Origin of the sequence: Streptomyces sp. NPDC048718, assembly GCF_043198875.1 — a bacterium.
Classification (GTDB): domain Bacteria; phylum Actinomycetota; class Actinomycetes; order Streptomycetales; family Streptomycetaceae; genus Streptomyces.
The window spans coordinates 1-115,343 of sequence record NZ_JBICVG010000007.1; the positions used below are offsets into that span (position 1 = coordinate 1).

Annotated in this window: 86 protein-coding genes, 1 tRNA gene, 2 pseudogenes and 1 CRISPR repeat array; of the genes and pseudogenes, 51 read left to right on the top strand and 38 right to left on the bottom strand. The window is 71.7% G+C overall.

The genetic code is table 11. The features are described from left to right. The first annotated feature begins 103 nt into the window (after window positions 1-103). The gene (locus ACGFRB_RS14790) at window positions 104-691 is read left to right on the top strand and encodes a GNAT family N-acetyltransferase (RefSeq protein ID WP_393243134.1); all 588 of its coding nucleotides are present in this window, start codon (window positions 104-106) and stop codon (window positions 689-691) included. A 49-nt stretch (window positions 692-740) separates the two neighbouring features. Here ACGFRB_RS14790 and ACGFRB_RS14795 read toward each other — a convergent pair whose 3' ends face one another. Then, window positions 741-1,073, bottom strand: coding sequence for a DUF6204 family protein (locus ACGFRB_RS14795; protein WP_393243136.1), 333 nt, complete (start codon window positions 1,071-1,073; stop codon window positions 741-743). Window positions 1,074-1,209: 136 nt separating this feature from the next. Here ACGFRB_RS14795 and ACGFRB_RS14800 point away from each other — a divergent pair, with 136 nt between their 5' ends. After that, window positions 1,210-3,189 (top strand): DUF5107 domain-containing protein, encoded by a 1,980-nt coding sequence (locus tag ACGFRB_RS14800; RefSeq protein ID WP_393243138.1) that lies wholly within the window; start codon window positions 1,210-1,212, stop codon window positions 3,187-3,189. Between the two features lie 103 nt (window positions 3,190-3,292). Here the strand turns inward: ACGFRB_RS14800 and ACGFRB_RS14805 are convergent, their stop codons facing one another. The 3 genes from ACGFRB_RS14805 to ACGFRB_RS14815 all read right to left on the bottom strand — a co-directional run bounded on the left by ACGFRB_RS14805 (window position 3,293) and on the right by ACGFRB_RS14815 (window position 5,360). Continuing rightward, on the bottom strand, window positions 3,293-4,141 hold the full coding sequence (locus ACGFRB_RS14805) for a methyltransferase domain-containing protein (protein WP_393243140.1): 849 nt from the start codon (window positions 4,139-4,141) through the stop codon (window positions 3,293-3,295). An 85-nt stretch (window positions 4,142-4,226) separates the two neighbouring features. After that, on the bottom strand, window positions 4,227-4,745 hold the full coding sequence (locus ACGFRB_RS14810; RefSeq protein ID WP_393243141.1) for a GNAT family N-acetyltransferase: 519 nt from the start codon (window positions 4,743-4,745) through the stop codon (window positions 4,227-4,229). Window positions 4,746-4,793: 48 nt separating this feature from the next. Beyond that, complete coding sequence (locus ACGFRB_RS14815) at window positions 4,794-5,360, bottom strand: GNAT family N-acetyltransferase (RefSeq protein WP_393243143.1); 567 nt, start codon at window positions 5,358-5,360, stop codon at window positions 4,794-4,796. A 309-nt stretch (window positions 5,361-5,669) separates the two neighbouring features. Between ACGFRB_RS14815 and ACGFRB_RS14820 the strand changes: the two genes are divergently transcribed. Next, window positions 5,670-6,929, top strand: coding sequence for an aminotransferase class I/II-fold pyridoxal phosphate-dependent enzyme (locus tag ACGFRB_RS14820; protein WP_393243145.1), 1,260 nt, complete (start codon window positions 5,670-5,672; stop codon window positions 6,927-6,929). A gap of 24 nt (window positions 6,930-6,953) precedes the next feature. Here the strand turns inward: ACGFRB_RS14820 and ACGFRB_RS14825 are convergent, their stop codons facing one another. Together ACGFRB_RS14825 and ACGFRB_RS14830 are read right to left on the bottom strand one after the other, a co-directional pair. Then, a complete protein-coding gene (locus ACGFRB_RS14825) occupies window positions 6,954-7,631 on the bottom strand; it encodes a DedA family protein (protein ID WP_393243146.1) in 678 nt (225 codons plus the stop codon). A 175-nt stretch (window positions 7,632-7,806) separates the two neighbouring features. After that, entirely contained in the window at window positions 7,807-8,580 is a 774-nt protein-coding gene (locus ACGFRB_RS14830) for an MBL fold metallo-hydrolase (protein ID WP_393243148.1), read from the bottom strand. A gap of 340 nt (window positions 8,581-8,920) precedes the next feature. Between ACGFRB_RS14830 and ACGFRB_RS14835 the strand changes: the two genes are divergently transcribed. The 5 genes from ACGFRB_RS14835 (at window position 8,921) to ACGFRB_RS14855 (ending at window position 16,420) form a co-directional block, all read left to right on the top strand. Next, complete coding sequence (locus tag ACGFRB_RS14835; RefSeq protein WP_361225665.1) at window positions 8,921-9,325, top strand: recombinase family protein; 405 nt, start codon at window positions 8,921-8,923, stop codon at window positions 9,323-9,325. A 213-nt stretch (window positions 9,326-9,538) separates the two neighbouring features. After that, window positions 9,539-11,695: a phage holin family protein gene (locus ACGFRB_RS14840; protein ID WP_363012422.1), complete on the top strand. Its 2,157-nt coding sequence runs from the start codon at window positions 9,539-9,541 to the stop codon at window positions 11,693-11,695. A gap of 273 nt (window positions 11,696-11,968) precedes the next feature. After that, complete coding sequence (locus ACGFRB_RS14845) at window positions 11,969-13,465, top strand: amino acid permease (protein WP_393243645.1); 1,497 nt, start codon at window positions 11,969-11,971, stop codon at window positions 13,463-13,465. Window positions 13,466-13,586: 121 nt separating this feature from the next. Continuing rightward, window positions 13,587-13,898 carry a hypothetical protein gene (locus tag ACGFRB_RS14850; RefSeq protein WP_393243150.1) on the top strand — a complete coding sequence of 104 codons (312 nt, stop codon included), beginning with the start codon at window positions 13,587-13,589 and terminating at the stop codon, window positions 13,896-13,898. A 2,105-nt stretch (window positions 13,899-16,003) separates the two neighbouring features. Next, on the top strand, window positions 16,004-16,420 hold the full coding sequence (locus ACGFRB_RS14855; protein ID WP_393243152.1) for a hypothetical protein: 417 nt from the start codon (window positions 16,004-16,006) through the stop codon (window positions 16,418-16,420). On the opposite strand, the pseudogene ACGFRB_RS14860 reads toward ACGFRB_RS14855, so the two are convergent. Then, window positions 16,410-17,218, bottom strand: a pseudogene (locus tag ACGFRB_RS14860) (helix-turn-helix domain-containing protein). The gene ACGFRB_RS14855 and the pseudogene ACGFRB_RS14860 overlap by 11 nt on opposite strands. 91 nt (window positions 17,219-17,309) lie before the next feature. Between ACGFRB_RS14860 and ACGFRB_RS14865 the strand changes: the two are divergent. Both ACGFRB_RS14865 and ACGFRB_RS14870 read left to right on the top strand, forming a co-directional pair. Beyond that, complete coding sequence (locus ACGFRB_RS14865) at window positions 17,310-17,615, top strand: 4a-hydroxytetrahydrobiopterin dehydratase (RefSeq protein WP_393243153.1); 306 nt, start codon at window positions 17,310-17,312, stop codon at window positions 17,613-17,615. Window positions 17,616-17,776: 161 nt separating this feature from the next. Next, window positions 17,777-18,760, top strand: coding sequence for a class I SAM-dependent methyltransferase (locus tag ACGFRB_RS14870; RefSeq protein WP_393243155.1), 984 nt, complete (start codon window positions 17,777-17,779; stop codon window positions 18,758-18,760). 243 nt (window positions 18,761-19,003) lie between these two features. Here ACGFRB_RS14870 and ACGFRB_RS14875 read toward each other — a convergent pair whose 3' ends face one another. The 3 genes and pseudogenes from ACGFRB_RS14875 to ACGFRB_RS14885 all read right to left on the bottom strand — a co-directional run bounded on the left by ACGFRB_RS14875 (window position 19,004) and on the right by ACGFRB_RS14885 (window position 23,235). Then, entirely contained in the window at window positions 19,004-19,798 is a 795-nt protein-coding gene (locus tag ACGFRB_RS14875; protein WP_363004764.1) for an aldo/keto reductase, read from the bottom strand. Window positions 19,799-20,022: 224 nt separating this feature from the next. Then, on the bottom strand, window positions 20,023-21,852 hold the full coding sequence (locus ACGFRB_RS14880; protein WP_393243157.1) for an AMP-dependent synthetase/ligase: 1,830 nt from the start codon (window positions 21,850-21,852) through the stop codon (window positions 20,023-20,025). A gap of 398 nt (window positions 21,853-22,250) precedes the next feature. Next, window positions 22,251-23,235: pseudogene (locus ACGFRB_RS14885) on the bottom strand (LysR substrate-binding domain-containing protein). A 190-nt stretch (window positions 23,236-23,425) separates the two neighbouring features. Here ACGFRB_RS14885 and ACGFRB_RS14890 point away from each other — a divergent pair. Further along, a complete protein-coding gene (locus ACGFRB_RS14890; protein WP_393243159.1) occupies window positions 23,426-24,532 on the top strand; it encodes a bile acid:sodium symporter family protein in 1,107 nt (368 codons plus the stop codon). Window positions 24,533-24,622: 90 nt separating this feature from the next. Here the strand turns inward: ACGFRB_RS14890 and fdhD are convergent, their stop codons facing one another. After that, window positions 24,623-25,471, bottom strand: coding sequence for a formate dehydrogenase accessory sulfurtransferase FdhD (gene fdhD / locus ACGFRB_RS14895; protein WP_393243161.1), 849 nt, complete (start codon window positions 25,469-25,471; stop codon window positions 24,623-24,625). Between the two features lie 261 nt (window positions 25,472-25,732). Here fdhD and ACGFRB_RS14900 point away from each other — a divergent pair, with 261 nt between their 5' ends. From ACGFRB_RS14900 to ACGFRB_RS14915, 4 genes are all read left to right on the top strand, one after another. Beyond that, window positions 25,733-26,689 carry a beta-ketoacyl-ACP synthase III gene (locus ACGFRB_RS14900; RefSeq protein ID WP_393243647.1) on the top strand — a complete coding sequence of 319 codons (957 nt, stop codon included), beginning with the start codon at window positions 25,733-25,735 and terminating at the stop codon, window positions 26,687-26,689. Window positions 26,690-26,885: 196 nt separating this feature from the next. Further along, window positions 26,886-27,635: a hypothetical protein gene (locus ACGFRB_RS14905; RefSeq protein ID WP_393243163.1), complete on the top strand. Its 750-nt coding sequence runs from the start codon at window positions 26,886-26,888 to the stop codon at window positions 27,633-27,635. A gap of 156 nt (window positions 27,636-27,791) precedes the next feature. Beyond that, window positions 27,792-28,469, top strand: a complete 678-nt coding sequence (locus tag ACGFRB_RS14910) for a class F sortase (RefSeq protein WP_393243165.1) — start codon at window positions 27,792-27,794, stop codon at window positions 28,467-28,469. A gap of 275 nt (window positions 28,470-28,744) precedes the next feature. Continuing rightward, window positions 28,745-28,832, top strand: a tRNA-Leu gene (locus tag ACGFRB_RS14915). 88 nt (window positions 28,833-28,920) lie between these two features. On the opposite strand, the gene ACGFRB_RS14920 is transcribed toward ACGFRB_RS14915, so the two are convergent. Together ACGFRB_RS14920 and ACGFRB_RS14925 are read right to left on the bottom strand one after the other, a co-directional pair. Then, window positions 28,921-30,198 (bottom strand): tyrosine-type recombinase/integrase, encoded by a 1,278-nt coding sequence (locus tag ACGFRB_RS14920; RefSeq protein ID WP_393243167.1) that lies wholly within the window; start codon window positions 30,196-30,198, stop codon window positions 28,921-28,923. 41 nt (window positions 30,199-30,239) lie between these two features. Next, complete coding sequence (locus ACGFRB_RS14925; protein ID WP_393243169.1) at window positions 30,240-30,797, bottom strand: hypothetical protein; 558 nt, start codon at window positions 30,795-30,797, stop codon at window positions 30,240-30,242. Window positions 30,798-30,935: 138 nt separating this feature from the next. Between ACGFRB_RS14925 and ACGFRB_RS14930 the strand changes: the two genes are divergently transcribed. The 3 genes from ACGFRB_RS14930 to ACGFRB_RS14940 all read left to right on the top strand — a co-directional run bounded on the left by ACGFRB_RS14930 (window position 30,936) and on the right by ACGFRB_RS14940 (window position 33,570). Then, complete coding sequence (locus tag ACGFRB_RS14930; RefSeq protein WP_393243171.1) at window positions 30,936-31,118, top strand: helix-turn-helix domain-containing protein; 183 nt, start codon at window positions 30,936-30,938, stop codon at window positions 31,116-31,118. A gap of 101 nt (window positions 31,119-31,219) precedes the next feature. After that, window positions 31,220-31,594: a hypothetical protein gene (locus ACGFRB_RS14935; protein WP_393243173.1), complete on the top strand. Its 375-nt coding sequence runs from the start codon at window positions 31,220-31,222 to the stop codon at window positions 31,592-31,594. Between the two features lie 1,142 nt (window positions 31,595-32,736). Next, on the top strand, window positions 32,737-33,570 hold the full coding sequence (locus tag ACGFRB_RS14940) for a recombinase family protein (protein WP_393243175.1): 834 nt from the start codon (window positions 32,737-32,739) through the stop codon (window positions 33,568-33,570). Window positions 33,571-33,591: 21 nt separating this feature from the next. Here ACGFRB_RS14940 and ACGFRB_RS14945 read toward each other — a convergent pair whose 3' ends face one another. The 5 genes from ACGFRB_RS14945 to ACGFRB_RS14965 all read right to left on the bottom strand — a co-directional run bounded on the left by ACGFRB_RS14945 (window position 33,592) and on the right by ACGFRB_RS14965 (window position 37,068). Beyond that, complete coding sequence (locus ACGFRB_RS14945) at window positions 33,592-34,446, bottom strand: hypothetical protein (RefSeq protein ID WP_393243177.1); 855 nt, start codon at window positions 34,444-34,446, stop codon at window positions 33,592-33,594. Continuing rightward, on the bottom strand, window positions 34,427-35,332 hold the full coding sequence (locus ACGFRB_RS14950; RefSeq protein ID WP_393243179.1) for an aldo/keto reductase: 906 nt from the start codon (window positions 35,330-35,332) through the stop codon (window positions 34,427-34,429). Before ACGFRB_RS14950 ends, ACGFRB_RS14945 begins: the two co-directional genes overlap by 20 nt. Continuing rightward, window positions 35,329-36,516, bottom strand: a complete 1,188-nt coding sequence (locus tag ACGFRB_RS14955) for a cupin domain-containing protein (RefSeq protein WP_393243181.1) — start codon at window positions 36,514-36,516, stop codon at window positions 35,329-35,331. Before ACGFRB_RS14955 ends, ACGFRB_RS14950 begins: the two co-directional genes overlap by 4 nt. 14 nt (window positions 36,517-36,530) lie before the next feature. Then, the gene (locus tag ACGFRB_RS14960) at window positions 36,531-36,668 is read right to left on the bottom strand and encodes a hypothetical protein (protein ID WP_393243182.1); all 138 of its coding nucleotides are present in this window, start codon (window positions 36,666-36,668) and stop codon (window positions 36,531-36,533) included. 127 nt (window positions 36,669-36,795) lie between these two features. Next, window positions 36,796-37,068: a hypothetical protein gene (locus ACGFRB_RS14965; RefSeq protein ID WP_393243184.1), complete on the bottom strand. Its 273-nt coding sequence runs from the start codon at window positions 37,066-37,068 to the stop codon at window positions 36,796-36,798. A gap of 154 nt (window positions 37,069-37,222) precedes the next feature. Here ACGFRB_RS14965 and ACGFRB_RS14970 point away from each other — a divergent pair, with 154 nt between their 5' ends. Next, entirely contained in the window at window positions 37,223-38,476 is a 1,254-nt protein-coding gene (locus ACGFRB_RS14970) for a helix-turn-helix transcriptional regulator (RefSeq protein ID WP_393243186.1), read from the top strand. Window positions 38,477-38,490: 14 nt separating this feature from the next. Beyond that, the gene (locus ACGFRB_RS14975; protein ID WP_393243188.1) at window positions 38,491-38,850 is read left to right on the top strand and encodes a hypothetical protein; all 360 of its coding nucleotides are present in this window, start codon (window positions 38,491-38,493) and stop codon (window positions 38,848-38,850) included. A gap of 326 nt (window positions 38,851-39,176) precedes the next feature. On the opposite strand, the gene ACGFRB_RS14980 is transcribed toward ACGFRB_RS14975, so the two are convergent. The 4 genes from ACGFRB_RS14980 to ACGFRB_RS14995 all read right to left on the bottom strand — a co-directional run bounded on the left by ACGFRB_RS14980 (window position 39,177) and on the right by ACGFRB_RS14995 (window position 45,615). Continuing rightward, a complete protein-coding gene (locus tag ACGFRB_RS14980) occupies window positions 39,177-40,406 on the bottom strand; it encodes a cytochrome P450 (protein ID WP_393243190.1) in 1,230 nt (409 codons plus the stop codon). 278 nt (window positions 40,407-40,684) lie between these two features. Then, complete coding sequence (locus ACGFRB_RS14985) at window positions 40,685-42,136, bottom strand: MFS transporter (protein WP_393243192.1); 1,452 nt, start codon at window positions 42,134-42,136, stop codon at window positions 40,685-40,687. A 143-nt stretch (window positions 42,137-42,279) separates the two neighbouring features. Beyond that, window positions 42,280-43,815, bottom strand: coding sequence for an aldehyde dehydrogenase family protein (locus ACGFRB_RS14990; protein WP_393243194.1), 1,536 nt, complete (start codon window positions 43,813-43,815; stop codon window positions 42,280-42,282). Between the two features lie 606 nt (window positions 43,816-44,421). Further along, window positions 44,422-45,615, bottom strand: a complete 1,194-nt coding sequence (locus tag ACGFRB_RS14995) for an aminotransferase class V-fold PLP-dependent enzyme (RefSeq protein ID WP_393243196.1) — start codon at window positions 45,613-45,615, stop codon at window positions 44,422-44,424. A 249-nt stretch (window positions 45,616-45,864) separates the two neighbouring features. On the opposite strand from ACGFRB_RS14995, the gene lat reads away from it, so the two are divergent. From lat to bla, 4 genes are all read left to right on the top strand, one after another. Next, a complete protein-coding gene (gene lat, locus ACGFRB_RS15000; protein ID WP_393243197.1) occupies window positions 45,865-47,232 on the top strand; it encodes an L-lysine 6-transaminase in 1,368 nt (455 codons plus the stop codon). Window positions 47,233-47,403: 171 nt separating this feature from the next. Then, window positions 47,404-58,641 (top strand): amino acid adenylation domain-containing protein, encoded by an 11,238-nt coding sequence (locus ACGFRB_RS15005; RefSeq protein ID WP_393243199.1) that lies wholly within the window; start codon window positions 47,404-47,406, stop codon window positions 58,639-58,641. 82 nt (window positions 58,642-58,723) lie between these two features. Further along, window positions 58,724-59,719 (top strand): 2OG-Fe(II) oxygenase family protein, encoded by a 996-nt coding sequence (locus ACGFRB_RS15010; RefSeq protein WP_363004368.1) that lies wholly within the window; start codon window positions 58,724-58,726, stop codon window positions 59,717-59,719. Between the two features lie 413 nt (window positions 59,720-60,132). Continuing rightward, window positions 60,133-61,086, top strand: a complete 954-nt coding sequence (bla, locus tag ACGFRB_RS15015) for a class A beta-lactamase (RefSeq protein ID WP_393243201.1) — start codon at window positions 60,133-60,135, stop codon at window positions 61,084-61,086. Window positions 61,087-61,174: 88 nt separating this feature from the next. Here bla and ACGFRB_RS15020 read toward each other — a convergent pair whose 3' ends face one another. The 3 genes from ACGFRB_RS15020 to ACGFRB_RS15030 all read right to left on the bottom strand — a co-directional run bounded on the left by ACGFRB_RS15020 (window position 61,175) and on the right by ACGFRB_RS15030 (window position 62,888). Further along, window positions 61,175-61,903, bottom strand: a complete 729-nt coding sequence (locus tag ACGFRB_RS15020) for a class I SAM-dependent DNA methyltransferase (RefSeq protein WP_393243203.1) — start codon at window positions 61,901-61,903, stop codon at window positions 61,175-61,177. 74 nt (window positions 61,904-61,977) lie between these two features. Beyond that, on the bottom strand, window positions 61,978-62,418 hold the full coding sequence (locus tag ACGFRB_RS15025) for a hypothetical protein (RefSeq protein WP_393243205.1): 441 nt from the start codon (window positions 62,416-62,418) through the stop codon (window positions 61,978-61,980). Beyond that, entirely contained in the window at window positions 62,412-62,888 is a 477-nt protein-coding gene (locus ACGFRB_RS15030) for an ATP-binding protein (RefSeq protein ID WP_393243207.1), read from the bottom strand. Before ACGFRB_RS15030 ends, ACGFRB_RS15025 begins: the two co-directional genes overlap by 7 nt. Before the next feature lie 258 nt (window positions 62,889-63,146). Between ACGFRB_RS15030 and ACGFRB_RS15035 the strand changes: the two genes are divergently transcribed. The 3 genes from ACGFRB_RS15035 (at window position 63,147) to ACGFRB_RS15045 (ending at window position 65,146) form a co-directional block, all read left to right on the top strand. After that, window positions 63,147-64,028, top strand: coding sequence for a helix-turn-helix transcriptional regulator (locus ACGFRB_RS15035; RefSeq protein ID WP_363004378.1), 882 nt, complete (start codon window positions 63,147-63,149; stop codon window positions 64,026-64,028). Then, a complete protein-coding gene (locus tag ACGFRB_RS15040) occupies window positions 64,029-64,265 on the top strand; it encodes a DUF397 domain-containing protein (protein WP_359875614.1) in 237 nt (78 codons plus the stop codon). Between the two features lie 74 nt (window positions 64,266-64,339). After that, window positions 64,340-65,146: an SAM-dependent methyltransferase gene (locus tag ACGFRB_RS15045; protein WP_363004380.1), complete on the top strand. Its 807-nt coding sequence runs from the start codon at window positions 64,340-64,342 to the stop codon at window positions 65,144-65,146. Window positions 65,147-65,275: 129 nt separating this feature from the next. On the opposite strand, the gene ACGFRB_RS15050 is transcribed toward ACGFRB_RS15045, so the two are convergent. Further along, the gene (locus tag ACGFRB_RS15050) at window positions 65,276-66,616 is read right to left on the bottom strand and encodes a 6-phospho-beta-glucosidase (protein ID WP_393243209.1); all 1,341 of its coding nucleotides are present in this window, start codon (window positions 66,614-66,616) and stop codon (window positions 65,276-65,278) included. 17 nt (window positions 66,617-66,633) lie between these two features. Here ACGFRB_RS15050 and ACGFRB_RS15055 point away from each other — a divergent pair, with 17 nt between their 5' ends. From ACGFRB_RS15055 to ACGFRB_RS15070, 4 genes are all read left to right on the top strand, one after another. Continuing rightward, window positions 66,634-67,020, top strand: a complete 387-nt coding sequence (locus tag ACGFRB_RS15055; protein ID WP_363004384.1) for a VOC family protein — start codon at window positions 66,634-66,636, stop codon at window positions 67,018-67,020. 88 nt (window positions 67,021-67,108) lie between these two features. Beyond that, complete coding sequence (locus ACGFRB_RS15060; protein WP_393243211.1) at window positions 67,109-68,032, top strand: phosphotransferase family protein; 924 nt, start codon at window positions 67,109-67,111, stop codon at window positions 68,030-68,032. 83 nt (window positions 68,033-68,115) lie between these two features. Beyond that, complete coding sequence (locus ACGFRB_RS15065; RefSeq protein WP_363004388.1) at window positions 68,116-68,709, top strand: GNAT family N-acetyltransferase; 594 nt, start codon at window positions 68,116-68,118, stop codon at window positions 68,707-68,709. 50 nt (window positions 68,710-68,759) lie between these two features. Beyond that, on the top strand, window positions 68,760-69,215 hold the full coding sequence (locus tag ACGFRB_RS15070; RefSeq protein WP_393243213.1) for a YchJ family protein: 456 nt from the start codon (window positions 68,760-68,762) through the stop codon (window positions 69,213-69,215). Window positions 69,216-69,431: 216 nt separating this feature from the next. On the opposite strand, the gene ACGFRB_RS15075 is transcribed toward ACGFRB_RS15070, so the two are convergent. From ACGFRB_RS15075 to ACGFRB_RS15085, 3 genes are all read right to left on the bottom strand, one after another. Continuing rightward, a complete protein-coding gene (locus ACGFRB_RS15075; protein ID WP_393243215.1) occupies window positions 69,432-71,531 on the bottom strand; it encodes an MDR family MFS transporter in 2,100 nt (699 codons plus the stop codon). A 198-nt stretch (window positions 71,532-71,729) separates the two neighbouring features. After that, window positions 71,730-71,987: a hypothetical protein gene (locus ACGFRB_RS15080; protein ID WP_393243217.1), complete on the bottom strand. Its 258-nt coding sequence runs from the start codon at window positions 71,985-71,987 to the stop codon at window positions 71,730-71,732. A gap of 300 nt (window positions 71,988-72,287) precedes the next feature. After that, window positions 72,288-73,346 carry an ATP-dependent DNA ligase gene (locus tag ACGFRB_RS15085; RefSeq protein ID WP_393243219.1) on the bottom strand — a complete coding sequence of 353 codons (1,059 nt, stop codon included), beginning with the start codon at window positions 73,344-73,346 and terminating at the stop codon, window positions 72,288-72,290. A 156-nt stretch (window positions 73,347-73,502) separates the two neighbouring features. Between ACGFRB_RS15085 and ligD the strand changes: the two genes are divergently transcribed. Together ligD and ACGFRB_RS15095 are read left to right on the top strand one after the other, a co-directional pair. Beyond that, window positions 73,503-74,516 carry a non-homologous end-joining DNA ligase gene (ligD, locus tag ACGFRB_RS15090; protein ID WP_393243649.1) on the top strand — a complete coding sequence of 338 codons (1,014 nt, stop codon included), beginning with the start codon at window positions 73,503-73,505 and terminating at the stop codon, window positions 74,514-74,516. A 297-nt stretch (window positions 74,517-74,813) separates the two neighbouring features. Then, window positions 74,814-75,089, top strand: a complete 276-nt coding sequence (locus ACGFRB_RS15095) for a WhiB family transcriptional regulator (protein WP_363004770.1) — start codon at window positions 74,814-74,816, stop codon at window positions 75,087-75,089. Between the two features lie 178 nt (window positions 75,090-75,267). Here ACGFRB_RS15095 and ACGFRB_RS15100 read toward each other — a convergent pair whose 3' ends face one another. Further along, a complete protein-coding gene (locus ACGFRB_RS15100) occupies window positions 75,268-76,242 on the bottom strand; it encodes an acyl-ACP desaturase (RefSeq protein WP_393243220.1) in 975 nt (324 codons plus the stop codon). A gap of 1,093 nt (window positions 76,243-77,335) precedes the next feature. After that, window positions 77,336-77,730: direct repeats of the CRISPR family, unit length 29 nt; unit sequence GTGATCCCCGCGCACGCGGGGGTGGTCCC. A 531-nt stretch (window positions 77,731-78,261) separates the two neighbouring features. Here ACGFRB_RS15100 and ACGFRB_RS15105 point away from each other — a divergent pair. Next, window positions 78,262-78,963, top strand: coding sequence for a hypothetical protein (locus ACGFRB_RS15105; protein WP_393243221.1), 702 nt, complete (start codon window positions 78,262-78,264; stop codon window positions 78,961-78,963). Here the strand turns inward: ACGFRB_RS15105 and ACGFRB_RS15110 are convergent. Next, window positions 78,908-80,092: a class I SAM-dependent methyltransferase gene (locus ACGFRB_RS15110; protein ID WP_393243222.1), complete on the bottom strand. Its 1,185-nt coding sequence runs from the start codon at window positions 80,090-80,092 to the stop codon at window positions 78,908-78,910. The two genes, ACGFRB_RS15105 and ACGFRB_RS15110, sit on opposite strands and share 56 nt — an antisense overlap. A 101-nt stretch (window positions 80,093-80,193) precedes the next feature. On the opposite strand from ACGFRB_RS15110, the gene ACGFRB_RS15115 reads away from it, so the two are divergent. The 4 genes from ACGFRB_RS15115 (at window position 80,194) to groL (ending at window position 83,999) form a co-directional block, all read left to right on the top strand. Beyond that, the gene (locus ACGFRB_RS15115) at window positions 80,194-81,231 is read left to right on the top strand and encodes a polysaccharide deacetylase family protein (RefSeq protein WP_393243224.1); all 1,038 of its coding nucleotides are present in this window, start codon (window positions 80,194-80,196) and stop codon (window positions 81,229-81,231) included. Next, a complete protein-coding gene (locus ACGFRB_RS15120) occupies window positions 81,228-81,776 on the top strand; it encodes a hypothetical protein (RefSeq protein WP_393243226.1) in 549 nt (182 codons plus the stop codon). The genes ACGFRB_RS15115 and ACGFRB_RS15120 overlap by 4 nt, the downstream gene beginning before the upstream one ends. Window positions 81,777-81,950: 174 nt before the next feature. Further along, window positions 81,951-82,259, top strand: coding sequence for a co-chaperone GroES (gene groES / locus ACGFRB_RS15125; protein ID WP_004955293.1), 309 nt, complete (start codon window positions 81,951-81,953; stop codon window positions 82,257-82,259). 117 nt (window positions 82,260-82,376) lie between these two features. Beyond that, window positions 82,377-83,999 carry a chaperonin GroEL gene (gene groL / locus ACGFRB_RS15130; RefSeq protein ID WP_363006637.1) on the top strand — a complete coding sequence of 541 codons (1,623 nt, stop codon included), beginning with the start codon at window positions 82,377-82,379 and terminating at the stop codon, window positions 83,997-83,999. Window positions 84,000-84,133: 134 nt separating this feature from the next. Here groL and ACGFRB_RS15135 read toward each other — a convergent pair whose 3' ends face one another. The 4 genes from ACGFRB_RS15135 to ACGFRB_RS15150 form a co-directional block, all read right to left on the bottom strand. Further along, window positions 84,134-84,832, bottom strand: coding sequence for an ester cyclase (locus ACGFRB_RS15135; RefSeq protein WP_393243228.1), 699 nt, complete (start codon window positions 84,830-84,832; stop codon window positions 84,134-84,136). 160 nt (window positions 84,833-84,992) lie between these two features. Further along, a complete protein-coding gene (locus ACGFRB_RS15140) occupies window positions 84,993-86,012 on the bottom strand; it encodes a hydroxyacid dehydrogenase (protein WP_393243230.1) in 1,020 nt (339 codons plus the stop codon). 397 nt (window positions 86,013-86,409) lie between these two features. Next, a complete protein-coding gene (locus tag ACGFRB_RS15145; RefSeq protein WP_393243232.1) occupies window positions 86,410-87,183 on the bottom strand; it encodes an SDR family NAD(P)-dependent oxidoreductase in 774 nt (257 codons plus the stop codon). A gap of 136 nt (window positions 87,184-87,319) precedes the next feature. Then, on the bottom strand, window positions 87,320-88,024 hold the full coding sequence (locus ACGFRB_RS15150; RefSeq protein WP_393243234.1) for an MOSC domain-containing protein: 705 nt from the start codon (window positions 88,022-88,024) through the stop codon (window positions 87,320-87,322). 91 nt (window positions 88,025-88,115) lie between these two features. Here ACGFRB_RS15150 and ACGFRB_RS15155 point away from each other — a divergent pair, with 91 nt between their 5' ends. Further along, entirely contained in the window at window positions 88,116-89,039 is a 924-nt protein-coding gene (locus tag ACGFRB_RS15155) for a LysR family transcriptional regulator (protein WP_361233531.1), read from the top strand. Between the two features lie 616 nt (window positions 89,040-89,655). Here ACGFRB_RS15155 and ACGFRB_RS15160 read toward each other — a convergent pair. Beyond that, on the bottom strand, window positions 89,656-90,012 hold the full coding sequence (locus tag ACGFRB_RS15160) for a WhiB family transcriptional regulator (protein WP_361233534.1): 357 nt from the start codon (window positions 90,010-90,012) through the stop codon (window positions 89,656-89,658). A gap of 494 nt (window positions 90,013-90,506) precedes the next feature. On the opposite strand from ACGFRB_RS15160, the gene ACGFRB_RS15165 reads away from it, so the two are divergent. The 4 genes from ACGFRB_RS15165 (at window position 90,507) to ACGFRB_RS15180 (ending at window position 94,868) form a co-directional block, all read left to right on the top strand. Next, the gene (locus ACGFRB_RS15165) at window positions 90,507-91,118 is read left to right on the top strand and encodes a response regulator transcription factor (RefSeq protein ID WP_003948568.1); all 612 of its coding nucleotides are present in this window, start codon (window positions 90,507-90,509) and stop codon (window positions 91,116-91,118) included. 255 nt (window positions 91,119-91,373) lie between these two features. Continuing rightward, window positions 91,374-91,985: a sigma-70 family RNA polymerase sigma factor gene (locus ACGFRB_RS15170; protein ID WP_363006649.1), complete on the top strand. Its 612-nt coding sequence runs from the start codon at window positions 91,374-91,376 to the stop codon at window positions 91,983-91,985. A gap of 146 nt (window positions 91,986-92,131) precedes the next feature. Beyond that, a complete protein-coding gene (gene guaB, locus ACGFRB_RS15175) occupies window positions 92,132-93,634 on the top strand; it encodes an IMP dehydrogenase (RefSeq protein WP_363006651.1) in 1,503 nt (500 codons plus the stop codon). A 109-nt stretch (window positions 93,635-93,743) separates the two neighbouring features. Then, on the top strand, window positions 93,744-94,868 hold the full coding sequence (locus tag ACGFRB_RS15180; RefSeq protein ID WP_361233544.1) for a GuaB3 family IMP dehydrogenase-related protein: 1,125 nt from the start codon (window positions 93,744-93,746) through the stop codon (window positions 94,866-94,868). An 853-nt stretch (window positions 94,869-95,721) separates the two neighbouring features. On the opposite strand, the gene ACGFRB_RS15185 is transcribed toward ACGFRB_RS15180, so the two are convergent. Continuing rightward, the gene (locus tag ACGFRB_RS15185) at window positions 95,722-96,975 is read right to left on the bottom strand and encodes a nucleotide sugar dehydrogenase (RefSeq protein ID WP_393243237.1); all 1,254 of its coding nucleotides are present in this window, start codon (window positions 96,973-96,975) and stop codon (window positions 95,722-95,724) included. A 401-nt stretch (window positions 96,976-97,376) separates the two neighbouring features. Between ACGFRB_RS15185 and ACGFRB_RS15190 the strand changes: the two genes are divergently transcribed. The 6 genes from ACGFRB_RS15190 (at window position 97,377) to ACGFRB_RS15215 (ending at window position 111,261) form a co-directional block, all read left to right on the top strand. After that, window positions 97,377-99,083, top strand: coding sequence for a glycerol-3-phosphate dehydrogenase/oxidase (locus ACGFRB_RS15190; protein ID WP_393243239.1), 1,707 nt, complete (start codon window positions 97,377-97,379; stop codon window positions 99,081-99,083). A 141-nt stretch (window positions 99,084-99,224) separates the two neighbouring features. After that, entirely contained in the window at window positions 99,225-101,753 is a 2,529-nt protein-coding gene (locus ACGFRB_RS15195; RefSeq protein ID WP_393243241.1) for a protein kinase, read from the top strand. Window positions 101,754-101,836: 83 nt separating this feature from the next. Next, window positions 101,837-105,373: a protein kinase gene (locus ACGFRB_RS15200; protein ID WP_393243243.1), complete on the top strand. Its 3,537-nt coding sequence runs from the start codon at window positions 101,837-101,839 to the stop codon at window positions 105,371-105,373. A 227-nt stretch (window positions 105,374-105,600) separates the two neighbouring features. Next, complete coding sequence (locus tag ACGFRB_RS15205; protein ID WP_393243245.1) at window positions 105,601-107,382, top strand: serine/threonine-protein kinase; 1,782 nt, start codon at window positions 105,601-105,603, stop codon at window positions 107,380-107,382. A 103-nt stretch (window positions 107,383-107,485) separates the two neighbouring features. Further along, window positions 107,486-109,168 (top strand): succinic semialdehyde dehydrogenase, encoded by a 1,683-nt coding sequence (locus ACGFRB_RS15210; protein WP_393243247.1) that lies wholly within the window; start codon window positions 107,486-107,488, stop codon window positions 109,166-109,168. Window positions 109,169-109,296: 128 nt separating this feature from the next. Next, window positions 109,297-111,261 carry a GMC oxidoreductase gene (locus ACGFRB_RS15215; protein ID WP_393243249.1) on the top strand — a complete coding sequence of 655 codons (1,965 nt, stop codon included), beginning with the start codon at window positions 109,297-109,299 and terminating at the stop codon, window positions 111,259-111,261. 734 nt (window positions 111,262-111,995) lie between these two features. On the opposite strand, the gene ACGFRB_RS15220 is transcribed toward ACGFRB_RS15215, so the two are convergent. Further along, window positions 111,996-112,286, bottom strand: a complete 291-nt coding sequence (locus tag ACGFRB_RS15220) for a chorismate mutase (protein ID WP_393243251.1) — start codon at window positions 112,284-112,286, stop codon at window positions 111,996-111,998. Window positions 112,287-112,645: 359 nt separating this feature from the next. On the opposite strand from ACGFRB_RS15220, the gene guaA reads away from it, so the two are divergent. Together guaA and ACGFRB_RS15230 are read left to right on the top strand one after the other, a co-directional pair. Beyond that, window positions 112,646-114,247 carry a glutamine-hydrolyzing GMP synthase gene (gene guaA / locus ACGFRB_RS15225; protein ID WP_363006667.1) on the top strand — a complete coding sequence of 534 codons (1,602 nt, stop codon included), beginning with the start codon at window positions 112,646-112,648 and terminating at the stop codon, window positions 114,245-114,247. A 202-nt stretch (window positions 114,248-114,449) separates the two neighbouring features. Further along, window positions 114,450-115,238: a class II aldolase/adducin family protein gene (locus ACGFRB_RS15230; protein ID WP_363006669.1), complete on the top strand. Its 789-nt coding sequence runs from the start codon at window positions 114,450-114,452 to the stop codon at window positions 115,236-115,238. The last annotated feature ends 105 nt before the right edge of the window (window positions 115,239-115,343 follow it).

Genomic DNA, 115,343 nt, shown 5'->3' on the forward strand with positions numbered 1-115,343 from the left:
CACCTGGACGCTCGCCCCGACCACCGCATAAACCAAGGGGCCGTCCGGCCCACAGCCGGACAACCCCTCAGCAAGATCTTCATCAGACTTCTAGGCTGAGTCCATGATCGATGATCAAGAGAGCCGGTCCGGCCGCTACGTCGCGGCGGGTCCCCGTGTCGCCCTGCGCCCGTTCACGGCCGGTGACGCGGAGGAGTTCACGGCGCGGGCCCGGGAGAGCCGCGAGTTCCACGCGCCCTGGCTGTTCCCGCCGCTCACACCCGAGGCGTACGCGGCCTACGCCGGCCAGTTGACCGACGTCCCCACGCGGGCCGGCTTTCTCGTCTGCGACCGGGCGGACGGGACGATCGCCGGGTTCGTCAACATCAACAACATCGTCCGCGGCGCCTTTCTGTCCGGCGCCCTCGGCTACGGTGCCTTCGCGCACGCCGCCGGACGCGGGCTGCTCTCCGAGGGCCTCGGGCTCGTCGTCACGCACGCCTTCGGGCCGCTCGGGCTGCACCGCCTGGAGGCCAACATCCAGCCAGGGAACGCCGCCTCGCGCGCCCTGGTCCGGCGGGCCGGCTTCCGCCTCGAAGGGTTCTCGCCCGCGATGCTCTTCATCGACGGGGCCTGGCGGGACCATGAGCGCTGGGCGGTCACGGCCAAAGACCCCGTCCTGGCCCGCGCACGAGGCCGTGGCGGCGTCTGACCGGGGGCCGTTGCCGGGGGCACCCCGGCCCCCGGCCGGAGGCCGTCCGTCAGCGCTTGTAGTTGATCTTCATCGTGTCCATGTCGGTGACCGTGGACCGCAGGCCCTTGAAACCGTGCCCGAGGCCCCGCAGGGCCGTCTCCACCCGGTCCTCCGCGATCGCGCCCGCCATCTCCTCCCCGTCCGCGGCGTCGGAGACGACGACCAGGCGGTACGAGAAGTGCTTCAGTGTGCGGTCGTACGTGAGCGAGCCTTCCTCGGTGAACTCCATCGCCGAGATGCCGTGCGCGTCGACCTCGGCCAGCAGCCGGCCGCGGCTCGCCTCCGACAGACCGTCGAACGTTCCCCGGACGATCACCCGGTAGGTGTGCTGCTCGCTCATGTGTGATGCCTTCCTCGATGAAGGACCAAGGGTAGGACGGCCTCCTCCCACCGCAACGGAATTTCTCGGTCAAGCCCGACCGGGGGTGTTGTCCACCCCCTGGCCAGCGGTGGTTCCGGCGTGTTCCATGGTCGACATGACGACCGTACGACGTTCCGTACTCGCCCTCCCGGCGGCGCCGTTGGGCCCGGACAACCCGCTGCCCGCTCTTCGTCTGCTCGGTGGCACCCCCTTTCCCGCGGTCGACGCGCGCGACCGGGCCGAGCTGCCCCGCGACATGGCGCGCCAGCTCGGCCGTGCCCCGCTGCGCACACTGCTGCCCACTCGTGTCCGTGACGGTTATGGACGCGAACGCATTCCGACTGATCTCGACACGATCGTGATCGAGAACGACCATCTGCGGGTCACCGTTCTGCCCGGCCTCGGCGGCCGTGTCCACTCCCTCCTCCACAAGCCGACCGGCCGTGACCTCGTTTACCGCAACCCGGTGTTCCAGCCCGCGGCCTTCGCCCTCAACGGCGCCTGGTTCTCCGGCGGCATCGAGTGGAACATCGGCGCCCACGGTCACGGTCCCCTCTCCTGCTCCCCGCTGCACGCGGCGGTCGTCCCCGCGCCCGATGGCGGCCCGATGCTCCGGCTGTGGGAGTGGGAACGGCTGCGCGACCTGCCCTTCCAGGTAGACCTCTGGCTGCCGGAAGGTGCCGAGCACCTGCGGGTCGCCGTCCGGATCCGCAACCCCCACGAGCACGCCGTGCCCTGCTACTGGTGGTCCAACACCGCCGTACCCGAGGACCGCCGCGTCCTCGCGCCCGCCGACAGCGCCTGGCACTTCGGCTACGAGCGCGCGCTGCGCCGGGTCCCGGTGCCCCGCTCCGAGGGCGGCGCCGACCACACCTACCCGCTCCGCTCCGCCCACGCCGCCGACTACTTCTACGCGCTCGCCGACGGGCGGCGCCGCTGGATCGCCGCGCTCGGCGAGGACGGCACCGGACTCGTGCAGACCTCCACGGACACCCTCCTCGGCCGCAAACTGTTCCTCTGGGGCACGGCACGCGGCAGCCGGCGCTGGCAGGAATGGCTGACCGAGCCCGGCACTCCCGGGTACGCCGAGATCCAGGCCGGCCTCGCCCGCACCCAGCTGGAACACCCACCCCTGGAAGCGGGCGGGGAAGTCTCCTGGCTGGAGGTGTACGGGCCGCTCGGCGCCGACCCGGACACGGTGCACGGCACCGACTGGGCCGCCGCCCGCGGACATGTCGAGGACGCACTGGAACGGGTCCTGCCGCGGGCCGAGGTGGACGCCGCGTACGAGCAGTGGCGCGCCCACGCCGCCGACGCCGACCCGGGACCACTGCTCGCGACCGGATCGGGCTGGGGCGCGCTCGAAGTCCTGTGTCGTGGACATGTGTTGCCGGGCACACCGTTCCCGGAATCGCTGCTCGACGAGGAACAGCGGCCCTGGGTCGGCCTGTTGCGTACGGGCGGACTGTCGAACGCCCCGGAGTCCGTCGCGGCGCGCTGGACTACTCCGGTCAACGGAGTCTGGCGGGATCTGCTGGAGTCCGCCGCCCCGGCGGGCCCGTCCACCGAGTACCACCTCGGCATCGCGCAGTGGGCGGCGGGCGATCTGGCCCAGGCGGTACGGAGTTGGGAACGCGGCCTGAAGAACGCGGCCGAACGCTGGCCCCTGCTCTACTGTCTGGCCGTCGCGGACCGTGAGCGCGGACACCCGGTGCGCGCCGCCGAGCGGTTCGCGGAGGCGTACGACGCGCAGGCGCGCGGCGGAGATCCGTTCGTCGGCGCCGCGCTCGCCCGGGAGGCCGTGCCCGCCCTGCTCGCCGCCCATCGCCCGGGCCGGGCCCGCCGCATACTGGAGCGCCTCCCCGACGCGGTCCGGGCCCGTGGCGTCTTCCGGTATCTGACGGCCCGACTGCTGCTGGCGGAGGGCCGGACGGACGAGGCCCGGGCCGTCTTCGACGCGGGATTCGAGGTCGCCGATCTGCGGGAGGGCGCCGAGGAACTGGGCGGGACATGGTCCCGTATCACCGACGAACCCCTGCCGGACGCCTACGAGTTCAGGATGCGCCCGCCCGGATGGCCGACCCCGGCCGGGTGACCCCTTCGGCCCGGGCGAACTCTCCGGGCCGAACGTTCCGTCCGGCCCGTCCGGCCCGTCCGGCCCGTCCGGCCCGTCCGGCCCGTCCGGCGGGTCCGAACGGTCAGACCCGGCACAGGATTTCACCGTGCAAGACGGCGTACCAGCCGTCGTCCTGCGTGCCCCAGGCCCGCCACGCGTCCGCGATCGTCGCCGGCTCCTCGTGCGTCGCGTGGCCGAGCTCGACCGCCCGGCGGGCGTACCCGGAGTCCGTGGTGCGGTCCGCCCACATCCCGCTCCACCAGGCCCGCTCGTCCGGCGTCGCGAAACACCAGACTCCGGCTGAGGCCGTGACGTCGGTGAACCCGGCCTCGTGGGCCCAGGACACCAGACGGCGGCCGGCGTCGGGCTCCCCGCCGTTCGAGCGGGCGACCCGCCGGTACAGCTCCCGCCAGCGGTCCAGGCCCGGCGAGGCCGGGAACCAGGTGAACGCGCCGTAGTCACTGTCCCGTACGGCCACCACGCCACCCGGCCGGCACACTCGCCGCATCTCGCGCAGCGCCCGTACCGGATCCCCGACGTGCTGGAGGACCTGATGGGCGTGGACGACATCGAAGGAGTCGTCGGCGAAGTCGAGGGCGTGGACGTCCGCGACCGCGAACTCGACGTTGTCCAGGCTGCGTTCGTCCACCACGGCCTTCGCCGTGTCGAGGACGTCCGGTGCCGAGTCCACCGCGACGACCAGGCCGCCCGGTGCGACCCTTGCGGCCAGATCGGCGGAGATCGTCCCCGGTCCGCAGCCCACATCCAGGACGCGTTGGCCCGGCCGCAGCTCCGGCAGCAGGTAGGCGGCGGAGTTCTCGGCCGTACGCCAGCGGTGTGACCGCAGGACGGACTCGTGGTGGCCGTGGGTATAAACAGCGGTCTCGCGTGGCGTGGACAGCTCCGGGCGGGTGGCGCGGCGGTCGGTCATGGCCGGACTTCCTCACGGGGGTCGGGTGCGAAGCGGTGCGGTGCGGCCACGGTACGCCCGACATCCGGATAGCGAGACCCCTCTCTCAGGATATGGACAACCGGTAGGGCAGCTCGCGCAGTTCCCGGCCCCCGGTCTCCTCGGTGACGGCCTCCCCGTCCGGCCGCCAGCCGGCCGCCTCGTAGAACGCCCGTGCCCGCGCGTTGTCCTCGAACACCCACAGTCCCGCCGCCCGGAATCCGGCCGCGCGCATCGCGGCCACCGCTGCCGCGAGCAGCGCCCGCCCGATCCCGCGCCCCCAGGCCTCCGGCACGGCGTACAGCGCCGACAGCTCCGCCGTCACCGCGTCCGGCGCCGCCCCGCCGTGCCGGGCCCGGAACGAGACGAACGCCTCCACCGCCCCTGCCTCGCCCTCCGCGACCAGCACCACCGGCCCACCGGGATCCGACAGCCGCTCATGCCACGCGACCGCCCGCGCGACCGGATCGAGGGAGTCGAGATACGGCGCGGGCAGCAGGTCACGGTAGGCCGCCCGCCAGGAACGGGCATGAACGCCCGCGATCGCGGCGGCGTCGGACGGACGGGCGTGTCGGATCGTCGGCATGCCCGGCATTCTCCGGGCCGCTCACCCCGCCCGGCCACGCCTTTTCGCTCAGGAGGGCCGGCGTCGAGGCTCTTGGCGGTCGGGCCGGAGCGGCGATTCCCAGCGGCGCTCCCCGTCCTGGAATACCTCCGTCGGCGTCAGCCCGGCCGCCGCTGCCACCGCCGCCGACGCGTGATGTCCGGGGTGCACATGGGCCACGAGCGAGGGAACGCCCCGTCCGCGCAGCCAGTCGGCGAGCGCCCCCGCCGCCTCGCGGGCCAGCCCCCGGCCCTGCCAGGGGGTGCCGACCACCCACGCGATCTCGGCGCCGTCGTGCATCACGGTGGCCTGTACGGTGCCGACCGCCTCGCCCCGGCGAGGGGCGTCGCCGTGCAGCCGCAGCACCCAGTTGCACCAGGCGGCGGACCCCGCCTCGGCCGGGCCCGCGAGCAACCGGGTGTAACGCGCCCGCAGTTCGGACTCGGACATTGGGGTGCCGCCGATGAAGTCGTACAGGGCCGGATCGGCCAGGGCCACCGCCATCTCGGGCGCGTGGCCGACCCGCAGAGGCTCCAGGTCCAGCCGGGCGGTGCGCAGCGGGACGGCGGCGAAGGTGAGGGGATCGAGGGGGTGCATCCGTACAGACTGCCGTGTGGTGCAAGCCCGTTCAGCCGAATTCCGCGCGGGTATGGGTGCGCAGGGGGGCGGACATGGGCATGGGCCGCTCGCGCGCCGGCGTTCCCCCGGAGCCGCCGGTCTGGCCGCGGCCCCCTGCGCGCCCGCCCCCCTCCGGTGCGCCGGTGCACCCGCCGTTCACGATCCACCGCCCGGAGCCCGCCTCCCGGCTCCACGAACGGCGGAACCTGGCGAACCTCCGTATAAAGGACAGCGGGCAAGGGCAGTGGTGGCCTGGAGAGCGCCCTGGTGTGTCGGGAGGTGCGGGACATGCGGCAGACCGCCCCGGAGGGGCGCGGCCCGGTGCGGTACGCGCCGCCCGCGCCGGGCTCGGGGCTGCCCGTGCTGCCACGCCTCGCCGCCCTGCTCGCCGCCGCCGCGGACCGTACCGAGCCCGAGCCGCCCGGCGGCGGACCCGTGCTCCGCGAGGCGGCCGCCGGCTACTGGTGGCGGCGCGGACTGCGCACCCATCCGGAGGACGTCGTCGCCGCACCCGGCGCCCCACCCCTCCTGCTCGCCCTGCTCACCGCGCACGGCGGCGACGTTCTGCTGCCGAGGCCCTGCCCCGCCTGGTGGACCCCGCAGATCCGTCTCCTCGGCCGGCCCGCCTACCATGTGCCCACCCCCGCCGAATGCGGTGGCGTGCCCGACCCGTACGCCCTGCTGGAGACCGTGCGCCGGGTCCGCGCCGAGGGTGGCAGCCCGCGGGTGCTGCTGCTTTCCGTCGCCGACGACCCCACCGCCACCGTCGCGCCGCCCGAACTCCTGCGCGAGGCGTGCGAGGCGGCCATCGCCGAGGGCCTGCACATCGTCAGCGACGAGACCTGGCGCGACACCCTGCACCGGCCGTCCGGAACCGTGCTGCTCAGCCCCGCCGAGATGTGCCCCGAGGACGTCACCGTCCTCACCGACCTGGCCGGCGCGCTCATCCCCGCTGCCTGGCCCTGCGCCGTCGCCCGCTTCCCGCCGGGAGCGGCCGGCGGTCACCGGGCCCGTACGCTCGACATCCTCACCGCGCTCGGCGCCCTCGTGGCCACCCCCGTCGCCCCCGCCGCCGTGTACGCGCTCGGTGAACCCCCGGACGTCACGGAGCGGACCCGGCTGACGGCCGCCCTGCACGGCACGGTCGCCGCCGCCGCGCACCGCGCCGTCCTCGCCGCCGGGGCCCTCGCCCTTCCCCCGCGAGCCGGACGCCATCTCTACGCGGATCTCGGCCCGTTGCGCGCCGGACTCGCCGCACGGGGCGTCCAGGACTCCCTCGATCTGGAGATCCATCTGACCGCCCGGCTCGGCGTCCCCGTCCCTGGTGGCCATCGCTTCGGCGACGAACTCGGCGCCCTGCGCGCCCGGTTCGACACAGCCTTCTTCCTGAGTGCGGCCGAGCGGGATGAGAGGGGCGTCCTCGGAGATCTCCGCCCCGAGGAACTACCCGGTGTGGCCGAGGCGTTGGGCACCTTCGCCGCCGTACTCGACGAACTCGCGGACGGGGGAGCGGAAACGGAAGGGCCGCCCGAAGGCTCCCACGGCTGACGGTGACCCGCCGCCCGGCACCGCCTACGCGTGCTTCCCGCCGCCCGGGCCCGCCGGAGGGACCTCGTGGCGACGCTCGCCGCGCAGCCGCCGCCACAACGCCGGGATCGCACTGACCAGCACCGTGAGCCCCACCGCGGCCACCACCCCCTGCCACGGCTCCGGGAAGAGGGAGCCGCCCACGATGCCGATGAGCTGGTACGTCGCCGCCCACGCGAGGCACGCCGGCAGGTCGCCCCGGGCGAACCGGCGCAGTGGCATCCCGGCGAGCAGACAGGCCAGCATCACCGGGATCCGCCCGGCCGGCACGAGTCGCGACAGGACCAGCACCGGCACCTGATGGCTCTCCAGCCGCTCCTGCGCGTGGACCAGGTGCTCCGGGGTGACCCGGCCGCGCAGCGACGCCAGCCAGCGCGACCCGCCGCGCGAGCGGATCCCGCGCTGCCCCAGCCAGTACAGCGCCAGATCGCCCAGGAGCGCTGCGAACGACGCCACCAGGAACACGAACAGCAGCGCAAGCGGCGACGTCTGGTGGAAGGCCACCACCGCCGCCGAACTCACGATCGCGCCCGTCGGCACCACCGGCACCAGCGCGCCCAGGGCCACCAGCAGGAACAGGGAGGGATAGCCGACGGCCTGCTGCGTCGACTCGGGCGGCAGCACCGGAGCCACGGGCACCACCGTCACCAGCCGCTCGATCACCGGCCGCCCCCGAGCCGTATCCGGAACCCCGCGCCCCCGAAGCCTCGCCCATCGGACGCCCCCGGCACCGGCGCCCACATCGCGTCCACCGCCGTCACCCCGCGCGCCACGACAGCCCCGCGCACCGCGACCGCCCCGGGCGCCCCGCCCAGGGCCGTATGCCCGCCGTCCCCGCTCACCGCGCCACCTCCGGCCGGACCCGCTCGCCGTGGCCGAGCCGGTGCACCGCCACCTTCGGCGCCAGCCGGGCCGCGTGCCGGACGAACTCGTCGCCGGGGGAGTGGAACTCGTGCGGCCGCACCGCGTCCATGCCGATCGGCCAGTACGTGCCGTAGTGCACCGGCACCGCGGCCGCCGGGGACAGCACGGCGAGGGCTTCCGCCGCGCGTCCGGCGTCCAGATGACCGTGCCCCAGGTACGGACCCCAGCCGCCCACCGGCAGCAGCGCCACGTCCACCGGGCCGACCGCGTCCGCCATGCCGTCGAACAGTCCGGTGTCCCCGGCGAAGTAGGTATGGGCCTCGCCCTCCACCACGAAGCCGAGCGCGGGGGAGCGCTGCGGGCCGACCGGGAGCCGGCGCCCGTCGTGTGACGCGGGCACGGCTCGTACCCGCACCCCCTCGACCTCGGTCGACTCGCCCGGCGCGAGCTCGGTGAGCCGCAGCCCCCGCCCGTCGAGGCGGCGCAGCGCCGGTACGGCCGCGAGCGCGCCGCGCGGCACGACGACCCGCGTGCCCGGGGCGAGCCGGGCGAGGGAGGGCAGATGGAGATGGTCGGCATGCAGATGGGAGACAAGCACCGCCTCGGCCTGGGCGGCCTCCGGCGGCGGCGGCGCGCCGCGCCTGCGCCGCAGATGCGCGAAGCGGCGCGCGAAGAGCGGATCGGTGAGGAAACGGACTCCGGAGTCCTCGACGGTGCATGTGGCATGACCCCACCAGGTGATCTCCACCAGTCCGCCGCCCTCTCCGCTCCCGCGCCCGTCCGGCGCGGTGTGTGCCGATGTCCGCTGTCCGCTGCCCGTGGTGTTCCCCGGGCGGGGCCGCCGTCCGGGCCGGCCGATGGTACGGAAGTGCCGGCCCGCGGCACTTCTGTACCTCTGTACCTCTGTACCTCTGTACCTCTGTACCTCTGTACCTCTGTACCTCTGTACCTCTGTACTTCCGTGCCTCCGTATCGAGGGTAGATGTACGGCGGCGGCCCCGTACCCCGTCGGTCGGCCCGCACCGTACCCGCACCCCGGCGGTGTCCTCGCTCTCCTCGGCGACCCGCCGACGCAGTAGGGTCGGGCCATGGACGACGTTCGGGTGGCGGCGATCGCCAGCCTCACCCCGCTCGAAGAGCTCGACGACGACCCTTTTCTGGTCGACACCCGCAGCCAGCACGCCATGTGCGCCCGCTGGGCCGACGCCAACGGCTACGTGGTGACCCGCGAGATCCTCTGCTACGGCCTCAGACCCGATCACGACGCGCTGTGGGCGGACGTCGACGAGGGGGCCGTGGACGTCTTCGTCGCGCCGAACGAGCGCGTGCTGGCCCGTGCGCTGGCCGACGTCTCCGGCTTCCTCGCCGAGTGCGTCCGGCGCGGGGTCCGGCTGGAGACCGCCGGGTTCGACGAGCCCGCGTACGACGGGCCGACGAAGGCGCGGGTGCATCGCAGGCTCTCGATGCCCACGGCCGGATACGACGGATCCTGAACCTATTCGAACGCCCCCGGAGGCCCCACCCGGGCCTCCGGCCCTCCCGTATCCCGACCCCTATCCCGCCCCGCATCCCGACCCGTGCCCCGCCCCGGCCGGCCGCCGCGCCCCCGCCGCCGTCCCACCGCGCCCCGTCGCTGCACGACCGGCACCGCTTCCAGCCCGCTGTGCCAGTCTTGAGACAGGAAACGGGTGAAAGGTGAACGAGGCGTGGGTGAACGGCGAGGGCGGTCCGGTCGCTGGCGGAGCGCCGGGGGCACGCTGCTGCGGGTGATCACGGTCTGGGCGGTCTCCACCCTCACCCTCCTGGTCCTCGCCGCCGTGCTCCCCGACTTCCGGCTCCAGTCCCGCGACGGCGACAGCGTCACCCGGATCGCGCTCACCGCCGCCTGGGGAGCGGGGGCCTTCGGTCTGCTCGGCGCGCTCGTCTGGCGGCTGATCGTCCGGGCCCTGCTGCTCGTCCCCGCGCTCGTCCTCGGCCTGCTGGTCTTCTTCCTCAACGGCTCGCTGCTGCTTCTCGCGCTCCGGCTGATACCCGACGGGCGCGGCGCCGTCGCCCCGGAGACCGCCGTCGTGGTCGCCGCCGTGATGTCGGCCGTCGCCTCGGCCACCTCCACCGCCCTCGCCGTACGGGACGACGAGGCGTACCGGCGCCGGTTGTACCGGCTCACCGACCGCACCCGCCCGCGGATCGCCCGAGGTGGGCCAGAGGCCGCCCCCGGGACCGTCTTCCTCCAGCTCGACGGCGTCGGCCACCGGGTGCTGCGCGACGCCGTCGCCGACGGCCGGATGCCCACCGTCGCCGAGTGGCTGGCCGGGACCCACACCCTCACCCCGTGGCGTACGGACTGGTCGAGCCAGACCGGCGCCAGCCAGCTCGGCATCCTGCACGGCTCCAACGAGGACGTACCCGCCTTCCGCTGGTACGAGAAGGACACCGGCCGGCTCATGGTGTCCAACCGGCCGGCGAGCGCCGTCGAACTCCAGCGCAGGGCCATCGAGCGCACCGGCCACGGCGGGCTGCTCGCCGACGACGGCGCCTCGCGCGGCAACCTCTTCAGCGGCGGCGCCGAGCAGCTCGCCCTCGTCCTGTCGACGGCCGCCCGCCGGGGCCCGCACAACCGCTCGCGCGCCGGCTACTTCGCGTACTTCTCCGACCCCGCCAACGCCGTCCGCACCGCCGGCTCCCTCCTCGCCGAGGTGCTGCGCGAGATGGTCCAGTCGACCCGCGCCCTGCTGCGCCGCGACACCCCGCGCGTCGGACGCGGCGGGCTCTACCCCTTCGTCCGTGCCTTCGCCACGGTCGTGGAGCGCGACGTGGTGGTCTCGGCCGTCATGGGTGACATGCTCGCCGGGCGGACCGCCGTCTACGCCGACCTGGTGGCCTACGACGAGGTCGCCCACCACTCCGGCCCCCGAAGCCGCGACACCCACCAGGTCCTCGCCCGGCTCGACCGGTCGATCGCCCTGATCGCGAAGGTCGCCGAGCACGCGCCCCGCCCGTACCGGATCGTGCTCCTGTCCGACCACGGACAGAGCCCCGGGGAGACCTTCGCGTCCGCGTACGGGCTCACGCTGCGCGATCTCGTACGGGCCGGGTGCGGGCTGCCCGTGCCGCGCCGGGTACGGCGGACGCACAGCGGCTCCGAGGCCCGGGACGCGGCCCGCGAGGCGCTGCGCGGCGCGCTGCACCGGCCGGTGGACCAGGAGGGCGAGGCCGGGCCTGAGGGGCAGGAGGCGGCGGCGGTGGCCGCGGCGCGGGCGCCCGAGCCGGTGGTCCTGGCCTCCGGGAACCTGGGCCTGGTGTCGTTCCCCGGCGTGCCACACCGGATGACCCGGGAGGAGATCGACCGGCTGCATCCCGGGCTGCTGCGCACCCTGGCCGAGCACCCGGGGATCGGCTTTCTCCTGGTCGCGAGCGAGGAGCACGGCTCGGTGGTGCTGGCGCGCGACGGCGTCGAGGCGCCGCTCGCCGGGCTGACCGACGAGGCGCCCGGGCCGCTGGCCGCGTTCGGGCCGGGCGCGGCGGACGCGGTGCGGCGCACGGACGGCTTCCCGCACGTCGCCGACATCATGGTCAACTCGATGCACGATCCCGAGACCGGCACGGTGCACGCGTTCGAGGAGCAGATCGGCTCGCACGGAGGGCTGGGCGGGGAGCAGGGGGAGCCGTTCCTGCTCTGGCCGCGCGAGCTGACGGCGCCCCCGGCCGGGCTGGTGGGCGCCGAGCGGGTGCACCGGGTGCTGCGGGGCTGGCTGGGGGAGAGTGGCGGCCCGCAGGTGCCGCTGAAGATTTCGCTGTCAAATGATCAAACGGAAGCAGTTATTCCGGTTAACGGACCGGTCACGCGCAATAACGAACGGTGATTTGGCACGCCATCGCGGCGGGCGGACCATGGGGACGCTTGACATGACGAGAGGTTGTTCGACGAGAGGCGCACCACCCGCATGAGCACGGCCCCCACCGCCGCGAGCCAGGACCCCACCGCGGTCCCGGCCGGCACCCCGGTCCCGGCTTCGGCACCGGTTCTCGACCAGAACCAGAACCAGAACCAGGCCCTCGACCGCGACTCCGCGACCGGGACGACCCCGGCCGCGACGACCACCCTGGCCCCCTCGGCCCCCTCGGCCCCCTCGGGCATGGGAACCGACCCGGCTGCGGGGACCACCGCCGGCGGGCCTCCGTCAGGGAAGCACACCCGCGGCTTCGGACTTCCCGTCGCCACCGCCCTGGTCATGGGCAACATCATCGGTGGCGGCATCTTCCTCCTTCCGGCGTCGGTCGCCCCGTTCGGCACGATCAGCCTGCTGGCCTTCGGCATCCTCACCCTCGGCGCGATCTCCCTGGCCCTGGTCTTCGGCCGGCTCGCCCGCCGTCTCCCGAAGACCGGCGGCCCCTACGTCTACGCCCGTGCCGCCTTCGGCGACTTCGCCGGCTTCCTCGCCGCCTGGTCGTACTGGATCACCGCCTGGGTCTCCAACGCCGCGCTCGCGGTCGCCGCCGTCGGCTATCTCGATGTCCTCGTCCCCGTACACGAGTCGACGTTCCTGACGATCGTCGCCGCGCTGTCCTTCCAGTGGCTGCCCGGCCTCGCGAACCTGGCCGGTACCCGCTATGTCGGCGCCGTGCAGGTCGTCGCGACCGTGCTCAAGTTCGTACCGCTGCTCCTGGTCGCCATCGGCGGGTTCTTCTTCTTCGACTCGGCGAACCTCGGCCCCTTCCAGGCGACCGAGGGCAGCCCGCTCGGTGCGATCTCCGCGTCCGCCGCGATCCTGCTGTTCAGCTACCTCGGCGTCGAGTCCGCAGCCGTCAGCGCGGGCGAGGTCCGCAACCCGCGCCGCAACGTCGGGCGCGCCACCGTCCTCGGCACCATCGCCGCGGCCGCGCTCTACCTGCTCGGCACGCTCTCGGTTTTCGGCACCGTGGCCCACGACAAGCTGGTCCACTCCACGGCGCCCTTCTCCGATGCCACGAACATCATGTTCGGCGGCTCGTGGGGCGGTGTGGCCGTCGCCTGCATGGCCATGGTCTCGATCCTGGGCGCGCTCAACGGCTGGACCCTGCTGAGCGCGCAGGCACCGTACGCCGCCGCCCGCGACGGGCTGTTCCCGAAGGCCTTCACGATCAAGCGGCGGGGTGTCCCGACGTTCGGTGTCATCGTCACCGTGGCCCTCGCGTCGATGCTGACGATCTACAACTACACGGCCGGCACCAAGGGCGTCTTCGAGATGCTGGTCCTGGTCACCACCTTCACGGCCACGGTGCCGTACCTGCTCTCCACGGCCGCGCAGATCTACTTCCTGCTCTCCGGGCAGAAGGAGAAGGTCTCCCGGGCTCATCTCGTACGCGACGGAATCCTGGCGCTGGCCGCCTTCGGCTTCTCGATCTGGCTGGTCGCGGGTGCCGGGTACGAGGCGGTCTACCAGGGCGTGCTCTTCCTGTTCGTCGGTGTCCTCGTGTACGCGGTGATGGCGGCCCGCAAGGGGCGCGCGGCGCGGAGCGGCGCCGAGGGCCGGGAAGACGGCGAGAGTGGCGTGAGCCGGGCCGACGTGAGCCGGGCCGACGAGGGTCGGGACGGCGAGGACCTGGAGGCTGAGAGCCAGGTAGCCATGGGCCGTAAGGGTGCGGCCCCGTAGGTCAACACGGCTGCGGAATGAACCCCTGAGGGTGAAATTCGGGGCGCTGGTGTAGGCCGTCCGGGGGGTTCGCCGGGCGAGTCGGCACACGAGGCCCGTGCGGCGGGCAAAACGGACCACCGTGAGGTCCCCTGTCCGGTACGCGCTCGCGGTGCTGCTCGTGTTCGCAGCGCTGCTTGGCGCGGGCGCGGGAGCGGGTCCCGCGATCCCGGAGACGGAGACGCGGAGCGCGGCGGTCGCGGCCGATCCGAGTCCGGAGACGCACGACGAGGTCGAGGACGAGGACGCCGTATCCGTACGAGGGGTGCGGTGCCCGGCCCTGCCCGGGCGGCCCTGGCGTCTGCCGGCCGCTCTGGCCCTCGCGCCGATTCTTGTGCCGCTTCCGCCCGTCCAGGGCGAAGGGGCTTCGCGGTCGACGGTGATGCGGTGCTGAGAGAGCTGGTCTCTCTCGCACCTTTCTCGCCTCCGATCGTCAGGAGTCCCGTCATGCCCGTCGACTTTTTCGCCGTGCTCAACGCGCTGCTGCGCGCTGAAGCCTCCCGCAAGAACCGCCCGGCCTGCTCCTCCGGCCCGGTCCACCCGCCCCGGGCCCCCGAGCCCGCGCCCGTGTCCGAGTCCCTGCCCGAGCGCGAGCCTGCGGCCGCGTCCGCGACCGCTTCCGCGGCTGGGTTGGGAGCCGAGGCAGGGCCCGGTCCTCGCTCCGAACCAGATCCAGACACGGACAGCCGTACGACCTGATGACGCCGTAGGGCGTTGACCCTTCCCCTGGGTGAAGCGATGCGCGAGATCTGTGGGGTGTACGGGGGCGGGCGCATGGCTTCGGGTGGGGGGTAGTTCGTGGGACCTGGCCTCTGACGCGTGGGCGTCGGGGGCCGGGTGTCGTTTGGGGTGGGTGGGTGGGTCGTGAGTGCGGGTCAGGGCGGGTCCTGTGGGTGGGCGTGTCTGGTGGGTTCGGGTGGTGGCCCGCCCTCTTTCCGAGTGTGGCCCCCTTCGCCGGTCCCTCAAGGGCGCTCCCTTCGGTCGCGTCGCTTGCGCGATGGCCTTCGGCCACCCTTGACCGCCCGGCTGCGGGGGCCTTTTCACACTCGGAGGGCGGGCCGGGGGAAAGGGTCCACGCGGGGGCTGTCTTGTCCGTCGGCCGCCGTGGGCGGGTGGCGGGCCGGTGGTCGGGGTGGGGTCCGGGTATCGCTCCGGTCGGCTTGTCGGGTGCGGGCCGGTGGGGTGGGGCTCGGCTTGTAGCCGGGGTGGGCGGGACTCTGTCCGCTGGTTTGGGGTGCGCGGTCGTGGAGTGGGGCGGCCCGGGCCGGCTCAGCGGCCAGCCGCCGTCAGTGGGCTGGGATTCATGCCCCGCTGGTCACCCCCGGTGGGCGGGGACGGGGGAAACCCCGCTCGCGCGGTGATGGAGCTGGCCTGGATCGCCTCTGGAGTCACACCAGTTCACACCCGCCCCACGGTGGGCGCGGAGTATCGCCTTCCGCCCCGGGCCATGTGAGTAAGTGCGCTCGCGAGCGTCCGGGAGTGCCTCTGAAGTCACAGGAGTTCACTCCCGTCCCATTTCCGGCGGGGATTTCGACTTACCCACCCGCCGGACGAAGGAACTGCGCACGCGAGCGCCCCCGTTCGCCCCTGCCGTCACGCGAGTCGCATCCGGCCCGCCGAGGGGCGGAGCGGAACCTTCCGTCCGACCGTGCGAGTTAGTGTGCTCGCGAGCGCCCGGGAGGGCCTCTGGAGTCACGGGAGTTCTAAATTGCCCTATTTGAAGTGGGAATGTTGGCTTAAGTCGCACCTTGGTAAAGTGGGTAAAATCAGGGGTCTGGCGATGTGAAGCCGCAGGTCGGCTCCTGTGGTCCCCGCGCACGCGGGGGTGATGTTCATGCGGGCGCTTGCCGGTTCTTCAGTGCCACCGGGCGGTGACCAGCGGGGCATGAATCCCGGCCGACCGGCGGCGGTCATTCGCTGAGCCGGGCCGGGCCGCCCCATTTCACTGTTGCGCACCCCGGGCCGGCGGGCGCGGTCTCACCGGCCCGGGCCGCAAACTCAGCCCCACCCCACAGGCCTGCGGACATCAAGCCGACCGGAGCGATACCCGGGCCCCGCCCCGACCCCCGACCCGCCGCCCGCCCACGGCGCCCAGCGCGAGCATCGCCCCCGCGTGGACCTTTCCCCGGGCCGCCCTCCGAGAGTGTTTTTCGCGCCTGGAAGCGCCGGGTCAAGGGTGGGCGCAGCCCATCGCGCCAGCGACGCGACGAAGGAGCGCCCTTGACGCGGCGGTGGAAGGCGCGACTCTCGGAAGGAGGGCGGACACCACGTCACACCCCACTCGCACCCCGCGCTATGACACGCCCCGCCCACCCCGTGTGGGTCGCACCCCCCTGCCCCCCCGCCTTACCTCCGAGGTCATCGACCCACGCGAACGTCACCGACATCATCGAGGCACCGGGTCCCGGGCGGCGCACTCCGTCCGGGGCTCCGGGCCTCCACTCGCACCCCACCCCACCCACCCCACCCCCCCCGTGGGGCTTCCGAAGAGAACCCGTCATGTCCCAGACCCTGCTCGCCGGTCTCGCCCGCACCTCCGTGCCGCGCAGCGCGCTGCGCCGGTTCCTGGGGCTCGACGCCATCGTCACCGGCGTGAACGGGATCGCCTACCTCGCCGCCTCCGGGCCCCTCGCCGAACTCCTCGGTGTCGGACGCACCTTGCTGCTCGGGCTCGGGGTCTTCCTCACCCTGTACGCGGCGGGCGTCGCCTGGCTCGCGAGCCGTCCGCAGCCGCCCGCGCTCGGGGTCCGCGCCGTCGTCGAGGCCAACCTGGCCTGGGCGATCGCCAGTATCGCCGCACTCGCCCTCTGGCTGGAGCCCACCACGGCGGGCGCGGTCTGGACCCTCCTCCAGGCCGGCACCGTCGCCGGCTTCGCCGCGCTCCAGTGGGCCGCCCTGCGGGCCGCTACACCGTGAGCGAGCGCAGGTAGGAGACCGTCGCCTCGTCGGCCGGGAGCATCGTCTCGATGGCCAGCTCGGCGACGGTCACGTCCATCGGCGTGTTGAAGGTCGAGATCGAGGAGACGAACGACAGCAGACGACCGTCGTGTTCGATCCGCAGCGGCAGCGCGAAGTACGGGTACGGGTCCGGGTCCTCCCGGTCGTCGGGGTCCGTGGTGCCCTCGGGCAGCGAGTACGCCGCCACCTCGTCGTACAGCGCCCGCAGCGCTGCCGACCGGTCCAGCGCGATCTGACGCTCCATCTGCGCCAGCAGATGGCCCCGCCATTCGCGCAGATTCCGGATGCGCGGCGCGAGCCCCTCCGGGTGCAGGGTGATCCGCATGGCGTTCAGCGCGGGGTCAGAAGATGCTCGGGCAGCCCCGCGAGCATCGCCTGCATGCCCTGGTTGGCCGCCACCACGGTGTACGCGCCGTCGACGACGATCGCCGGGTACGGCTCGTACCCCCGCAGCAGCCGCTCGATGCCCTCCCGCAGTGTGCCGAGCCTCGGGTCGTCGAGGGCGGACTCGGTGTAGCGCGGTGCGTAACCCGCCGCCAGCAGCAGGGCGTTGCGCTCGCGCACCGGTACGTCGAGGTGTTCGGCGAGCCGCAGCACCATCTCTTCGCTGGGCCGCGAGCGGCCGTTCTCGATGAAGGAGATGTGCCGCGCGGACGAGTCGGCGCGCAGCGCCAGCTCCAGTTGGCTCAGTCGCCGCCGCAGCCGCCAGCGGCGCAGCAGCGGGCCCACATTTGTGTCGCTCGCGACAGTCGTCATGGGCAGACGGTATCCCAGAGGGGGACCCGGGTATTTCTTTCGGATCCACACTGTCCCCCCACCCGTTCCACCCCCTCGAAAGGGAGCATCCGTGCCCACACAGCCCTTGTCGCAGAAGGAGATCGAGGACCGACTGCGGGAGCTGCCCGGCTGGTCCGCGGCGGACGACCGCCTCACGCGCGACTTCCATCTCGCCGACCACTTCGCCGCCACCGCGTTCGTCGTCCACATCGCCCAGATCCAGCAGGAACTCGACCATCACGCCGATCTGACACTCGGTTACAACACCGTCGCGTTCTCCGTCCACACCCACTCGGTCGGCGGCGCCCTCACCGAGAAGGACTTCGCCCTGGCCGAACGCGTCCACGCGGCGGCCCCGAGCCACGGAGCCGAGTAGGCCGCACCCTCCCGCGCGCCGGGGTACGGCCCTTCCGGCGTCCTCGCCGGCGCGCGGGATCGGCCCGCGGGGAACGCCGGGACGGTGATCAGGTGAGCCCGTCCTTGCCGGAACGGCAAGTTTCCTCGCCGGTTCGGCAGCAGGTACCGCACGCTGTCCCCATGAGCGCACACCAGCACGGCCAGACGAAGCACGGTCACGGAAACCATGGCGCCGGAAACCATGGTGCTGGAGACCACGGTCAGGGAACCCATGGGCACGGGAACCACCGCCACGGTCATGGCCATGGAGGCCACGACCACACCCACCTCGACTGGGCCGAGATGGCTCCCCTGCTGATCCAGCAGGCCGAGACCCAGAGCCCGCTCTACACGGAGGCCGCCTCCTGGCTCGCCTCCCTCGCCCCGGCCGCCCGGGTCCGCCGGGTCCTGGACGTCGGCAGCGGGCCCGGGGTCGTCACCGCGCTGCTCGCCGAGGCGTTCCCCGAGGCCGAGGTCGTCGCCGTGGACGCGACCCCGGAGCTTCTCGCACTCGCCCGGGAACGCGCCGACGCCCGAGGGGTCGGCGACCGGGTCACCACCCTGCGCGCCGAACTTCCGGGCGACTTCGCCGCCCTCGGCACCGCCGACCTCGTCTGGGCCAGCAACTCCCTGCACCACATCGGAGACCAGCGTGCCGCCCTGGCCTCGTTCGCGGAGGTGCTGAACCCGGGCGGACTCATCGCGCTCGCCGAAGGCGGTCTGCCGGCCCGTCACCTGCCGTGGAACGCCGGCGTCGGCCGTCCGGGCCTGGAGGCCCGGCTCGACGCCGCCCAGGCCGAGTGGTTCGGCGCGATGCGGTCCGCACTGCCCGACAGCAAGGAGGAAATCGACGACTGGAACGCTCTGCTGACCGCCGCCGGACTCACCCCGAGCGGCACCCGCAGCTTCCTGTCCGACGTCCCCGCGCCGCTGCCCGACGCCGTACGCGGCCAGATCGTCGCGCACTACGAGCGGCAGCGGGAGGGGCTCGCCGAGCATCTGGCGGACGACGACCGTGCCGCCCTCGACCGGCTGCTCGACCCGGCCGACCCGCTCTCGCTGCACCGCCGCCCGGACGTCTTCCTGCTCGCGGCCCGCACCGTCCACACGGCACGCCGGGACTGACCCCCGGTGGCCGTCCCACCGCCGGATGCCCCGGCGGGGCATCCGGACAGCCTGGCTGCCGGACCACGAGGACAGGGCCGTACGCTCCGCACACGTGGCCCCGCCACATGTGCCCCGGCCACATACCCCCGGACAGCACGACGGCGGCCCGGTGACACCCCGTACGGGAATGCCACCGGACCGCCGTTCACCGGATCAGGCGCGAGACCAAGCGCGAGACCAGGCGTGAGATCAGACGCGGGCTCAGGCGCCGGCGTTGAACTCCGCCGGGTTCGGGCCCAGGCGGCGGCCCTCGTCGAGCGCGCTGATCGCGGCCAGGTCCTCGGCGTCCAGCTCGAAGTCGAAGACCTCGATGTTCTCCCGGATCCGGGAGGGGGTGACCGACTTCGGGATCACCACGTTGCCGGTCTGGAGGTGCCAGCGCAGCACCACCTGGGCCGGGGAGCGATCGTGCTTGCGGGCGATCGCCACGATCGCGGGGACCTCCAGGAGGCCCTTGCCGGAGCCGAGCGGCGACCACGCCTCGGTCGCGATGCCGTGCTTGGCGTGCAGCGCGCGGGACTCGGCCTGCTGGAGCTGCGGGTGCAGCTCGATCTGGTTGACGGCGGGGACCACCGAGGTCTCGCCCAGCAGCCGCTCCAGGTGCTCCGGCTGGAAGTTCGACACGCCGATCGCCTTGGCACGGCCGTCCGCGAGGATCTTCTCGAACGCCTTGTACGTGTCGACGTACGCGTCCTTCGCCGGCACCGGCCAGTGGATCAGGTACAGGTCCACGTAGTCGAGGCCGAGACGGTCCAGCGAGGCGTCGAACGCGCGCAGCGTCGAGTCGTGGCCCTGCTGGTCGTTCCAGAGCTTGGTGGTGACGAAGAGTTCCTCGCGGGGGAGGCCCGAGGCGGCGAGGGCCTTGCCGGTGCCGGCCTCGTTCCCGTAGATCGCGGCGGTGTCGATGGAGCGGTAGCCCGCGTCCAGCGCCGTGGCGACGGCCTTCTCGGCCTCTGCGTCCGGCACCTGCCAGACGCCGAAGCCCAGCTGCGGCATGCGTACGCCGTTGTTGAGGGTGAGGAAGGGAACCTTGCTGTCCGTGGTCACGGGGAAGCGTTCCTAACGTCGTCGTGGGTGTTCGTATTCCTTCCCCCTTCAACGGACGAAGACCCGGTCGCATTCCGCCTCCGGCGGACGAATCCGCAGGTCCGGAGAGTTTTCGGAGCCGCGGAGGTGCTCACCCGGACACGGGCGGGGTCCGGGCGCCGCCCCGGCCCCGCTCAGCGGTACAGCGCCTCGACCTCCTTCGCGTACACCTGCTCGATGGCGCGTCGCTTCAGCTTCAGGGACGGAGTGAGAAGCCCGTGCTCCTCACTGAACGGATGGGCCAGGATCCGGAAGGTCCGGATCGACTCGGCCTGTGACACGCGCGTGTTCGCCGCCACCACCGCCCGCCGGATCTCCGCTTCCAGGGCCGCGTCGCGCACCAGCTCGGCGGTCGGCAGCGCCGGCCGTTCCCGCATCGCCAGCCAGTGCTCCACCGACTCCTGGTCCAGGGTGACCAGCGCGGCGATGTACGGCCGGTCGTTGCCGACCACGACGCACTGCGCCACCAGCGGATGCGCCCGCACCCGCTCCTCCAGGGGGGCCGGCGAGACGCTCTTGCCGCCCGAGGTCACCAGGATCTCCTTCTTCCGCCCGGTGATCGTCAGATAGCCGTCCTCGTCGAGCGCCCCCAGATCGCCAGTCGCCAGCCAGCCGTCGTTGAGGACCGCGCCGGTCGCCTCCGGGGCGTTCAGATATCCCGAGAAGACATGACCGCCGTGCAGCCACACCTCGCCGTCCTCCGCGATGTGCACCGTCGTGCCCGGCACCGGCTGCCCGACCGTCCCGTACCGGGTCCGCTCGGGCGGGTTCGCCGTCGCCGCCGCCGTCGACTCCGTCAGGCCGTACCCTTCGAAGATCGTCACACCCGCGCCCTCGAAGAACAGCCCGAGCCGCCGGTCCATGCCCGAACCGCCCGACATCGCGTGCCGCACCCGGCCGCCGAGCGCGGCGCGGACCTTCGCGTACACGGTCTTCTCGAAGAACTGGTGCTGCATCCGCAGCCCCGCCGACGGCCCCGGGCCGAGTCCGAAGGACTTGTGCTCCAGCGCCTCCGCGTAGCGCACCGCCACGTCCACGGCCTTGTCGAACGCGGCCCGCCGCCCCTCCGTCTCGGCCTTGCGGCGGGCGGCGTGGAAGAGCTTCTCGAAGATGTACGGCACGGCCAGGACGAAGGTGGGCCGGAAGACCTGGAGGTCCGCCAGCAGCTCCGCGGCGGCCATCACCGGTTGATGGCCCAGCTTCACCCGGCCCCGGATCGCCGCCACCTCCACCATCCGCCCGAAGACGTGCGCGAGCGGCAGGAACAGCAGCGTCGACGCCTCGTCGCCGGCGCGGGAGCGGAACACCGGATCCCAGCGCCCGGTCATCGTGTCCGCCTCGAACATCAGGTTCGCGTGGGTGATCACACAGCCCTTGGGGCGGCCCGTGGTCCCCGAGGTGTAGATCACCGTGGCCACCGAGTCCGGCGTCACCGCCCGGCGGTGCCGGTGCACCGTCTCGTCGTCGATGCCCGCGCCCGCCGCCGTCAGTTCGGCGACCGCGCCGGCCCCCGCGTCGAGCTGCCACAGCCGCTGCAGCCGGGGCAGCCGGTCGATCACCGAACCGATCGTCATCGCGTGGTCCTCGTGTTCCACCACGCACGCCGTGACCTCGGCGTCGTGCAGCATCCAGTGCACCTGGTCGGCGGAGGAGGTCGGATAGACCGGCACCGGCTGCGCCCCGAGCGTCCACAGCGCGAAGTCGAACAGCGTCCACTCGTAGCGGGTACGTGCCATGATCGCGACCCGGTCGCCGAACCGCACCCCCTCGGCGATGAGCCCCTTGGCGAGCGCGAGCACCTCGTCGCGGAACCCGGCCGCTGTGACGTCCCGCCACTGCCCGTCGGCGCCCCGCCGGCCCAGCGCGGGCCGCTCCGGCTCCCGCTCGGCGTACTCGAACACCGCGTCCGCCAGACCGCCGGCCGAAGGCGCCGCCTCGACGGGCGGCACGGTGAACTCGCGCACTGGCCTGCTCCCCTCACCCGTAGCCGTATCGACGTCACGTTTGTCACGCTCCGTACGGCGCGGAACCTACCCCACGCGGGGGCCCGGCGGGAGCCCCTTTCACGAAGCCGCGACATTGCGTGTATCGGCAGGTCAGGGGCGGGGGAGGAGGAGCGGCGGGACCTTCAGGAGGCCCCTGTGTGACCGTGGGTAAGCCCTGGTCGGGGGCAATCTCCACGGAATCTGTACGGCCTGCTCACCGGGGCCTCGCGCGGACGGGCCCGAGAGCCGGCCGAGAGTCCGGGGCCGCCGAGGGGCGGGGGTTGCCGGAATGTGGGGGCGGGGCGCGGGGCGGTGGGCCTGCGGAGGTCGGGCCCCGACGGTCGGGGCAGCGGGACGTCCCGGCTCCAGTGGTCGGCTCAGCCGGGCCGGTGCAGCCGGTCGCCGCCCGCCAGGATCGCCGCGGCGAGGGCGTCGGCCGCGTCCTGGGAAGCCCCGCGCCGGCGTCCCTTGCGCAGAACGAAGTCGACCGGTCCGAGCTCGGGCAGCCCCGCCCGGGCGGGCAGTTCGACCAGGCCGGACGGCATCAGACCACGGCTGTGCGCCATCACCCCGAGCCCGGCCCGGGCCGCCGCCACGTTGGCGCTCAGGCTCGTACTCGTACACGCGATCCGCCACGGCCGGCCCTGGACCCGCAACGCCTCCAGCGCGCGGGCGCGGGTGATGCCGGGGGCGGGGAAGAGGATGAGCGGTACCGGGCGGTCCGGGTCGAGCCGCAGCCCGGGGCGCGCCGATCCAGACGAGCACGTCCCGCCGGACCAGCTCCTCACCGGATGCGCGGGATGCGCCGGATGCGCGGGACGGGCCGGGCTCACCGGGCTCGCCGGACGAATCCGCCGTCTCCGCCGCCCTTCCGGCGTGCTTCCCGTCCGCCGGCCTCCCCGGGGCGCCGCCCCGCTTGGCCAGCACCAGATCGAGTCGGCCCGCGTCGAGACGCGCCTGGAGGGTGCCGGACAGCTCGACGGTCAACTCCAGGTCGACATCCGGGTGTTCGCGCCGGAAGGCCTCCAGGATCTCCGGCAGCCGAGTCGTGACGAAGTCCTCCGAGACGCCGAACCGCAGCCGCCCGCGCAGCCGGGTCCCGGTGAAGAACGCCGCCGCGCGCTCGTGCGCCTCCAGGATCGTCCGGGCGAAGCCGAGCAGCGCCTCGCCGTCCTCGGTCAGCTCCACCGAGTGCGTGTCCCGGACGAACAGCGGCCGACCGGTCGCGGCTTCCAGCCGCCGTACCTGCTGGCTGACGGTCGACTGGCGCAGCCCGAGCCGACAGGCCGCCCGTGTGAAGCTCAGGGTCTGCGCGACCGCGAGGAAGGTGCGCAGCTGGGTCGGCTCGTAGAGGGCGGGCATGGGCGACAGGGTAGGGCCTCGCGCGCACGGCTCCGAGCCCTGCGCTCACGGCACTCCGTGACAGGGGGCACCCGCCTCCCCGGCACTCGGGTCGGTCATCGCGAGCAGCGCGCGTTATCGCGATGCGTGATGACAGTCAGTGTGCTGTGCGGGTTTCCCGATCTCCGGGCCGTCGACCAGGATGGACGCCATGACCTCCCCCACCTCCCGCACGGCTGCCGGGCGCCGCCGGTCCCTGCTGCCGGCCTGGCTGCCGGTCGATCCGTACATCCTGGCGCTGCTCGGTACGGTCGGACTCGCCGCCCTGCTGCCCGCCTCCGGGACGGCGGCGACGGTCGCGGGCGGGGCCTCGACGGGGGCGGTCGCGCTGCTCTTCTTCCTCTACGGGGCGCGGCTGTCCACCCGGGAGGCGACGGACGGACTGCGCCACTGGCGGCTCCATCTCGCCGTGCTGGCCAGTACGTTCCTGGTCTTCCCGGTACTCGGGATCGCGGCGCGCGGACTCGTACCGACGGTCCTCACGCCCGATCTGTACAACGGTCTGCTCTTCCTCTGCCTGGTGCCGTCCACCATCCAGTCGTCGATCGCCTTCACCTCGATCGCCCGGGGCAACGTGCCCGCCGCGATCTGCGCGGGCTCCTTCTCCTCCCTGGCCGGCATGGCCCTCACCCCGCTGCTCGCGGCCCTGCTGCTGGGACACGGCGCGGGCGGCTTCTCCGCCGACTCGCTGATGAGGATCGCGCTCCAGCTCCTCGTCCCGTTCCTGGCCGGGCAGCTGCTGCGGCGCTGGGTCGGCGGATTCATCGACCGGCACCGGAAGGTGCTCGGGTACGTCGACCGGGGCTCGATTCTGCTGGTCGTCTACACGGCCTTCAGCGAGGGCATGAACCGGGGCGTCTGGCAGCTGGTCACCCCCGCCCGGCTCGGCCTGCTGCTCGCCGTGGAAGCGGTGCTCCTCGCGGTGATGCTGGCGCTGACCTGGTACGGGGCGGGGCGGCTCGGCTTCGGGCGAGAGGACCGGATCGCGATCCAGTTCGCCGGGTCCAAGAAGAGCCTGGCGGCCGGACTGCCCATGGCCAGCGTTCTCTTCGGTGCGCAGGCGTCGCTCGCGGTGCTGCCGCTGATGCTCTTCCACCAGATGCAGCTCATGGTCTGCGCCGTGCTGGCCCGCCGCCGGTCCCGCGACCCGGAGGCGGACGGGGCGGCATCGACCGGGACGGCACCGACCGTTACGGCTTCGAAGGGAGCGGCTTCGATCGAGGCGGGGACGGTCGGGACCGTTGGGGCGGACGCCTGAGCGTCTCAGCCCGGGCCAGGCCCGTCCGCTCGCCCGTCCGTTCGACGGTCCGAGTGGCGGGCCGAGCGGCGGTCCTGCCCGGCCCGCTCCTCAGCGGGTCGCGGCGATCGCGTCCAGATCGATCCGGCGCTCACCCGCATACACGTTCATGTCCTGCCCGCGCAGGAAGCCGACCAGGGTCAGCCCCGTCTCCGCCGCCAGGTCCACCGCGAGCGAGGACGGCGCCGACACCGCCGCCAGCACCGGAATCCCCGCCATCACCGCCTTCTGCGCCAGCTCGAACGAGGCCCGCCCCGACACCAGCAGCACCGCCCGCGCCAGCGGCAGCCGCCCCTCCGTGAGCGCCCGCCCCACCACCTTGTCCACGGCGTTGTGCCGGCCCACGTCCTCGCGTACGTCGAGCAGCTCGCCGTCCTCCGAGAACAGCGCCGCCGCGTGCAGCCCGCCGGTCCGGTCGAAGACCCGCTGCGCCTCTCGCAGCCGGTCCGGCAGCGCGGCCAGCAGGGCGGGCGACAGCCGCAGCGGGGGAGTGTCGGCGATCGGGAAACGGGCCGTGGTGCGCACCGCGTCCAGGCTCGCCTTGCCGCACAGACCGCACGACGAGGTGGTGTAGACGTTCCGCTCCAGGGTGATGTCGGGGACCGGTACGTCCGGCGCGAGCCGTACGTCCACCACGTTGTACGTATTGGTGCCGTCGTCCTTCGCCCCGGCGCAGTACACGATGTTCCGTACGTCCGAGGCGGCCGCGAGCACACCCTCGCTCACCAGGAACCCCGCCGCCAGCGCGAAGTCGTCGCCGGGAGTCCGCATGGTGATCGCGATCGGCCGGCCGTTGAGCCGGATCTCCAGCGGCTCCTCCGCGACCAGGGTGTCCGGCCGGGTGCTCACCACCCCGCCACGGACGCGTATGACCCGCCGTCGTTCGGTGACCCGTCCCATGTGATCGCCCGCCCTTCCCCGCCGCTGACCTCGGATGGCCCGGCCGTCCCGGCCCGACCGGTCCATTCTCCCTTGTCAGCGCCGCACAGCCGGTTCGAGGGAATCTTGGTGGTTCACCCCACTTGTTACCCGTCGGTCGCTCGCGAGACTGGGAGGCCTTCCGCGGATGCGAACCGGCGGAAACCCGTACGCATTCCGCACCAGCGCACCAGCGCACCACCGAACCACCGGAGGATCCCGGGCATGACGGGTACAACGGGCATGACGGGCACTCGCATCGCCGCACTCGGGCACCACCAGCCCGCCAAGGTGCTCACCAACGACGACCTGGCCGCGCTCGTCGACACCAGCGACGCGTGGATCACCAGCCGGGTCGGCATCCGTACCCGGCACGTGGCCGGGCCCGACGAGCCGGTCGACGCACTCGCCGCGCACGCCGCCGCGAAGGCCCTCGCCGCCGCCGGACGGGCACCCGACGACGTCGACCTGGTGCTCGTGGCCACCTCCACCGCCATCGACCGCTCGCCCAACACGGCCGCCCGGGTCGCCGCCCGGCTCGGCATGACCTCGCCCGCCACCATGGACCTCAACGTGGTCTGCGCCGGCTTCACCCACGCCCTCGCCACCGCCGACCACGCGATCCGGGCCGGTGGCGCCCGCCGCGTCCTCGTCATCGGCGCCGACAAGATGACCGACGTCACGGACTGGACCGACCGCACCACCTGCGTGCTCGTCGGCGACGGCGCGGGCGCCGCAGTCGTCGAGGCCTGCGAGGCGCCGGCGGACGGCGGTCTCGCGGCCATCGGCCCCGTCCTGTGGGGCTCGGTCCCCGAGATGGGCCACGCCGTACGCATCGAGGGCACCCCGCCCCGCTTCGCCCAGGAGGGCCAAGCCGTCTACCGCTGGGCCACCCACCGGCTGCCCGCTCTCGCCCGCGAGACGTGCGCCCGTTCCGGGATCGCCCCGGAGGACCTGGCCGGGGTCGTCCTCCACCAGGCCAACCTGCGCATCGTCGAACCGCTCGCCGCGCGCATCGGCGCGGTCAACGCGGTCGTCGCCCGCGACGTCGTCGACTCGGGCAACACCTCCGCCGCCTCGGTCCCGCTGGCCCTGGCGAAGCTGGTCGAGCGCGGCGAACTCCCCACCGGTGCGCCGGTCCTGCTGTTCGCCTTCGGCGGCAACCTCTCCTACGCGGGCCAGGTCGTCCGGGTGCCGTAGCCGCGAGAGAGGCGCTCGGGGAAGAGGGTCGGGAAGGGCCCGGGGTGCGTCCGGGGGGCGAGGCTTGGGCCGTTCGGCGGTGCCCGGTGGCGAGAGGCCCGGGGCGGACCTAGCTTCGATCGCGGCGAGGCCTTTCTCCCGGCCTTTCCGCGGAAACGCTCCGCCGCCCGCCCCTCGCGTGATCTGGAGGACCGTCATGCGCGTGATACGTGCCGCAACGTCCGCAGCCCTGCTCGCCGTCGCCCCCATGGCCGCCCTCCTCCTGACGGCACCCGCCGCCACGGCGGACGACACCGGCCCCGGGGGAGGCTTCCCGAGGGAGAACGGCGGCTTCACCGGCGGCTTCCCGAAGCCGGAGGGCAGCGGACACGGCAGTGGTTCGTTCGCTTTCTCCGTCACTCCCCGGCAGGTCGCTCCCGGCGGCACCGTCACCCTCAAGGCGGACGGATGCCGGGCGCCGGTGGTGAACGTCGAGTCCGACGCCTTCGACTCGCTCACCCTGCGGGACGGGCGGCCGGGCACCGCCCGCGTCGATCCCGGCCTCAAGCACGGCGAGCGGTTCGAGGTGACCTTCGACTGCAAGGGCGAACGCGGCAGCACCACCCTCACGGTCGTCGGGGGCGGTGGCCACGACCAGCCGGGCCGCGACCACGGTCACGAGCCGGGGCGTGACCACGGCCGGGACTACGGCCGTGACCATGGGCGCGACCACGGTGGAGACCATGAGCACGAGTGGATGGGCGGCCGCGACCACGAGGGCCGCCCGCCGTTCGACGCCCACAAGGGCGTGAACGCCGGCTTCGGCAGCGTCTCCGGCGACAGCGCCTCCGACGGCGGTCCCGCCGGACTCGGCACCGCCGCGGCGGTCGCGGGTGGCGTCCTGATCGCCGGCGCGCTGGGCGCGGCCGTCGTCCTGACGCGCCGCCGCGAGCGCACCGAGGGCTGAGGGAAGCCTCCGAAGACAGCCCCTTCTTCCCGGTATGACGAGGACCGGGGAGGAGGGGCGCCGTATTCCGTACGGTCCGCCGGACCGGCCTCCGTTCGGAACCGACCGGATAGGACCGCTGGAACAGACCGGGACAGATCAAGGAGAGGGCTTCACGTGTACGGGCAGAGCGACCAGAGCGGCCGGAGCGGGCCGGGCCTGCGCGGTGCCTGGGGCGCCGTCGCCGTCGTCTTCCTCATCGGTGTGCACCTTCTCCGCGGCGGCCTGACGGACGAGCCCGCCGACGGGCCCCCGCGCCCCGCCCCCGCCGCGGCACCCTTGCCCGCCCGGGCCGGGGTCGCCGCCTCGCGCGCCGCCCCTCCGGCTCCCGCCCCGCTGCCGGCCGCTCCGCCCGTCCGGGTGCGGGTCCCGGCGGTCGGCGTCGACGCCCCGGTGGCCCGGGTCGGCCTGGAAGCCGACGGCCGGATCGCCGCCCCGCCCCCGGACGACCGCAACCTCGCCGGCTGGTTCACCGGCTCGGTCACCCCCGGCGCACGCGGCACCGCCGTGGTCGTCGGCCACGTCGACACCGCCGAGGGCCACGCCGTCTTCTACGACCTCGGCGCGCTCACCAAGGGGCAGCCGATCGAGATCACCCGCGCCGACGGACGCACCGCGGTCTTCACCGTGTACGGCGTCGAACTCGTCCCGAAGGACCGTTTCCCCGCCGAGCGGGTCTACGGCTCCACCGGCGCCCCGGAGCTGCGTCTCATCACCTGCGGTGGTCCGTACGCCGAGGGTGGCGGCTATGCGGACAACGTGGTCGTCTCGGCCCGCCTCGCCGAGGTCCGCTGACCCGCCCCTCTCGCGGGGCGGCGCTGATGCGCGTACCCCTGGTCTCGCAGGCCTCGCGTACCCCCTGCACCCGTACGACCCACGCGCCGACCCGCGCGCCTCCCGCACCTCGTACGCACCGTGCGCGTCCGGCAACCCTCCGTGCATCCGCCCCCCGACCCCCTGCTGACCACGGAAAACGCTGGTGAAACCCACCTCGAACCCCTGATAGAGTTATCCATGTCGCCGCGGGAAACACTCCGAAAGCAAGACAGGCGACACCAGCAGTACACCCCGTCCGGGTGGCGGAATGGCAGACGCGCTAGCTTGAGGTGCTAGTGCCCTTTATCGGGCGTGGGGGTTCAAGTCCCCCCTCGGACACCAGCAGAGACCCCAGTTCATCTGGGGTTTTTCTGTTTCTCCGGCTGTGGCGTGACCAACCACGTGACCAACAGTCGGGCGAACTTCCTGGTCAGACCAGGGATGACAGGCCGAGACGGCTGGCGCTGGAAGCGGCCAGCTTCTTCGCTCCTTCGGCGCGTCGCCTGCCGTAGCGCGCCATGGTGTAGCCCGGTGAGTGGTGCCGGGCGTTGGCCGAGACCTCTACCGGGTTCTCGTGGTTGTCGAGATCGTTCGTGATCTTCGACGCCCGCCAGTCGTGCAGCCGGAAGGTGTCCGGCAGGTGCAGACGGCTGCGTGCCGTCCGCCAGCGGGCCGACACCTTCTCGGGATCCTGGGGTCCGCCTGCCTCGCCCCGGTACAGCTTGAAGCCGTCGCGGGCGAACACGAGGTCGTGGTCCACCCAGAGATCTCCGAGGCGTTCCCGCTCCGCGTCCTGACGTTCCCTCTGCCACTTGAGGACGTTCATCACGGCTTGGTCCACGTAGATGATCGCGTTGTCGTCTCCGTCCTTCGTCAGCTTGCGCAGCCGGTAGGTGTTGCCTTCCTCGACCACGACCCAGGCCAGTTCGATGGCGCACTCGTCCCAGTGGACGAGCGACCACTTCCACCCCAGCACTTCGCTGCGTCGGCACGAGGTGGCCGCGTAGGCGGTCCACAGCGGGGCGTCCCGAAGACAGTGGTGGGTCAGCCCGCCATCGCATGCCTTGTTGCCGCACGGCTGCCAGATCTCTTTGAGGAAGTGCGCCGTCTCGTGGTCGTTGAGGGTGGGGAAGTCCGGCTGTGCCGCCTTGATCTGCCGTTCGGTCGGCGGGTTGGCGGTGTGGGCCGGGTTGACCGCGAGGAGCTTCCTCGGTCCGGTCACCGAGTCCAGCGCCGCCGAGACGATGTTGTGGATGTGGCGGACGCTCTTGGGGCCGAGCGGCTTGTTCCCGTTCGCCTCGATGGGCGCGGCCTCCAGGAACCGGTACAGCTCGTCCAGCCGCTCGTCCGTCACCTCCACCACCTTGACCTTGCCGAGGTGCGGCTTGATGTGCAGCCGGATTTTCGGCTCGTACCCCTCCCTCGTGGTGCCCTCACCTCGGTGCTTGGCCAGCCACCCGTCCATGAGCTGCCCCATCGTCATGTCGGAGCGGGGTGTGAGGGTGCCTGCCTCGTGGTCGGTGTGCCACTTGCGCAGCGCCCGTTCCGCCTCGGTCTTGTTCTTGTACTCCCGGCCTATCCAGTAGCGCTCCCTCTTGCCTGTCGCGGGGTTGAAGTGCAGGGGCGTACGCACGCCCCAGGTGTTCGGCCGACCCGTGCGCGGGATCTCCACCGGAGTCCCGCCGAGCCCGTTACCGCGCTTTGCCACCCGGTCAGTTCCCCCTCGTTCCGTGCCAGCCGTTACGGCTGTCATTCCTGTTCGGCATCGATCCCCTTCAGCGTTTCGACTGCCTTGTCCGTGAGCTGTCCGCCGGCCTTGCCTTCGACCTTGGTCAGGAAGCCACGCTGCCGCGCCGCTCGCAGGTGACCCTTCAACGTGGCCTGCTTGGTCCCGGTCAGCTCTTCCAGGAGCGGCACGGGTGCCCGGTGGCCGAGGTCGACAGCTCTCACGTAGAGCGCCGAGACGACGGCCAGGTACTCATCCGTGATGCGGCCGGGCAGGTCTTTCAGAACGCTCGTGAGGGCGTACATCTCGGCCGCCGCGAGCTTCTCCCGGTTGCGCTCCCGTGCCTCCCCGGGAGGGGGCGCAGAGGTGTTGATCTGCCGGAGCACCGTGGTGGTGATTCCCCGCGCGATCTCCTGCGGATCGCCGTCGGACGCTGGCTCGATGGTGATTTCCAGAGGGCCCCCGCTATCGATGTGGCCAGCAGGTCGATACATGGTCACGTTCCAAGGTCCGATCCGCTGCATGACAGCCAGGCCCAGGCGGAACGGATCACCTTCGGGCTTGATCTCTTCACTGGTCATGGGGGGAACCTACGGGAATGCGCCAGACCAGGCAAGTCCAGATGTGACGCATCCGGGTTTGACGGAACCAGACTGATAGCTCAGGATGGGCAACCCCGAGGGGAACCCTGCCCTTCACCACCCGAGGAGTCTCGTCCTTTGGAGAACACCCGCCTGATGAGCGTCACCGACCTTGCCGAGTACCTGGGCGTGACGCCCGCGTGGGTCTACAACAACCACCGAACCCTGAACATCCCCGCCTTCAAGATCGGCGGCCACCTGCGCTTCCGCCCCACCGACGTGGACCGCTGGATCGAGCGGGACTGCCGATCTGTCGCCTGATGGCGACGGCCACCCACCACCTCAAGAAAGGGGGCGCATGTCCCGCCGTTCGGCGGGGGCCACTGGCGCACCCAGCGCCACGCTGAAAGGGGATTACCAACGTGGGACGTACGCCGTTCCAGTTCGAAGGCGACTTCGCCGCCGTGTCTCAGGAGGAGTACAAGCGGCGGGCGAGAGACCCGCGCTTCGAATACCGCCACCGCGTCGAGTACGCGGCCATGGGGTGGGCGAACCAGATCGGGCACGCCGAGTTCCCGCCGGGGGAGCTGAATAAGATCCTGGCCGACAAGGACGGCGTGGTGCCGAGCAAGGACGCGGTGAACAACCACGTGCGCCGAGCCAAACAGTGGGACCTTATAGAGCCGGAGTCGAACCGCCGATGCCTCGTGCTGCCGGAGTGCCGCTTCCAGAAGGGCATCGGGGACAGGACGTGCGATGAGCACGGCATCCGACCGGCCAAGCACTTCAGGCTCTAATCGACACGCGATGCGTGTCGGTCGACCTGGGCAGCGACACGGGAGATCTGTCGATCGGTGGCTCAACGACAGGCGCCCTGTGTCGCTGCAACGTTGTGACCTGGGGTGATGTGTCGTTCCTTCTTATTCTCTCTTGGTAGGTCTTGAAGTGCGCCATAGAGGACATGCGCAGGGCGGCCCCGAAGGGGGCCGGCAACATGAAGCCCCTTACGTAGGTACGTTCAGCGGCGAAGGGCTAAGCAGTCGTGGCGGCCTCCGGCCGCACAACGGAAAGTCGCTTCGACAAGGCGGCCCCGAAGGGGCCGACAGCGCGAGACCACTTACGTACTCGCGTGCAGTGGCGAGGAGAAGCGGGGCGCGGCAGCGCCCCCACAACGGCAAGCGCGACGGCGAAGAGGTAAGCCGAAGGGGCGGCCTCTGGCCGCACATCAGGAAGCCCGCTTCGACAAAGTGGCCCCCGAAGGGGGCCGACAGAAGCAAGTCAGGAAGCGTCAGGTGGGGCGCTGCCGCGCCCCCATAGAGCGAAGCCCCTTCGGCTCACGACAAGGCCGGGGGCCGCTCACGCGGCCACAGAGTGAAGCCGCTTACGGCAAGCCAAGAAGGCTTCATTCTTATGCAGGCCCTGAGCCTCACGGGGGCGCGGAACAGCCCTTCTACCTGCGGTTTTCCTGGTTCTCCCCACCTCGCCGCCGCTTCAACGGGGTCTGGAACCGTGGCGGATTCCGAGCTGCCAAGACGTGGCGGTCGGCGGTTTTGCCTCCAGGGGGTCATACCCCCACCCCTCGCCGCCGCCCCCTTGGACCGTGCCTCACCCTCTCCTTCGCCGCTGACTGACTCGGCCATGCGGCGTGGCGAGAGAACGGCTGTGCGGCTCTACCTGAGGCCGACAGGCCGCATGGCTCACGAGGAGATGAGGGCGATGCGCCCGGCCGTCAGGCAGGCGCACAGCGCCTTGCCGCTCAAGGCGATGAGCGCGAGCACCAGGACCACGAGCAAGGCGTCTCATAAACCTTCGATAGTGAGACGGTCCGTCACCGTCCGGGCCGTGTCCGTTTCGCCCTCACTCCAACGTCTCGAAACCCGTCTCAAAAGATCTGTCTAGCGACTGGCTTTCGAGACACGTTTATGAGACTGTCTCGATCATGACCACGAACACCCCGGCCGATCAGGTCGAGCGTCACCCCTGCCCGAAGTGCGAAGCCCCCGCCGGTAGCCCCTGCCGGACGGGAGCGGGCAAGGTGGCGGCGAACTACCACACGGGCCGCTTCGCCCTCGTGCCCGCGCTCAAGGCGGAACTGACCGTGAAGACCCCCGCCGACCGCAACCCCGGCAAGACGTGGACGCAAGGCGCACCCGCAGTACAGGCACCCGAGGTAACGCCGGGCGCGGCAATACGGATCGGCTACGCCCGTTGCTCCACGGTCGGGCAGGAACTCCAGTCCCAGTTGGACATGCTTGCCCGTGCCGACTGCCACCGCGTCTTCTCGGAGAAGATCAGCACTCGGGTGAAGGAGCGGCCGGAGCTGGAGAAGGCGTTGGCCCTGGCGCGGGAGATCAAGACGGCCGCCCCGAACCAGCCGGTCATCCTCACGGTGGTGGAGATGAAGCGCCTTGCCCGCAACGCGGCGGAACTCATGACGTTGTCCTCCGCCCTCCAGGCGGACGGCATCCAGTTGGAACTTCTCTCCGGGCCCCTTCAGGGGGTGTACGACCCGAACGGGGCGGGTGCCATCGTGTTCGCTGTCCTGGCCGTGGCCGCCGAGGTCGAGCGCGAGGGCATCCGGGAGAAGACGTTGGAGGGGCTGGACGCTGCGGCCCGCAAGGGCAACCACGGCGGACGCCCCTCCGTCGTGGACGACGACAAGCTAGCCGTAGCCCGCGCCCGGCACGCCAAGGGGGAGAGCGTCACGGCCATTGCCAAGGCCCTGGGAATCTCCCGAGCCACCTTGTACCGGCACATCGGAGAGAGCGCCTGAGACAGGCATATAGGGGCGCAGTCAGGCGCTCACCTCGGAGTGCACCGGGACGGGCGGGCGCACTCCGGTGAGCGCCTCTGCACGGGCCACGAGGTGGGGTGCAAGGTCGGGGTACCAGCCACGGGCTACGGCTTGCAGCATCTCGGCCAGGGCTGCCAGTTCCCCGATTCGGCCGGCAGGGGTGTCGAGGACCGGCGCGAACTCCTTGCGGATGCGGGCGGCTACGTCGGGAACAAGCAGGCTGTTGGCGTGGAGGAGACCCGCGTCATAGCCGAAGGGCACCCGTCCCCACCGCTCCCAGTCCAGCAGGCGCAGGGGCGCGGCGGTGAGGTTGCCCCAGTGCAGGTCGCCGTGACCGGTCACCCGCTCCACGTTGGCGGGGGCAGGGACGCCGAGGAACTGGGGGAAGGCGCGTTCGATCCACCCGTCCCGGACGGTCGTCTTCGTCCCGTCCGCTTCAGAGAGCAGGGCAAGGGCCCGGCGAAGGTCGGCCCACCACTCGTCAGGCAACCCCGGGGCGTGGTCGATGTCGGCCCGATCCGGAGACACCACGGGTTGCGTGACATAGTCCAGGACTTCCGCCTCGAAAGCCCACTCGCCGTCAGTCCAGTCGTGCACCCCGTGCAGGCGGGGGCGGGGGACTCCATCGGGAACCGACTCGGAAGCGCCGACGATGCCCTCTCCCCGTTTCCTGCCCGCGTTCCTCGCCGCCGTCCGGCTCACCCGCAGCCACCGGTCTCCAGCTCGGCGTCCGAGGGTGACACCGAGGAAGCCCCAGGCCAGGGGCCCCGCGCAGGTGAGCCCCAGAGCCTTGGCCGCCCTGTCATGGGCGGCCTCCATCAGGGCCTGTACCTCCTCATTCTGAGGCGAGTTCATTCGTCACCTTCCTGAGTTCCTGGGCCGTCAGCGGCGTAGCCAGAACCTTGGCCATATCGTCCCAGTGCTCACGGGTGCTCGCGGAAGTCAGGACGACATCGAGGCCAGGGCACGAGCCAGCGGCCAGCAGGGCAGCGGCTGCGGCCGACAGGCCGGGGCGAATGAGGTTCACCAGTTCGGGTGTCATGGCATCGAGCAGGACCCCGCCGTGCAAAGGGGCGGAGCCGAACGTGAGGAGGCCTGCGTCCTTCGCCTGCGCCAACGGCCCGCCGCCGTTCAGGGCCTGTCTGATCGGGGTGTCCATGATCAGACTGACGGGCATCTGCAAGCCCGCGAAGTGGTGCTCTTCTGAACCCGCCGCCTGCCCGGCGAGCGTGAGCAACTCGGGAACGGTGAACGCTTCGGAGGTCAGACCCGACCAGGTGGCGACGCCGTACCCGCCGATCCGGCCCGCATGTACGAACTCTTCCAGCACCGCGAAGGCTTCCCGGATAAGCCCATGCGGAGCGGCACGGTCAAGGCTCTGGTCGTGGTGCTCCGGGTTGTGTACGAAGACCAGGTCCAGGCGGCCGAGCGCGACCAACGAGCGCTCCGTCTGCCAGCGGACGAAGCTCCGGTCAAGGCTGTGCCTTCCGGCCGCCCCTTCCTTGGTGAGCACGCCGTCAGCCAGGGCGGCGCGGCCCTGCTCCTCCGTGAAGAACCCCGTCTTCGTGGCCACCCGTACGGCCGGACATTCCCTGAGGACCGGACGCAACTCCTCATGCGCCCGCCCCTGGGCGTAGTTGGGGGCTGTGTCCACCCAGGGACTACCGGCAGCCAGGGCGGTGCGTGCCGCCTGTCCGACGGCACGCACACGGTGTGTCCCCAGGGACAGTGCGGCGGTCACAGCGCCGTCCCCACCACTGCGGCAACATGGCCGTCGATGAGGACGGAGACCAGTCCGGCCACCTCCTCGACCTCCAGCCCGGCCGAGTCGGCCATCTCGCCGAGCGTGGTCGGCTTGTTGGTCAGCAACGTGCCCAGCGCGGGCGCGGCGGACTCGGCGAAGTCCCACGCGGTACCGGCCGCCGAGAAGGTGACCGTGCCCTCTTTCGGGTTCGCCGTCAAGCGCCCCCTCGGAGCGGTCAGCTTGACCGTGATGTCCCGCTGGGCGGGGAGTCCGCCCACGTAGGGCAGGGACGGAATCGCGTGACCCAGGTCCGTCGTGTCGATCGACTCCGCCCACCGCTCCACGAGGCACGGGTCCGCCGTCACGTCGGCCACCTCACGGCGCACGGCGTCAATGAAGTCCGACTGTTCCGCCAGCAAGCCGAAGCGCGGAATGTCCCTGCGCAGCGCGAGGGACGCCCGGAGCTGATCGACGACCCACAGCATCAGGTCAGCGCCCGTGTGCGGGACCATGCCGAACGTCAGGTGAAGGGATTCCGTCCCCTGGTCAGCGGTGACCGCGTGCCACCAACCGCGCGGCAGGTAGAGCACGTCACCCGGGGACAGAACGAGATCCGCCATCGGGTCGCCCTCCGGCTCCTCCGGCGACTCCACGTCCCGGAAGGTGGGCGCCTCACGGGTCATCCCCCACAGGCGCCACCGCTTCGAGCCGTGCAGTTGGACCACCACCACATCATGGTCATCCCAGTGCCGGCCGAAGCCTTCCCGCTCGGTCCACGAGGCGTACACGTTGGCCTGCACGGAAGTTCCGAGGAAGCGTTCCAGCCCCTCGGCAGCCGCCCCCACAGCGGGGTGGATCTTCTCCACGGCATCGAGCACCAGCGACGCCCCGTCTCTGAGCTGGGCGTGGAAGTCGGACGGCTGGATGCGGGACCAGGTGACCGCTCGGCGGTTCGTGGTCGGGATCGCGTAGCGGTGGAGCGGGACCATCTCGCCGTCCGCCGACAGGCGCAGTCGAGGCGGCTCCAGCCGCTGAGTGGCAATGATCCGGTTCAGGTCGTCCCAGGAGAACAGGCCCGCCGTGTCGGCGGCGCCGGGGAAGTATGCGTAGGAGCGGTGGTACGTCTGGGCGAGGAACGTGTCCCCGCCCAGACGCCCCGCCCACGAGGCTGCGTCAAGCACCGTGGGCGCTCCCGTCAGTCGTTGCCGTCGGAACGGCCACTGGTAACGTCAGACTCCTGCTCGGCACGGGTGCGTGCGGCCACGATCTTCCGCTTCGCGACGAGCAGGCCACCCCCCTCGGGGGCCACCGAACCGGTGTTCTCTTCGACCATCGGACTACCTCTCTCTTTTCGGGGACTCCCGCCAGGGCTCGGGCGGGAAGACTGGGAGGGGCAGCAGCCAGTCAGGCCGCTGCCGCGTCGCAACGAATCCGGCAGGGAAGCGGGGCCAAGCCGCGCATCACTCCGTCTTCTGCTCCACCGTGACGGGACGCAGAGCGCCGGCGGACAGCGACCCGTGACCGGAGTGCCGGGCGCAGCCGCAGGGCGGGTACAGGACCGGGTTGGAGAGGATGACGACCGGGTCTCCCTCCTTCACGCTGGTGCCCCGTTCCCAGGTGCGGCCCGAGTCACGGGAGACCCGAAGCGTCATGAGGACGCGCCGCTCGACGCCCAGGTCCGGGGTCGGCCCGGAGCTGTAGTCACCGCCGCCCATCTCGTTCTGCGCTGCCATTTCCGTACCTTCCGCAGGTTCATCACCGGCCCCGTTTGCGACAACTCCAAGAAAACCGGAGGGAGTCCAAGCACTCCACGGCATCCATGCGGCAGGCTTGTGGCAGATCCGTGCACGCGAATGCCGCACGTTCAGGTCAGTGGAAGGGGCCGTCATGGGACTGGCGGAACGGCGCAAGGCCCTGGGCTACAGTCAGGAGAAGTTGGCCGAGACACTCGGAGTGGACCGCACCACGGTCGGGCGCTGGGAAAGCGGCAGGATCAAGCCTCAGCCGCCCCAGCGACGGGGCTTGGCCATCGCCCTCGAAGTCACTCTCGCCGAGCTTGACGTCCTCCTGGAGCAGCCACAAGCAGCCAGCCAGGAGGCCACGGGGCACCAGGCCAGTGACCGCCCAGGCACGGGAGACCCCGACGAAATGATCCGCCGCGAATTTCTCCGCATCCTCACCGTCAGTGGAGCCTTGGCCGCTCTGCCGCTGGACGAAGCCGAGGTTCTCACCGAGGGAGTACGCAGAGGAGCACCCGCCGACTTCTCCCGGATGAACGGCCACCTCTGGCAGGTCTACCAACTGGCCCGCTCCAAGGGCTCCGTTTACCCCATCGTCCGTGACCAGCTCTCGACACTGAACGAAGCCCTGGGGGACACCCGAGGCAACTCCCGCCCGCTCCTGAACGCGGCGGCCGACCTCTTCCAGCTCGCCGGAGAAGTCGCCTTCGACGCCAACCGGTACGCCGACGCGGCGGCGGCGTACTCCCTGGCGGCATCCGTCAGCAAGGACGCGGGGGCCTTCGACCTGTGGGCCTGTGCCCTCGTGCGGCACGCCTACGTAGACGTGTACGAGCACCGGCACCGAGAAGCGGCCCAGATCCTCGGGGCGGCGGAAGGACTGGCCCGGCGGGGAGACAGCAACCTGGCCACCCGGCACTGGGTCGCTGCGGTCCAGGCCGAGGCGTACGCCGGCATGGGCGACCTGACCGCCTGCGAGCGCGCACTGGACGAGGCCGAGCGCGTGCTGGAGCTGACCATCAACAGCGTCAACGGGGGCTGGCTGCGTTTCGATGGCACGCGCTTGGCCGAAGAGCGGGGAGCCCGCTACGTACAGCTCGGCCGCCTCGACCTGGCGGAAGAGACCCTCAAGAAGGCACTCGCCCAGACCGCCCTCGCCTCCGGACAGTCGTACCGGCGGAGGGGAGCGGTCCTGACCGACCTTGCCGCTGTCGGGGCGAAGCGCCGTGACCCCGAACAGGTCGTCGCGTACGGACGGGAAGCCATCCGGTTGGCCCAAGCATCATCGTCCGGGTACGTCGCCCGTAGACTCCGTGCCCTGTGCGATGAGTTCGGCCCCCTGAGCAGGGACCGTCGGGTAGCGGAGCTGGGGGCGGAGATCGCCACATTGAGCACGTCGTGACGAGAGGGGATGGCATGTCGCAGGTCGAAGGCGCACGGGTGTTCCGGGAAGCCTGGATCGAAGGAGTGCACCGCCACTTCCCCGGGGAGCCGAAGCCCGGGTACGTCACGCCCTGGGATGACACCCCGCAGTGGGAGCGTGACGCCGCAGGCGCCGTCTACGAACAGGTTCGCCAGTTCATCGAGGTCAGTGGCGGTCACGCGTCCAAGCTCTCTCGGGAGCAGAAGGGCCGGTTCGTCGCGACGTGCTGGACGGCGCAGATGTTCAAGCACTTCGAGAGCCCCAAGCCGGGGTATGTCGCTGACTGGCCGGGCCTTCCGGCGTGGCAGCAGGAGACGGACGCCGATATCTTCGAGGTCATCGAAAAGTCCTGATCAGGGCCAGGGCCCGAGGGTTGGTCATGTGACCAACGCATGACCAACAGGGGCCCGAGAGGTCCTGAAACAGCAGGAAAGAACAGGAGAAACGCCCGTCGAAATGAAGCCTGTCGACGGGCGTTTCCCCAGGTCAGAGTGGGTGGAGGCTGGTGCCCGAGTGGAGAGTTCAAGTCCCCCCTCGGACACCAACGAAAGACCCCAGCCTAGCTGGGGTCTTCGTGCGTTAAGGGGCGCTTGGCGTCACGACGCTGCGGCGCCCGTGTCCCGTGGTTGCCGGGCCGTCGGACCGCGGGCCGCCGGGCTTCGGCCGGGACGGTGGGCGGTCAGGCGGTCGTCGCGGGGGTGAACAGCACCGGCAGGCTCACGGTGCCTCGGGTGAAGAGGCCCGTTTCAGCCGGGGTGAAGCCTTCGGCCAGGCGGGCGTCGGGCATGGCGTCCAGCAGCTGGGCGACACCGGTCTCGACCTCCGCCTTGGCGAGCAGCGCGCCGACGCAGAAGTGCCGGCCGAGGGCGAAGGCGACGTGGTCGGCGGCGGCGGAGAAGGCGGTCGAGATCGTCAGGTCGTCGCGGAAGATGTCGAAGCGGTCGGGATCGCGGTAGCGGCTCTCGTCGCGGTTGGCCGCGCCGATCAGGCAGTTGACGGTCGCGCCGGCCGGTACGGTGCCGCCGCTGAGCTCCACCTCGGTCGCCGACTGCCGCATGATCATCTGGACCGGCGGGGTGTACCGCAGGGTCTCGGCGAAGGCCCGCGGGATCAGGTCGTGGTCCGCGCGGACGGCGGCGAGCTGGTCGGGGTGGCGCAGCAGGTTCAGGAAGATGCCGGAGACCGCCTTGTCGGTGGTCTCGCCGCCCGCGGTGAGCAGCAGGCTGCAGAACGCGTCGATGTCCTCGTCGCTCATCCGTACCCCGTCGATCTCCGCGGCGCAGAGCGTGGACAGCAGATCCTCGCCCAGGTTCTCGCGGCGCTCCCGGATGATCGGCAGCATGTACGCGGAGAACTCGGCGCGGGTCCGCTTTCCCGTCTCGGCCACCTCCGGGTCCGCGGAGAGGTTGCCAAGGAAGGCGACGATCGAGGTGTACCAGCGGTGGAAGCGGGCGTGGTCCGCCTTGTCGAGGCCCAGCATGTCGACGATCACGTTGATCGGGAAGCGGGTGGCGAACCGGTCCACCAGGTCGACGGAGCCGGACTCCCGGAAGGTGTCGATCAGTTCGCGTGCGTTGCGCTCGATGACGGGGCGGAACTTCTCGCGGAGATCCGCACCCCGGAAGGCGGGGGCGACGAGCGCGCGGCGTACGGCGTGCTCGCGGCCGCTGAGCTGGATGATCGTCTTGCCGTGGACGGGCTCGGCCTGCCACACGTAGTTGTCGGTGGTGAACTCGCCGCGCTTGTCCTTGAAGACCCGCTCGACGTCCTCGTAGCGCGAGACGAGGTAACTTCGCGTGGCCTCATGCCAGATGAGGGGCGCGGTGTCGCGCATCCGGCGGTACACGGGGTAGGGGTCCGCGGCGAACTCGGGCGAGAGGATGTCGGGCACCTGTTCCGCAGTGGGCATGGGGGCTCCCTCGATGTCGGTGAGGTTCCTCTGACGCGAATGGCGTGAACGAGCGACGACTGGTCTATGGAACAAGGTAAGTGATGTCCCGTCAGTCGAAACAGTCGACGTATCCGGCAATCGGAGAACGTCTCGCATGCTCGCCTGCCCCGCCGCCTTTCCTCTCATCATCGGTCTCGCGGGGATGGTCTGCCACTGGAGCTGCTCGCCGGTGGCGCGGGTATGCCGTCAGTGACAGACGGCCGGGGACCGGCGGCCGGGCGAGCTTTCGGGTCGGCTCACTGGACGTTTCGCGGGTCGCGGCGGTCCTCCGCAGACGGGCCGGTCTCCACCGGGCGCCGGCGTCCCGCCAGGTGCTGGGCGGGCAGCAGGGGGGCGAGCGCCGCGAGCGCGAGGAGTATGACGGCGATGCCGCGGAACGCGCGTTGGTAGCTGTCCGCGAGCACCGCGGGTGCGTCGGTGGCGTGCGTCGCGGTGAGGGTGAGCAGAACGGCGAGGCCGAATGCCCCGCCGAACTGCCGGGTCGTGTTCAGCAGCCCGGAGACGGCGCCGGCGTCGGCGGACGCGACCCCGTTGGTGATGGTGGTGCTCACCGGGGTACCGACCAGGCCGGTGCCGAACGAGACCAGGACCGCCGGGCCGAGGATGCCGGTGCCGTACCCGCTGCTCGGGGTGATGCCGCTCTGCCACAGGAAACCCCCGGCGGCGATCAGCGCACCGGTGGCGATCAGGATCCGGGGCTGGACGAACCGCATCAGCCGCGGGGTCAGGAACAGCCCGACCAGCAGCATCACCACCGTGTGCGGCAGGAACCCGAGGCCCGTCTGTACGGCGCTGTAGTGGAGGACGTCCTGCATGGTCAGGGTCAGGAAGTACCACATGGGTATGTGGAAGCACGCGCCCCCCAGCAGCATCGCCAGGTTGCCCCGGCTCACTCCCGGCAGCCTGAACAGGCGCGGTGGTATGAGGGGTTGCGGGGCCAGTTTCGTCTCGACGGCCACGAAGGCGGCGAGCGCGGCGGTCCCGCCGAGGAGGGGCAGCGCGGTCGCGAGGTCGGTCCAGGCGTGGGTGTGGGCCTGCGCGATGCCGAAGGTGAGCATGATCAGGGCGACCGTGGCCAGCACCGCCCCGGGCACATCGAGCCGGACGCCATGCGCGGAGGTGTCCCGCCGGGTGAGGAACCGGGCGGCGACGAGGATCACGGGTACCCCCAGAGGGACGTTGACCAGCAGGATCGACCGCCAGGTCAGGTACTCGGTCAGTACGCCGCCGAAGAGGTTTCCCGAGGCGCCGCCCGCCAGACCCAGCGCCGTCCAGATCGTGAACGCCCGGGTGCGCAGCGGGCCCTCGGGGAACGTGGTGGTGAGCATGGTCAGGGCGAGCGGGGCGAGCGCGGCGGCGGCGACCCCCTGCGCGGCGCGCGCCGCGATCAGTACCGCCGGGACGGTCGCGAGGCCGCCGACCAGACTGGCGGCGGTGAACGCCGTCAGCGCGCTGACGAACACCCGCTTGTGCCCGCAGAGATCGGCCAGCCTGCCGCCCAGCAGCAGCAGGCCGGCGAAGGCCAGCGTGTAGCCGCTGACCACCCATTGCAGGTTCGCCGGGGCGAAACCGAGATCCCGCTGGATCGACGGCAACGCCACGGTGATCACCGAGATGTCGAATATGACGATGAACTGGGCCGCGCACGCCAACGCGAGCGTGGTCGTGGCTGTCGTTTCGCGACGCATGTGTCCCCACCCCTCCGGCCCAGACAGTGCTGAGCGATGGCCTTGCTGCTGCCTGAACGACCGTTCGACCCTCGCTCTGGGGCCCTGGGCCCCTGGGCCTGGGCCTGGGTCGCCCCCCTGCCCGGCCCAGGCCCCGTCCGTTCCTACTGGGAGAAGTCCACGCCCTGGGCCAGTGCCACCCGCCCGGAGTAGTTCACGGTGTTGGTCGCGCGGCGCATGTACACCCGCCAGGCGTCGGAGCCGGACTCGCGGCCCCCGCCCGTCTCCTTCTCGCCGCCGAACGCGCCGCCGATCTCCGCACCCGAGGTGCCGATGTTGACGTTGACGATGCCGCAGTCCGCGCCGTCGGCGGCCAGGAAACGTTCCGCCTCGCTCTGGTCGGCGGTGAAGATGCCGGAGGACAGCCCCTGCGGCACGTCGTTGTGCAGCCGGATCGCCTCGTCGAGGTCGCGGTAGGTGAGGACGTACAGGATGGGCGCGAAGGTCTCTTCCCGTACGACGGCGGTCTGCGCGGGCATCCGGACGAGGGCGGGCCGGACGTAGAAGGCGTCCGGTGCCGCGTCCGACAGCGCCCGCTCGCCGCCGGCGCACAGGGTGCCGCCGTCCTGGACCGCGCGGTCGAGCGACTCGCGCATCCTGTCGTAGGAGGCCTCGTTCACGAGGGGGCCGACCAGGGTGGCGTCCTGGAAGGGGTCGCCGACGGGGAGCCGGCGGTAGGCGGCGGTGAGCCGCTCGACGAGGGTGTCCGCGACATCGGCGTGCACGATCAGCCGGCGGAGCGTGGTGCACCGCTGGCCGGCCGTGCCCGCCGCGGCGAACACCGCCGCGTTGACGGTGAGATCGAGGTCCGCCGACGGGGTCACCACGGCGGCGTTGTTCCCGCCGAGCTCCAGGATGCTGCGACCGAACCGGGCGGCCACGCGCGGGCCGACCGCGCGGCCCATCCGGGTCGAGCCGGTGGCGCTGACCAGCGGCACCAGCGGGGAGTCCACGAGCCGCTCGCCGATCTCCGCGGCGCCGAGAACGACCTGGTTGAGGTGCGCCGGGGCACCGGTCTCCGCCACCGCGCGGTCCAGGAGGGCGGCACAGGCCAGCGCGGTCAGCGGGGTGAGTTCGGACGGCTTCCAGACCACGGTGTCACCGCAGACGAGGGCGACCGTGGCGTTCCACGCCCATACGGCGACCGGGAAGTTGAACGCGGAGATCACGCCGACCACGCCCAGGGGGTGCCAAGTCTCCATCAGCCGGTGGCCGGGGCGTTCGGAGGGCATCGTCCGGCCGTAGAGCTGCCGGGACAGGCCCACCGCGAAGTCGCAGATGTCGATCATCTCCTGCACTTCGCCGAGTGCCTCGGAGCGGATCTTGCCGGCCTCGACGGTGACCAGGTCGGCCAGATGCTGCTTGTGTTCGGTGAGCAGCTCGCCGAACCGCTTGACCAGCGCGCCCCGCACCGGTGCCGGAGTGGTCCGCCATTCCAGGAACGCCGCGTGCGCGGCCTCGACGGCCTGGTCGACCTCCGCGGGGGTGTGGGCGCGCAGGCCGAAGAGGGCGGCGCCGGTGACCGGCGTCCGGGCGGTGAGCGCGTCGCCCTTGACCGCGCCGAGTTCGACTCCGCAGCGCGCGAGGGCGTGCTCCGCCTTCGCCTGGACGTCGTGGGTGCTGCTGACTGCTGTGACCATGGAGACTCCTTGTAGAGCGTTTCGGGACCGGTTCGCTCCGGCACCCCGTTCCCGTTCTTGCTGTCGTCCGTTGCTGTCTCGCTGTCTCGCTGTCATGCGTCGGCGAGGGTTCGTTCGTTCCGTTCGTGGCTCCGGTGGCTCCGGCGGTTCGATGTCCGGCGGTACGGGCGGCCTCGGCCCGCCGCCGGAGCGGTTGGGGCCGGCCGTACCTCCGTACCTCTCGCGATACCGCCGTGTCCCCTGTTCCCTGACGTCGCCCGCTTCCCGCGGACTTCTCCCGGAACGGCGATCATTCTTTGAACCTTGAAATATTCGATGTGCGGCCGAGTCGATACGCGAGGAACTCGGCGGGTCGGATGATCGACGCGGTCACCGTACCAGCGGCATCACCTTTCGAATAGATTCGGGGGAGGCGATCACCATGGTTTCGGGGCGGAATGTCGAATGCGTCGGCCATATTTCATCGGTCCCGTCCAGGTGGCGGTGAGGGGTTGTCCGGATCCCACTCCGTTAATGTCGTGGAAATCGGGCGGGTGGCCTGACGGGTCCGTGGTGCCGAGGCGGTGGACGACGCCGTGGTGAAGTGCCGGAACGGGTGCACCGCACTCAGCCCGCCAGGAGATCCTTCAGGGCGTCCGCCAGGTGATCGATTTCCTCTTCGGTGGTGTAGAAATTCGCCGATATTCGCAGGAGTGGCCCGTTCGGTCCATCGGACGCGGCGGTCTCGATCCGGAAACGTTCCCAGAGGCCCTGGCGCACCTCGTCCGCTCGTACGGTCGCGGGCAGGTGAAATGCCGCCATTCCACCGGACAGGGATGACGGTTTTGGGGTAGCCGGTCTCAGCCCCAGCCCGTCGGTCAGGCGTCGGCGGGCGTGATCGGCCAGCTCGCGCCTGCGGGCGCGGATCCTGTCGTGGCCCAGTCCGGCCTGGAAGCCGATCGCCTCCGGCACGGTCAGCCAGGGGCACAGGTCGCGGGTGCCCTCGCACTCCAGCCGGCGCAGCCGGGGGGTGCTGCCGAACCGGTCGCGCCGGTCCGGATCGCTTCCCGGCGGCGGCTCGTAGGCCCAGCTCACCTGCGCCGGCTCCAGGTCGCCCGCCCGCCCCGGGCCGATGTGGAGGAAGCCGACCCCAGTGGGAGCGAGGAGCCATTTGTGCCCGCTGCCCACATAGAAGTCGCACGGGATGTGGGCCAGGTCCAGATCGACGTACCCGGGCGCGTGGGCGCCGTCGATCACCGTGACGATCCCGCGCCGGCGGGCCTCCTCGCACAGCTCCCGGACCGGCAGGATCAGGCCGGTCGCCGACAGTACGTGGCTGAGGAAGAGGACTCGCGTCCGCGGCCCCAGCGTGGCGACGACGGCGTCGACGATCTCCGCGGGGCTCTCGGGCATCTCCGGCAGCGGGAACGTCCTGACCGACAGGCCCTGCCGCCGGGCCGTGCGCTCCCAGCACCAGCGCATCGGCGGGTACTCGTGGTCGGTCATCAGGATCTCGCCAGGGGCGAGCGGGGGCAGCGATGTCGCCACCAGATTGACGGCCCCGGTGACGTTGGTGGTGAACGCGAGCCGGTGCGGGTCGCCTCCCACGAAGCCGGCGAGGCTCTCGCGCGCCTGCCACAGCCGTCCGGGGACCTCGCGCAGCAGGAAGTCCATCGGCGCGTGGGCGAGGCGGGCGCGCAGCCCGGTGACGTGGTCGAAGACGGCGCGCGGGAGCGGGCCCGCGGAGCCGGTGTTGAGGTTGACGGCGGTGGGGTCGAGCAGCATACGGCGACGGGCATCGCCCCAGTCGGAACAGGCCATTTCGTGATCTCCCGAACACTCGAAGAAATACCGGGACCGGCCAAGTCGGATTGCCGCGCCGGACAATATCAGTCGTCGCGTGATCGTGGAGATCCAATGCCCCGGATGATCCCGAAGACAATGTGGAGAGAAGCATGAGAGAGGTCGGGGAGGGGGTGAAGACGAGTGCCGATTAGCATCGGTCCGCGAATGTGGAATTCGCCGCCGCGGAAAGCCGGGTCGGCATTGCCTCTACAGGAGTATTCGAATATGAGTGAACAGGGACATTTACCTGGGTCCGACCATTCCGGGACGGCGGATCTGTGCGCCGGGGACGTACGTGGCGCACTCCGTCCCCATGTGCTCGTGGATGGCTACGACATGGTGCTCGAGCTGTCCGAGAGCCAGGGCTCCTGGCTGGTCGACGGGGTGACCGGGGATCGCTATCTCGACCTTTTCTCTTTCTTCGCCTCGGCGCCGCTCGGCATCAATCCGCCCTGTATCACCGAAGATCCGGACTTCATGCGGGAACTCGCCGCCGCGGCCGTCAACAAGCCGTCCAACCCGGACATGTACACGGTTCCGTATGCCCGTTTCGTCCGGACATTCGCCCGGGTGCTCGGCGACCCAGCGCTGCCGCACCTGTTCTTCGTGGACGGCGGCGCGCTGGCCGTCGAGAACGCGCTCAAGGCCGCCTTCGACTGGAAGGCGCAGCGGCTGGGTCTCGACGAGCGGGCGGCGAACCGGCTCCAGGTGCTGCACCTGGAGCAGGCGTTCCACGGCCGCAGCGGCTACACCATGTCGCTGACCAACACCGACCCGGCGAAGACCGACCGTTTCCCCAAGTTCGACTGGCCGAGGATCCCGGCCCCCGCGCTGCTGCATCCGCTCGGCGAGCACGCGCGCGCCAACCAGGAGGCGGAAGAGCGTGCCCTGCGGGCCGCCGAGGACGCCTTCCGGGCCGCCGACGGCATGATCGCCTGCTTCATCGCCGAGCCGATCCAGGGCGAGGGCGGGGACAACCACCTCAGCGCCGGCTTCCTCCAGGCGATGCAGCGGCTGTGCCACGAGTACGACGCCCTGTTCGTCCTCGACGAGGTGCAGAGCGGCGGCGGGATCACCGGCACGCCCTGGACGTACCAGCAACTCGGCCTGCGGCCCGACCTGGTCGCCTTCGGCAAGAAGACCCAGGTGTGCGGGGTGATGGGCGGCGGCCGGATCGGCGAGGTCGCGGACCATGTCTTCGCCGTCTCCTCCCGGATCAGTTCGACCTGGGGCGGGAACCTCGCCGACATGGTCCGCGCCACCCGGATCCTGGAGACGATCGAGCACTCCGAACTCCTCGATTCCGTCGCGCGGCGCGGCAAGTACCTTCTCGACGGCCTGGAGGCCCTGGCCACCGAGTACCCGGCCGTCGTGAGCAACGCCCGCGGCCGCGGTCTGATGTGCGCGATCACCCTGCCGGACGCCGGGGTCCGCGACGACCTCCTGGGCCGGATGTACCGGGACCACCACGTCATCGCGCTGCCGTGCGGAGAGAGCGGCCTGCGTTTCCGCCCGCCGCTGACGATCACCGAGAGCGAGATCGACCTGGCGATCGAGGCGCTGGCCCGCAGCCTCGGGTCGCTCGCGGCCTGAGGGCGCCGCCCGCCACGGCGTACGACCCGCAGGGGCTGTCCGGCGGATCTCGGCCCAGGCCGTGCACCGCCGGCCGGCCCCTGGTCCAGCGCGTTCTCTGACCTTCGCGGCCCGCGGCGGACCTGCCCACCGCCGCGGGCCGCTCGATTCCGCACGACGGAGAGCCTACGAATGAAGTCAGCAGGAAACCTGACGGCCGGCACGGACTGGTCCGCCCGCGTCGCACGAGTGTCCAGCGAGCGCTGCGATCTCGAGATGCTCCTCAAGGACGAGTGGCGCAACAAGATCGCGGTGCGGGACGACGACCCCGCCGTACGAGCGACCAAACGGCAGGACCTGCGCGTGGACGGGCAGGACTACACCGCGCTCCGGAACGCGCTGCGCGAGGACGACGGAGCGCCTGTCGCGGCCTTCGCGCTGGCGGCGCTGCACGCCGTCATGCGCGCCTACGGCCACGGAAACCGGACGGTGGCCGCACTCGTCGACGCCACGGGAGCCACGGGAGCCACGGGAGCCACGGGAGCCACGGGAGCCGCCGATGCCGCCGACGTGCGGCGGGCGCCGGTGCTCCCGGTCATCGTCGACCATGTAGAGCAGGCCGGCCGCACGTGCCGCGAGGCCGTACGGGAACTGGGCGCCGAGGTGGGCCGGAAGGACGCGTACGTCGACGCGGAAGAGGTGCTGGGCCGCGGCCTGTTCGACGCCCTGCTCGTCCTCGCCGACCGGGACGTGGACCTGGCCGAGCTGCCCTCCTCCCCGCTCGTGGTCGTCGTCCGCGACATCGAGGCGGACGGATACCTGCGGTGGACGCTGGCCTACGCGGGAGAGCTCTTCGAGGACCGGACCATCGCCGGTGTCCTCGACGTGGTGCGCGAGGTCCTGGGCCAGTTCCTCCACCGGCCCGGGCAGCTCGTCGCCGACCTGGAGCTGGTGTCGGAGGACCAGCGGCGGCAGCTGGACGAGTGGAACGCCACCGACGGCGACTTCCCCAGGGGCAAGCGGCTCGACGACCTCTTCGAGGAGGCCGTGCGCAGGTCCCCGGTCCGGGAGGCCGTCGTCTTCGGCGACACCCGGCTGACCTACCGCGAGGTGGACGAGCGGGCCAACCGGTTCGCGCACTGGCTGCTGGGGCCGGAGCTGGGGGTGCGCCCGCAGCAGCTGGTCGGGATGTACCTGGACAAGAGCGACCTGGGGGTCGTGGCCGCTCTCGGGCTGTGGAAGGCCGGCGCGGCCTACGTACCGATCGACCCCGCCTACCCGGCCGAGCGGATCCGGTTCGTCGTCGGAGACACCGGGCTGGCCGGGATCGTCACCAACCGGCGCCACGCGGCCCGGCTCAGGGAGACGCTCGGGGCCGGGCACGCCGAGGTGCGGATCATCGAGATCGAGACGGTGCTCGTCGGGCTGGAGGCCGCGGGCGCCCCGGCGACGAAGCCCGTGCTGTCCGCGGGCAGCGGCGACCTCGCGTACGTGACCTACACCTCCGGCACCACGGGTGTGCCGAAGGGCGTCCCCAAGTTCCACGACAGCGTCGTGAACAGCATCACCGACCTGTCCGAGCGCTACGAGATGCGGCGGCCCGGCGAGGAGCGGGTCGCGCTCTACGCCTCCTACGTGTTCGAGCCGCATCTGCGGCAGACCCTGATCGCCCTCCTCAACTCCCAGACGCTGGTGATCGTCCCAGACGAGATCAGGCTGGACCCGGACCGCTTCCCCGCGTATCTGGAGCGGCACGGGGTGACGTATCTCAACGCCACCGGATCGGTGCTCCAGCACTTCGACCTGGGGCGATGTACGAGCCTGAAGAAGCTGCTGCTGGTCGGCGAGGAGCTGACCGCGGCGGGTCTGCGCCGGCTGCGCGAGAGATTCTCCGGCCGTGTCGTCAATGAATACGCCTTCACCGAGGCGGCGTTCGTCACCGCCGTCAAGGAATTCGCGCCGGGCGTCACGGAGCGCAAGGACCGCAGCATCGGCCGTCCGCTGCGGAACGTGAAGTGGTACGTGCTGAGCCAGAACCTCAAGCAGCTGCCCATCGGCGCCATCGGCGAGCTGTACATCGGCGGCTCCGGTATCGCGCCCGGCTACCTCAACCGCGAGAGCCTGACCGCCGAGCGGTTCACGTCGAATCCGTTCCAGTCGGAGCGGGAGAAGGCGTCCGGGGACAACGCGCGCCTGTACCGGACGGGCGACCTGGCCCGGGTCCTGCCGTCCGGCGAGGTCGAGTTCATGGGCCGCAGCGATTTCCAGCTCAAGCTGAACGGTGTCCGGGTGGAGCCCGGCGAGATCGAGGCGCAGGCCACCGAGTTCCCCGGGGTGCGCAAGTGCTCCGTGGTGGCCCGGGAAGGGGCCGGCGGCTCCGACGACCGCCACCTCGTCGGCTACTACACCACCGAGCCCTCGGCCGAGGTCACCGAGGAGGAGCTGCTGGAGTTCCTCGGACAGCGGCTCGTCCGGATCATGGTCCCGGCCCGGATGATCCGTATGGACACCATCCCGGTCAACGTCAACGGCAAGGTGGACTGGCGGGCACTGCCCGATGTGGACCTCGTCCGCCCCGCCGGTCCGGCACGGGCCGGGGGACCTGACTCACGCGGCGACCGCCCGGAGGGCCCGGCCGGCGGCGCGATCGAGGCGCTGCGGGACATCTGGAGCGAGGTCCTCGGCATACCGGCGGCCGGAATCGGCGACGGCGACGACTTCTTCCGGCTCGGCGGCCAGAGCATCTCCTGCATCCTGCTCATCGCCCGGGTACGGCAGCGGCTGGGCGCCTTCGTCACGGTGGAGGACGTGTTCGAGCACCGGACGCTGGGCGAGCTGGCCCGCCATCTGGACCGGCACCCCCGGCCGGATGCCGGGCAGGACCCCGAACAGGACCCGGACGGCGGGACGTTTTGCCGGCTGCGCGCCAACGGCCTCCAGCAGGGGCTGCTGTACCACGCCCTGCGGAGCAGGGGCGGCGACGACGCCTACGTCATGCAGTCGGTGCACCGCTACCGCTGTGCGCTGCGGCCCGAACTGATGCGTGAGGCGTGGGAGTTCGCGCAGCGCAAGTACCCCGCCCTGCGCGTGCGCTTCGAGTGGGCCGAGGAGCCGCTGCAGATCGTCGACGGCGAGGACCGGCCGGTCGACTGGCGGTTCGTCGACCTCGGCGACGTGGCGGACCCGGCCGAACAGGACGCGCGGATCAGGGAGATCCAGGAACGGGACCGGACGGAGCCGTACGACCCGGCCGAGGGCCGGATGTTCCGCGTCCACCTGATCCGGCAGAGCGACGAGCTGTTCTCCCTGATCTTCAGCTGCCACCACCTCGTCATGGACGGCTGGAGCCTGCCGGTCCTCCACGACGACGTGCACCGGGTGTACCTGCGTCTGCTCAAGGGCGAGGAGGTCGCACCGGAGACGGACCACGCGTACGTGGCGGCCCAGCGCTACTGGGAGGCGCACCGCGACGACGACGTCGAGCACTGGCTGCGCCAGGTCGAACGCATCGACGAGCGAGGCGACTTCGGCGGACTGCTCAAGGAGGAGCTCCGTCACCAGGTCGACCTCGGCGACTACAGCCATGTCCAGGAGCACCGGACGAGAAGGCTCGGCCTCGGTGCGGACCTGACGGCGCGGCTCAAGGCGGTGTGCGCCGACCGCTCCGTCACCCTGCACTCCGTACTGCAGTTCGTGTGGCACAAGGTGCTGTACGCCGTCGGCGGCGGGAACACCACGGTGGTCGGCACCATCGTCTCCGGACGCAACGTCCCGGTCGACGGCGTCGAGAACTCGGTGGGGCTGTTCATCAACACTCTGCCGCTCGTGGTGGACCACGACGAGCAGGCCGGCCGGAGCGTGGGCGCGGTGCTCGGCGACATCCAGGCCACCGTGAACACCATGAACAGCAAGAGCGTGGTGGAGCTGGGACGGCTGGAGACCGGCGGGATGAAGCGCCGGCTCTTCGACACGCTGCTGGTCCTGGAGAACTACCCTGAACTCCTCGACGAGGCAGGGGAGTACGACGAGTTCCTGAGGTTCGAGAAGGCGTACGACGCCGACAAGGTGGACTACCCCGTCGCCGTCGTCGCACGCGAGGAGGGCGACGAGTTCACGGTCACCCTGTGGTACGCGGGCGAGCTGTTCGAGGACGCCACCATCGACCATCTCCTGGACGTCGCGCGCACTCTGTTCGCCCAGGTCGCGGACGACATCGGCCGGCCGGTCGACGAGCTGGAGTACGTCTCGCCCGCCGTGGTCGAGCGCTTCGACGCGTGGAACCGTACCCGGGCCCCGTTCCCGGACGACCGGACGCTGGACGCCGTGTTCGAGGAGAAGGCGGCGGCCTGGCCCGACGAGATCGCCCTGGTCTACCGCGACCGCCGGCTGACCTACCGCGAGCTGGACGAGCGGGCCAATCGGCTCGCCCACCACCTGCGGAGCACGGCCGAGCTGCGGCCGGGCGACATGGTCGGCCTGGTGCTCGACAAGAACGAGCTGATGATCACGGCCATCCTCGCGGTGTGGAAGGCCGGTGCGGCCTATGTGCCGATCGACCCCGCCTACCCCGACGACCGGATCGCCTTCATGCTCCAGGACACCCGGTCCCGGATCGTGGTGACCAACGAGGCCCACGGTGAACGGCTGCGCGCCCTGTCGGCCGAGGACACCCGCCCGGTCCTGGACATCGAACGGCTGCCGCTGGACGGCCTGCCCACGCACCGGCCCGTCACCCCGGTCACCAGCACCGACCTGGCCTACGCCATCTACACCTCCGGCACCACCGGCCGGCCCAAGGCCGTCCTGGTCGAGCACCGGGGTGTGGTCAATCTGCAGCACTCCCTGGCGAAACTGTTCGCCCTGGACAAGAGTCAGGGCGACGAGGCCCTGCTGTCGTTCTCCAACTACGTGTTCGACCACTTCGTGGAGCAGATGACCGACGCGCTGCTCAACGGGCAGAAGCTCGTGGTGCTCGACGACAGCATGCGCACCGACCCCGAGCGCCTCTACCGGTACATGAACGACGAGCAGGTCACGTACCTCTCCGGCACCCCGTCGGTGCTGTCGCTGTACGACTACTCGACGGCGGCGTCCCTGACCCGGGTCGACGCGATCGGCGAGGACTTCACCGAGCCGGTGTTCGAGAAGATCCGAGGCACCTTCGGCGGCACCATCATCAACGGGTACGGCCCCACGGAAATCTCGATCACCAGCCACAAGCGGCCGTACGCGGTCGGCGAGCGCCGGGCCACCAAGAGCATCGGCCACCCGGTGGGCAACACCACGGCCTACGTCCTCGACAAGAGGATGCGGCGGGTCCCGATCGGCGGCATGGGCGAGCTGTACATCGGCGGTGACGGGGTCGCCCGCGGCTACCTCAACCGTGACGACCTCACGGCGGACCGCTTCGTGGACAACCCGTTCCAGACGCCCGAGGAGAAGGCGGCCGGGTACAACGCGCGCCTGTACAAGACGGGCGACCTGGTGCGGTGGCAGGCGAACGGGGAGCTGGAGTGCCTCGGCCGCACCGACCTCCAGGTCAAGATCCGCGGCCAGCGCGTCGAACTCGGCGAGATCGAGGCCGTCCTGTCGTCCTACCCCGGCGTGACCCGCTCGCTGGTCATCGCCCGGGAGCACCAGGGTGGCGGCTCCGCGGCGGCCCAGAAGTACCTCGTCGGTTTCTGCATCGCCGACCGGGACCTGGACGAGCAGGACGTCAAGGAGTGGATGCGGCGCAAGCTGCCCGAGGCCATCGTCCCCGCCCGCGTCCTGCGGATCACGGACATCCCGGTCACACCCAGCGGCAAACTGGACATCCGCCGCCTGCCGGAGACGGACTTCGCCGCGGGCGCCGGCGCCGAGTACGTGGCCCCCTCCAGCGACATCGAGATCAAACTGTGCGGCATCTGGTCGGTGGTGCTCGGGATCGCCCCGGACCGCATCTCCGTGCACGACGACTTCTTCGCCCTCGGCGGCGACAGCATCCGCGCCATGGCGCTCGCCCAGGCCATCACCACCGGCTTCGGCCGAGGTCTCGGCGTCGCGACCGTGCTCCAGCACACCACCCTCGGCACCCAGGCCCGGCACATCCGGGACACCGCCGAGCAGGCGGGCGGCACCGAGCCGGGCACCGAGTCCGCGGCCGGCCGCGCGGCGGCGGGAGACGGACGCACGCCCGTCTCCTTGGCGCAGGAACGCCTGCTGTTCATCGAGGAGTTCGAGGGCGGCACCGCCGCCTACAACATCCCGTTCGTCCTGCGGATCCCCGTCCAGGACGGGGACTTCGGGGAGACGGTCGTCGAGGCCCTGCGCACTCTGCTGCGCCGCCACGCCGCCCTGCGCACCCTGCTTCGCACGGACCAGGACGGAATCCGCACGCAGGTCGTCCTGTCCGAGGACGCCGCGCGGGATCTCTTCCGTCCGGGCGCGTACACGGTCGGCGACACCGCCGAGCTGGACAAGCGGCTCGTCCAGTGCGAGGGGCACGTCTTCCGTCTGGCCGAGGAACTCCCGCTGCGCGCCGACCTGTTCGAACTCGCCACCGACCCCGGCCACCTGTACCTGAGCCTCGTCCTGCATCACACCTGCTTCGACGGCTGGTCGTGGAACGTGTTCCGGCAGGAGCTGGCGGCCCTCCTGCGAGGCGTTCCCGAGGCCGACCTCGGCCTGATCCGCGGCAGTTACGCGGACTTCGCCGTGTGGCAGCGGCAGTACCTGGCCGGTTCGCGGCCGGAACTCACCGAGTTCTGGAGCCGGACGCTGGAGGGGTACGAGACGATCAGGCTGCCACTGGACCGTCCCCGCCCCGCCCGCTTCGACTACCGGGGCCGGGAGATCGAGTTCGCCCTCGACGACGAGACCGTGGAGGCCCTGCGAGCCCTTGCCCGGTCGGCGCGGGTCAGCCTGTACAGCGTGCTGCTGAGCGCCTGGTGTCTGACGCTGACGATGTACACCGGCCAGCGCGACTTCGTGGTGGGCACGCCCACCGCCCACCGGGGGCGTCCGGAGTTCGACCGCACGGTCGGCTTCTTCGCGAACCTGATCGCCCTGCGGGTGCGGACGGACGGCCACGCGTCGCTGGCGGACTACGTCCGCGCGGTCGGCCAGGACGTCGTCGCCGCTCAGGTCCACGGCGAGCTGCCGTTCGAACAGCTCGTCAAGGAACTCGACGTCGACAAGGACCCGAGCCGGCACCCCATCCTGCAGGTGAACTTCACCCTGCAGAACGTCACTGACCGGACCGGAGACGTTCAACTGCCCAGCGGAGCACCCGAGATGACCAGCTACAAGCCGGACGCCGGGGGATGGACGGCCACCAAGTTCGATCTGTCGGCCACCCTCACCGAGAGCCGGGACGGCGGCCTGGCGGGCAACCTGACCTACGCCGCCGCCCTGTTCGAGGACGCGAGCGCCGAGGGCTTCGTCGCGACCTTCAGTCACGTCCTGCGCGAGTTCGCCCGGCTCTCCCCGACCGGGGAGCAGGCCGGCCTGGCCGAGGTCACCGGCGTGGACGAGGCCGGCCGCGCGCGGCTGCTGGCCGCCGGCCCGCAGGCCGCCACGGCAGCCCCCGCCCGGACCCTGCACGCCGTGTTCGAGGAGATGGCCGCCGCCCACCCGGACCGGACCGCGGTGGTGTTCGGCGACCTGACCCTGACGTACCGGCAGCTCAACGAGCGCGCCAACCAGCTCGCCCACTATCTGCGCGCGGAGGTGTCGCTGCGGCCCGGCGATCTCGTCGGCCTGGTGCTCGACAAGAGCGACCTGACGATCACCGCGATCCTGGCGGTGTGGAAGGCCGGCGCGGCGTACCTGCCGATCGACCCGGACCACCCGGACGACCGGATCGCCTTCATGCTCCAGGACACGGGGGCGCGGCTCCTGGTGACAGAGCACGGCCACGCCGCCCGGCTGGGCGGACTGTCCGCCTCGGCCCGGCTGCCGCTGGTGGAGGCCGACCGGCTGCCCATGGGCTACCGCTCCACCGAGAACCCCGCCTCGGCCGCCTCGGCCACCGATCCGGCCTACGCCATCTACACCTCCGGCACGACCGGCCGGCCCAAGGCGGTCCTGGTGCCGCACGGCGCCGTGGACAGCTTCCGTGGACAGCTCGCCGGACGCTACTTCGGTGGACCCGACACCACGCGAGAGGGCGTGCTGTTCCTCGCCAACTACGTCTTCGACTTCTCCGTCGAACAGCTGGCGCTGTCCCTCCTCGGCGGCCACACCCTGATCGTCCCCCCGTCGGCGCCCGCCGCCGACGAGGGCTTCCACGACTACGCCAACCGCGCCGGCCTGACGTACATCAGCGGCACCCCCACCCAGATCGCCCAGCTGGACCTCTCACGCCTCACGGACCTGCGGGCCGTGCTGGTCGCCGGCGAGGCGTTCCACGAGCGCCACTTCGACAAGATCCGCGCGGAGTTCTCCGGCCCGATCTTCAACGCGTACGGCACCACGGAGACCGCCGTCTACAACACCGTCCAGCGCTTCGAACCCGGGGACCCCTACGAGAACGTCCTCGGACGGCCGCTGGACAACACCCGGCTCCACGTGCTCGGCGACTGCCTGCGGCTGCTGCCCCCGGGCGCGGTGGGCGAGCTGTACCTGTCCGGCGAGTGCGTCACGGACGGCTATCTGAACCGGCCCGAGCTGACCCGGGAACGCTTCCTGCCCAACCCGTTCCAGACCGACGACGAGCGCCGCGCCGGGCGCCACGGGGTCCTGTACCGCACCGGCGACCTCGTCCACCGCACGCGCGACGGCGAGCTCCGCTACGTCGGGCGCGACGACGCCCAGGTCAAGATCCACGGCCTGCGCATCGAACTCGGCGAGGTCGAGGCGGCCCTCGCCGCCTGCCCGTACGTACGGGAGTGCGTGGTCGTCGCCACCGGGGACGAGCGCTCACCGGACGGCAAGCGGCTCGTCGGCTACTACACGGCGGACCCGGACGCGCCGGTGGACGAGGACGCGATGTACGCCGCGCTGCGTGCCAGGCTGATGTCCGGCATGGTGCCCGCCACGCTGGTGCGCCTGGACGGGCTGCCGACGACCGTCAACGGCAAACTGGACGTCAAGGCGCTGCCCGCCGTGGACTTCGCGGCCCGGCGCGCCGTCCACGCGCCGCCGCGCAGCCGCGTCGAGGCCCGGCTGTGCCGGCTGTGGAGCGCGCAACTGCCGGGCGGGACGGTCGGGATCGACGACGACTTCTTCCGCTCGGGCGGCGACAGCATCAGCGCCCTGCATCTGGCGAGCCAAGTGCAGCGGGAGACCGGCCGCAGGATCAGCGTCAAGCACATCTTCGACTTCCCCACGGTCCGCCGGCTCGTCGACAACGTCCTGTCCAAGGCACAGGACGAACTCGACGCGCGGGAAGACGAGTCGGTGAAGCCGGAGCAGGGACGGCTGAGCGGCGACTGTCCGCTGCTGCCCATCCAGGAGTGGTTCTTCGCCAAACCGCTCGCCGAACAGGGCCACTGGAACCACAACTTCGCCATCCGGACACCCGAACTCGACGTGCCGAGGCTGCGCGAGGCGCTGGCGCGGCTGGTCGACCAGCACGACGTGTTCCGACTGCGCTACAGCGGCCTGGACGGCACGGCGGAGAAGGTCACCCAGACGTACGCCGGGGGACAGGACGACCTCGCCCTCGACGAACTCGACGTCAGGGGCCTGGCCGACGAGGAGATCCGCGACCGGCTCGACCAGTGGCAGAGCGGCTTCGACCTGACCGGCGGACCGATCGCCTGCGCCGCCTATCTGCACGGGTACGAGGACGGCAGCGCACGGGTCTGGTTCGCCCTGCACCACCTGATCGTCGACTCCGTCAGCTGGCACATCCTCGCCCAGGACCTGGAGATCCTCTACCACGGCGGGGAAATCGAGGAGAAGACGAGCAGCTATCGGCAGTGGGGCGAGGCGCTCGGGCGCTACGTCCCCGAGGAGCACGAGACACGGCTGTGGGAAGAGGTCCGAAGCGGCCTCGCGGAGGCTGCCGCAGACCTGTCCGCGGCCGAGGGCGCGGACACGCTCCACGAGGAGTTCGCGCTGAGCGAGGCGGACACCGGGATCCTGCTCACCGAGGGGTGCTGGGCGTACGACACCACCCTGCACGAGCTGTTGCTGACGGCGACCGGACTGGCACTCGCGTCGGTGACCGGGCGGGCCGTCAACCACGTCACGGTCGAGGGCCACGGCCGCGAGAGGTTCGCCGGGGCACCCGACGTACGCGACACGGTCGGCTGGTTCACCACGATGTACCCGCTCGGCCTGCGGACGGACCCGGAGGACCTCGGGAGCAGCGTGCTCGCCGCCAAGGAGGCGTCCCGCGGGGTGCCGCACCACGGCATCGGCTACGGGGCCCTGTTCGGCCGCTACGGCGGCGAGCGCGCGCCGCTCGCCCCGGTCAGCTTCAACTACCTCGGCCGGTTCGCCGGCGGGGGAGAGGGGACGGCGGACACTCCGGCGGACTGGCGGCTCGACTCCGCCATGTCGGGGAGCCGCATCTCCGCACACAACCGGGGCGCGGACCAGTTCGCCGTCGACGTGACCATGCGCTGCGTCGGGGACCGGCTCGTCACCGCCGTCGACAGCCGGCTCGACCCGGCCACCACCCGCCGTCTGACCGGCGAACTGCGCACCTGGCTGGAGCGGTTGGCCGCGCACACGGCGGGCGTGGCCCGCAGCGGCGCGGGCCGGGCCCGGTCCGGCCGGCCGGCGGTTATCAATGCCGACGACTTCGAGCCGTACATCCTCGTCAACGAGGAGCACGCCGAGCGCACCCTGTTCGTCCTCCCGCCCGGCGAGGGAGGGGCCGAAAGCTATCTGAGCAACATCGCCCAACGGCTGCCCGGATACCGGCTCGTGGTGTTCAACAACGTGCACCTGCACACGCCCATGGAGTCCTTCGAAGCCGTCGCCGACTACTACCTCGGCCACATCCGGGAGTTGCAGCCGACCGGGCCCTACAGCCTCCTCGGCTGGAGCTTCGGCGGGATCGTGGCCCTGGAGGCGTCGATGCGGCTGGCCCGCGAGGGGGAGAACATCGACAACCTGTTCGTCATCGACTCCTACTTCAACATGCGGCACGCCACCGAACGCATCGGGCTCCCCGGGGTCGAGGACCTCCTCGACCCCATCAACTACCACTACACGCCCGAGCGGGAGGACCTCGACCGGCTGACGGCCCGGCTCGGACGGCTGACCATGTTCAAGGCGGAGAAGCCGAACGAGATCGTCCGGGACGAACAGCAGCACCGGCTCTTCGAGTTCTACCGCCACACGCCCTACAACGCCCTGGACACCCTCGTGCCCGCCGAGTCGATCGACGTCCACCCGCTCTCCGGCGAGACCCATCACTCCTGGGTCCGCAACGAGCGTCTGGTCACCGAGATGTGCCGGCGCATCTCGGCTGCGCTGGCGGACGCATGGTGAGCCGCGACCCCGCGGCCACCCGCAAGACACCGCACGCCATGTCCAGGCGCCCACGCCTGGCGCACACTCCACGGAGGATGCCATGCCTGTCCTGATGCCGTCGGCCGACGTGCCGACCATCGACATCTCCCCCCTGTTCGGGGCCGACCCGGACGCCAAGGCGCACGTCGCCCGGCAGATCAACGAGGCCTGCCGCGGTTCGGGCTTCTTCTACGCCTCCCACCACGGCATCGACGTGCGGCGGCTGCAGGACGTGGTCAACGAGTTCCACCGGACCATGACCGACCAGGAGAAGCACGACCTGGCGATCCACGCGTACAACGAGAACAACTCGCATGTGCGCAACGGCTATTACATGGCCCGCCCGGGCCGGAAGACCGTCGAGTCCTGGTGCTATCTGAACCCGTCGTTCAGTGAGGACCACCCGATGATCAAGGCCGGGACGCCGATGCACGAGGTGAACATCTGGCCGGACGAGGAACGCCATCCGGGCTTCCGGTCCTTCGGCGAGCAGTACTACCGCGAGGTGTTCCGGCTCTCCAAGGTGCTGCTGCGGGGCTTCGCGCTGGCGCTCGGCAAGCCGGAGGAGTTCTTCGAGGACGAGGTCACCGAGGAGGACACCCTCTCCGCAGTCTCGATGATCCGGTACCCGTACCTGGACCCGTACCCGGAAGCGGCGATCAAGACGGGCCCGGACGGCACCAGGCTCAGCTTCGAGGACCACCTCGACGTGTCGATGATCACCGTCCTGTTCCAGACCGAGGTGCAGAACCTCCAGGTCGAGACGGTGGACGGGTGGCAGAGCCTGCCGACGTCCGGGGAGAACTTCCTGATCAACTGCGGTACCTACCTCGGGTACCTCACGAACGACTACTTCCCGGCCCCCAACCACCGGGTGAAGTACGTCAACGCGGAACGCCTGTCCCTGCCGTTCTTCCTGCACGCCGGGCAGAACAGCGTGATGGAGCCGTTCCACCCGGAGGACACCGGCGACCGGAAGCTCAACCCGGCCGTCACGTACGGGGAGTACCTGCAAGAGGGCTTCCACGCGCTGATCGCGAAGAACGGTCAGACCTGAGCCTTCCTCAAAAGATGAGCTGATGAAGGGGCTTGCCGGGCCCAGCGTGGTGCCCGGCGGTTCCTCGCCCACCGTGACCGGTCCGATCGATCGGGCCGTGAGCGGCGCGTACGGACGCCCGGCCGGGGACCCCGGCCGGGCGTCCGTACGTGCGGCGGGTGCGCCGGAGCCCGGGCGGCCGGTCCGCCGGTGCGAACGAAGACGCTGCGGCGCCGATGGGCGCATGCCGCGCTCTCGCCGGATCCGTGCCCGCGTCCCTCGCCAACGAGGCCGCGTATCAGCGGGTTTGACCATGAAGGCGCCCGGCCGCAAGGATGAGTCGGAGCGCGATCACGCTCCGCGACGGAGCCTGGTCGTTCCCTCAGCTGTGCGTCCCCCGCCCCGCGCGCGGGAGTGATCCGGAGGCTTGGACCATGCAGTTCGCCCGCGCGCGACACACCGTTCTCGGCGCACTCGCCGTGCTCACCCTCCTTCCGCTGACGGCCTGCGGCGAGGCGAAGCCATCGGCCGAGGCCCCGCCGGCCCTCTTGTCCCCCTCGGCTTCGTCCCCCTCGTCCGGAGCGACGAAGCCCGCCCCGGACGTGAAGGCCACCGACCGCCGATTCGCCACCCTGGAGCGCGAGTTCGACGCGCGGCTCGGTGTCTACGCCGTCGACACCGGAACCGGGAGGGAGATCACCCACAACGCCGACGAGCGGTTCGCCTACGCCTCCACCTTCAAAGCGCTGGTCGTCGGCGCCGTGCTGCGCGAGTACTCCCTGGGCGGATTGGACCGGAAGGTCGGCTACTCCGCCGGCGATCTGGTCCCCCACTCTCCGGTGACCCAGGAGCACGCGGGTACGGGGCTGAGTCTGCGCGAGCTGTGCGACGCCGCCATACGGCTCGGCGACAACACCGCGGCCAATCTGCTGGTCGGTGAACTCGGGGGCCCGAAGGCCCTGAACGCCGCTCTCAAGAAGGTCGGCGACGACACCACCCGGGTGGAGCGCCTGGAGCCGGACCTCAACCAGTGGTCCCCGGGCGCCACTCGGGACACAAGCACGCCGCGGAGGCTGGCCGAGGATCTGCGCGGGTTCGCCCTGGGAGACCTGCTCGGCGAGGGCGAGCGCACCCAGCTCGCCGCGTGGCTGCGGGCCGGCACCACCGGCACCGGACTCATCAGGGCCGGGATGCCCAAGGGCTGGGTGGTCGGCGACCGCAGCGGAGCCGGACTCACCTACGGCACCCGCAACGACATCGCCGTGGTGTGGCCCCCCGGCGGCGCGCCCGTTGTGATGGCGATCCTGTCGCACCGGCGGACGGACACCGGCTACGACGACCGGCTGATCGCGAAGGCGGCGTCCGTGGTCGCGGACGAACTGTCCTGACCCTGGGGGGACCAGGCCGGGCGATCCCGGCCGGGCCGCCCGGCCCGGAGCCGCTCGTGCCTCCGTAGGCATCCCGATCCCGTGACGCCTACGGAGTCTCGGCCCGCCCGCTCTTTCGGGCCACCACCAGCCGGCAGCGTGGGCCGCCGTCCGACCGGGTGCCCAGCGACCGGATGGGCAGCAGTTCCACGGTGAATCCCGTGTCCGCGAGGCGGCGGCGTACGTCGGCCAGCCGGAAGGTGCGGTAGTACATCACGAAGGGTGGGCGCCACACGAGGTTGCGCGCACGCATCGCCGCGTCGAAGCCCCAGAGCGTCCAGTACGGGGCCGAGCCCACGCGCGGCGGGGCCGGCAACGGGAAGGCGAAGGTGCCGCCCGGGCGCAGGGAGGCGTGGACCCCGGCGAACAGGGTGCGCTGCGCGGCGGGCACGAAGTGGCCGAAGGCGCCGAAGCTGACCGCCAGGTCGAAGACCGGGGCGAAGGGGAGGGCCAGGGCGTCGGCGCGAACGAGGGGCGCGGCCGGGTGGGCGCGCCGGGCCTCGGCGAGCATGCCCGCGCTGAAGTCGACCCCGACGGTCCGGCCCGCGCACACCGCGCGCAGCACCGTGAGCCCGGCGCCGGTCCCGCAGCAGACATCGAGGCCGGAGTCGAACGGGCCGAGCGGCTCCAGGGTCTCCGCGACCGCGTCGAGTACCGGGTCCGGAGTCCGGAACGGGGTGGCGTCGAACGTGGTCGCGAGCAGGTCGTAGCCGTGCTCGACGGAGGACAGGGCCTGCCGTACCAGCGCGGGGAACGAGGGGCCCTCGGGGGAGAACATGCCCCGACCCTACGACTCGGTGGCGGCCTTCGGGGCCGTACCGCCCGGACCGCTGTCTCGGGGGCGGCGGCCGGTCACAGGGTGCTGCGGACGTGTGACGGCCTGCTCCACGACGGTGCGATGCCGGTCAGCTGGCAGATCAGCAGGTAGAGGGGGATCGGCGGGGTGTAGAGGGAGCCGCCGTCGGGGTGGTGGATCAGTCGCGGTCCGCGATCCGGGACCGTGGCGCCGTCCGCGTAGCAGGCGGGCATCGGCCAGAGCAGGTCGAGGTCCGATCCGGCCGGGACCAGCCACCACCACCAATCGCTGTCCGCGTAGACACAGCCCTTGGCGGGCAGCCGGGACAGGATCCGGAAGCCGTGCCGGGCGGGGACGCCCACCGCGTCACAGCCGAGAGTGGCGGGCAGGCCCGCCGGGAGGGTCAGCGGGGTGACGCCGACCGGCGCGGGGAGGGTGGGGCGTTCGGGGCTCTTGCGGTAGCGCGGGATCAGCAGGGTCGCGGCGGACCTCAGCACGGCTCCGCCATACCGTGCGCCAGCTCCGCCCAGACGACCTGCGCCGTGCCGTGGCCGGTGCGGTCCGCACCCCAGGCCGAGCACAGGGCGTCGACGAGGATCAGGCCACGGCCGCGTTCCTCCGCTCCGCAGTCGCGTATCCGGGGCCCGGCGGGGCCGCCCTCGTCGCGTACGGATATCCGCAGCCGTTCGTCTCCTTCGCGCAGCTCGCACACGACGCGGGCGCTCGCGGTGTGGACGACGGCGTTGGTGACCAGCTCGGAGACGACGAGGGTGACGGTGTCGCGGGCGTCGGAGCCGCAGCCCCAGAGGATCAGCCGCTCCTCGGCGAGCCGGCGGGCCCGGGCGACCGATTCGGTGCGGGCGGGCAGCTCGAAGGTGAAGCGGCGTTCGTCGACGCGCGCGGCGGCGGCCGGAGCGGCGGCGGGCGAAGCGGTGGACAAGGCGTCGGGCCGAGGGCGCTGAGGCATGACGCGGGGGCTCATGAGACTTGAGGAGTGCGCGTTACCAGATGCCACGACCGGATCCTCACAACTGTGGGCAGGAGAGCGGTACGCACGCCTTCATGACGAGGTGCACGTCGGCGTGTGTACTGGTTCACCGGAATACTGTGCTCCTGACTCGGACACTTGGCAAGTGGCACTCTGAAAATTGCAGAGTGTGGTGTTCTCCTCTGAGAGTGTCCATGGCACACTCGACCAAAACAGCGCGTCGGGGAGGTCTTCAGAGTGAGCGAGCCGCGGTCCGCCCCCACGGTGGGACAGGTCGTCCTCGGCAGACGCCTGCAGGACCTGCGCGAGCGCGCGGGCCTCAAGCGCGAGGAAGCCGCCAAGATCCTGCGTGTCGCCCCGGCGACGGTCCGGCGCATGGAGACCGCCGAGGTCGCGCTGAAGATCCCGTACGTTCAGATGCTCCTGAAGTCCTACGGGGTCGCCGACTCCGAGACGGAGGGCTTCGTCGCCCTCGCGGAGGAGGCCAACCTCCCCGGCTGGTGGCAGCGGTTCCACGACGTGCTGCCCGGCTGGTTCTCGATGTACGTCAGTCTGGAAGGCGCGGCCAGCCTCATCCGCGCCTACGAACCCCAGTTCGTCCCCGGCCTGCTGCAGACCCCGGACTACGCCCGGGCCATTTTGCGCAGCGGCGCCCTCGGCGGCAGGAACGCCGACAGCGCCGAGAACGCCGAGGAGACCGAGCGCCATGTGGCCCTCCGGATGGAGCGTCAGTCCCTCCTGACCAGGGAGGACGCACCCAAATTCTGGGTGATCATGGACGAGACGGTCTTCCGCCGGCCGGTCGGTGACGGACCCGAGGTGATGCGCGCCCAGCTCGACCACCTCCTGGAAGCGACGGAACTGCCGAACGTCACTCTGCAGATCGCGGAGTTCTCGTCCGGGCACCACCCCGGCACCTACGGCCCCTTCGTCCTCTTCCGCTTCGCCATGCCCGAACTCCCGGACATGGTCTACAGCGAGTACCTGACCGGCGCCGTCTATCTCGACGGACGCCCCGAGGTGGCCTCCCACCTCGAGGTCATGGACCGCATGGCGGCTTCGGCCGCGACTGCACAACGCACGAAGGAGATCCTCCGGGATCTCCGCAAGGAGCTGTGAATGGACCGCGTCTACAACGGCATGCCCGCCGCCGACCTCGGTGCCGAGGGCTGGCACAAGCCGTGGAGCGGCGGAAACGGCGGCAACTGCGTCGAGGCCATGAAGCTGGCCGACGGCAGGATCGCCATGCGCCAGTCCGCGGACCCCGAGGGTCCCGCGCTCATCTATACGCACCGCGAGATCGCCGCGTTCATCCAAGGGGCGAAATCCGGCCAGGCTGACTTCCTGCTCACTTGAGCCCTTTCGCGTGACCCCTCCCATCGCGTAACTCTTGCACCACGCGTCACCATTCGTCCCGCCGAGGAGAACCGATGAGCCCGGACCCCGCATCCATCCGGATCGACACCAGCAAGCCGCACCCCGCCCGGATGTACGACTGGTTCCTGGGAGGCAAGGACAACTATCCCGTCGACGAGGAGATGGCCCGCCAGCTCCTCAAGCTCGACGCGCGAGGCCGGGACATGGCCCGCACCAACCGCGCCTTCATGCACCGCGCCACCCGGTGGCTCAGCGCCCAGGGCGTGCGCCAGTACCTGGACATCGGCACCGGCATCCCGACCGAGCCCAACCTGCACCAGATAGCGCAGCAGGCCGCGCCGGAGTCGCGGGTCGTCTACTGCGACAACGACCCCATCGTGCTCGCCCACGCGGCCGCCCTGCTGCGGTCGACCCCCGAGGGCGCCACCGACTACATCCAGGTCGACGCCCGGGACCCCGAGCTGATCCTGGAAGAGGCCGGAAAGATCCTTGACTTCGACAAGCCGATCGCGCTGTCGCTGCTGGCTCTTCTCCACTTCATCGGTGACGAGGACGGCGCCGCCGACCTCGTGGACAAGCTGGTCGGCAAGCTCGCGCCCGGCAGCTACCTCGTCCTGTCCCATGTCACCGGGGACTTCGACCCGGAGGGCTCGGCGAAGGCCGTCGCCATGTACAAGGAGCGCGGTCTGACCCTGCGGCCCCGCTCGCAGAGCGAGGTGGAGACCTTCTTCCGCGACCTCGAACTGGTCGAGCCGGGCGTCTCGCTCGTCGCCGAGTGGCACCCGGAGCTGGGCGAGCCCATCCCGGTCCAGGGCGACAGCCCGATCCCGGGCTGGGCGGGCGTCGGCCGCGTCGGCTAGGAACTCCCGTACGAAGAAGGGGACTCGGGATCCGGAACCGCCCGGATCCCTCTCCCCCGGTACACGACCGAGCGGCCCGTCACCCCCTCCGCGGGATGGCGGGCCGCTCGGTCGTATGCCCGGGAACTGTCAGCGCAGGTAGGAGAGTCCCGCGAACTCGTCCATGTAGTTGTCCAGCAGCCGCCGGGCCACCCCCACCGAGTCGACCAGCGGATGCAGCGCGAACGCCTTGACCGCGGCCGCCCGCGAGCACGACTCCGCCGCGGCCATCGCCTCCCGCTCCACCGCCTTCACCGAGGTCACCAGACCCACCGCGTGACCCGGCAGCGGGTCCACGGACACCGGATGGGCGCCGGACGCGTCCACGAGGCACGGCACCTCGATGACCGCGTCCGCGTCGAGCACCGAAAGGGTCTGCCGGTTACGGACGTTGAGGATCAGCGTGGTCCGCTCGTTGCGCGCGATCGCCCGCATCAGGGAGAGCGCGACCTGCTCGTAGCCGCCCGACTCCAGATCCTCCTCGTACCGGTCGCCGAGGCCGGCCGCCTCCCGGTTGTGCGCCATGTAGGTCGCCTCGCGGTCGGCGAGGGTCCGCTGCCAGGTCGCCAGGGCAGGGGTGTCCGACTTCTCCATCTCCCGGTAGAAACCCTCCTGTTGTTCCAGGAGGTAGGCGCCCCGGGTGCGCTTCGCCTCGCTGTAGGCGCGGACCGTCTCGCGGTTGAAGTAGTAGTAGTGCAGGTACTCGTTGGGGATCGCGCCCAGCGAACGCAGCCACTCGAGGCCGAACAGCCGGCCCTCCTCGAAGGAGCCGAGCAGCGTGTCGTACTCGAAGAGCCGGGGGAGGATGTCCTTCCCGCCGACCTTCACCCCGCGCAGCCAGCCGAGGTGGTTGAGGCCCACGTAGTCGAGCCACACCTTGCGCGGATCGACGTTGAGCGCCCGTGCCACCCGGCGGCCGAGCCCCACCGGGGAGTCGCAGATGCCGATCACCCGGTCGCCGAGGATCCGCGACATGGCCTCGGTGACCATGCCCGCCGGGTTGGTGAAGTTGATGACCCAGGCGTCCGGGGCGAGATCGGCGATCTGCTGGGCGATCCGCGTCACCACGGGCAGCGTCCGCAGTCCGTACGCGAGACCGCCGGCGCCCACTGTCTCCTGGCCCAGCACCCCCTCGTCGAGCGCGATCCGCTCGTCGGCCGCGCGCCCGTGAAGACCGCCCACCCGGATCGCCGAGAAGATGAAGTCCGCTTCGTACACGGCCTCGTCGAGGTCCGTGGTCACGCGCACCACCGGCGCGTCCGGCACCCCCCTGGCCAGCTCGGCCAGCACCCGGGAGATGGCCGACAGGCGTCTCTCGTCCAGGTCGAACAGGGTGACATGGGTGATCCGTCCCTCGGCGTGATCGCCGAGCAGGGCGCCGTACACGAGCGGCACCCGGAATCCGCCGCCTCCGAGAATCGTCAGTCTCATGCCCGTACGCTACTGAAATGCACGTCCTCAGTAGCAGGATTCTGCTTTGTCCGACCGATCCGGAGCGATCGCGCCGCTTCTACGGTGACACGCTCGGCCTCGCCGTGTACCGCGAGTTCGGGACGGGGCCGGACCGCGGCACCGTCTACTTCCTCGGCGGCGGCTTCCTCGAACTCTCCGGCCGGGCCACCGCGCCGCCCACCCCGCCCGGGCCGCGCCTCTGGCTCCAGGTCGCCGATGTGCGGGCCGCACGCGAGGAGTTGCGGGGCAAAGACGTCCAAGTGGTGCGTGAACCGGTCACCGAGCCCTGGGGCCTGATCGAGATGTGGCTCGCGGACCCGGACGGCATCCCCATCGCGGTGGTGGAGGTCCCGGACCAACACCCGCTGCGCTACCGGCCGTAGGGCCGTCTGCTGGATCAGGCCCCGGCTCCGGGCCACGGCCGGGGAATCACAGTGGTCGGCCCCAGGGGGCCGACCTAGGATGCCGATCATGCTGCCTCCCGTCGAGACCGATGAAGACTGGCGCCGGATCGTCCCCGACGAGTCGGCGATGCTCCCCGGAGCACGAGACCTGTGCGCCCGTCTCGGCCTCGGCGGTGCGCCGCTCACCCGATTCCCGGAAGGGTCCCAGCCGGTCTACGCGGTGGGCGACGAGCTCGTACTCAAGCTGTTCCCCGGGTCCGCCGCCCAGGACGGGATCACCGAAGCCCGGGTCCTCGCCCATGTCGAGGGCCGACTGCCGGTGGCGACCCCGCGCGTGCGCGACGCCGGCGGGTACGAGAACGGCTGGCGGTACGTCCTGATGTCGCGGCTGCCCGGCGAGAACCTCGCGCATGCCTGGGAGCGCGTGCCGCGCGCGGACCAGGAGCGGATGGTCACCGGAATCGGCGAGGCCCTCGCGGCGCTGCACGCCCTCGACCACGGGCCGCTCACGGATGTCGTCGGCCCCGGCGACTGGGGCGCCTTCGTCGACCGGCAGCGGGCGGGCGCCGTCCAACGTCAGCGCGAGCGCGGACTGCCGCCCGGCTGGCTGGAGCGGATCGAGGACTTCCTGGCCTCCGTGCCGCTGCCGCGCACGCCGCGGCCCAGTCTGCTGCACACCGAGGTGATGCGGCAGCACTTCTTCACCACCCCCGACACCTGGCGGCTCACGGGCTTCTACGACTTCGAACCCGCCATGATCGGGGACCGGGCCTACGACTTCGTCGGCGTCGGGCTGTTCGTCACCCGGGGCGACCCGGCGCTGCTGGGCCGGCTCGCCCGCGCGTACGGCGAGACGTTCGAGCCGGACGTCCTGCTCGCCTACACCCTGCTGCACGTGTACAGCAATCTCCCCTGGTACCTGCGCGAGCTCGGCGTCACGGGCGAGCCGGAGCTGCCCGCGCTCGCGGAGGCCTGGTTCGGCGTGGACTGACCTGCGGGCCCCGGATCCCGGGTACGGCCCGGGATCCGGGACCCGGTCGATCGTTCAAGATCATTTGGAGGCAGAATGCCCTCATGGAGACGACGAACGCACCCAGGAAAGCGGACCTCCAGGACACGGCGGACATCAGCCGCACGCTGGCCCTGGCCTTCGATGACGACCCGATGATGCGCTGGTTCTTCCCCGAGGACACCACGCGCGAGACCACGCTCGCGGACTACTTCTCGACGCTCTTCACCCGCCAGTACCTCCTGAACGGCGTATGTGAACGCACCGACGCGGCCGCCGCCTTCTGGGTTCCGGCCGAGGCCCAGGAGAAGGCCGTCCCGGACGCGGAGACCATCCGGCGCCTGATCGGGATCCTCGGCGACCGGGCCGGCCTGTTCAAGGAGGCCGTCGAGACTGCCGCCGCGCACACCCCGGGCGAACCCCACTGGTCGCTGGCGCTCATCGGCGCCGCCCCCGCCGCCCAGGGCACCGGGCAGGGCGGCGCCCTCCTGCGCTCCGGCCTCGCCCAGGCCGACGCGGCGGGCCTGCCGGTCTACCTGGAGTCGTCCAAGGCCGCCAACCTTCCCGTCTACGAGCACTTCGGCTTCGCCGTGCGCGAGGAATTCGCGCTGCCCGGCGGCGGCCCGACGCTCTGGGGGATGTGGCGCGACCCGCGCTGACCGCGGCACCTCGGTGGGGCGGGCGGCGACCGGCACGCGACAATGGACGCATGTCCCGACGCAAGACCCGCCCCGCCTCCCGTACCGCCCGCTCCGCCGCTCCCGCGCCGGCCGCCGTGACCGCCGAGTCGCCGTGCCCCTGCGGGCTGGCCGCCCCGTACGGTGCCTGCTGCGGCCGCTTCCACACCGGGCCCGCCGCCGCGCCCACCGCGGAACTCCTCATGCGCTCCCGCTACAGCGCCTTCGTCGTCCGCGACGAGGGCTATCTGCTGCGCACCTGGGCACCGGAAACCCGGCCGGGGGAGGTCGACTTCGACCCGGGGATGCGCTGGGCCGGTCTGGAGATCGAGGAGACCGGCGACGGCACCGCGTTCCACCAGCACGGCACCGTGACCTTCACAGCGCGCTTCACTCACGACGGCGAGCCGGGCGAACTCCACGAGCGGAGCCGCTTCGCACGGCACGAGGGGGCGTGGGTGTACGTCGACGGCGACTTCCTGGACTGAGGCTCGGCGCTTTCACGGGCCGCGCGACGACGAGACCGTGCCTCCGAGGCCGCGGAGTCGTCCCCGGTGCGCGCCGGGGCCCGGGAGTCCCTACCTGCCGTCGGGCACGGGGGCCGGGGCGCCGTCCGGCGCGGGGCCTGGAGCTCAGGGGGTGTCGATGCGTGGGACGTGGGCCCGCGGAGCCCGTACATCTGTGAAGTAGTCGTTGGGTGCGGCTCATCGTTTCGCCGTCGCGCCCACCGGCTCGCGCCGGCCCGCCCGCGGCATCCCCTGTGCCAGGTCCTCCGCGACCAGCTTCTTCGCGATGGCGTCCGTCGCGGCCCGCAGTTCCGGGCCGCTCGGGCGGCCCTGTTCCGTCTCGATCCGCCGGGACAGCCAGTCGCCCCACGCGTGGGTGATGACCTCGGCCTCCCGCTTCCCCGCCGCGGTGTGGGACAGCAGACTGCCGTCCCGGGTCAGATACCCCTCGTCCACCATCCGGTCGAAGACCGGCAACAGGACCTCCGGCGGCACCCGGCGCTGTGCCGAGATCAGTCCGAGGCTGGCGTGGCCGACCATCCGGGTGAACAGCTCCACCTGCATGACGGCCCACGCGCCGGCCGTGTCGAGCCGGGTGTCCGAGGTGTCGACGATCTTTCGCGCGGTGTCGAAGTCGGTCCGGCGCATGATCCGGCCGACCGCCAGTTCGAGCAGCTTTGCGGAGTCGCTGCCGCTGGTCGGCGCGCCGAAGCCCTCGCCCATGTCGGGAGCGGACTCCCGGGCGGTGTCGCGCAACTCGACCTGTTTGAGGAACAGCGCCACCACGAAGCCGACGGCGGCCACCGGCACCGTCCACAGGAAGACGGTGTGCAGGGTGTTCGCGTACGCCTGCACGATCGGCGCCGCCACCGGGCCGGGCAGCGCGTGCAGCCCGTGCGGGTTCTGCGCGGCCCGGGCCACGACCGCCGGGTCGATCCCGAGCCGCGCGCCGGCGGCCGTGGCCCCGGCGATGCCGTCCGCGAGGTTCGGCTTGAGGGAGTTGGCGTAGAGAGTGCCGAAGACGGCGGTACCGAAGGCGCTGCCGAGCGTACGGAAGAAGGTGACACCGGAGGTCGAGGTGCCCAGGTCCGCGTAGTCGACGGTGTTCTGCACGGCGATGATGAGCACCTGCATGCACAGGCCGATGCCGATGCCGAGCACGGTCATATAGAGCGATTCGAGCCCGGCTCCGCTGTGCGGACCCATCCGCGACAGCAGGAAGAGCCCGAGGCCCATCACGAGCGAGCCGGCGATCGGGAAGATCCGATAGTGGCCGGTCTTGCTGACCACGTTGCCGCTGAAGATGGACGCCACGAGCAGACCGGCGACCATCGGCAGGGTGCGGATACCGGAGACCGTGGCCGAGTCGCCGTCGACGTACTGGAGATAGGTCGGCAGAAAGGTCATCGCGCCGAGCATCGCGAAGCCGACGACGAAGCTGAGCACCGAGCAGACGGTGAAGACCGGATTGCGGAACAGCCGCATGGGCAGCATCGGTTCGGCCGCCCGGGTCTCCGCCCAGCAGAACAGCCCGAACGCGACCACGCCGCCGACGAACAGGCCGATGACGACGCCGGAGCCCCACGGGTACTCGTTGCCTCCCCAACTCGTCGCCAGGATCAGGGCGCTGGAGCCGATCGCCACCAGCGCGATGCCCAGATAGTCGATGACGGGCCGGCTCACGGAGCGCAGGGTGGGGATGGTGCGGGCGGCGGCGATGACCACCACGATCGCGATGGGGACGTTGACGTAGAACGCCCAGCGCCAGGTCAGATGGTCGGTGAACAGGCCGCCGAGCAGCGGTCCGATGACGGTCGAGACCCCGAACACCGCCCCGATCGCGCCCTGGTACTTGCCTCGGTCGCGCAAGGGGATCACATCGGCGATCAGCGCCATGGAGGTGACCATGAGCCCGCCGGCGCCGATGCCCTGGAGGCCGCGCCAGACGATCAGCAGGGTCATGTTGGTGGCGAGCCCGCACAGGAACGAGCCGGTGATGAAGACGATCGCCGAGATCTGGAAGATGACCTTGCGGCCGAACAGGTCGCCGAACTTGCCGACCAGGACGGTCGCGACCGTCTCGGCGAGCAGATACGAGGTGACCACCCAGGACATGTGGGCGGCGCCGCCCAGGTCCGAGACGATGGTCGGCAGGGCGGTGCCCACGATCGTCTGGTCGAGTGCCGCCAGGAGCACACCGAGCATGATCGTGCCGAAGACGATGTTGCGGCGGCGGTCGTCGAGCACCGGGGGCTCGACGGCCGGGGGCGCGGGCGCGGCTTCGCTGGTGGTGGTCACTCTCGCAGCGTCACACCGATGGCCGTGTGTCGCATGCGGAGCACACCCGAACCGGTGCGACCGGATCCGAGCCGGATCCGAGCCGGATCCGAGCTGGATCCGGTCCGGAGGCGAGTCGGGACCGGACCTCGGGCAGAGGACTCGGACCTGGATACCCGCCCGGGCCCTGGAACCCGCCCCGACGGCACGCCGGTGCGGCTACCAGCCGGGCCGCACCGGCAGCTGAGGGTGGTGCTTGGCGAGGATCTTGTTGGCCTTGGCCAGCGCGGCCAGCGCGTACTCCCGGTCGGCCCGGTCCTCCGGACACAGCGGCCCGCGGAACCGGTACACCTCGCGCGCCGCGCAGTCGGCGTCGACCTCGGCCTGGAGCACGTCCAGCGGCAGGCAGGAGCCGATCAGCGCGGCGACACGGTCGGGGATCGGCACGGGGACGAGGGGCGAGGGCGAGGCGATCACGGTCGGTCCTTGTGGGCTGTGGGGGATGGGTCGGTCGGCGGGAGGGTCGCTCCCACCCTCCATACGTACCGGATCCCGGTGCCGGTTGGACGACGGCCGCGTCACCGCGGGGCAACAGCCGGACGCCTTCGGCGTTCTGACGTTCGCACCGGTTCGCGGACGCGGCGCGCGTTCTCGCAGGTGCGCGCGGGTGAGCCGAACGGATCGTTCGTCAGTTCACTGAACGTAAAGGCAAAAAGGGGCAGTTGTCGCCCCGCCGGATGTGGTCGATCTCACGCCCGTCTTGCCTTCCCCGGCGCCCTACGCGAGGACGGCGGAGAGGTCGTACGAGACGGGTTCCTCCAACTGCGCGTACCCGCAGGACTCCGGGGCGCGGTCCGGTCGCCAGCGCCGGAACTGGGCGGTGTGCCGGAAGCGGTCGCCCTCCATGTGGTCGTAGCCGACCTCGCAGACCCGCTCCGGGCGCAGTGCCACCCACGACAGGTCCTTCTTCCCCGACCAGCGGCTCGGCGCCCCCGGCAGCCGGGACGAGGCGTGCGCCGACGTGTCCGCCCAGGCCGCCCACGGATGCCCGGTCGGCGGGTCCATGCGCAGCGGCTCCAACTCCTCGATCAGTTCGGCGCGCCGCCGGGCGGTGAAGGCCGCGCACACGCCGACGTGCTGGAGGGCGCCCTGGTCGTCGTACAGGCCGAGGAGCAGCGAGCCGACCACCGGACCGCTCTTGTGGAAGCGGTATCCGGCCACGACGACATCGGCGGTCCGCTCGTGCTTGATCTTGTACATGAGCCGCTCGTCCGGCCGGTACGGGAGGTCGAGCGGCTTGGCGACGACCCCGTCCAGGCCCGCACCCTCGTACTGCTCGAACCAGCGCGCGGCGAGCTCCGGATCGCGGGTCGCGGGGGCGAGATGGACCGGGGCGGTGACGCCGGCCAGCGTGTGCTCCAAGGCGGCCCGCCGTTCGGCGAGCGGGGTGTCGAGCAGGGCCTCGTCGCCGAGGGCCAGCAGGTCGAAGGCGATGAAGCGGGCCGGGTTGGTCTCCGCCAGCATCCGGACCCGCGACGCGGCCGGATGGATCCGCTCGGTGAGACGGTCGAAGTCCAGCCGCCCCTCGTGCTCCACGACGATCTCGCCGTCGACCACACAGCGCTCGGGCAGCCGGGTGAGCAGCGCCTCGACCACCTCCGGGAAGTAGCGGGTCAGCGGCTTGCCCGTACGGCTGCCGAGGAAGACCTCCGGGCCGTCGCGGTGCGCGATCGCGCGGAACCCGTCCCATTTGGCCTCGTACTGCATGCCCGGCGGGATCCTCTTGACGGCCTTCGCCAGCATTGGCTTGATCGGCGGCATCACCGGCAGGTCCATGCCGCGATTCTAGGGAGGATTCATTCCTTCTGCCCCGATATGCGTAGGGCGGGTGCCCGGCCTAGGCTGGCCGCCATGGCAGGAGGCGCGGCAGGCGGGGCGGCAGGGGCAGGCGGGGCAGGCCGGGCGGGCGAGGCAGGCGGAAAAGCGGCGGCGGTGGAGCTGGAGGCCGGCGGCCGGACCGTACGGATCTCCCACCCGGACAAGATCTACTTCCCGGAGCCCGGCTACACGAAGCTCGACATGGCCGAGTACTACCTGGCGGTCGGTGACGGCATCACCCGCGCCCTGCGCGACCGGCCCACCACCCTGGAACGCTATGTCGACGGTGTGGCCGGTGAATCCTTCTTCCAAAAGCGCGCGCCGAAGTATCTTCCCGAGTGGATTCCGACCGCCCACATCATCTTCCCGAGCGGTCGCTCCGCCGATGAGATGTGCCCCACCGAACCGGCCGCCGTGCTGTGGGCGGCCAACCTCGGCGCCATGACGTTCCACCCCTGGCCCGTACGCCGCGAGGACACCGAGCACCCGGACGAGCTGCGGCTGGACCTCGACCCGCAGCCCGGCACCGACTACACCGACGCCGTCCGCGCCGCCCACGAACTGCGCGCGGTCCTGGCGGAACACGGGTTGCGCGGCTGGCCCAAGACCTCCGGCGGACGCGGTCTGCACGTCTTCGTGCCGATCCGGCCGGAATGGACGTTCACCCAGGTCAGACGGGCCGCCATCGCCTGCGGACGGGAGCTGGAGCGGCGCATGCCGGACCGCGTCACCATCAAGTGGTGGAAGGAGGAGCGCGGCGAGCGGATCTTCGTCGACTACAACCAGACCGCCCGCGACCGCACCATCGCCTCCGCCTACTCCGTACGCCCCAGGCCGCACGCCCCGGTCTCCGCGCCGCTGCGCTGGGAGGAGATCGACGACGCCGTGCCGCGCGACTTCGACATCCGCACGATGCCGAAGCGCTACGCCGAACTCGGCGATGTGCACGCGGACATGGACGACGAGCGCTTCAGCCTCGAATCGCTCCTCGAACTGGCCCGTCGTGACGAGGCGGAGCACGGTCTTGGCGACCTTCCCTATCCGCCGGAGTACCCGAAGATGCCCGGTGAGCCGAAACGGGTCCAGCCGAGCCGGGCCCGGAAGGAAGGGGCGCAGGATGGGGCGTAGCAGGGGGAGCGGGCGTGAAGGCGGGAACGGCAGTAGGACGGTCGTGGGGAGAGCTGCGGGGGCCGGCAGGGGCGGCTGCGGCGGATGATGGCCGAAAGCGGTGCTTCGGGCGGGCGACGGAGCGGGGCTGACCGGTGTACTTCCCGGACGTTCGGACGCCTTCAGGAGGAGTACGGGAGGGGTGGGCGGGGAAACGTAAGGGTGGCCGGAACGCGGCCACAGGCCTTCGGCGCGCCGCGTTGATCGGACGTTGATGGCGCGTTTACGCCCGTGGGTGAGGCTGTCCGCATGACCGAGATGATGATCGCCCCGCTCGCCCCCGCCACCCCGCAGGCCCTGATTTCCCCCGCTCTCGACCTCTCCTGGCAGGAGAACGCGCTGTGCGCCCAGGCGGGGCCGGAGTTCTTCTTCCCGGCGCCCGGCTCCTCGACCCGCGAGGCCAAGCAGCTGTGCGGAGCCTGCGAGGGGCGGGTGGCGTGCCTGGAGTACGCGCTCGCGGCCGACGAGCGGTTCGGCGTGTGGGGCGGGCTCTCGGAGAAGGAGCGGATTCGGCTCAAGCGCCTCCGGGGCTGACCCGTCGTGGGGTCGCCCCTTCGGCTCCCGGACCTTGCTGCCGGGACCACCGGGATTCCTGCCGTTCATCCCGTACACCTGCCCGTGGAGCCCTGCGCCCGTACCGCCCGCCGCTGCCCGCCCTTGTCCGTCCTCGCCCGCCCCTGCCTGTTGCTTCCGACGCTTTCCGGCCGAGCCGTCAGCCGGCCGCCCGAGCGGCCATCCGCGACTTGCGAGCTGCGAGACGCTCGTCGAACTTCGACGCCTCGCCGTCCAGACCGTCCATGTAGAGCCCCAGTTCGTCCTGGGCCTGGAGGCCCTCCGGGCCGAGGCCGTCGATCTGGAGGACCTTGAGGAAGCGCAGCACCGGCTGGAGGACGTCGTCGTGGTGGATGCGCAGGTTGTAGATCTCGCCGATCGCCATCTGGGCCGCCGCGCGCTCGAAGCCGGGCATGCCGTGACCGGGCATACGGAAGTTGACGACCACGTCCCGCACGGCCTGCATCGTCAGGTCGGGTGCGAGTTCGAAGGCCGCGCCGAGCAGGTTGCGGTAGAAGATCATGTGCAGGTTCTCGTCGAGCGCGATGCGCGCGAGCATGCGGTCGCAGACCGGGTCGCCGGAGTGGTGTCCGGTGTTGCGGTGCGAGATGCGGGTGGCGAGTTCCTGGAAGGCCACGTAGGCGATCGAGTGCAGCATCGAGTGACGGTTGTCGGACTCGAAGCCCTCGGACATGTGGGACATGCGGAATCGTTCGAGCTGGTCCGGGTCGACGGCTCGGGAGGCCAGCAGGTAGTCGCGCATCACGATCCCGTGCCGGCCCTCCTCGGCGGTCCAGCGGTGCACCCAGGTGCCCCAGGCGCCGTCGCGGCCGAAGAGGGTGGCGATCTCGTGGTGGTAGCTCGGGAGGTTGTCCTCGGTCAGCAGGTTGACGACCAGGGCGGTGCGGCCGATGTCGGTGACCTTGGACTGGGAACGGTCCCAGGCCTCGCCGTCCTCGAAGAACGCGGGGAAGTTCCGGGCGTCGGACCAGGGCACGTAGTCGTGCGGCATCCAGTCCTTGGAGACCTTCAGATGCCGGTCCAGCTCCCTCCCGACGACCTCTTCCAGCGCGTAGAGCAGGCGCGCGTCGGTCCACCCTGTGGTGTCGGCGAGGTGGGGAGAGGTGAGCGTCACGGGGACTCCTGGGGACGGAGACGGGCATACGGAATTACCTACGGATACGTAGGTTACGAGACCGTAGGTTAAAGGCCTCATAAGGGGTGGGCCAATCCGGGGGAGGGGGCTGCGCGGGAGGAGGCCCAGGTCATGGGGTGGGTGAGGCGTGTCGGGGTGGGGGAGTGGGGCCTCGGGGTGGGCGTGTCTGGTGGGGTTCGGGTGGTGGCCCGCCCTCTTTTTCGAGTGTGGCCCCCTTCGCCGGGCCCTCAAGGGCGCTCCCTTCGGTCGCGTCGCTTGCGCGATGGCCTTCGGCCACCCTTGACCGCCCGGCTACGGGGGCCTTTTCACACTCGGAGGGCGGGCCGGGGGAAAGGCTCCACGCGGGGGCGATGCTCTTGCCGACCGCCGTAGGCGGGTGGCGGGCCGGTGGTCGGGGTGGGGTCCGGGTATCGCTCCGATGGTTCCGTTGTCCGTCCGCCGGTGGGGTGGGGCTCGGCTTGCGGCCCGGGCCGGTGGGACAGCACCCGCCGGCCCAGGGTGCGCAGAAGTGCAATGGGGCGGCCCGGGCCGTCTCAGCGGCCAGCCGCCGTCAGTGGGCTGGGATTCATGCCCCGCTGGTCACCCCCGGTGGGCGGGAACGGGGGAAACCCCGCTCGCGCGGTGACCGGGCTCGCCTGGATCGCCTCTGGAGTCACACGAGTTCACACCAGCTCCATGACGGGTGCGGAGTATCGCGTTCCACCCCGGGCCGTGTGAGTAAGTGTGCTCGCGAGCGTCCGGGAGTGCCTCTGGAGTCACAGGAGTTCACTCCGGTCCCATTTTCGGCGGGGATTTCGACTTACTCACCCGCCGGACGAGGGAACTGCGCACGCGAGCACCCCCGTTCGCCCCCGCCGTCACGAGAGTCACCCTTCCTCGCCCCGCCGAGGGGCGGAGCGACATCTTCCGCCCGACCGCGCGAGTTAGTGTGCTCGCGAGCGTCAGGGAGAGCCTCTGGAGTCACGGGAGTTCACCATTGCCCTATTTGAAGCGAGAATGTTGGCTTAAGTCGCGCCTTGGTGAAGTGGGTAAAATCCGGGGTCTGGCGATGTGAAGCCGCAGGTCAGCTCCTGTGGTCCCCGCGCACGCTGGGGTGGTCCCGGAGGCGCCCTCTACGGCCCCGACGGAACCGGGTGATCCCCGCGCACGCGGGGGTGGTCCCCTCGCGTCCGCGTTTCCCATGGTCCGGAGCAAGTGATCCCCGCGCACGCGGGGGTGGTCCCAAGCTCAACACGGCCGCGGGCGGTACCGCCGAGTGATCCCCGCGCACACGGGGGTGGTCCCTCCTCAGGACCGTTCGCCACGACGCGGGCCTAGTGATGCCCGCGCACGCTGGGGTGGTCCCGCCACCGGGTACATGGTCATGTCCAGTGAGCTGTGGTCCCCGCGCACGCGGGGGTGGTCCCCGGACTGCAACCCGCGCGCCAGCCACAATGCCCTGATCCCCGCGCACGCGGGGGTGGTGCCCGTGCGGGCGCTCGGCGATTCTTCAGCCCACGGGCGGTGACCAGCGGGGCATGAATCCCAGCTCGCCGACGGCGGTCATTCGCTGAGCCGTGCCGGGCCGCCCCATTGCACTGCTGCGTACCCCCGGGCCGGCGGGCGCGGTTCCACCGGCCCGGGCCGCGCACTCAGCCCCACCCCACCGGCGAACAGACAACGAAGCCACCGGAGCGATACCCGGGCCCCGGCCCGCCACCCGCCCACGGTGCCCGACCAACAAGCCAACCCCCGCGTGGACCTTTCCCCTGGTCCGCCCTCCGAGAGTGTTTTTCGCGCCTGGAGGCGCCGGGTCAAGGGTGGCCGAAGGCCATCGCGCGAGCGACGCGACCGAAGGGAGCGCCCTTGACGCGGCGCTGGAAGGCGCGACTCTCGGAAGGAGGGCGGACACCACGCCAAGCGCACTCGCACCTCGCGCTATGACACGCCCCGCCCACCCCCTGCGGGCCGCCCAACTCCGCCCAACTCCCCTGTGAAGAGACCGAATAAGGTCGCCCCATGTCGTCTTTCCGGAATCTCCCGCCCCCTCCGCCGCCCGTGGAACTCCAGAGCTGGCCGGACCCTGCGTCACGCCGGGCCGACCGGGCGCGCGCGATGGACGAGCTGCGCCGCGCGCTGCTCGGGGGCGGTCGGCTCACGCTGTTCCTGGTGTGGTTCCTGCTGCTCCAGCTCGGCTGGGGACTGATCGCCGTGGGACTGTCGCCGCTCATCGAACCGGCGGGATCGGACGTGATCACCTCGATGATCGGGGTGTTCTGCGCGGCCCTCGGGATCGGGTTGTTCGTCCCGGTGGTCTGGCTGACCGTACGGAGCCTGCTGCGCGACCGGACCGTCCGTGAGCGCCTGGAGGCGTGGGCCGCGCTCGACCGGGACGCCCCGGCCGACGCGCGGCTGCGTGCGCCGGGGCTCAGTGTGTGCTGGCTGCTGCTGTCCTTCGCGCTGTGTGCGACCGGCCTGTGGGTCGCGTATGCCGTTCCGCTCAACACGACGCGGGACAGCGGCGGTTACCCGCTCGTCGTCTACGGCATGGGCGCGGCCCTCATCCTGTGGGTGACGGGCCTGACCGGGCTCGCGAAGGCCTTCGGGCACTACCGCATGGCGATCCGCCCGACGGGTTCCGCCGGCGGGCCCGGCCCGGCTCCGGTCAGCGGCCCGCCGGCCGGCCGATCAGCATCGTCGGGGCTCCCGCGACCCGAGTGAGCAGCACCGTCGCGGAGTTGGGGCCCTTCGGCTTCACCTTGCGGCGGATCTCCTCCGGTTCGACCGCCGAGCCGCGCTTCTTCACGGTGAGCACGCCCACCTCGCGCTCCCGCAGCAGAGCCTTCAACTTCTTGAGATTGAAGGGGAGTTCGTCGGTGATCTCGTACGCGGCGGCATACGGGGTGGGGGTGAGTGTGTCGGCCGTGATGTACGCGATCGTCTCATCGATCAGCCCGCCGCCGAGTTCCTCGGCGACCTCGGCGACCAGATGCGCGCGGATGACGGCGCCGTCGGGCTCGTAGAGGTAGCGGCCCACCGGCCTGACCGCCGGGTCGGGCAGAGTGCCGCCGGTCAGGGCGGCGCCGCCGGGCAGCAGCGTCGCGCGTCGCGCGCCGGGCTCGGTGCCGAACCACAGCACGGCTTCCTTCACGTCCCCGCCGTCCGAGATCCACTCCGCCTCGGCCTCCTCGGGCACGGCCTCGTGCGGAATGCCCGGAGCGACCTTCAGCGCCGCGAAACGGGCCGCGCGGGCCGCGCCGACCGCCCAGGACAGCGGCGGCGAGTACGCCTCCGGGTCGAAGATGCGGCCCCGGCCGCCGCGCCGCGCCGGGTCGACGAAGACCGCGTCGTACGGCGTGGTGTCGATCTCGGTGACATCCGCGCACCGCACCTCGATGAGCCCGTCGAGGCCGAGCGCCGCCGCGTTGGCGCGGGCGGTCTCGGCGGTCAGCGGGTCGCGGTCGACGGCGAGTACGGAGATCCCGGCGCGCGCGAGCGCGAGGGCGTCGCCGCCGATGCCGGAGCAGAGGTCGGCGACGCTGGTGACGCCGAGCGCCTTGAAACGGGCCGCGCGGTGGGCGGCGACGGTGGCCCGGGTGGACTGCTCGACACCGTTCGGCGTGAAGTACATCCGGTACGCGTCCTCGGCGCCGAACTTGGCGACCGCCCGCTGGCGCAACCGGGCCTGGCCGAGGGCGGCCGAGACCAGTTCGGCGGGGTGGTCGCGGCGCAGCCGGGAGGCGAGCGCCAGTTCCTGGGCGGGGTCGTAGTCGCGCAGGACGTCGAGCAGGGTCTGGCCCTCGGGGGAGCGCAGGGCGGCGAAGGCGGCGAGGTCGGTCACCCCTCCCATTGTGCTGGCCGCCGGCGAAGTGGGCCGCCCGGGGGATGGTGCGAGGGGTGCCGGTGGTGTCGGGGCGGTGGACGGGCGGGTCGCTGACAGGATGCAGCGCCATGCAGCTAGTACGACAAAAGGAACATAAGGGCCCGCATCGCTCCGCGGTGGGGAGCCCCTCCGGCCCCTTCGGGTCCGGCCCCCTTCGTACCGTCGGGCCCGCGCGTGTCGTCGGCGCCGCCCTGCTCGTCGCCGTGCTCGGCTCCGCCTGCGCCGCCCCGGACGGTGGGCCGGCCACCCCCGCCGCCCCGCACGCCAAGCCCGCCGCCGGACAGCCTCACGGCGCCCAGGGTGCCCAGGGAGCCGAGGCCGCCCAAGGAGCACAAGGCGCCCAGGGCGCGGCCGGCGCGCTCGGCTCGGCCGCCGAACGCGTCCGCGCGCAGCGCGCCGCCCGGGTGGCCGCCGCGAAGAAGTGGGGCCTGGACAAGCCGCCCCTCGACGCGCCCGAGCCGCCCGCCGTGAAGCCGGAGATCACCACCCGCCCGGGCTTCGAGACCGACGGGCCGGACCGGCCGCCGGTCTTCACCACCGTGCCCACCAAGCAGCGGGTCGTCTTCCTGACGATCGACGACGGCTCGGAGAAGGACCCCGACCTGCTGCGCATGATGAACGAGCTGAAGGTCCCGTACAGCGCCTTCCTCAGCAACTACCTGGTGAAGGACGACTACGCCTACTTCAGGAAGATGCAGTCCGAAGGGGTGACGCTGAACAACCACACACTCAGCCACCCCTACCTGCCCGGTCTCGACTACGACGCCCAGCGCCACGAGATCTGCGACATGCAGGACATCATCCAGAAGCGGTTCGGCAAGCGGCCCGTGCTCTTCCGGCCGCCCTACGGCAACTACAACGACGACACCCTGCGTGCCGCCAAGTCCTGCGGCGTCAAGGCCGTGCCGCTGTGGGCCGCCGAGGCGTTCCCCGACCACATGGAGTGGCGCGAGTGGGACGAGGACCTGCACCCCGGTGACATCATCCTCACCCACTTCCGGGGGAAGGGGGACTGGAAGGGCACCATGCCGGACATGATCCGCAAGGTCATGAAGGTGCTCACCGACAAGGGGTACGCGGTGGCGAGACTCGAGGACTACGTGTGAGCCGGGCGCGCCGGCTCGTTGCCGTCCTGGCCCTGGCCGGCGCGCTGCTCGCCGCCCTCCCGGCGTGCGCCTCCTCGGTCGACCCCATCGAACGGCTCGGCCGCAAGGCTGCCGAGAGGGTCACCCCGCGCCCGCCCGCACGCCCGCACCACCACCGGCGCCGCCCGCGCACGCGCCCGCACGCCGGTCCGCGCCCCGGCTCGCACGAGCGCCCGCACGGCAGTTCACACCCCGGCTCCCGCGAGCGCTCGCACGACCGTCCGCGCCCCGGCGCGTACAACCGTCCACGCACCGCCGTGCACCCCGGCGCCACCGGTTCCGCCACGGCCCCCGCGCTCGTACGGAACACGGCTCCCGTGCGGAACCCCGCACCCCGCCCGGGCGTTCACCCGGCGCGTACCGCCGTACCGTCACCACCGCCGCGCCGGGAACCATCCTCGGACTCGGACTCGGACTCGGAATTGGACTCGGAATCGGAGCCGGACCCGGAAGCACGTCCCGAACCGCCCCTGGAATCACTCTCCGACGACACCACGGGGTCGTGAATTGGCACTCCGCTTGACCGAGTGCTAATCGCGGTCATAGTCTCGGCTCTGGCACTCCCCACCGGAGAGTGCCAACACAGCGACGGGCAGGTCCGGCACCCGCGACGACGGATCCACCTGGTCGCCACCTCAGACAGTCAACCCCGTGAGATCTCTGAAGGGGGAGGTCGGATCGTGACGACCGCCAGCTCCAAGGTTGCCATCAAGCCGCTTGAGGACCGCATCGTGGTCCAGCCGCTCGACGCCGAGCAGACCACCGCCTCTGGCCTGGTCATCCCGGACACCGCGAAGGAGAAGCCCCAGGAGGGCGCCGTCCTCGCCGTGGGTCCGGGCCGCTTCGAGAACGGCGAGCGCCTGCCGCTCGACGTCAAGGTCGGCGACGTCGTGCTCTACAGCAAGTACGGCGGCACCGAGGTGAAGTACAACGGCGACGAGTACCTCGTCCTCTCGGCTCGCGACGTGCTCGCGATCATCGAGAAGTAAGTCACCAAGGCACCTGAGCAAGATGCTTTGAGCTGCGCCCCCGACCCCCTGGTTTACCGCGGGCGGCCGGGGGCGCAGTTTCTTTCAACGATTTTTCGAGAGGGCTGAACCGCTCCCATGGCGAAGATCCTGAAGTTCGACGAGGACGCCCGTCGCGCCCTTGAGCGCGGCGTCAACAAGCTGGCCGACACGGTGAAGGTGACGATCGGCCCCAAGGGCCGCAACGTCGTCATCGACAAGAAGTTCGGCGCCCCCACCATCACCAACGACGGTGTCACGATCGCCCGCGAGGTCGAGATCGAGGACCCGTACGAGAACCTCGGTGCCCAGCTCGTCAAGGAGGTGGCGACCAAGACCAACGACATCGCGGGTGACGGCACCACCACCGCCACCGTGCTCGCCCAGGCCCTGGTCCGCGAGGGTCTGCGCAACGTCGCCGCCGGCGCCTCCCCGGCCTCCCTGAAGAAGGGCATCGACGCCGCCGTCAAGGCCGTCTCCGACGAGCTGCTCGCGACCGCGCGCCCGATCGACGACAAGGCCGACATCGCCGCCGTCGCCGCGCTGTCCGCGCAGGACCAGCAGGTCGGCGAGCTGATCGCCGAGGCCATGGACAAGGTCGGCAAGGACGGTGTCATCACCGTCGAGGAGTCCAACACCTTCGGCCTGGAGCTCGACTTCACCGAGGGCATGGCCTTCGACAAGGGCTACCTGTCCCCGTACATGGTCACCGACCAGGAGCGTATGGAGGCCGTCCTCGACGACCCGTACATCCTGATCAACCAGGGCAAGATCTCCTCCATCCAGGACCTTCTGCCGCTGCTCGAGAAGATCATCCAGGCCGGTGCCTCCAAGCCGCTGCTGATCATCGCCGAGGACGTCGAGGGCGAGGCCCTCTCCACCCTCGTCGTCAACAAGATCCGTGGCACCTTCAACGCCGTCGCCGTCAAGGCGCCGGGCTTCGGTGACCGCCGCAAGGCGATGCTCCAGGACATGGCCGTCCTCACCGGCGCCACCGTCATCTCCGAGGAGGTCGGCCTCAAGCTCGACCAGGCCGGTCTGGACGTGCTGGGCTCCGCCCGCCGCGTGACCGTCTCCAAGGACGACACGACCATCGTCGAGGGCGCCGGTCAGTCCGGTGACGTCGCGGGCCGCGTCGCGCAGATCAAGGCCGAGATCGAGAACACCGACTCCGACTGGGACCGCGAGAAGCTCCAGGAGCGCCTCGCGAAGCTGGCCGGCGGCGTGTGCGTGATCAAGGTCGGCGCCGCCACCGAGGTGGAGCTGAAGGAGAAGAAGCACCGTCTGGAGGACGCCATCTCCGCGACCCGCGCCGCGGTCGAGGAGGGCATCGTCTCCGGTGGTGGCTCCGCGCTCGTCCACGCCGCCAAGGTCCTCGAGGGCAACCTGGGCAAGGAGGGCGACGAGGCCACCGGTGTCTCCGTCGTCCGCCGCGCCGCCGTCGAGCCGCTGCGCTGGATCGCCGAGAACGCCGGCCTCGAGGGCTACGTCATCACCTCGAAGGTGGCGGAGCTGGAGAAGGGCAACGGCTTCAACGCCGCGACCGGCGAGTACGGCGACCTGGTCAAGGCCGGCGTCATCGACCCGGTCAAGGTGACGCGCTCCGCCCTGGAGAACGCCGCCTCCATCGCCTCCCTGCTGCTCACCACCGAGACCCTCGTGGTGGAGAAGAAGGAAGAGGAGCCGGCGGACGCGGGTCACGGCCACGGCCACTCCCACTGACGCCTGAGCGTCGCGCCTGACACGGTCAGTCGCAGCCGAGGCCCGGTGCTCCCGTCGCGGGAGCACCGGGCCTCGCCCGTTTCCGGGGCCGGTCGCCGGGAGGGGCCGGATCTCAGGTGGGGCCGGGGCCGGTCTCAGGCCTCGACCGCGCCGAGCTGCCCCATCAGGCCCAGCAGGTCGTACTGCCACCAGCCCTCGACGATCTTCCCGTCGTCGTGGAAGCGGTGCACGAGGGTGCCGGTCATGGTCGTGTCGATGCCGGTCGGCTGGAGCCCCAGGAAGTCGCCGTTGTGGGTGCCCCGCCAGGTCCAGCGGGTGCAGACCCGGTCGCCCTCGGCGATCTGGTCCTCCACGGTGAAGTCGAAGTCGAAGCCGCCCCGCCACATCTCGACGGCGCGCTGGGTCGCGTCCATGCCGATGACGTCCTGCTCGTTGGTGGGGTCGTGGTCGTGGTAGCCCTCGGCGAGTACGTCGTCGAGCAGCGCCAGCTCGGGTTCATGGGCCAGCATGTCGAGCAGCCGCCGCGACTGGGTCTTGTACAGCGCCTCGTCCCGTACGACGTCCAGGTCCGTGAACGACGGCATCTCGTCGCAGAGCGCGATCATCTCGCGGAAGATCCGGTCGGTCTCCGGCAACTGCGAGTTGCGCATGGCCACGTCGTACGACGGGAACTCGACGATCTCCACCACATGCGCGGAGTCCGAGCGGTCCTGGCCGACGGTGCTGTGGGTGGCGGTGCGTTTGCCCCGGGTCTGCTCGACCCACTGGTCCATGAGCCGGTTCAGCTCGTCGAGCCGACTGGTCTTGCAGTCGATGATTTGTACGAAGGTCATGACGCCTCCCGACCCGGAGGGGACCATTCCAGTCTAGGGCGGGAGGCGTCACTCGTCCGTTCGGCAGAGCGCGGAGCACGGAGCGCTGGGTGCCGGGGCCGGGGCCGGGGGCGAGGTTGGGGCCGGGGGCGGGGGCGGGGGTGATCCCGGGGCCCGGCCGCTACGCGGAGCGCGTGAGGTCCGCCGCCCGTATCTCCTCCAGGAACGGCTCCCCGCGCCCGTACCGCGCGACCTCCTCCAGGGCGTGGTCGGCCATGCGATGGAGCTCATTGCCGAGCGAACCGGCGATGTGCGGGGTGAGAAGGACGTTGGGGAGGGTGTAGAGGGGCGAGTCGGGAGCCGGGAGCTCGGGGTCGGTGACGTCGAGGACGGCGTGCAGCCGGCCCGAGACCAGGTGCGGCAGGAGCGCGTCCTCGTCGACGAGCGAGCCGCGCGAGGTGTTGACCAGGGTCGCGCCGTCCGGCATCGCGGCGAGCTGCGCGGCGCCGATCATCCGGTACGTGGCGGGCAGCCGGGGCGCGTGGACGGAGACGATCGAGCTGCGCGCGCACAGCTCGTCCAGTCCCACCAGCTCCACGCCGGGCGGCGGCGCCGTCATGTACGGGTCGTACAGCAGCACTTCCAGATCGAAGGGGCGCAGCAGGTCGAGGACCCGGCGGCCGATCCGGGAGGCGCCGACGATACCGACCGTACGGCGGTAGTTGCCCCAGGCGGCGGACTCGTCGGCCCAGGGCTGCTCGGTGCGCAGTTCGGCGTATTGCCGGGCGGAGCGCAGCACCCGCTTCCCGGCGAACAGGATCGCGGCGACCGTGTACTCGGCGACCGGCAGCGCGTTGGCGGCGGCGGCCGAGGTGACCGTGATGCCGCGCTCCCAGCAGGCGTCGGTCACATGGTGCTTGACCGAACCGGCCGCGTGCACCACGGACGTGAGACGGGGCGCGCGGGCCAGTACCTCGGCGGTGAGTGGGGTGGCGCCCCAGCAGGTGAACAGGATCTCGGCCTCGGCGAGGGCGTCGGCGACCCGCGGTCCGGGTGCGGCGAGATCGTGGGCGACCAGGTGCGGGTCGGTACGGGTGAGCGCGGCGAGCCGGTCGCGGTGGGCGCCGGTGAGCAGGCGCTCGGCGACGCCGGGGCCCATGGCGAGGAGGAGGGAGGGGCGGGTGTCGGTGGTCGGCTGCATCCGGGGACCTGTGGCCTTCCGTCGCGGGGAGCCAAAGGCTACGACGAGGGGGCGACGGCGAACAGGGAGGCGGGGAAGGGGACTCCGCTGACGATGAGCTGACGATGAGAGGGGCAGAAGCCGGGGCCGGGGCCGACCCCGGGGGGTGCCGTCGTACGGGACATTCCGTACGACCCACCGATCCCCGACCGCCACCGCCGGCCACCCCGACCTCGCCGGCCACCCCGACCTCGCCGGCCACCCCGACCTCGCCGGCCACCCCGACCTCGCCGGCTGCCCCTCCGGCCTTGTCCCCGGCATCCGGCATCCGGCACTCGGCACTCGGCACCCGGTCACCCTGGAACGGCGACCGTCATGGCATATGCCGGAGAGGAGGTGAAGCACGCTCCGTGCGGGACTACTTGGGCCCGTACTTGCGCCCCGCCTTCGAGGACACGCCGCCGAGCAGTCCGCGCGGGGCGAGCTTCGCCACGCCCATCAGCGCCTTGTAACGGGGGTCGGGGATGGACAGCGTTCGGCCCCGGGCCAGATCGCGCAGCGCCTCGGCCACCAGCTTGTCCGCGTCCAGCCACATCCAGCCCGGGATGTTGTCCGTCCCCATCCCCGCGCGCTCGTGGAACTCCGTCCGTACGAACCCGGGGCACAGCGCCATCAGCCGCACCCCGCTGCTCGCGAGGTCCCGCGCCGCGCCCTGGGTGAACTGCACGACCCACGCCTTGGACGCCCCGTAGGTGCCGCGCGGCAGGAACGCGGCCACCGAGGCGACGTTCACCACCCCGCCCCGGCCGCGCGACCGCATCGACTCGGCCGCCGCCGAGGTCAGCCGCAGCACCGCCTCGCAGTGCACCTTCAGCATCGTCAGTTCGTCGGCCATGGACACTTCGAGGAAGCGGCCCTTGTTGCCGAACCCGGCGTTGTTCACCAGGAGATCGACCGGCCGCCGGGCGTCGGAGAGCCGCGCCTCGACGGTCGCGATCCCCTCCTCGGTGGCCAGGTCCGCGGACAGCACCTCCGCCTCGACGCCGTGGCGGTCGTGCAACTCGGTGGCTTGTTCGCGCAGTCGCTTCACATCGCGGGCCACGAGAACCACATCGTGGCCGTCCGCGGCGAGGCGCCGAGCGAAGGCGGCGCCGATGCCCGCGGTCGCGCCCGTAATCAGTGCAGTCGTCATATGCGGCACGTTAACCCGCGCCATGGGACCGGCGAGCCGGGAAGGCGTCGTGCCTGCCCGGCCGGGGAGCCGTCGCGGCGGTGGGCATGTCGGCGACGGCCTGTCATATGCCGACCTGGAAACCCCACTTCGCGGCTCAGGGCGCGGGAGTCTCCGAGGCCGTCCCCGCGTCCGGGCCGTACTTCTCCGCGTACTGGCGGGCGAGCGCCAGCAGCCCCGACTCCATCCACTCCGCCGCCACCAGCATTTCCGGCAGCAGCGACCGGTCGGCCGTCGCCGCGCGGTGCAGCCGCGCGACCGTGACGCCGTGGTCCGGCCGGTGGACCACCGTCATCGGGTCGCCCGCCCGGATCTCGCCCGGGGTGATCACCCGCAGCAGCGCCCCGGGGCCGGCCGCCGACTCGTTGAAACGGCGCACCCAGCCCCGCTCCTCCAGGAATCCGGCGAAGGTCCGGCACGGGATGCGCCCACCGGTCACCTCCACCACCAGCTCCTCGCCGATCCGCCAGCGCTCGCCGATCAGGGCGTTGTTCACATCGAGACCGCGCGTGGTGAGGTTCTCGCCGAACGAACCCGGAGCGAACGGACGGCCCAGCTCGCGCTCCCAGACGTCCAGATCCTCACGCGCGAAGGCGTAGGCCGCGCGATCGGGACCTCCGTGGAACCGCAGATCGCACACGGCGTCCCCGGCGACCCCGCTCGCCCCCGTCCCGGCCGGACCGGGCGCCTCGACCCGTACGGGACCGGCCACCGGCCGCTTGTCGATGCCCGTGTCCCCCGAGGGGGAATTGGTGTACTCCACGGCCTTGGCGCGGCCCGCGTTCACACTCAGTAGCTCCATAGGCCGCACCCTAGTCAGTCGCCTCGCTTCTTACCTCAAAGTTGACCTGCGGTATTCGCCGCACCACCCAAGACTCGCTTATGCTCACAGCATGATCGAGGCCCGCCACCTCCGCGTCCTGCGCGCCGTCGCCGCCACCGGTTCCTTCTCGGCCGCCGCGCGCGAACTCGGCTGCACCCAGCCCGCCGTGAGCCAGCAGATGAAGGCGCTCGAAGCCTCCGCCGGCACCCCGCTGCTGGTCCGCACGGGCCGCGAGATGCGGCTCACCCAGGCCGGCGAGGTCCTGGTGCGGCACGCCTCCGGCATCCTCGCCGGGCTGACCGCCGCCGAGGAGGAGGTCGCCGCCATCGCGGGTCTGCGGGCCGGCCGGGTCCGTCTCGTCTCCTTCCCCAGCGGCAGCTCCGCGCTCGTCCCCGCCGCCCTCGCCGCCCTGCGCGCCGCCCACCCCGGCACCCGGGTCTCCCTCGTGGAGGCCGAGCCGCCGCGCTCGGTCGAGATGCTGCGCGAGGGCGACTGCGACGTGGCCCTCGCCTTCCGTTACGGGGTCGGCCCGGACACCTGGGACGACCTGGTGGTCCGCCCGCTGCTCGCCGACCGGCTCGTCGGGCTCGTCCCCGAGGACCACCGGCTGGCGGGCGCGGAGCGCGTCACGATCGGCGAACTCGCCGACGATCCCTGGATCGCGGGCTGCCCGCGCTGCCGCCGCCAGTTGGTGGACGTCTGCCGCGAGGCCGGGTTCGCCCCGCGCATCGACTTCGCCACCGACGACTACCCGGCCGTGATGGGGCTCGTGGGCGCGGGCCTCGGCGTGGCCGTGCTGCCGCAGCTCGCCATCGAGTCGGTACGGCCGAGGGGCGCCGTGGCCGTGACGGTCGAACCGGCCGTCGAGCGCGAGATCGTCGCCCTGACTCTCCCGGACCTGGAGCAGGTCCCCGCCGTCGCCGCCACCCTCGACGAACTCACCCGCGCCGCCGCCCGCGCGGCGACGGCATCGGGCGTGGCCACGCGCGCGTAGGGCCGCCGGACGGCGTGCGGGTACGTGGGGGCGCCGGCTCGCCGCGGCCACGCGCGCGTAAGAGCCGTCGTGGCGCCGTACCGGAGAGCGTCCGCCCTGAACTAGGTCCGCGCGAAAACGCGTCCGCGCGAGCGACACATACGCACACGACCCGCACGCACGTACACCACACGTACACGCGCGGCGACGAAGCCCGCGGACATCCCACGGAATGCGCGGCGCGCCGAAGTGAGCCGTTCGGGTGAGGAGTCCCGGCGGCCGTCCGAGTGATCCGTCCATCGGCTGTCCGAGTGATCGGCCGCCTTCGTCCGGCGGAGCGCGCGGGAACTCGCGGGCGTGCGCCCTGGGGCCGTTCGTGTGACGGCGTGCGGGCCGTCGGGGTGAACGCCCCCGAGCGTCGGGGGCCGGGCGGGTGACCGTCCCGCCCGCCGTCCGGGTGAGGCCGGCGGCGGGAGCCGGAGCCGTACGGGTGATCGGGCGCGGATCGCGCGCGGACCGGGCGCGGTCGCACCGGTGGGGGCCGCGCACGGTGACGGGTGCGGGCCGGGCACGCGGGCGCCGGGCGGGTGGGCCGCCGGTTCCGGACGTCAGACCATGATGACGGAGAAACGTTCCTTCACGCGTGTGCCACGCCGGTCGACGCCGAGCGGGACGCGCCCGCCCCGGCCGCCGGGGCCGTTGTCGTGACCAGGCGGTTGCGCGCCCGGCCCATGAGTTCTTCGCGCTCGTCCTCGGTGAGGCCGCCCCAGACGCCGTAGGGCTCCCGTACGGCGAGCGCGTGTGCCGCGCACTCCGCGCGTACCGGGCACCGCATGCAGACCTCTTTCGCCGAGTTCTCGCGCGCACTCCGTGCCGCGCCGCGCTCTCCCTCGGGGTGGAAGAACAGGGAACTGTCGACTCCGCGGCAGGCCGCGAGGAGCTGCCAGTCCCACAGATCGGCGTTGGGTCCGGGAAGGCGGGAGAAATCTGCCATTGCGCTAGTCCCCTTGAGACCGTGTCGAACGGATACGGATTAGGTGGGCGGATGGATGGCTGATCGATGTCGCCGGTGATGGACCGGTGGCGGGGCAGGGGTCCTTCGTTCCCCTGGGGACGGGGCCGCCCGCTCTCGCGGGTTCGCCCCGACCGTACAACTACTGACTGAGTAGATGTAAATATGACTCATTGCGAATCTAGCCACAGACACCTCGAAAAGGGAAGAAAACCCGCTAAACGGGGCATAGCTTCGGCTGAAGGACGGGTGACCTGCGGCGCTCTCCTCCGTGTCCGTCCCCTCACGTAGAGTGCCGAAGGCGGCCGTCCGACCCGTAACTCTTTCGAGTGACCGTCGTTGAGAGTGCGGAGGCGGTTGAAGGAACAAGCGCTCGGGCAGGTGTCCGAGCGCGTCAACCGCACAGGTGACGATACGTACCAGCCCTGGAGGCTCAAGGTGACGCGCATCAGCTGCGAGAGCGGCGGAGGTCGGTCATGACATCCGTCCTCGTCTGCGACGACTCCCCGCTCGCCCGAGAGGCGCTCCGCCGCGCGGTCGCGACCGTGCCCGGCGTCGAGCGGGTGACCACCGCGGCCAACGGCGAGGAAGTCCTCCGCCGCTGGGGCGCGGACCGCTCGGACCTCATCCTGATGGACGTGCGCATGCCCGGCCTTGGCGGTGTGGAAACCGTCCGCCGGCTGCTTTCCGCGGACCCCGGTGCCCGCATCATCATGCTCACCGTGGCCGAGGACCTGGACGGGGTCGCGCTCGCCGTCGCCGCCGGTGCCCGTGGCTATCTGCACAAGGACGCCTCGCGCGCCGAGCTGCGGGCCACCGTCACCCAGGCGCTCGCCGACCCGACCTGGCGGCTCGCCCCGCGCCGGCTGCGGTCGGCCGAGATGGGCGCGGCGCCCACCCTCACGGCCCGGGAGATCCAGGTCCTGGAGGGCATGAGCCACGGGCGGTCCAACGCCGAGATCGGCCGGGAGCTCTTCCTGTCCGAGGACACGGTCAAGACGCACGCCCGCCGTCTCTTCAAGAAGCTGGGAGCCTCGGACCGGGCGCACGCCGTCGCGCTCGGATTCCGCTGGGGCCTGGTCCGCTGACCCGCGGCCACCGGTCGCGTCCCCGTCCGCCGAGGGGCGGACGGGGCGGGCTTGTGTCACTTCCTCGCGGGATGCCGCATCCTTGAAGGTGTGGAGTTCCTCGGGGACGAGACGAGTGAGCCAAGCGAGCCGGTGGAAAACGAGCGGAAGGGGAGGGCGCAGGAGATGAGTCCCGGCGCACCTGCTCATAACGCTTCGGTGCACAACTACGGGCGCGGTGCCGCGAACGGGCAGGCGTCGGGGCACCATGGAGCGATGCGCGACGACGAGACCGCGGGGTCGCCCGTGCCCGCCGGGCAGGGGGAGATCGGTGCCCTCGTTCGTCGTGCCGTCGAGGGGGACGAGCAGGCCACGCACGACCTTCTCGCGCGTGTACACCCGCTCGCCCTGCGCTACTGCCGTACGCGATTGAGCCGGTTGCCCGGTGATGCGCGTCACTTCGTGGAGGACCTGGCCCAGGAGGTCTGCGTCGCCGTCCTGATGGCGCTGCCGCGCTACAAGGACACGGGCAGGCCGTTCGAGGCCTTCGTCTTCGCCATCGCCGGACACAAGGTCGCCGACCTCCAACGGGCCGCGATGAGGCACCCTGGATCCACGGCGGTGCCCTCCGACGAGATGCCCGAGCGGCCGGACGACTCGCTCGGACCGGAGGAGCGGGCACTGCTCAGCGACGACGCCGAGTGGGCGAAGAAGCTGCTGGCCAACCTCCCGGAGAACCAGCGCGAGCTGCTCGTTCTGCGGGTGGCCGTCGGGCTGACCGCGGAGGAGACCGGGCGGATGCTCGGGATGTCCCCCGGTGCCGTCCGGGTGGCCCAGCACCGTGCGCTGAGCCGGCTGCGCGCTCTGGCGGAGCACTCGCACCTGTAACAAGCCAAGGAGTGCCGGTCTTCGGCGCTCCTTGCGCCACATAGTTTCGTACAAATGTCCTTGGTGATCTTGTTCGTGGAATGAGACGCGGCCTTAGGCCGTTAGCATGGACATCCGCACCGATCAAGGCGTTTGGGGAAGGTGTCATGACCAACATCGACGGAGTGCCCGAGAAATTCGCGACACTCGGGCTGACCTACGACGATGTGCTGCTGCTGCCGGGTGTCTCCGACATGGCTCCCGACCAGATCGACACCTCCTCGTACATCTCGAAGAACGTACGGGTGAACGTCCCGCTGCTGTCCGCCGCGATGGACAAGGTCACCGAGTCCCGGATGGCCATCGCCATGGCCCGCCAGGGCGGCGTCGGCGTGCTGCACCGCAACCTCTCCATCGCCGACCAGGCCAACCAGGTCGACCTGGTGAAGCGCTCCGAGTCGGGCATGGTCACCGACCCGATCACCGTGCACCCGGACGCCACGCTCGCCGAGGCCGACGCCATCTGCGCGAAGTTCCGCATCAGCGGTGTCCCGGTCACCGACCCGGCGGGCAAGCTGCTCGGCATCGTCACCAACCGTGACATGGCCTTCGAGTCGGACCGCAGCCGCCAGGTGCGCGAGGTCATGACCCCGATGCCGCTGGTCACGGGCAAGGTCGGCATCTCCGGCATGGACGCCATGGAGCTGCTGCGCCGCCACAAGATCGAGAAGCTTCCGCTCGTCGACGAGTCCGGTCTGCTCAAGGGCCTCATCACGGTCAAGGACTTCGTCAAGGCCGAGAAGTACCCGAACGCCGCCAAGGACGCGAGCGGCCGGCTGCTCGTCGGCGCGGCCGTCGGCGTCGCCGGCGACTCCTACGAGCGTGCCCAGGCCCTGATCGAGGCCGGTGTCGACTTCATCGTCGTCGACACCGCCCACGGCCACTCCCGCCTGGTCGGCGACATGATCGCCAAGATCAAGTCGAACTCCTCCGTGGACGTCATCGGCGGCAACGTCGCCACCCGCGACGGCGCCCAGGCGCTCGTCGACGCCGGTGCCGACGGCATCAAGGTCGGTGTCGGCCCGGGCTCCATCTGCACCACCCGCGTGGTCGCCGGCGTCGGCGTCCCGCAGGTCACCGCCATCTACGAGGCGTCCCTCGCCGCCAGGGCGGCCGGGGTCCCGGTCATCGGCGACGGCGGCCTGCAGTACTCCGGCGACATCGCGAAGGCGCTCGTCGCGGGCGCCGACACCGTGATGCTCGGCTCGCTCCTCGCGGGCTGTGAGGAGTCCCCGGGCGAGCTGCTCTTCATCAACGGCAAGCAGTTCAAGTCGTACCGAGGCATGGGTTCGCTGGGCGCGATGCAGTCCCGCGGCGACCGCAAGTCCTTCTCCAAGGACCGCTACTTCCAGGAGGGCGTCGCCTCCGACGAGCAGCTGATCCCCGAGGGCATCGAGGGTCAGGTGCCCTACCGCGGCCCGCTCGCCTCGGTCGTGCACCAGCTGGTCGGCGGTCTGCGTCAGTCGATGTTCTACGTCGGCGGCCGCACCGTTCCCGAGGTCCAGGAGCGGGGCCGGTTCGTCCGGATCACCTCGGCGGGCCTCAAGGAGAGCCACCCGCACGACATCCAGATGACCGTCGAGGCACCGAACTACAGCAACAAGCGGTAACCGCGTCTCACGCGGCAGGGGGCGGCTCCGGCGCACGGCCGGAGCCGCCCCTTGTGTGTGTTTCGGGGATACTGGTAGGCGCAGACACAGAGGGAAAGGCCACACACACGTGACTGAGATCGAGATCGGGCGCGGCAAGCGCGGCCGCAGGGCGTACGCGTTCGACGACATCGCCGTCGTACCGAGCCGGCGCACCCGGGACCCGAAGGAGGTCTCGATCGCCTGGCAGATCGACGCCTACCGCTTCGAGCTGCCGTTCCTGGCCGCCCCCATGGACTCGGTCGTCTCGCCGCAGACCGCCATCCGCATCGGCGAGCTGGGCGGCCTCGGCGTGCTGAACCTCGAGGGTCTGTGGACCCGCTACGAGGACCCGCAGCCGCTGCTCGACGAGATCGCCGAGCTGGACGAGGCCACCGCGACCCGCCGTCTGCAGGAGATCTACGCCGCCCCGATCCGCGAAGAGCTGATCGGGCAGCGCATCAAGGAGGTGCGCGACGCGGGTGTGGTCACCGCCGCCGCGCTCTCCCCGCAGCGCACCGCGCAGTTCTCCAAGGCCGTCGTCGACGCGGGCGTGGACATCTTCGTCATCCGCGGCACGACCGTCTCCGCCGAGCACGTCTCCGGCGCCGCCGAGCCGCTGAACCTCAAGCAGTTCATCTACGAGCTCGACGTCCCGGTCATCGTCGGCGGTTGCGCCACGTACACCGCCGCCCTGCACCTCATGCGCACCGGCGCGGCCGGTGTCCTCGTCGGCTTCGGCGGCGGCGCCGCGCACACCACCCGCAACGTGCTCGGTATCCAGGTCCCGATGGCCACCGCCGTCGCGGACGTGGCCGCAGCCCGCCGCGACTACATGGACGAGTCCGGCGGCCGCTATGTCCACGTGATCGCCGACGGCGGCGTGGGCTGGTCCGGCGACCTGCCCAAGGCCATCGCCTGCGGTGCCGACTCCGTCATGATCGGCTCCCCGCTGGCGCGCGCCACCGACGCCCCCGGCAAGGGTCACCACTGGGGCATGGAGGCCGTCCACGAGGACGTGCCGCGCGGCAAGCTGGTCGACCTCGGCATCGTCGGCACCACCGAGGAGATCCTCACCGGCCCGTCGCACACCCCGGACGGCTCGATGAACTTCTTCGGCGCCCTGCGCCGCGCGATGGCCACGACCGGCTACAGCGAGCTGAAGGAATTCCAGCGCGTCGAGGTCACGGTCGCGGACGCCCAGCACAAGCGCTGACCCGCGCGCGTACCTCGTCGCAGCACGCGGGACGCAGGCACACGTACGTACGAAGGCCCCGTATCCACCGATGGTGGTGCGGGGCTTTCGCGCGTCCGGGTGCCGTGGCATGGCATATGACGGGGGCGCGTTGCGTGATCAGGGGGCGCGCGGTTGCTTTCGGGGCGAATGCGAGCGGAGTCGCTGATTTTGGGCGGTAGCGTCTTTTCCGGCGCCCCCGCTGTGCGGGGCCGCCCCCTTCCACAGGACGCGTATCCGGACCTCGCCCTCGGGGCCCGGCCCGATGTCCGACGGAGCCGCTCACCGGGTCACTGGGCGGCAGCGCGGAAGGGGGCGTGCCCATGGGACGTCACCGCAGGCCCACCCGCCGGGATCGAATCCGTCAGTGGACGGTGAAGTGTCGGAGGAGGTGGATCTTGCGGATTTTCGGATGGTGAGCGGCCGCCCCCATATCAGCTAGGGGCGGACACTCCGTGCACCATCCTGGAGCCCATCACAGTGACCGCTGTGGTGGGCTCCAACTTTTTTGCAGCGTAACCGGACGCGGCCTGGGGCGGCGCCGGTTTTCTGCGGCCGCAAGACCCGCTGGGACCGACCCGTCGGCGGACGGTGAAGTGTCGGAGGAGGTGGATCTTGCGGATTTTCGGATGGGTGAGCGGCCGCCCCCACAGCAGCTAGGGGCGGACGTGAGCGGCCGCCCCTAAACACAGTAGGGGCGGACACTCCGTGCACCATCCTGGAGCCCATCTCAGCGACCAATTTCTGTGGTGGGCTCCACCTGTTTCGTAAGGTACCGGACCGGGCCCGGACCGGCAGCGGTCCTGTGGAGCGTGGGCCCGGGCGTGCGCCCCCTCTAGAGCCGGTGCGCCGCGCCCATCGGGGTGGCGCCGCGGGTGTCCAGGAGGAGCTGGGCCTTCACCGACAGGCCCTGGAGGTCGTACGTGCGGTGGTGCTGGAGCAGGATGGTCAGGTCGGCGTGGGCGGCGGCCTCGTAGAGGGAGTCGGCGCGGGGGACGGGACGGTCGCGGACGCGCCAGTCCTGGGCGTACGGGTCGTGGTAGCTGACCGTCGCACCGAGGTCCATCAGGCGGCAGGCGATCTCCTCGGCCGGTGAGCCCTGGCGGTCGGCGAGATCGGGCTTGTAGGTGATGCCGAGCAGGAGGATCCGGGCCCCGCGCGCGGACTTGCCGTGTTCGTTGAGGAGCGTGGCGGAGCGCTGGACGACATAGGCGGGCATGCGCTCGTTGACCTGGCCGGCGAGTTCGACCAGGCGCAGGGGGCGGTGGCCGCCGACGGTGTCCACGGGGACGCCGTGGCCGCCGACCCCCGGGCCGGGGCGGAAGGCCTGGAAGCCGAAGGGTTTGGTCTCGGCGCAGCGGATGACGTCCCAGAGGTCGACGCCCAGTTCGTGGCAGAGCACGGCCATCTCGTTGACGAGGGCGATGTTGACGTGCCGGAAGTTGGTCTCCAGAAGCTTGACCATCTCGGCCTCGCGCGGGCCGCGGGCGCGGACGACCTTGTCCGTGAGGCGGCCGTAGAAGGCGGCGGCGGACTCGGTGCAGGCGGGGGTCAGGCCGCCGATCACCTTGGGGATGGCGGCGAGGCCCCGGGTGCGGCCATGGGTGCTGCTGCCGGGGTCGAGGCGGTCGGGGGAGTACGCGAGGTGGAAGTCGCGTCCGGCGCGCAGCCGTGAGCCGGTCTCCAGGATGTCGCGCAGCGGCCCCTCGGTGGTGCCGGGGGGTACGGGGGACTCCAGGAGCACGGTGGTGTGGGGGCGCAGCCGGGCGGCGAGCGCGCGGGCGGCGTCGGTGACGGCGGTGAGGTCGAGGGCACCGTCGGGGCCGGGCGGGGTGGGGGCGCAGATGACGGCGGTGCGGACCCGGCCGAGTTCGGCGGGGTCGGTGGTGGGCCGGAAGCCGGCGGAGAGCATCCGGCGGATCTCGGCGGCGGTGAGGGAGCCGTCGACGGGGGAGCGGCCCGCGGCGAGTTCGGTGACGGCGCGGGGGTCGGTGTCGTAGCCGATGGTGCCGACGCCGGCCGTGGTGGCTGCCTGGGCGAGGGGGAGTCCGTGGTGGCCGAGGCCGATGACGGCGAGATCAGCGGGCATGGAGTGGGCCGTCCTTCCCAGTAGCCGGAGGGGATGCGACGCGCAACCCCGGTGGACCGAAGGGAGTCGACGCGATGTCAGACTAAGCGTAAATATGACCGATATGTGGCATTGCGAGGGTGAACGTCGCCGAGTGTTATCCACAGGCTGGGCGGAGGCAGTGGCTGAAGTCGGGGAGCCGGGACAGAATCGAGTCTGTGAGCCGGATTCGTACGGCGATGCGGCGGCGCGGGAGGTGCGGCGACGCCGGTCCCGGTCGGGTCGCGGCCGAGGCGGTGTCGGGGCGGTTCCTCGGACGCCGGTGAAGTCGCCGCGGCCGGCGTGATCGCGTCGCCGCGGTGGCCCGTGCCGGGTCGGGTCGGGCTCCGCCGACAGACGGGGGACGACGGGAGGCGGTCAACGTGCGGACAGCGACACTGGGACCCACCGAGCGCGCCGCGGCGCTCACGGCCATGACCGAACGCGAAGTGGACGTCCTTGTCGTCGGGGGCGGAGTCGTCGGTGCGGGCATCGCCCTCGACGCCGTCACCCGAGGGCTCTCGACCGCGCTCGTCGAGGCCCGCGATTGGGCGTCCGGCACCTCCAGCCGGTCGAGCAAGCTCATCCACGGCGGACTGCGCTACCTCGAGATGCTGGACTTCGCACTTGTCCGCGAGGCCCTGAAGGAGCGCGGCCTGCTCCTCGAACGGCTCGCCCCGCACCTGGTCAAGCCCGTGCCGTTCCTCTACCCGCTCCGGCACAAGGGCTGGGAGCGGCTGTACGCGGGCTCCGGCGTCGCGCTGTACGACGCGATGTCCGTCTCCTCGGGCCACGGCCGGGGGCTGCCCGTCCACCGTCACCTCAGCCGGCGGCGCGCCCTGCGCGTCGCCCCCTGCCTCAAGAAGGACGCCCTGGTCGGCGCCCTTCAGTACTACGACGCGCAGATGGACGACGCCCGCTTCGTCGCCACGCTGGTGCGCACCGCCGCGAGCTACGGCGCCGAGGTCGCCAACCGGGCCCGGGTCACCGGCTTCCTCCGCGAGGGGGAGCGGGTCGTCGGCGCCCGGGTCCAGGACGTCGAGACCGGCGGCGCGTACGAGATCCGGGCCCGCCAGATCGTCAACGCGACGGGCGTGTGGACGGACGACACGCAGGCGTTGATCGGCGAGCGCGGCCAGTTCCACGTGCGTGCCTCCAAGGGCATCCACCTGGTCGTGCCCAAGGACCGGGTCCACTCCGCCACCGGACTCATCCTGCGCACCGAGAAGTCCGTCCTGTTCGTCATCCCCTGGGGCCGGCACTGGATCATCGGCACCACCGACACCGATTGGGACCTCGACAAGGCCCACCCGGCGGCGTCCAGCGCCGACATCGACTACCTCCTGGAGCATGTGAACAGCGTGCTCCACACCCCGCTCACCCGCGACGACGTCGAGGGCGTCTACGCGGGGCTGCGGCCCCTGCTCGCCGGCGAGTCCGACGCCACCAGCAAACTGTCCCGCGAGCACACGGTCGCGCACCCCGTGCCCGGACTGGTCGTGGTCGCCGGCGGCAAGTACACGACGTACCGCGTGATGGCGAAGGACGCGGTCGACGAGGCCGTCCACGGGCTCGACAAACGGGTCGCCGCCTGCGTCACCGAGGTCACCCCGCTGCTCGGCGCCGAGGGCTACCGGGCGCTGTGGAACGCCCGCGCCGGCATCGCCGCCCGTACCGGACTGCACGTGGCCCGGGTCGAGCATCTCCTCGACCGTTACGGCTCCCTGACGGAGGAGATCCTCGATCTGGTCGCCGCCGATCCCGCCCTCGGCAAGCCCCTGCCGGCCGCCGAGGACTACCTGAGAGCCGAGATCGTGTACGCCGCGTCCCACGAGGGCGCCCGGCATCTCGACGACGTGCTGACCCGGCGGACCCGCATCTCCATCGAGACCTTCGACCGGGGCACGCGTAGCGCCCGCGAGTGCGCCATGCTCATGGCCCCGATGCTCGGCTGGGATTCCGAGCAGGTCGACAAAGAGGTCGAACACTATGAAAAGCGGGTCGAGGCGGAACGTGAATCACAGCGTCAGCCCGACGACCTGACGGCGGACGCGGCCCGCCTCGGAGCACCGGACATCGTGCCGATCTGAGCAGGTGGGCTCCCCGGAGTACGGACCCGGGGGAGCCGGAGGTCCTGGAGTGAGGGACAATGGGCTCTCTTCCAGGGCGGGTTGCCGCATTGCGCGGGAGCTCCGGGGCGCGGGCGAGAAACAGGATCGCAGAGGGGACGCATGTCGGAGGCGGAGCAGTCGCGGAACACGGGGCAGGACCCCCGGCGGGACGCCGCCACGGGCGCCGCCACCGACGGCGAACGGGGCGCGGTCCCCGCACCCCGCGCGGCGGAACGGAACAAGGAAGCGGCCGAGCCGAAGCCCGCGCCGACGGCCGACGCCCCGGGCGCGGAGAAGGCGGCGGGGAAGGCCGCGGACAAGGTGACGGGCGAGGCTGCGGGTCAGGACGCCGGCGCGTCTGGTACCGATGCGGCGTCAGACTCTCGTCGTACGGGTGCGGCTGAGCCGGAGTCGGCTGCCGGAGGCGTCTCCTGGGTCAAGGGTGAAGCCGCAGCGAGCGAGGCGATCGCCGAGGGCGCGGAGGGCACGGAGAGCAAGGCCAAGGTCAAGGGCAAGGCGGAGAGCGCGCCCGAAGCCAAGGTCGAGCCCAAGGCCGAGCCCAAGGTCGAGGTCAAGGCCGAGCCCAAGACCGCGAGCGCTTCCGCGCCCGCGTCCGAGAGGCGGGGCAAGAGCGCCGCCGGAGGGTCGACCGACGGGGCCGCCCCCGCCGCCGGATTCGGCTCCGACTCCTCCGGAACGGACCGTCGCGGCAAGTCCGCTGACGCCACGTCCGCCGAGGGCAGGCTGCTCGCCGGGCGCTACCGCCTCGGCGACGTCCTCGGCCGCGGCGGCATGGGCACCGTGTGGCGCGCCGTCGACGAGACGCTCGGCCGTACCGTCGCCGTCAAGGAACTGCGCTTCCCCACCAGCATCGACGAGGACGAGAAGCGACGCCTCATCACCCGTACCCTCCGCGAGGCCAAGGCCATCGCCCGGGTGCGCAACAACGGCGCCGTCACCGTCTACGACGTCGTCGACGAGGACGACCGTCCATGGATCGTCATGGAGCTCATCGGGGGCAAGTCCCTCGCCGAGGCCATCCGCGAGGACGGCACGCTCACCCCGCACCGCGCCGCCGAGGTCGGACTCGCCATCCTCGACGTGCTGCGCTCCGCGCACCGCGAAGGCATCCTGCACCGCGACGTGAAGCCGTCCAACGTGCTCATCGACGACGACGGCCGGGTCGTCCTCACCGACTTCGGCATCGCCCAGGTCGAGGGCGACCCCTCGATCACCTCCACCGGCATGCTCGTCGGCGCCCCCTCGTACATCTCGCCCGAGCGCGCCCGCGGCCACAAGCCGGGCCCGGCCGCCGACCTCTGGTCGCTCGGCGGACTGATCTACGCGGCCGTCGAGGGCAGCCCGCCCTACGACAAGGGCTCCGCGATCGCCACGCTCACCGCCGTGATGACCGAGCCCGTCGACCCGCCGAAGAACGCGGGCCCGGAGCTGACCAAGGTCATCTACGGGCTGCTCGCCAAGGACCCCGACGAGCGGCTCGACGACGCCAGTGCCCGGGCTCTGCTGCGCGCCGTGCTCGACGCGCCGGAGGCGGCGCCCGAGTCGCCCGCCGAGGCGACCCGGATGATCCCGCTGCCGCAGCTCCCCGAGCGCCCGGCGACCGCCCCGGCCGCGTCCGGCCCCCGGAAGACGGGCCGTGACAAGGCTCCCGGCGAGGCGACGGCCGAGCGGCTGCGCGGCGCCCTGAAGTCGGTGCGGAACGCCGCCGCCACCCCCACGCCTCCCCGGGGGACTCCGGTCGCCCCGGCCGCACGGACCGGCGACCGGCCCGCGGCCGGGCCCGCCAAGGCGTCGCTCACCGACGTCGTCCCGCGCCGCACCCTGGTGATCATCGCCGCGGTCGTGGTCGCCGCACTGCTCGGCACGATCCTGTACGTCGCCCTCGGCGGTGGCGGCGACGGCACCGAACAGGGCAAGGGTGGCGGGGCGGGCACCGCCGGCACCGGCAGCGCCTCGGCCGGAGCCGACGGCCGGAACACGGCCGGCACCACCCCGAGCGCCCCCAAGGAGCAGGGCGGCGGCAAGCCGTCCGCCGACGGCGGCGGCCCGAGCGGCACCCAGCCCTCCTCCGGCACCTCCGGCGACGACACGGGCAAGGGGACGGACAAGGGCGGCGACGACGCGAAGGGCTCCGGTGGCACGGGCGACGGCGGTTCCGCCGCCAAGCTGCCCGACGGGTACCACCAGGTCACCAACGACCGGTTCCACTTCACGATGGCGATGCCCGAGTCCTTCAAGCTCACCGCGATCGCGGGCCGGAACTCCGGCGGCATCTTCAACGCCTCCTCGGGCGCGTTCCCGCGCGTCCAGGTCGACTTCAACGGCAGCCCCAAGGACGACGCGGCCGCCGCCTGGAACGCCGCCCGCGCCGCCGTCGCCGCCACCAGCAACGGCTACCGGCACCTGGGCATCCACACGGTCTCGTACAAGGGCTACCCGACCGTCGCCGACTGGGAGTTCGAGCGCACGCAGGGCGGCCAGCGGATCCGGGTGCTCAACCGGGGCTTCAAGGTCGACGCCGATCACGGCTACTCGATCATGGTCAGCTGCCGGGCCGACGCGTGGGACGAACCGGAGTGCAAGACGCTGCGGGAGACCGCGTTCGCGACGTTCGGCCCCAAGGACTGACGCGCGGACGTATCGTGTCCTGAAAAGCCCCGTCCGGCCGCTGCGGCGGGGCACGGGGCACGGCGGGCGCGTGGGGAGGCGTCGTGGACGACTACGCGGGAAGAGTGCTCGCGGACCGTTACCGTCTGCCGTTGCCGCCGCCCGATCCGGACGGGCCCACCGATCCGTACGCGTACCCTGCCGTCTACGACTTGGTCGAGACACGCGCGTTCGACACCTACAGCGGCCAGGAAGTGCGGATCCGTCAGGTGCCGCTGCCGGAGGTGGTCGACGCCGAGGTCGTCGAGCCGGCCGATGCCGCGGACTTCGGCGATCCGGAGCCGGGCGGCGGCCGCGGCCCGCACACCGGCACCGGCCCGGGCGCCGGGCGGGCCACCCGCAGACCGGCCGACCCGGTCGTGCGCCGCGCCGTCGAGGCGGCCCAGGCCGCCGCCCGCATCCCCGACCACCCGCGCCTCGAACAGGTCTTCGACGTGTTCGCCGAGGCCGGATCGCTTTGGATAGTCAGCGAGTTCGTCGCCGCCGCCCCGCTCGCCGAACTCCTCGCCATGGGCCCGCTCAGCCCCTACCGCGCGGCCGAGATCGGGGCCGATCTCCTCACCGCGCTGCGCACGCTCCACGCCTTCGGCTGGACCCATCGCAATGTCACCGCCCGCACCGTTCTCGTCTGCGAGGACGGCCGGGTGGTCCTGACCGGCCTCGCCGCGGGAGCGGCCGAGGAGGCCCTGTGCGGGTACGCGCCGGTGCCGCCGCCGGACGAGTTCCCGCACGCGGGACCACCCGACGACATCGAGTACGCCGAGTACAACGAGTCCGCCGAATACGCGGAACATGCCGAGTACGTCGACCACGCGGACCATGCCGAGTACGCGGATGAGGCGGATGTCGTCGGCGAGGGACAGACGGGGCCGGGCGAGGACGAGGGTGAGGGCGCCGGGTACGCCGAGGACGCCCTGTACATCGAGCGGGCCGAGCCGGCCGAGCCGGTCGTGTACCTCGAGAAGACCGAGCACGCCGGGTACGGCGAGGACGCCGTCTTCGTCGCGCGCGCCGAGCGGGCCGAGTGGGCCGAGCCGGTCGGATACGCCGAACACGCGGTGTACGCGGACCACATCGAGGTCGGGGGCCTCGCGCCCGCAGGGACCGACGGGTACGCGCTGGAGCCGTACCCGTCCGAAGGCGGCGCCGGCCAGGGCGAGCCCGACGAGCGGCCCGAGCCGGAGGGGCCGCGGGAGCCGGAGGTACCCGGGGCTTCGAGCGGGACCGGGTACGGGCCTTACGGGGGCACGCCGTACGGTGCCGGGCGCGCCGCCGCGCGCCCCGAACCGCCCGCCGAGCGGGTCGCACCGCCGGGCGCGGTGCCGGCCACCGCCGAGGTACGGGCGGTCCGGGCCGGGGCCATCGCCGCCTACCGGGCGGGCGCGCGGGCCGCGGCCCGGATCGGCGAGACCGGCGCGCTCCCGATCCAGCGCCCGGCCACGCCGTCACCGCAGACCCCGCAGTCCCCGGCCCTGCCTCTGCCGCAGGCCCAGGCCCAGGACCCGGGCCCGCCCCCGCCGCCGGCGCCCGCGGGCCCGGCCGGTCCCGCCGGGCCGCAGTGGTGGTCGCGGCCGGCCGATGACGACGGCGACGACGGTGACGACGAGCCGGGCGGCTACGGCGAGGACCGGACGCCTCCGCCGCCCCCGCGCGCTTACCTCGCCGGAAGCTGGAGCGACGGGCCGCACGCCTCCCGCGACAGCGGGCGTTCCGTGCCCGCCGGCGGCGGACCGGGCCCGCTGCCGCCCGCGCTCCCGGCCGGGTACGCGGCGGCGGTCCCGGAGCCCCGGTCCGCGCCCGAGGCCGAGAGCCTGGCGGGCGCGCCCGCCGCCGACCTCTACCGGGGCCCGGTGACCCGGCTCGCCGCCGAGCGGGCCCGCCAGACCCGGATGGCCGTCGTCGGTCCCGTCACCGAGCGCTGGGCCCCCGAGCAGGCCGGCCCCGTGCACGAGCACTGGCGGCTCGCCCCGCCCATCGGCCCCGCGACCGACCTGTGGGCCCTCGGCGCGCTCCTCTACCGGGCCGTTCAGGGCCATGCCCCGTACCCCGAGGACAACGCGGGCGATCTGGTCCAGCTGGTCTGCGCCGAGCCGCCCGCCTTCGCCGAGGAATGCGGTCCGCTGCGGCCCGTCGTGGAGTCGCTGCTGCGTCAGGACCCCACCGAGCGGCCCGACGTCGAGGAGCTGAGCGGCTGGCTGCGCTCCCTCGTGCGCTCGGCGCCGGAGCCCGACGCCGGGACCGGCACCGTGCCGCCGGCTCCTGCCGACGCGACCCGGCTGCCCCTGGTCCGCAAGCGCGGCGAGCTGGTGCGCCGCCGTCGCTGGTGGGCGGGCCGGGGCGGTGGCGGTGGCGGTGGCGGTGCGAAGAATGGGCGGCACCGGCACGCGAAGAGCGGCGCCCCGGACGAGAACGCCTCGTACGAGTCCGCGTTCCATGAGACGGATGCCCACGAGCCGGACTTCCACGAACAGGAGGTCCGCGACTCGGTCCCGCGCGCGACGGACCCGTACGAGACGACCGGCTACGAGACGACCGGCTACGACACCGCCGGGTACGAGCCCGCCGGGCATCCTGGGCACCCTGGGGACCCGGAGGCGTTCCCCGGCCCGTCGACCCCCGACGCCTCTCCGCGAGGCTCGCTGAACGATCTGCTCCACGACGACACGGCATATGACAGACCGTCGTACGGAGAGCGCCCGTACGAAGCGGCATATGACACGTCGTCCGACACCTCGTACGACGACCCGAGGTACGACGACACAAGGTACGACCCGGCCTACGACATGACGCCGGTCGACCCGCACCAGGAGATACCGCGCAACGCCCTGCGCAAGCCCCGCGCCCCCGGGCGGACGACGGACTCGCCGTTCTCGGTCGGCCGGGTGCTGCTGGTCCTGCTCGTCCTGCTGCTCGGCGGGGCGGTCGCGTACGCGGTGGTGTTCATGCCCAAGGCCGGCGCCCCCGACCAGGGCGACCGCGCGGCGAGCAACAGCGCCCCCGCCCCCGCGCCCCCGGCGAAGGACCCGGCCACACCGTCCGCCGGCGGCGGGGCCCCGCCGTCCTCCGCGCCCGCCTCCAAGCCACCGGCCGACACCCCGTCCGCCTCCGGCGGTTCGGACCCGGCGCTCGCCTCCGGCTACACCCTGCGCAAGGACCCCGAGGGCTTCCAGATCGGCGTCCCGAGCGGCTGGCGCCGCAGCCCGATCAACGACGCCGGGCAAGTGCGGTACACCGACGGCGACTTCACCATGATCGTCGTACCCGGCCGGGACTCCGTGAAGGCCGACGGTGACGACCCGCTGCGCTATCAGCGGGACACGGAACGCGAACTCACCCGCTGGCGCGAGTCGTCCTGGTCCGACCAGTACGGACTGCGGCGCGTCGACATCGGCCAGAAGGCCATGGCGGAGGGGACGTTCAGCTGGATCGACAGCACCGGACACGAGGTGGTCGGCCGGAACCTGGCCCTGATCGAGGGCGGTCGCTATCACGTCGTCCAGGTCGTCGGACCCTCCAACGAACGGGACCGGATCTCCGCGGTCTACGACCAGGCGGTGAAGAGCTATCGCGTCACCCGCTGACCGGCGGTGCGCCTCGCGCGAGGCCCCGCCGCAGATGCCGCCGGTGCCATCTGCCGCCGGTGGCCCGTCCGGTGGCCTGTCCGGTGGTGCGCCGACCGACCGCACCACCGGTCGCCCGTGTCTCCTCTCCTTTTCCTGTCACAGAGTTGTCGCTGGTGCCGCCCCGAGGTTCCGCGCTCCGGGCCGTGATCCGTACGCTTGTCCCCGAAGCGAACGGGCGGGGGCAAGTGGAACATTCTGAGAGCACCGGGACCGGTTTTCTGCTGGCCGGGCGCTACCGCTTGGGCGAGGCCATCGGGCGCGGCGGCATGGGCCGGGTCTGGCGCGCGCACGACGAGGTCCTGCACCGGACCGTGGCCGTCAAGGAACTGACGGCGGGTCGGTACGTGACCGAGAGCGACCGCCGGGTGCTGCACACCCGGACCCAGACGGAGGCCCGGGCCGCGGCCCGGATCAGCCACCCGGGTGTGGTCACCGTGCACGACGTGCTCCAGCACGACGACCGCCCGTGGATCGTGATGCAGTACGTGGACGGGCCCTCGCTCGCCGACGCCCTCAAGGAGGGTGGCACGGTCGACGCCCGCGAGGCCGCCCGGATCGGTCTGCACGTCGTCGGCGCCCTGCGCGCGGCGCACACCGCCGGGGTGCTGCACCGGGACGTGAAGCCCGGCAACGTCCTGCTCGCCCGCGACGGACGGGTCCTGCTCACCGACTTCGGCATCGCGCAGGTCGAGGGCGACACTTCGATCACCCGTACCGGTGAACTCGTCGGATCCATCGACTATCTGGCGCCCGAACGGGTGCAGGGCGCCGATCCCGGCCCGGCCTCCGATCTGTGGTCGCTGGGCGCGACGCTGTACACGGCGGTGGAGGGGACCTCGCCCTTCCGCCGGTCCTCGCCGATCAGCACCATGCAGGCCGTGGTGACCGAGGAGCCGCCGTACCCGGAGAAGGCGGGTCCGCTCGCCCCGGTCGTCGTCGCCCTGCTGCGCAAGGACCCGGAGCGACGGCCGGGCGCGGACGAGGTCGAGCGGATGCTGCTCGACGCGATGGAGGGGCGGACGCCGCTCGCCGCGCACGCATACGTGCCGACGCGCCGGATGACGGCGGAGGAGCGGGCCGCCGCGGCCCCGTCCGCGACGACACCGCTGCCGGAGCCGTACGCCGAGCCGTATGCCGAGTCTCGCCCGCGGCCGTACGACGAGTCCCGGCCCGCTGCCGGCGCCGCGGGAGCCCCGGCCTCCACCTCCCCGTCCGTCACCGCGCCCGCCCCGGCCCCCGCCCCGGCCCAGCCCCGAGCCCGCAGCCGCTGGCGCACCGCCGTCCTCGCCGCCGTGGTCGCGGGGCTGCTCGCGGGCGGTGCGGTCTTCGCCACCATGACCCATCTGGCCGGCGTCGGAGCCGACCCCCGTGACGACAAGGCCGACGGCACCACCCACAGCGCGTCCGGGAATCCGGGCACCGGGTCCGGTACGGGTGCGGACCCAGGCGGGGACCAGAGCGCCGACCCGAGCCCGGGGGACGGGCAGACGACCGCCGACGCCCCGGCCGGCTGGCACCGGGTCAAGGACCCCGTGGGCTTCAGCATCCTGGTCCCCGACGGCTGGACCCGGCAGGTCAAGGACGGCCAGATCGACTACACGCCCGACAACGGCCGGCACCACATCCGGGTCAGCGTCGACCCGTCGCCCGACTTCGAGAACCCGTACCTGCATATGCAGGAGGTCGAGGTGAAGCTGCGCGAGCGGCTTCCCGCCTACGAGCGGGTGCGCCTGGAGCGGAATGCCTTCCGCGACGAGTCCGATTCCTGTCTGTGGGAGTTCACCTGGACGGAGCGGACCCACCATCCCGGGCCGCGCCGCGCGATCGACCAGGTGTTCAGCGGCAGCGACGGCACCGAGTACGCGATCTACCTCTCGGCGCCGGAGGAGGACCAGGATCGAATGCGTGAGCGGTTCGAGCGGGTGAAGAAGTCCTGGCGACCCCCGGGGGCTGCCGTAAGCCCCTGATCAGGGCGGATATGCCAGTGATCACTGGCGCGATAAGGGCACCCGGTGAAAACGCGTTACTCACGGGTACCCAAAGCCGCGAATGCGGCTTACGCTCGCCCTCATGAAGGACTCGCAGGCACAGGAACATTCCGGCACCACTCAGGCCGCTCCCTCCGGAACCCAGGCCCGCGAGGCCGCCGCGGGAACCACCGGTGCCAGAGGCACCAACCCCGTGGCGCCCGCGCCCGCCGGTGCCCGTACGGCCGCCGGCGTGGTCACCCCCGAGCTGGTCGCCCGGCTCACCCGCGGGGTCGTCGGCTCCGGCCGTACCGCCAACCACACCCCCTTCACCGGGGCCAAGCTGGCGGACCTGCCCGAGTCCACGCCCGAGGACGTCGCCGAGGCATATGCCCGAGCCCGTGCCGCCCAGGTCGCCTGGGCCGCCACTCCCGTGCGTACGCGCGCGGGGGTGCTGCTGCGCTTCCACGACCTGATCCTGGCCCGCCAGTCCGAGATCCTCGACCTCATCCAGCTGGAGACCGGCAAGGCGCGGCTGCACGCCCACGAGGAGATCCAGGCGGTCACCGTCGCGGCCCGCCACTACGGCCGCAAGGCCCCCGCCTATCTGAGCCCCAAGCGCCACACCGGCGTCGTCCCGACCCTCACCAAGGTGACCGAGCTGCGCCAGCCGCGCGGGGTCGTCGGCCAGATCGCGCCGTGGAACTACCCCCTGGAGCTGTCGGTCGGCGACGCCCTGCCCGCCTTCGTGGCCGGCAACGCCGTCGTCATGAAGCCCGACACCGAGACCGCCCTGACCGCGCTGTGGGCCCGTGACCTGCTGATCGAGGCCGGGCTTCCCGCCGAGGTCTTCCAGGTCGTGCTCGGCGAGGGCCCGGTCGTCGGCCCCGAGGTCGTCCGCCACGCCGACTACGTCTCCTTCACCGGCTCCACCCGTACCGGCCGCGAGGTCGCCCGGGGCGCCGCCGACCGGCTCATCGGCGTCAGCCTCGAACTCGGCGGCAAGAACGCCATGATCGTGCTGCGCGACGCCGACATCGAGAAGGCCGCCGCCGGCGCCGTCCGCGCCTGCTTCTCCTCCGCCGGCCAGCTGTGCATCTCCATCGAGCGGCTGTACGTGCACGAGTCGGTCGCGGACGCCTTCGTCGCCCGGTTCGCCGCCCGCACCAAGGCCATGCGGCTCGGCAGCTCCCTCGCGTACGGCGCCGACATGGGCTGCCTGGTCGGCGACCGGCAGCTGGAGACCGTCACCCGGCACGTCGAGGAAGCCGTCGCCAAGGGCGCCACCCTGGTCGCGGGCGGTGTCGCCCGGCCCGACATCGGCCCGTACTTCTTCGAGCCGACCATCCTCGACGGTGTCGAGGCCCCGATGGCCGTCTGCGCCGAGGAGACCTTCGGCCCGGTCGTCTCGATCTACCGCTTCACCGACGAGGACGAGGTCGTCGAGCTGGCCAACGCCACCCCGTACGGACTGAACTCCTCCGTCTGGACCACCGACTCCCGCCGCGGCCACGCCGTCGCCGCCCGGCTGCGCACCGGCACCGTCAACATCAACGAGGGGTACGCGCCGGCGTACGGCAGCGTCCAATCGCCCATGGGCGGCATGAAGGAGTCCGGCCTCGGCCGCCGCCACGGCTCCGAAGGCATCCTCAAGTACACCGAGGCGCAGACCGTCGCCCAGCAGCGGGTGCTGCCGCTCGGCCCGTCCTTCGGGATGGACGACGCGAAGTACGCCGCCTTCATGAGCACGTCCCTGAGGGTGATGAAGGCGCTCCGGCTGCGCTGACCCCCGGTGGCCCGAGGGCCGGCGGGCCAGTCGGCCGGTGATCGGTCACGGAGCACCGGTCACCGGCCCGTCGCCCGCCGCCCGCCGCCTGTTCCGCTCGTTCCGCCCCCTTCCGTACGAGGAGAGCCATGACCGCGGTACCCCCTGCCCGAAATCAGGACGAGGACGGTTCGTACGACGCCGCGTACGACTACGACGTCGTCGTGGTCGGCTCCGGCTTCGGCGGCTCGGTCACGGCCCTGCGCCTGACCGAGAAGGGCTACCGGGTCGGCGTCCTGGAGGCCGGCCGCCGCTTCGCGCGCTCCGAGCTGCCGAAGAACTCGTGGGACCTGAAGAACTTCCTGTGGGCCCCCACCCTCGGTCTGTACGGCATCCAGCGCATCCATCTGCTCGGCAATGTGATGGTGCTGGCCGGCGCGGGGGTCGGCGGCGGCTCGCTCAACTACGCCAACACCCTCTACGAGCCGCTCGCCCCGTTCTTCGACGACCCGCAGTGGAAGGACATCACCGACTGGCGCGCCGAACTCGCCCCGTACTACGACCAGGCCAAGCGGATGCTGGGCGTCCGGGTCAACCCGACGATGACCCCATCGGACGTCCACCTCAAGGCGGCTGCCCAGGCCATGGGCATCGGCGACACCTTCCACCTGGCGCCGGTCGGCGTCTTCTTCGGTGACGGCAAGGACGCGGTCGAGGAGGGCCGCTCCGGGGAGCCGGGCGAGGGCGAGCCGGGTGCGGGGGCCGGTGGCGGCTCCGGTACGGCGAAGGTGCGGCCGGGCGACGAGGTGGCCGACCCGTTCTTCGGCGGCGCCGGCCCCTCCCGCCGGGCCTGCGTCGAGTGCGGCGAGTGCATGACCGGCTGCCGCCACGGCGCCAAGAACACCCTCAACGAGAACTACCTCCACCTCGCCGAGAAGGCGGGCGCGGTGGTCCACCCGATGACCACCGTCGTGGCCGTCACCGAGGACTCGCGCGGCGGCTACGCGGTCAAGACCCTCCCCACCGACAACCGGAAGAAGGGCGCCGGCCGCACCTTCACCACCCGCCAGGTCGTGATCGCCGCCGGCACGTACGGCACCCAGACCCTGCTGCACCGGATGAAGGACACCGGTCTGCTGCCCCGGATCTCGCACCGCCTCGGCGAGCTGACCCGGACCAACTCCGAGGGCCTGGTCGGCGCCCAGACCACCGACCGGCGCTACGGCAAGCGGCACGGCGGGCAGCGGGCCGACTTCACCCGCGGCGTCGCCATCACCTCCTCCGTTCACCCGAACGAGACCACCCACATCGAGCCGGTGCGCTACGGCAAGGGCTCCAACTCGATGGGCAGTCTCACCGTCCTCCAGGTGCCCTACGGTGCCCACCGGGTCCGCAACTGGCTGCTCAGCCTGGCCCGCCACCCGTCGCTCGCGATCCGCTCCCTTTCCAACCGGAAGTGGTCGGAGCGCACCATCATCGGCCTGGTCATGCAGTCCCTGGACAACTCGCTGACCACCTACCGCAAGCCCGGCGGCCTCGGAAAGGGCCTGCTCACGGCCCGGCAGGGGCACGGCGCGCCCAACCCGACGCAGATCCGTGAGGCGACCCGGGCCGCTTCCCTGCTCGCCGAGGAGATCAACGGTTTCCCCGGGTCCAACATCGGCGAACTCATGGGCACCCCGCTCACCGCGCACTTCCTGGGCGGCTGCCCGATCGGCGTGGACGCGGAGACCGGGGTCATCGACCCGTACCACCGGCTCTACGGCCACCCGGGCATCTCCGTCGTCGACGGCGCGGCGGTCTCCGCCAACCTGGGCGTCAATCCGTCGCTGACCATCACCGCGCAGGCGGAGCGGGCGATGTCGTTCTGGCCCAACAAGGGCGAGGAGGACCCGCGTCCCCGCCAGGGCGAGGCATATGCGCGGCTGGCTCCGGTCGCGCCCAAGTCCGCCGTCGTACCGGCCGGTGCGTTCGGCGCGCTGCGGCTGCCGTTCCTGGGCATCCCGGCCATACCGCCGAAGAAGCCGACAGCCGCGAAGAAGCCGACAGTCGCGAAGAAGGTCACGGAGAAGGCCGCGGAGAAGGCGGCGGAGGCCGTCGAGGCCGCTGACTGAGCCCCGGACCAGGACGGATTCCGGAAACGAAGAAGAGGCGCTGCACCCCCCTCCGAGTGCAGCGCCTCTCCGGTTTTCGGGTGGTGCCGCATAGATGACCGGTGACCTGGGGGATTGGTTGTAGCGTGCTCACGGATTCTTTATGTGACGCGCGTCACGTGCGTGAGAGGTGGGGCGCGCGGGCGCACGGAAGGGCCCCGTACCGCGATTCCGGTCGCGGTACGGGGCCCTTGTGCGAGGCACCGGAGTCATGGCTGCGGCGGTGCCGGGGCGGCGGCGCGAGGGAGGAGGGGGCGCCGCACGGGAAGTGGAGTGGAGGGGTGGGGTGCGGGGTGTGGGGGAAGCGGGACGGCGGTCTCGGGTCGGTCGTTCGCCGGTCGGCTGCCGGCCCCGGGCGTCCCCGGGACCGACCGCCCTTTCTGGGTGACCGGGCTGCTGTCCCCTGCCGTCCGGTCACATGCGCTGGTGCGAGGTCCCACGGCGTACCGAGGTACGCCACACGCCCCAGCGAAGCCACGCGTGGTCTATTCGGGCCCGCCCCTGGCTGGCACGGACACCACGACCAACGAACCGGTGCGGGGTCCGGTCACGCTCCGTACGGGTGAGACGGCGCCCGAACTCGGGTGCGGGACCGCACCCCGGCGCCGCCGGACGGGCCCCGACAGCCGCCACGGGGCAGGGGAGCCCGGGGGAGTCCGGGCCGGGGAGCCACCGCCCTGGTGCGGGCAGCCCGCTCAGATACGGCCCCGGCACAGCTCCAGCATCGTCATCGCGAGCGCCGTGCCCGGCTTGCCGAGGGCCTCCCGGAACCGGCCGAGGACCTCCATCTCGCGGGCCAGGTTCACTCGGCGGCCGCCGGAGGAGATCCGGGCCTCCTGGATGACGGTCGAGACGGCCATCCGTTCCTGGATCAGTCCGATGATCCGGTCGTCGAGCGTGTCGATCCGCTCCCGCGCGTCTCCGATCAGGTGTGCGGCCTCGGTGGTGCGGGCGCCGGTCTGCTCGGTGGGGGTCTGCGTGGTCATGAGGGGCTCCTGGGGTGATGGCCTGGACGGGACGCCAGGGGAGGGGTGGCGCGGGTCCAAGAGCCCCGGGGCGGCGATGCCCGGGAAAAGCAGAGCGCCCCGGGCCTTGTCGGCCCGGGGCGCCTGGGAAGTCGCTTGTCAGTTGCTCAAGCAGCACGACCATGGCAGCCGGTGGGCCGGTTGCCATAGGTAAAGATGAAGGTCGGGAGCTTGCGCATGGCCCCAGTATGAACCCCTCGCGGGGGCGGCGGCCACACCGGGCCCGGATGGTGAGACGGCGCGTGCCGTCGGCGCGCCGGTAGAATCGACAAATAGCCCCCCTATCGGGGGAACCCTCCTCCCGCCGGAAGGCCGCCGCAGTGTCATCAGCGCCCACCGCTGGCGCGCCCGACGTCACCAACCCGGACGTAGTCCTCGTTGTCGACTTCGGCGCCCAGTACGCCCAGCTCATCGCCCGCCGCGTCCGCGAGGCGCGCGTCTACAGCGAGATCGTCCCGTCCACCATGCCGGTGGCCGAGATGCTGGCCAAGAACCCCAAGGCGATCATCCTCTCCGGCGGGCCGTCGTCGGTCTACGCCGAGGGTGCGCCGCGTCTCGACCGTGAGATCTTCGAGGCCGGTGTCCCCGTCTTCGGCATGTGCTACGGCTTCCAGCTGATGGCGACCGCGCTCGGCGGCACCGTCGACAACACCGGCGCCCGTGAGTACGGCCGTACCCCGCTGCACGTCAGCAAGGCCGGCTCGACCCTCTTCGAGGGCACCCCGGTCGAGCAGTCCGTGTGGATGTCGCACGGCGACGCCTGCTCCGCCGCCCCCGAGGGCTTCACCGTCACCGCGTCCACGGACGTCGTGCCGGTCGCCGCCTTCGAGAACGACGAGAAGAAGCTGTACGGCGTCCAGTACCACCCCGAGGTGCTGCACTCCACGCACGGCCAGCAGATCCTCGAGCACTTCCTCTACCGCGGCGCCGGCATCGAGCCCAGCTGGACCACCGGCAACGTCATCGAGGAGCAGGTCGCCGCGATCCGCGCCCAGGTCGGCACCAAGCGCGCCATCTGCGGTCTGTCCGGCGGCGTCGACTCCGCCGTGGCCGCCGCGCTCGTGCAGAAGGCCATCGGCTCGCAGCTCACCTGCGTGTACGTCGACCATGGCCTCATGCGCAAGAACGAGACCGAGCAGGTCGAGAAGGACTTCGTGGCCGCCACCGGCGTCCAGCTGAAGGTCGTCGACGCCCAGGACCGCTTCCTCGCCGCCCTCGCCGGCGTCTCCGACCCGGAGACCAAGCGCAAGATCATCGGGCGTGAGTTCATCCGCGTCTTCGAGCAGGCGCAGGCCGACATCATCGCCGAGGGCGCCGCCGACGGCGAGGAGGTCGCCTTCCTCGTCCAGGGCACCCTGTACCCGGACATCGTCGAGTCCGGCGGCGGTACCGGTACCGCCAACATCAAGTCCCACCACAACGTGGGCGGCCTCCCCGAGGACCTGGAGTTCGAGCTCGTCGAGCCGCTGCGCCAGCTCTTCAAGGACGAGGTCCGTATGGTCGGCCAGGAGCTCGGCCTGCCGGAGGAGATCGTCCAGCGTCAGCCGTTCCCCGGCCCCGGCCTCGGCATCCGCATCGTCGGCGAGGTCACCAAGGAGCGCCTGGACCTGCTGCGCGAGGCCGACGCCATCGCCCGCGAGGAGCTGACGGCCGCCGGTCTCGACCGCGAGATCTGGCAGTGCCCGGTCGTGCTGCTCGCCGACGTCCGCTCCGTCGGCGTCCAGGGCGACGGCCGTACCTACGGCCACCCGATCGTGCTGCGTCCGGTGTCCTCCGAGGACGCCATGACCGCCGACTGGTCGCGCCTGCCGTACGACGTTCTCGCCCGGATCTCGACCCGCATCACCAACGAGGTGAACGACGTCAACCGCGTCGTCCTCGACGTGACCAGCAAGCCGCCGGGCACCATCGAGTGGGAGTGATCTCCCCCGCGCACCAGTGAAGCCGCCGTCCCCTTCCCGGGGGCGGCGGCTTCGCCGTTTCCGGGCGCGGTGCGGTAGGTCGGTCGAGGACGCGGGGACGCCTTCGGCCAGGGCCGCTTCCGACCAGGCCGTTTCCGGGCGCCGGGACAGGGGTGCGTACGGGCTCTGGAGAGTTGACCGGCCGGGCACTACGTTCCGGCCCATGACCGAGACACCGGCGCCCGTTCCCGTCGAACGGCTCCACTTCGCCCTGCCGCCCGTCCACGCCACGGTGGCTGAGGAGCGCATCCACCGGAGGCAGCGCCTCGCCGCCGCGCTCCGGGTCTTCGGCCGGTTCGGGTACGAGGAAGGGGTGTCCGGACACCTCACCGCCCGCGACCCCGAACACGCCGACTGCTACTGGGTGAACCCCTTCGGCGCCCCCTTCGCCGACCTCACCGCGAGCGATCTGATCCTGGTCGACGGCGACGGCCGGGTGGTCCACGGCGCCCACCACGTCAACCAGGCCGCCTTCACCCTGCACGCCGAGGTTCACCGCGCCCGGCCGGACGTCGTCGCCGTCGCGCACCTCCATTCCCCTCACGGGCGGGCCCTCGCCGCCCTCGGCCAACTCCTCGACCCGCTCACCCAGGAGGCGTGCGCCTTCTACCAGGACCACGCCCTCTACGACGCCTACAGCGGGGTCACCGTCGACCCGGTGGAAGGCCGCCGGATCGCGAGCGCCCTCGGCACCCTCAAGGCGCTCGTCCTGCGCAACCACGGACTGCTCACCGTCGGTTCCACCGTCGACGCGGCGGCCTGGTGGTTCATCGCCCTCGAACGCTGCGCCGGGATCCAGCTGGCCGCCCGCGCCGCCGGCCGGCCGGTCCTCATCGACCATCGCGACGCCGTCGCCACCCGCGAACAGATCGGCAGCGACCTGGTCGCCTGGATCAACTACCAGCCCCTGTGGCGCCGGATCAGCCGCGCCGAACCCGAACTCCTCGGCTGAGCCCCACCGGAAGGGACCCCGTACCCGCCGCCTCGTCGCGAACCTGACGTATCAAGGGCCTGGCCCCGGCCCGCCTGGCTACGAACCCTGCCCCCTCACCGACCT

What these genes read in the sequence shown, in the direction of transcription:
- ACGFRB_RS14790 (WP_393243134.1), top strand. Translation starts at nt 104, where the DNA reads ATGATCGATGATCAAGAGAGCCGGTCCGGCCGCTACGTCGCGGCGGGT.
- ACGFRB_RS14795 (WP_393243136.1), bottom strand. Translation starts at nt 1,073, where the DNA reads ATGAGCGAGCAGCACACCTACCGGGTGATCGTCCGGGGAACGTTCGAC.
- ACGFRB_RS14800 (WP_393243138.1), top strand. Translation starts at nt 1,210, where the DNA reads ATGACGACCGTACGACGTTCCGTACTCGCCCTCCCGGCGGCGCCGTTG.
- ACGFRB_RS14805 (WP_393243140.1), bottom strand. Translation starts at nt 4,141, where the DNA reads ATGACCGACCGCCGCGCCACCCGCCCGGAGCTGTCCACGCCACGCGAG.
- ACGFRB_RS14810 (WP_393243141.1), bottom strand. Translation starts at nt 4,745, where the DNA reads ATGCCGACGATCCGACACGCCCGTCCGTCCGACGCCGCCGCGATCGCG.
- ACGFRB_RS14815 (WP_393243143.1), bottom strand. Translation starts at nt 5,360, where the DNA reads ATGCACCCCCTCGATCCCCTCACCTTCGCCGCCGTCCCGCTGCGCACC.
- ACGFRB_RS14820 (WP_393243145.1), top strand. Translation starts at nt 5,670, where the DNA reads ATGCGGCAGACCGCCCCGGAGGGGCGCGGCCCGGTGCGGTACGCGCCG.
- ACGFRB_RS14835 (WP_361225665.1), top strand. Translation starts at nt 8,921, where the DNA reads ATGGACGACGTTCGGGTGGCGGCGATCGCCAGCCTCACCCCGCTCGAA.
- ACGFRB_RS14845 (WP_393243645.1), top strand. Translation starts at nt 11,969, where the DNA reads ATGGGAACCGACCCGGCTGCGGGGACCACCGCCGGCGGGCCTCCGTCA.
- ACGFRB_RS14855 (WP_393243152.1), top strand. Translation starts at nt 16,004, where the DNA reads ATGTCCCAGACCCTGCTCGCCGGTCTCGCCCGCACCTCCGTGCCGCGC.
- ACGFRB_RS14870 (WP_393243155.1), top strand. Translation starts at nt 17,777, where the DNA reads ATGAGCGCACACCAGCACGGCCAGACGAAGCACGGTCACGGAAACCAT.
- ACGFRB_RS14875 (WP_363004764.1), bottom strand. Translation starts at nt 19,798, where the DNA reads ATGCCGCAGCTGGGCTTCGGCGTCTGGCAGGTGCCGGACGCAGAGGCC.
- ACGFRB_RS14890 (WP_393243159.1), top strand. Translation starts at nt 23,426, where the DNA reads ATGACCTCCCCCACCTCCCGCACGGCTGCCGGGCGCCGCCGGTCCCTG.
- fdhD (WP_393243161.1), bottom strand. Translation starts at nt 25,471, where the DNA reads ATGGGACGGGTCACCGAACGACGGCGGGTCATACGCGTCCGTGGCGGG.
- ACGFRB_RS14900 (WP_393243647.1), top strand. Translation starts at nt 25,733, where the DNA reads ATGACGGGCACTCGCATCGCCGCACTCGGGCACCACCAGCCCGCCAAG.
- ACGFRB_RS14905 (WP_393243163.1), top strand. Translation starts at nt 26,886, where the DNA reads ATGCGCGTGATACGTGCCGCAACGTCCGCAGCCCTGCTCGCCGTCGCC.
- ACGFRB_RS14925 (WP_393243169.1), bottom strand. Translation starts at nt 30,797, where the DNA reads ATGACCAGTGAAGAGATCAAGCCCGAAGGTGATCCGTTCCGCCTGGGC.
- ACGFRB_RS14940 (WP_393243175.1), top strand. Translation starts at nt 32,737, where the DNA reads ATGACCACGAACACCCCGGCCGATCAGGTCGAGCGTCACCCCTGCCCG.
- ACGFRB_RS14945 (WP_393243177.1), bottom strand. Translation starts at nt 34,446, where the DNA reads ATGAACTCGCCTCAGAATGAGGAGGTACAGGCCCTGATGGAGGCCGCC.
- ACGFRB_RS14960 (WP_393243182.1), bottom strand. Translation starts at nt 36,668, where the DNA reads ATGGTCGAAGAGAACACCGGTTCGGTGGCCCCCGAGGGGGGTGGCCTG.
- ACGFRB_RS14965 (WP_393243184.1), bottom strand. Translation starts at nt 37,068, where the DNA reads ATGGCAGCGCAGAACGAGATGGGCGGCGGTGACTACAGCTCCGGGCCG.
- ACGFRB_RS14970 (WP_393243186.1), top strand. Translation starts at nt 37,223, where the DNA reads ATGGGACTGGCGGAACGGCGCAAGGCCCTGGGCTACAGTCAGGAGAAG.
- ACGFRB_RS14975 (WP_393243188.1), top strand. Translation starts at nt 38,491, where the DNA reads ATGTCGCAGGTCGAAGGCGCACGGGTGTTCCGGGAAGCCTGGATCGAA.
- ACGFRB_RS14980 (WP_393243190.1), bottom strand. Translation starts at nt 40,406, where the DNA reads ATGCCCACTGCGGAACAGGTGCCCGACATCCTCTCGCCCGAGTTCGCC.
- ACGFRB_RS14985 (WP_393243192.1), bottom strand. Translation starts at nt 42,136, where the DNA reads ATGCGTCGCGAAACGACAGCCACGACCACGCTCGCGTTGGCGTGCGCG.
- ACGFRB_RS14990 (WP_393243194.1), bottom strand. Translation starts at nt 43,815, where the DNA reads ATGGTCACAGCAGTCAGCAGCACCCACGACGTCCAGGCGAAGGCGGAG.
- ACGFRB_RS14995 (WP_393243196.1), bottom strand. Translation starts at nt 45,615, where the DNA reads ATGGCCTGTTCCGACTGGGGCGATGCCCGTCGCCGTATGCTGCTCGAC.
- lat (WP_393243197.1), top strand. Translation starts at nt 45,865, where the DNA reads ATGAGTGAACAGGGACATTTACCTGGGTCCGACCATTCCGGGACGGCG.
- ACGFRB_RS15005 (WP_393243199.1), top strand. Translation starts at nt 47,404, where the DNA reads ATGAAGTCAGCAGGAAACCTGACGGCCGGCACGGACTGGTCCGCCCGC.
- ACGFRB_RS15010 (WP_363004368.1), top strand. Translation starts at nt 58,724, where the DNA reads ATGCCTGTCCTGATGCCGTCGGCCGACGTGCCGACCATCGACATCTCC.
- bla (WP_393243201.1), top strand. Translation starts at nt 60,133, where the DNA reads ATGCAGTTCGCCCGCGCGCGACACACCGTTCTCGGCGCACTCGCCGTG.
- ACGFRB_RS15020 (WP_393243203.1), bottom strand. Translation starts at nt 61,903, where the DNA reads ATGTTCTCCCCCGAGGGCCCCTCGTTCCCCGCGCTGGTACGGCAGGCC.
- ACGFRB_RS15030 (WP_393243207.1), bottom strand. Translation starts at nt 62,888, where the DNA reads ATGCCTCAGCGCCCTCGGCCCGACGCCTTGTCCACCGCTTCGCCCGCC.
- ACGFRB_RS15040 (WP_359875614.1), top strand. Translation starts at nt 64,029, where the DNA reads ATGGACCGCGTCTACAACGGCATGCCCGCCGCCGACCTCGGTGCCGAG.
- ACGFRB_RS15045 (WP_363004380.1), top strand. Translation starts at nt 64,340, where the DNA reads ATGAGCCCGGACCCCGCATCCATCCGGATCGACACCAGCAAGCCGCAC.
- ACGFRB_RS15050 (WP_393243209.1), bottom strand. Translation starts at nt 66,616, where the DNA reads ATGAGACTGACGATTCTCGGAGGCGGCGGATTCCGGGTGCCGCTCGTG.
- ACGFRB_RS15055 (WP_363004384.1), top strand. Translation starts at nt 66,634, where the DNA reads ATGCACGTCCTCAGTAGCAGGATTCTGCTTTGTCCGACCGATCCGGAG.
- ACGFRB_RS15060 (WP_393243211.1), top strand. Translation starts at nt 67,109, where the DNA reads ATGCTGCCTCCCGTCGAGACCGATGAAGACTGGCGCCGGATCGTCCCC.
- ACGFRB_RS15065 (WP_363004388.1), top strand. Translation starts at nt 68,116, where the DNA reads ATGGAGACGACGAACGCACCCAGGAAAGCGGACCTCCAGGACACGGCG.
- ACGFRB_RS15070 (WP_393243213.1), top strand. Translation starts at nt 68,760, where the DNA reads ATGTCCCGACGCAAGACCCGCCCCGCCTCCCGTACCGCCCGCTCCGCC.
- ACGFRB_RS15085 (WP_393243219.1), bottom strand. Translation starts at nt 73,346, where the DNA reads ATGGACCTGCCGGTGATGCCGCCGATCAAGCCAATGCTGGCGAAGGCC.
- ACGFRB_RS15095 (WP_363004770.1), top strand. Translation starts at nt 74,814, where the DNA reads ATGATGATCGCCCCGCTCGCCCCCGCCACCCCGCAGGCCCTGATTTCC.
- ACGFRB_RS15105 (WP_393243221.1), top strand. Translation starts at nt 78,262, where the DNA reads ATGTCGTCTTTCCGGAATCTCCCGCCCCCTCCGCCGCCCGTGGAACTC.
- ACGFRB_RS15110 (WP_393243222.1), bottom strand. Translation starts at nt 80,092, where the DNA reads ATGGGAGGGGTGACCGACCTCGCCGCCTTCGCCGCCCTGCGCTCCCCC.
- ACGFRB_RS15115 (WP_393243224.1), top strand. Translation starts at nt 80,194, where the DNA reads ATGCAGCTAGTACGACAAAAGGAACATAAGGGCCCGCATCGCTCCGCG.
- groL (WP_363006637.1), top strand. Translation starts at nt 82,377, where the DNA reads ATGGCGAAGATCCTGAAGTTCGACGAGGACGCCCGTCGCGCCCTTGAG.
- ACGFRB_RS15135 (WP_393243228.1), bottom strand. Translation starts at nt 84,832, where the DNA reads ATGACCTTCGTACAAATCATCGACTGCAAGACCAGTCGGCTCGACGAG.
- ACGFRB_RS15140 (WP_393243230.1), bottom strand. Translation starts at nt 86,012, where the DNA reads ATGCAGCCGACCACCGACACCCGCCCCTCCCTCCTCCTCGCCATGGGC.
- ACGFRB_RS15145 (WP_393243232.1), bottom strand. Translation starts at nt 87,183, where the DNA reads ATGACGACTGCACTGATTACGGGCGCGACCGCGGGCATCGGCGCCGCC.
- ACGFRB_RS15150 (WP_393243234.1), bottom strand. Translation starts at nt 88,024, where the DNA reads ATGGAGCTACTGAGTGTGAACGCGGGCCGCGCCAAGGCCGTGGAGTAC.
- ACGFRB_RS15155 (WP_361233531.1), top strand. Translation starts at nt 88,116, where the DNA reads ATGATCGAGGCCCGCCACCTCCGCGTCCTGCGCGCCGTCGCCGCCACC.
- ACGFRB_RS15160 (WP_361233534.1), bottom strand. Translation starts at nt 90,012, where the DNA reads ATGGCAGATTTCTCCCGCCTTCCCGGACCCAACGCCGATCTGTGGGAC.
- ACGFRB_RS15165 (WP_003948568.1), top strand. Translation starts at nt 90,507, where the DNA reads ATGACATCCGTCCTCGTCTGCGACGACTCCCCGCTCGCCCGAGAGGCG.
- ACGFRB_RS15170 (WP_363006649.1), top strand. Translation starts at nt 91,374, where the DNA reads ATGCGCGACGACGAGACCGCGGGGTCGCCCGTGCCCGCCGGGCAGGGG.
- guaB (WP_363006651.1), top strand. Translation starts at nt 92,132, where the DNA reads ATGACCAACATCGACGGAGTGCCCGAGAAATTCGCGACACTCGGGCTG.
- ACGFRB_RS15185 (WP_393243237.1), bottom strand. Translation starts at nt 96,975, where the DNA reads ATGCCCGCTGATCTCGCCGTCATCGGCCTCGGCCACCACGGACTCCCC.
- ACGFRB_RS15195 (WP_393243241.1), top strand. Translation starts at nt 99,225, where the DNA reads ATGTCGGAGGCGGAGCAGTCGCGGAACACGGGGCAGGACCCCCGGCGG.
- ACGFRB_RS15210 (WP_393243247.1), top strand. Translation starts at nt 107,486, where the DNA reads ATGAAGGACTCGCAGGCACAGGAACATTCCGGCACCACTCAGGCCGCT.
- ACGFRB_RS15215 (WP_393243249.1), top strand. Translation starts at nt 109,297, where the DNA reads ATGACCGCGGTACCCCCTGCCCGAAATCAGGACGAGGACGGTTCGTAC.
- ACGFRB_RS15220 (WP_393243251.1), bottom strand. Translation starts at nt 112,286, where the DNA reads ATGACCACGCAGACCCCCACCGAGCAGACCGGCGCCCGCACCACCGAG.
- ACGFRB_RS15230 (WP_363006669.1), top strand. Translation starts at nt 114,450, where the DNA reads ATGACCGAGACACCGGCGCCCGTTCCCGTCGAACGGCTCCACTTCGCC.